Origin of the sequence: Achromobacter sp., from assembly GCF_050285585.1 — a bacterium.
In the GTDB taxonomy this organism is placed as follows: domain Bacteria; phylum Pseudomonadota; class Gammaproteobacteria; order Burkholderiales; family Burkholderiaceae_B; genus Achromobacter.
In genome coordinates this window covers 1-110,169 of the sequence record NZ_JBLZXF010000015.1, presented here as the reverse complement: position 1 = coordinate 110,169, position 110,169 = coordinate 1, and the positions used below count along the sequence as shown (strand labels likewise).

The 110,169-nt window shown below is 67.5% G+C and carries 89 protein-coding genes; 40 read left to right on the top strand and 49 right to left on the bottom strand.

Annotation, left to right across the window (positions count from 1 at the left end; translation table 11 throughout):
• The first annotated feature begins 281 nt into the window (after positions 1–281).
• Positions 282–878: a hypothetical protein gene (locus ACN6PJ_RS19680; protein ID WP_427997521.1), complete on the top strand. Its 597-nt coding sequence runs from the start codon at positions 282–284 to the stop codon at positions 876–878.
• Between the two features lie 13 nt (positions 879–891).
• Here ACN6PJ_RS19680 and ACN6PJ_RS19675 read toward each other — a convergent pair whose 3' ends face one another.
• From ACN6PJ_RS19675 to ACN6PJ_RS19640, 8 genes are all read right to left on the bottom strand, one after another.
• The gene (locus tag ACN6PJ_RS19675; RefSeq protein WP_427997520.1) at positions 892–3,111 is read right to left on the bottom strand and encodes a TonB-dependent receptor; all 2,220 of its coding nucleotides are present in this window, start codon (positions 3,109–3,111) and stop codon (positions 892–894) included.
• Positions 3,112–3,276: 165 nt separating this feature from the next.
• The gene (locus tag ACN6PJ_RS19670; protein WP_427997519.1) at positions 3,277–4,791 is read right to left on the bottom strand and encodes a M81 family metallopeptidase; all 1,515 of its coding nucleotides are present in this window, start codon (positions 4,789–4,791) and stop codon (positions 3,277–3,279) included.
• The gene (locus ACN6PJ_RS19665) at positions 4,788–6,071 is read right to left on the bottom strand and encodes a Zn-dependent hydrolase (protein WP_427997518.1); all 1,284 of its coding nucleotides are present in this window, start codon (positions 6,069–6,071) and stop codon (positions 4,788–4,790) included. The genes ACN6PJ_RS19670 and ACN6PJ_RS19665 overlap by 4 nt, the downstream gene beginning before the upstream one ends.
• A 17-nt stretch (positions 6,072–6,088) precedes the next feature.
• Positions 6,089–6,787: an ABC transporter ATP-binding protein gene (locus ACN6PJ_RS19660; protein ID WP_427997517.1), complete on the bottom strand. Its 699-nt coding sequence runs from the start codon at positions 6,785–6,787 to the stop codon at positions 6,089–6,091.
• Positions 6,784–7,563 (bottom strand): ABC transporter ATP-binding protein, encoded by a 780-nt coding sequence (locus ACN6PJ_RS19655; protein WP_427997516.1) that lies wholly within the window; start codon positions 7,561–7,563, stop codon positions 6,784–6,786. The genes ACN6PJ_RS19660 and ACN6PJ_RS19655 overlap by 4 nt, the downstream gene beginning before the upstream one ends.
• On the bottom strand, positions 7,560–8,549 hold the full coding sequence (locus ACN6PJ_RS19650; protein WP_427997515.1) for a branched-chain amino acid ABC transporter permease: 990 nt from the start codon (positions 8,547–8,549) through the stop codon (positions 7,560–7,562). Before ACN6PJ_RS19650 ends, ACN6PJ_RS19655 begins: the two co-directional genes overlap by 4 nt.
• The gene (locus tag ACN6PJ_RS19645; protein WP_427997514.1) at positions 8,549–9,406 is read right to left on the bottom strand and encodes a branched-chain amino acid ABC transporter permease; all 858 of its coding nucleotides are present in this window, start codon (positions 9,404–9,406) and stop codon (positions 8,549–8,551) included. Before ACN6PJ_RS19645 ends, ACN6PJ_RS19650 begins: the two co-directional genes overlap by 1 nt.
• Positions 9,407–9,497: 91 nt before the next feature.
• Entirely contained in the window at positions 9,498–10,697 is a 1,200-nt protein-coding gene (locus ACN6PJ_RS19640; protein WP_427997513.1) for an ABC transporter substrate-binding protein, read from the bottom strand.
• A 318-nt stretch (positions 10,698–11,015) separates the two neighbouring features.
• Between ACN6PJ_RS19640 and ACN6PJ_RS19635 the strand changes: the two genes are divergently transcribed.
• Positions 11,016–11,852 (top strand): FadR/GntR family transcriptional regulator, encoded by an 837-nt coding sequence (locus ACN6PJ_RS19635; RefSeq protein ID WP_427997512.1) that lies wholly within the window; start codon positions 11,016–11,018, stop codon positions 11,850–11,852.
• Between the two features lie 46 nt (positions 11,853–11,898).
• Here ACN6PJ_RS19635 and ACN6PJ_RS19630 read toward each other — a convergent pair whose 3' ends face one another.
• Genes ACN6PJ_RS19630 through ACN6PJ_RS19620 form a run of 3 tightly spaced genes read right to left on the bottom strand, consistent with a single transcriptional unit; the run spans position 11,899 to position 15,319 of the window.
• Positions 11,899–12,885, bottom strand: coding sequence for a Bug family tripartite tricarboxylate transporter substrate binding protein (locus ACN6PJ_RS19630; protein WP_427997511.1), 987 nt, complete (start codon positions 12,883–12,885; stop codon positions 11,899–11,901).
• Positions 12,886–12,932: 47 nt separating this feature from the next.
• Positions 12,933–14,435 carry an AMP-binding protein gene (locus tag ACN6PJ_RS19625; protein WP_427997510.1) on the bottom strand — a complete coding sequence of 501 codons (1,503 nt, stop codon included), beginning with the start codon at positions 14,433–14,435 and terminating at the stop codon, positions 12,933–12,935.
• Positions 14,432–15,319, bottom strand: a complete 888-nt coding sequence (locus tag ACN6PJ_RS19620) for an SDR family oxidoreductase (RefSeq protein WP_427997523.1) — start codon at positions 15,317–15,319, stop codon at positions 14,432–14,434. Before ACN6PJ_RS19620 ends, ACN6PJ_RS19625 begins: the two co-directional genes overlap by 4 nt.
• Positions 15,320–15,467: 148 nt before the next feature.
• Here ACN6PJ_RS19620 and ACN6PJ_RS19615 point away from each other — a divergent pair, with 148 nt between their 5' ends.
• Together ACN6PJ_RS19615 and acnA are read left to right on the top strand one after the other, a co-directional pair.
• Complete coding sequence (locus ACN6PJ_RS19615; RefSeq protein WP_427997509.1) at positions 15,468–16,397, top strand: LysR family transcriptional regulator; 930 nt, start codon at positions 15,468–15,470, stop codon at positions 16,395–16,397.
• Between the two features lie 345 nt (positions 16,398–16,742).
• Entirely contained in the window at positions 16,743–19,448 is a 2,706-nt protein-coding gene (gene acnA / locus ACN6PJ_RS19610; protein ID WP_427997508.1) for an aconitate hydratase AcnA, read from the top strand.
• A 122-nt stretch (positions 19,449–19,570) separates the two neighbouring features.
• On the opposite strand, the gene ACN6PJ_RS19605 is transcribed toward acnA, so the two are convergent.
• Entirely contained in the window at positions 19,571–20,347 is a 777-nt protein-coding gene (locus ACN6PJ_RS19605) for a DODA-type extradiol aromatic ring-opening family dioxygenase (RefSeq protein WP_427997507.1), read from the bottom strand.
• A gap of 207 nt (positions 20,348–20,554) precedes the next feature.
• Between ACN6PJ_RS19605 and ACN6PJ_RS19600 the strand changes: the two genes are divergently transcribed.
• From ACN6PJ_RS19600 to efp, 3 genes are all read left to right on the top strand, one after another.
• Entirely contained in the window at positions 20,555–21,757 is a 1,203-nt protein-coding gene (locus ACN6PJ_RS19600) for a DUF2863 family protein (RefSeq protein WP_427997506.1), read from the top strand.
• A gap of 6 nt (positions 21,758–21,763) precedes the next feature.
• Positions 21,764–22,876: an elongation factor P maturation arginine rhamnosyltransferase EarP gene (earP, locus tag ACN6PJ_RS19595; RefSeq protein ID WP_427997505.1), complete on the top strand. Its 1,113-nt coding sequence runs from the start codon at positions 21,764–21,766 to the stop codon at positions 22,874–22,876.
• 157 nt (positions 22,877–23,033) lie between these two features.
• Positions 23,034–23,594, top strand: coding sequence for an elongation factor P (efp, locus tag ACN6PJ_RS19590; RefSeq protein ID WP_427997504.1), 561 nt, complete (start codon positions 23,034–23,036; stop codon positions 23,592–23,594).
• 166 nt (positions 23,595–23,760) lie between these two features.
• Here efp and ACN6PJ_RS19585 read toward each other — a convergent pair whose 3' ends face one another.
• The 17 genes from ACN6PJ_RS19585 to ACN6PJ_RS19505 form a co-directional block, all read right to left on the bottom strand.
• On the bottom strand, positions 23,761–24,219 hold the full coding sequence (locus tag ACN6PJ_RS19585) for a DUF1178 family protein (protein ID WP_427997503.1): 459 nt from the start codon (positions 24,217–24,219) through the stop codon (positions 23,761–23,763).
• Positions 24,220–24,365: 146 nt separating this feature from the next.
• Positions 24,366–25,076 (bottom strand): DUF2968 domain-containing protein, encoded by a 711-nt coding sequence (locus ACN6PJ_RS19580; protein WP_427997502.1) that lies wholly within the window; start codon positions 25,074–25,076, stop codon positions 24,366–24,368.
• Between the two features lie 117 nt (positions 25,077–25,193).
• On the bottom strand, positions 25,194–26,582 hold the full coding sequence (locus ACN6PJ_RS19575; RefSeq protein ID WP_427997501.1) for a sigma 54-interacting transcriptional regulator: 1,389 nt from the start codon (positions 26,580–26,582) through the stop codon (positions 25,194–25,196).
• A 49-nt stretch (positions 26,583–26,631) separates the two neighbouring features.
• Positions 26,632–28,746, bottom strand: coding sequence for a TadG family pilus assembly protein (locus tag ACN6PJ_RS19570; protein WP_427997500.1), 2,115 nt, complete (start codon positions 28,744–28,746; stop codon positions 26,632–26,634).
• Between the two features lie 27 nt (positions 28,747–28,773).
• Positions 28,774–29,205, bottom strand: coding sequence for a DUF3613 domain-containing protein (locus tag ACN6PJ_RS19565; RefSeq protein ID WP_427997499.1), 432 nt, complete (start codon positions 29,203–29,205; stop codon positions 28,774–28,776).
• Between the two features lie 22 nt (positions 29,206–29,227).
• Positions 29,228–30,088: a hypothetical protein gene (locus tag ACN6PJ_RS19560; RefSeq protein ID WP_427997498.1), complete on the bottom strand. Its 861-nt coding sequence runs from the start codon at positions 30,086–30,088 to the stop codon at positions 29,228–29,230.
• Between the two features lie 11 nt (positions 30,089–30,099).
• Positions 30,100–31,101: a type II secretion system F family protein gene (locus ACN6PJ_RS19555; protein WP_427997497.1), complete on the bottom strand. Its 1,002-nt coding sequence runs from the start codon at positions 31,099–31,101 to the stop codon at positions 30,100–30,102.
• A gap of 10 nt (positions 31,102–31,111) precedes the next feature.
• Positions 31,112–32,038 (bottom strand): type II secretion system F family protein, encoded by a 927-nt coding sequence (locus ACN6PJ_RS19550; RefSeq protein ID WP_427997496.1) that lies wholly within the window; start codon positions 32,036–32,038, stop codon positions 31,112–31,114.
• Entirely contained in the window at positions 32,038–33,396 is a 1,359-nt protein-coding gene (locus tag ACN6PJ_RS19545; RefSeq protein ID WP_427997495.1) for a CpaF family protein, read from the bottom strand. The genes ACN6PJ_RS19550 and ACN6PJ_RS19545 overlap by 1 nt, the downstream gene beginning before the upstream one ends.
• A 33-nt stretch (positions 33,397–33,429) precedes the next feature.
• A complete protein-coding gene (locus ACN6PJ_RS19540; RefSeq protein ID WP_427997494.1) occupies positions 33,430–34,773 on the bottom strand; it encodes a pilus assembly protein CpaE in 1,344 nt (447 codons plus the stop codon).
• Positions 34,770–36,137 carry a type II and III secretion system protein family protein gene (locus ACN6PJ_RS19535; protein ID WP_427997522.1) on the bottom strand — a complete coding sequence of 456 codons (1,368 nt, stop codon included), beginning with the start codon at positions 36,135–36,137 and terminating at the stop codon, positions 34,770–34,772. Before ACN6PJ_RS19535 ends, ACN6PJ_RS19540 begins: the two co-directional genes overlap by 4 nt.
• A gap of 67 nt (positions 36,138–36,204) precedes the next feature.
• Positions 36,205–37,167, bottom strand: coding sequence for a Flp pilus assembly protein CpaB (cpaB, locus tag ACN6PJ_RS19530; protein WP_427997493.1), 963 nt, complete (start codon positions 37,165–37,167; stop codon positions 36,205–36,207).
• Positions 37,164–37,655 (bottom strand): TadE/TadG family type IV pilus assembly protein, encoded by a 492-nt coding sequence (locus ACN6PJ_RS19525; protein WP_427997492.1) that lies wholly within the window; start codon positions 37,653–37,655, stop codon positions 37,164–37,166. The genes cpaB and ACN6PJ_RS19525 overlap by 4 nt, the downstream gene beginning before the upstream one ends.
• A gap of 1 nt (position 37,656) precedes the next feature.
• Positions 37,657–38,094, bottom strand: a complete 438-nt coding sequence (locus tag ACN6PJ_RS19520) for a pilus assembly protein (RefSeq protein ID WP_427997491.1) — start codon at positions 38,092–38,094, stop codon at positions 37,657–37,659.
• Positions 38,064–38,567 (bottom strand): prepilin peptidase, encoded by a 504-nt coding sequence (locus ACN6PJ_RS19515; protein WP_427997490.1) that lies wholly within the window; start codon positions 38,565–38,567, stop codon positions 38,064–38,066. Before ACN6PJ_RS19515 ends, ACN6PJ_RS19520 begins: the two co-directional genes overlap by 31 nt.
• Positions 38,568–38,748: 181 nt before the next feature.
• Positions 38,749–38,931 carry a Flp family type IVb pilin gene (locus tag ACN6PJ_RS19510; protein ID WP_427997489.1) on the bottom strand — a complete coding sequence of 61 codons (183 nt, stop codon included), beginning with the start codon at positions 38,929–38,931 and terminating at the stop codon, positions 38,749–38,751.
• 119 nt (positions 38,932–39,050) lie between these two features.
• On the bottom strand, positions 39,051–39,878 hold the full coding sequence (locus tag ACN6PJ_RS19505) for an MHYT domain-containing protein (protein ID WP_427997488.1): 828 nt from the start codon (positions 39,876–39,878) through the stop codon (positions 39,051–39,053).
• 495 nt (positions 39,879–40,373) lie between these two features.
• On the opposite strand from ACN6PJ_RS19505, the gene ACN6PJ_RS19500 reads away from it, so the two are divergent.
• From ACN6PJ_RS19500 to ACN6PJ_RS19490, 3 genes are all read left to right on the top strand, one after another.
• A complete protein-coding gene (locus ACN6PJ_RS19500) occupies positions 40,374–42,083 on the top strand; it encodes a ShlB/FhaC/HecB family hemolysin secretion/activation protein (protein ID WP_427997487.1) in 1,710 nt (569 codons plus the stop codon).
• A 314-nt stretch (positions 42,084–42,397) separates the two neighbouring features.
• Positions 42,398–44,089: a collagen-like triple helix repeat-containing protein gene (locus ACN6PJ_RS19495; protein ID WP_427997486.1), complete on the top strand. Its 1,692-nt coding sequence runs from the start codon at positions 42,398–42,400 to the stop codon at positions 44,087–44,089.
• A 28-nt stretch (positions 44,090–44,117) separates the two neighbouring features.
• Positions 44,118–44,663: a MarR family winged helix-turn-helix transcriptional regulator gene (locus ACN6PJ_RS19490; protein WP_427997485.1), complete on the top strand. Its 546-nt coding sequence runs from the start codon at positions 44,118–44,120 to the stop codon at positions 44,661–44,663.
• Positions 44,664–44,677: 14 nt separating this feature from the next.
• Here the strand turns inward: ACN6PJ_RS19490 and ACN6PJ_RS19485 are convergent, their stop codons facing one another.
• The 7 genes from ACN6PJ_RS19485 to ACN6PJ_RS19455 all read right to left on the bottom strand — a co-directional run bounded on the left by ACN6PJ_RS19485 (position 44,678) and on the right by ACN6PJ_RS19455 (position 55,379).
• The gene (locus ACN6PJ_RS19485) at positions 44,678–46,378 is read right to left on the bottom strand and encodes an ABC transporter ATP-binding protein (protein WP_427997484.1); all 1,701 of its coding nucleotides are present in this window, start codon (positions 46,376–46,378) and stop codon (positions 44,678–44,680) included.
• Positions 46,375–47,877, bottom strand: a complete 1,503-nt coding sequence (locus ACN6PJ_RS19480; RefSeq protein ID WP_427997483.1) for an ABC transporter permease — start codon at positions 47,875–47,877, stop codon at positions 46,375–46,377. Before ACN6PJ_RS19480 ends, ACN6PJ_RS19485 begins: the two co-directional genes overlap by 4 nt.
• 5 nt (positions 47,878–47,882) lie before the next feature.
• Positions 47,883–48,860 (bottom strand): ABC transporter permease, encoded by a 978-nt coding sequence (locus ACN6PJ_RS19475; RefSeq protein WP_427997482.1) that lies wholly within the window; start codon positions 48,858–48,860, stop codon positions 47,883–47,885.
• A complete protein-coding gene (locus ACN6PJ_RS19470) occupies positions 48,857–51,094 on the bottom strand; it encodes an ABC transporter substrate-binding protein (RefSeq protein ID WP_427997481.1) in 2,238 nt (745 codons plus the stop codon). Before ACN6PJ_RS19470 ends, ACN6PJ_RS19475 begins: the two co-directional genes overlap by 4 nt.
• A gap of 88 nt (positions 51,095–51,182) precedes the next feature.
• Positions 51,183–51,851, bottom strand: coding sequence for a thermonuclease family protein (locus ACN6PJ_RS19465; RefSeq protein WP_427997480.1), 669 nt, complete (start codon positions 51,849–51,851; stop codon positions 51,183–51,185).
• A gap of 349 nt (positions 51,852–52,200) precedes the next feature.
• Positions 52,201–53,205 carry a magnesium and cobalt transport protein CorA gene (locus tag ACN6PJ_RS19460; protein ID WP_427997479.1) on the bottom strand — a complete coding sequence of 335 codons (1,005 nt, stop codon included), beginning with the start codon at positions 53,203–53,205 and terminating at the stop codon, positions 52,201–52,203.
• 65 nt (positions 53,206–53,270) lie between these two features.
• On the bottom strand, positions 53,271–55,379 hold the full coding sequence (locus tag ACN6PJ_RS19455; protein ID WP_427997478.1) for an ATP-dependent helicase: 2,109 nt from the start codon (positions 55,377–55,379) through the stop codon (positions 53,271–53,273).
• Positions 55,380–55,529: 150 nt separating this feature from the next.
• Between ACN6PJ_RS19455 and ACN6PJ_RS19450 the strand changes: the two genes are divergently transcribed.
• Positions 55,530–56,426: a DUF72 domain-containing protein gene (locus ACN6PJ_RS19450; protein WP_427997477.1), complete on the top strand. Its 897-nt coding sequence runs from the start codon at positions 55,530–55,532 to the stop codon at positions 56,424–56,426.
• Here ACN6PJ_RS19450 and ACN6PJ_RS19445 read toward each other — a convergent pair.
• Positions 56,412–57,929 carry a PLP-dependent aminotransferase family protein gene (locus ACN6PJ_RS19445; RefSeq protein ID WP_427997476.1) on the bottom strand — a complete coding sequence of 506 codons (1,518 nt, stop codon included), beginning with the start codon at positions 57,927–57,929 and terminating at the stop codon, positions 56,412–56,414. The genes ACN6PJ_RS19450 and ACN6PJ_RS19445 overlap by 15 nt on opposite strands.
• 174 nt (positions 57,930–58,103) lie before the next feature.
• Between ACN6PJ_RS19445 and ACN6PJ_RS19440 the strand changes: the two genes are divergently transcribed.
• From ACN6PJ_RS19440 to ACN6PJ_RS19430, 3 genes are all read left to right on the top strand, one after another.
• A complete protein-coding gene (locus tag ACN6PJ_RS19440) occupies positions 58,104–59,369 on the top strand; it encodes a 4-aminobutyrate--2-oxoglutarate transaminase (protein WP_427997475.1) in 1,266 nt (421 codons plus the stop codon).
• Positions 59,370–59,511: 142 nt separating this feature from the next.
• The gene (locus ACN6PJ_RS19435) at positions 59,512–60,981 is read left to right on the top strand and encodes an NAD-dependent succinate-semialdehyde dehydrogenase (RefSeq protein ID WP_427997474.1); all 1,470 of its coding nucleotides are present in this window, start codon (positions 59,512–59,514) and stop codon (positions 60,979–60,981) included.
• Positions 60,982–61,117: 136 nt separating this feature from the next.
• Positions 61,118–61,972 carry an inositol monophosphatase family protein gene (locus ACN6PJ_RS19430; RefSeq protein WP_427997473.1) on the top strand — a complete coding sequence of 285 codons (855 nt, stop codon included), beginning with the start codon at positions 61,118–61,120 and terminating at the stop codon, positions 61,970–61,972.
• A 161-nt stretch (positions 61,973–62,133) separates the two neighbouring features.
• Here the strand turns inward: ACN6PJ_RS19430 and ACN6PJ_RS19425 are convergent, their stop codons facing one another.
• The 7 genes from ACN6PJ_RS19425 to ACN6PJ_RS19395 all read right to left on the bottom strand — a co-directional run bounded on the left by ACN6PJ_RS19425 (position 62,134) and on the right by ACN6PJ_RS19395 (position 71,773).
• The gene (locus tag ACN6PJ_RS19425) at positions 62,134–62,952 is read right to left on the bottom strand and encodes an NAD-dependent protein deacetylase (protein ID WP_427997472.1); all 819 of its coding nucleotides are present in this window, start codon (positions 62,950–62,952) and stop codon (positions 62,134–62,136) included.
• A 59-nt stretch (positions 62,953–63,011) separates the two neighbouring features.
• Positions 63,012–63,959 carry a serine O-acetyltransferase EpsC gene (epsC, locus tag ACN6PJ_RS19420; protein ID WP_043547415.1) on the bottom strand — a complete coding sequence of 316 codons (948 nt, stop codon included), beginning with the start codon at positions 63,957–63,959 and terminating at the stop codon, positions 63,012–63,014.
• Positions 63,960–64,143: 184 nt separating this feature from the next.
• A complete protein-coding gene (gene galE, locus ACN6PJ_RS19415) occupies positions 64,144–65,196 on the bottom strand; it encodes a UDP-glucose 4-epimerase GalE (RefSeq protein WP_427997471.1) in 1,053 nt (350 codons plus the stop codon).
• An 11-nt stretch (positions 65,197–65,207) separates the two neighbouring features.
• Entirely contained in the window at positions 65,208–66,875 is a 1,668-nt protein-coding gene (pgi, locus tag ACN6PJ_RS19410; protein WP_427997470.1) for a glucose-6-phosphate isomerase, read from the bottom strand.
• A 13-nt stretch (positions 66,876–66,888) separates the two neighbouring features.
• Positions 66,889–68,292, bottom strand: coding sequence for a phosphomannomutase/phosphoglucomutase (locus ACN6PJ_RS19405; RefSeq protein ID WP_427997469.1), 1,404 nt, complete (start codon positions 68,290–68,292; stop codon positions 66,889–66,891).
• 21 nt (positions 68,293–68,313) lie between these two features.
• Positions 68,314–70,575 carry a GNVR domain-containing protein gene (locus tag ACN6PJ_RS19400; protein WP_427997468.1) on the bottom strand — a complete coding sequence of 754 codons (2,262 nt, stop codon included), beginning with the start codon at positions 70,573–70,575 and terminating at the stop codon, positions 68,314–68,316.
• A gap of 61 nt (positions 70,576–70,636) precedes the next feature.
• Complete coding sequence (locus ACN6PJ_RS19395) at positions 70,637–71,773, bottom strand: polysaccharide biosynthesis/export family protein (protein ID WP_427997467.1); 1,137 nt, start codon at positions 71,771–71,773, stop codon at positions 70,637–70,639.
• A gap of 249 nt (positions 71,774–72,022) precedes the next feature.
• Between ACN6PJ_RS19395 and ACN6PJ_RS19390 the strand changes: the two genes are divergently transcribed.
• Genes ACN6PJ_RS19390 through ACN6PJ_RS19330 form a run of 13 tightly spaced genes read left to right on the top strand, consistent with a single transcriptional unit; the run spans position 72,023 to position 85,312 of the window.
• Positions 72,023–73,432, top strand: coding sequence for an undecaprenyl-phosphate glucose phosphotransferase (locus ACN6PJ_RS19390; RefSeq protein ID WP_427997466.1), 1,410 nt, complete (start codon positions 72,023–72,025; stop codon positions 73,430–73,432).
• Complete coding sequence (locus ACN6PJ_RS19385; protein WP_427997465.1) at positions 73,422–73,934, top strand: GDP-mannose mannosyl hydrolase; 513 nt, start codon at positions 73,422–73,424, stop codon at positions 73,932–73,934. Before ACN6PJ_RS19390 ends, ACN6PJ_RS19385 begins: the two co-directional genes overlap by 11 nt.
• A 5-nt stretch (positions 73,935–73,939) precedes the next feature.
• Entirely contained in the window at positions 73,940–75,370 is a 1,431-nt protein-coding gene (locus ACN6PJ_RS19380) for a mannose-1-phosphate guanylyltransferase/mannose-6-phosphate isomerase (RefSeq protein WP_427997464.1), read from the top strand.
• Positions 75,357–75,818, top strand: coding sequence for a VanZ family protein (locus ACN6PJ_RS19375; RefSeq protein WP_427997463.1), 462 nt, complete (start codon positions 75,357–75,359; stop codon positions 75,816–75,818). The genes ACN6PJ_RS19380 and ACN6PJ_RS19375 overlap by 14 nt, the downstream gene beginning before the upstream one ends.
• A gap of 10 nt (positions 75,819–75,828) precedes the next feature.
• Positions 75,829–76,938, top strand: a complete 1,110-nt coding sequence (gmd, locus tag ACN6PJ_RS19370; RefSeq protein WP_427997462.1) for a GDP-mannose 4,6-dehydratase — start codon at positions 75,829–75,831, stop codon at positions 76,936–76,938.
• 6 nt (positions 76,939–76,944) lie between these two features.
• Entirely contained in the window at positions 76,945–77,898 is a 954-nt protein-coding gene (locus ACN6PJ_RS19365) for a GDP-L-fucose synthase family protein (protein ID WP_427997461.1), read from the top strand.
• 24 nt (positions 77,899–77,922) lie between these two features.
• Positions 77,923–79,239 (top strand): lipopolysaccharide biosynthesis protein, encoded by a 1,317-nt coding sequence (locus ACN6PJ_RS19360; protein WP_427997460.1) that lies wholly within the window; start codon positions 77,923–77,925, stop codon positions 79,237–79,239.
• Positions 79,240–79,267: 28 nt separating this feature from the next.
• The gene (locus ACN6PJ_RS19355) at positions 79,268–80,170 is read left to right on the top strand and encodes a glycosyltransferase family 2 protein (protein ID WP_427997459.1); all 903 of its coding nucleotides are present in this window, start codon (positions 79,268–79,270) and stop codon (positions 80,168–80,170) included.
• A 27-nt stretch (positions 80,171–80,197) separates the two neighbouring features.
• Positions 80,198–81,490 (top strand): O-antigen ligase family protein, encoded by a 1,293-nt coding sequence (locus tag ACN6PJ_RS19350; RefSeq protein ID WP_427997458.1) that lies wholly within the window; start codon positions 80,198–80,200, stop codon positions 81,488–81,490.
• On the top strand, positions 81,483–82,613 hold the full coding sequence (locus ACN6PJ_RS19345; protein ID WP_427997457.1) for a glycosyltransferase: 1,131 nt from the start codon (positions 81,483–81,485) through the stop codon (positions 82,611–82,613). The genes ACN6PJ_RS19350 and ACN6PJ_RS19345 overlap by 8 nt, the downstream gene beginning before the upstream one ends.
• A gap of 13 nt (positions 82,614–82,626) precedes the next feature.
• Positions 82,627–83,514: a glycosyltransferase family 2 protein gene (locus ACN6PJ_RS19340; RefSeq protein ID WP_427997456.1), complete on the top strand. Its 888-nt coding sequence runs from the start codon at positions 82,627–82,629 to the stop codon at positions 83,512–83,514.
• Positions 83,511–84,071, top strand: coding sequence for a putative colanic acid biosynthesis acetyltransferase (locus tag ACN6PJ_RS19335; protein ID WP_427997455.1), 561 nt, complete (start codon positions 83,511–83,513; stop codon positions 84,069–84,071). The genes ACN6PJ_RS19340 and ACN6PJ_RS19335 overlap by 4 nt, the downstream gene beginning before the upstream one ends.
• Positions 84,068–85,312, top strand: coding sequence for a glycosyltransferase WbuB (locus ACN6PJ_RS19330; protein WP_427997454.1), 1,245 nt, complete (start codon positions 84,068–84,070; stop codon positions 85,310–85,312). Before ACN6PJ_RS19335 ends, ACN6PJ_RS19330 begins: the two co-directional genes overlap by 4 nt.
• 17 nt (positions 85,313–85,329) lie before the next feature.
• Here the strand turns inward: ACN6PJ_RS19330 and ACN6PJ_RS19325 are convergent, their stop codons facing one another.
• From ACN6PJ_RS19325 to ACN6PJ_RS19315, 3 genes are all read right to left on the bottom strand, one after another.
• Positions 85,330–85,992 carry a DNA-binding response regulator gene (locus ACN6PJ_RS19325; protein WP_427997453.1) on the bottom strand — a complete coding sequence of 221 codons (663 nt, stop codon included), beginning with the start codon at positions 85,990–85,992 and terminating at the stop codon, positions 85,330–85,332.
• A gap of 357 nt (positions 85,993–86,349) precedes the next feature.
• Entirely contained in the window at positions 86,350–87,099 is a 750-nt protein-coding gene (locus tag ACN6PJ_RS19320) for a response regulator transcription factor (RefSeq protein WP_427997452.1), read from the bottom strand.
• Positions 87,100–87,664: 565 nt separating this feature from the next.
• Positions 87,665–89,269: a glucosamine inositolphosphorylceramide transferase family protein gene (locus ACN6PJ_RS19315; protein ID WP_427997451.1), complete on the bottom strand. Its 1,605-nt coding sequence runs from the start codon at positions 89,267–89,269 to the stop codon at positions 87,665–87,667.
• A 386-nt stretch (positions 89,270–89,655) separates the two neighbouring features.
• Between ACN6PJ_RS19315 and ACN6PJ_RS19310 the strand changes: the two genes are divergently transcribed.
• The 10 genes from ACN6PJ_RS19310 (at position 89,656) to ACN6PJ_RS19265 (ending at position 103,940) form a co-directional block, all read left to right on the top strand.
• Positions 89,656–90,327 (top strand): TetR/AcrR family transcriptional regulator, encoded by a 672-nt coding sequence (locus ACN6PJ_RS19310; protein WP_427997450.1) that lies wholly within the window; start codon positions 89,656–89,658, stop codon positions 90,325–90,327.
• A gap of 28 nt (positions 90,328–90,355) precedes the next feature.
• Positions 90,356–92,704, top strand: a complete 2,349-nt coding sequence (locus ACN6PJ_RS19305) for an acyl-CoA dehydrogenase (RefSeq protein ID WP_427997449.1) — start codon at positions 90,356–90,358, stop codon at positions 92,702–92,704.
• A gap of 12 nt (positions 92,705–92,716) precedes the next feature.
• A complete protein-coding gene (locus tag ACN6PJ_RS19300; RefSeq protein WP_427997448.1) occupies positions 92,717–94,012 on the top strand; it encodes an acetyl-CoA C-acetyltransferase in 1,296 nt (431 codons plus the stop codon).
• A complete protein-coding gene (locus tag ACN6PJ_RS19295; protein WP_427997447.1) occupies positions 94,009–95,976 on the top strand; it encodes a 3-hydroxyacyl-CoA dehydrogenase NAD-binding domain-containing protein in 1,968 nt (655 codons plus the stop codon). Before ACN6PJ_RS19300 ends, ACN6PJ_RS19295 begins: the two co-directional genes overlap by 4 nt.
• 31 nt (positions 95,977–96,007) lie before the next feature.
• Positions 96,008–97,330 (top strand): OmpP1/FadL family transporter, encoded by a 1,323-nt coding sequence (locus tag ACN6PJ_RS19290; protein ID WP_427997446.1) that lies wholly within the window; start codon positions 96,008–96,010, stop codon positions 97,328–97,330.
• A 47-nt stretch (positions 97,331–97,377) separates the two neighbouring features.
• On the top strand, positions 97,378–99,768 hold the full coding sequence (locus tag ACN6PJ_RS19285) for a 3-hydroxyacyl-CoA dehydrogenase/enoyl-CoA hydratase family protein (RefSeq protein WP_427997445.1): 2,391 nt from the start codon (positions 97,378–97,380) through the stop codon (positions 99,766–99,768).
• A 152-nt stretch (positions 99,769–99,920) separates the two neighbouring features.
• Positions 99,921–101,117, top strand: coding sequence for an acetyl-CoA C-acyltransferase (locus ACN6PJ_RS19280; RefSeq protein ID WP_427997444.1), 1,197 nt, complete (start codon positions 99,921–99,923; stop codon positions 101,115–101,117).
• A 17-nt stretch (positions 101,118–101,134) separates the two neighbouring features.
• A complete protein-coding gene (locus tag ACN6PJ_RS19275) occupies positions 101,135–101,680 on the top strand; it encodes a DUF4442 domain-containing protein (protein ID WP_427997443.1) in 546 nt (181 codons plus the stop codon).
• On the top strand, positions 101,644–102,234 hold the full coding sequence (locus ACN6PJ_RS19270) for a chalcone isomerase family protein (protein WP_427997442.1): 591 nt from the start codon (positions 101,644–101,646) through the stop codon (positions 102,232–102,234). The genes ACN6PJ_RS19275 and ACN6PJ_RS19270 overlap by 37 nt, the downstream gene beginning before the upstream one ends.
• A gap of 14 nt (positions 102,235–102,248) precedes the next feature.
• Positions 102,249–103,940: an AMP-binding protein gene (locus tag ACN6PJ_RS19265; RefSeq protein WP_427997441.1), complete on the top strand. Its 1,692-nt coding sequence runs from the start codon at positions 102,249–102,251 to the stop codon at positions 103,938–103,940.
• Positions 103,941–103,955: 15 nt separating this feature from the next.
• Here the strand turns inward: ACN6PJ_RS19265 and ACN6PJ_RS19260 are convergent, their stop codons facing one another.
• Positions 103,956–105,521 (bottom strand): sulfatase-like hydrolase/transferase, encoded by a 1,566-nt coding sequence (locus ACN6PJ_RS19260; protein ID WP_427997440.1) that lies wholly within the window; start codon positions 105,519–105,521, stop codon positions 103,956–103,958.
• A gap of 8 nt (positions 105,522–105,529) precedes the next feature.
• Positions 105,530–106,504 (bottom strand): Bug family tripartite tricarboxylate transporter substrate binding protein, encoded by a 975-nt coding sequence (locus tag ACN6PJ_RS19255; protein WP_427997439.1) that lies wholly within the window; start codon positions 106,502–106,504, stop codon positions 105,530–105,532.
• Positions 106,505–106,658: 154 nt separating this feature from the next.
• Between ACN6PJ_RS19255 and ACN6PJ_RS19250 the strand changes: the two genes are divergently transcribed.
• The 3 genes from ACN6PJ_RS19250 to ACN6PJ_RS19240 all read left to right on the top strand — a co-directional run.
• The gene (locus tag ACN6PJ_RS19250; protein ID WP_427997438.1) at positions 106,659–107,183 is read left to right on the top strand and encodes a MarR family winged helix-turn-helix transcriptional regulator; all 525 of its coding nucleotides are present in this window, start codon (positions 106,659–106,661) and stop codon (positions 107,181–107,183) included.
• A gap of 247 nt (positions 107,184–107,430) precedes the next feature.
• Positions 107,431–109,548, top strand: a complete 2,118-nt coding sequence (locus ACN6PJ_RS19245) for a TonB-dependent siderophore receptor (RefSeq protein ID WP_427997437.1) — start codon at positions 107,431–107,433, stop codon at positions 109,546–109,548.
• Positions 109,549–109,693: 145 nt separating this feature from the next.
• A partial coding sequence (locus ACN6PJ_RS19240; protein WP_427997436.1) for a 2-keto-3-deoxygluconate permease occupies positions 109,694–110,169 on the top strand: 476 nt, incomplete at its 3' end.

Below are 110,169 nucleotides of genomic sequence, written 5' to 3'. Positions count from 1 at the left end.
AGAGCGGCGACCAGATCTACCAGTACCTGAACTTCGACAAGATCGCCGACTACAAGGACGTGGCCGACGTCATCGAACTCTAAGCGGCTAGCGGGCCACGCCCGCGCCCGCCAGGCCCAGGCCTGCAGAACGGCCCCGGAGCGATCCGGGGCCTTTTTTTTTTCGGCGCGCGCCCGCCGCGCTGCGGCCGGCGATACGTTTCAATACAATCGCGGTAACCATTGACACACATCCGCCCAAGCCGGGCAGCCCGGCGGCGCGACCAGGAGGAAGACCCGCCAATGACCCGGCTTTTGCTGCCCCCGCTGCTGCTGGCGCTCGCCGGCTGCGCCACCGCGCCGCCGTCCAATCCCGAGAACATTTGCGCCATCTTCCGCGAGAAGCCGGACTGGCACGACGCCGCGCTGAAGGTGCAGAAGAAATGGGGCGCGCCGGTGCCCGTGCCGATGGCCATGATGTACCAGGAATCCTCGTTCAAGCAGGACGCGGTGCCGCCCCGCTACTACTTCCTGGGCATCATCCCCTGGGGCCGGGTGAGCTCGGCCTACGGCTATGCGCAGGCCAAGGACGAAACCTGGGCCGACTACAAAAACGAAGCCGGCGGCTGGGGAGCCAGCCGCGACGACTTCGCCGACGCGCTGGATTTCATGGGCTGGTACATGAACAAATCCCAGCGCCTGAACGGCATCTCGAAATGGGACGCCTACGGCCAGTACCTGAACTACCACGAGGGCTGGACGGGCTACCGCAACCGCAGCTACGACCGCAAGGCCTGGCTCAAGACCGTATCGCGGAAGGTGCAGGCGCGCGCCGAGAAGTTCAGCGCGCAATACAAGAGCTGCGAGGCCAGCCTGACGCGGGGCGGCTGGTTCTGGTGACGGCCGCGACGGCTTAGAAGTCCATGCTCGCGCTCAGCGAGAACGTGCGCGGGCCGCCCAGCACCAGGTAGCCGTTACCGGGATACCCACCCACCGAGGACCAGTAGTTGCGGTTGGCGATGTTGTCCACGCGCGCCCGCAGGGTCAGGACATGGCCGTCCACGTCCATCATGTAGCGCAGGCCGGCGTCGAAGCGGGTCCAGCCGGGCACCTTGAGCGTGTTGGCGTCGTCCGCGTAGGAAGAACCGGTGTAGACCACGCGGCCGTCCACGGCCAGGCCGGGAACGCCGGGGATATCCCATTCCACGCCGAGGTTGGCCTGGAAACGCGGCACGCCGATCACGCGGTTGCCGTTGATGGCGGGGTCGCCGGTGGAGCGCTGCTCGGCGTCCAGCCAGGTGAGCCCGCCCAGCAGCCGCACGTGCTTCACGGGCTCGCCGTACAGCGTGAACTCGGCGCCCTGGTGGCGGTCCTTGCCGGAGGTGGTCAGCTCATTGCTGGCGTTGTACATGGCGCGCGGCTTGTCCGTGGAGAACAGCGCCAGGCCGGCGCCCAGGCCGTCGGACTCGTACTTGACGCCGACTTCCTTCTGCTTGGAGACAAAAGGCGGCAGGCTCTCGCCGACGTTGGGCACCGGCTTGCCGCCGGCCACCGCGGGCGCGGTGGGCCCCGCGACCAGCGCCTCGATGTAGTTCGCGTACAGCGAAACGCTGGGCGCCACCTTGACGACGATGCCGGCCGCGGGCGAATTGTGGCTGGCGTCGTAGGCGCCGTTTTCCTTGCCGGTGTTGTACGCGTAGTCCCGCTGCGACAGGCGCTGGTGGCGGATGCCCGCCGTCAGCAGCACCTTGTCATCCAGGAAGGACAGCGTGTCGCCGATGGCATAGCTGCTCAGGCGCGTGCGGCCCTGCAGCGCTGGGTTGTCCAGATCGTTGCCGCGCAGCGCGCTCGCGCTGAAGGCCGGCTTGTCGTAGGAAACCGGGTCGTAGATGTTGGTGGCGTACGTGTTCTTCCAGTCCATCACGTAGGCGTTCTTCTTCTTCAGGTCGAAGAACGACGCCGATACGACGAATTCGTGGCCCACCGGGCCGGTGCGCGCCTTGCCGCGCAGGCCCAGCTCGCCCGTGTTCACGCTGTCCTCGCGCGTATTGTCGAAACGATAGAAGGTGCCGTCGCCCGTGCTGCCATTGGTCAGCGTGACGTTGCCCAGCGAGTTGGCCTCGTCGCTGCGGCGCATGCCGAAGGCGGCATAGGCCGTCAGCTTGTCGTTGAAATCATGCTCGGCGCGCACGGTGCCGAACAGGTCGCGCTCGTTGGAGTAGGACCAGGGCTGCGCGTAGTTGGAACTGGCGTCCGGCGCGTCGGGAACGGTGGTCACGCCGGGGCCCAGCGTAACGTTGGGACGCGCGCGCTTGAGCTTGTTTTCCTGCCAGCCGATGTCGGCGGACAGCCGCGTGTCCGCCGAGCGCCAGTCCAGGCCCAGGGACACCAGGCTGGTGCGGGAGTGCTCGTCGTCGATGCCGGTGTCGCCGCTGCGCTGCGCCGCGTTGAAGCGGATGCCCGTGCTGCCGTCCGGGCCGAAGCGGCGGGCGATGTCGGTGGACAGCTGGAATTGGCCGCCGCTGGACACGCCGGTCGTGACACGGGTCAGCGGATCGTTCGGCGCGCGCTTGGGCACCAGGTTGATCACGCCGCCGATGCCGCCGCCGCCGGGCGCCGCGCCCGTCAGGAAGGTCGAGGCGCCGCGCAGCACTTCCACGCGCTCGAACAGCTCGGTAGCGATGTACTGGCGCGGCAGCAGGCTGTACAGGCCGTTGTAGGCCACGTCGTCCGATCCCAGGATGAAGCCGCGGATGAAATACGATTCCTGGAAATTGCCGAAGCCGCGCGCCACGCGCACGCCGGCGTCGTTCTGCAGCACGTCGCCCACGCTGCGCGCCTGGCGGTCCTGGATCAGCTCGTTGGTATAGCTGGTGATGCTGAACGGCGTATCCATGATGTCCTGCGTGCCCAGCAGCCCCACGCGGCCGCCGCGCGCGACCTGCCCGCCCGCAAAGGGTTGGGCCAGCCCGCCGGCGGACGCGTCCGCGCTGGCTTCGACGGTGATGGCGTCCATCGACACGACCGGCCCCTGGCCCGACGAGCCGGAGGCCGGCGGCGCGGAGGTCTGGGCGTGGACGGGAAGGCACCACGGGAGCGCGGCCACCATGCAGGCTAGGGTCTTGATTTTCATGTCGGGAGAATGAGAGCTTCAATAACTTCCGGTGCATGATACAAATAAACGCAATCATTCTCATTATTTGTTTTAGTTGCTAAACATGTGAATGTTGCCCTGCGGCAACGGCCCTAAAAAAACGCCCCCACCGGGGGCGTCTTCGTCTCGCGGGCTTCCTCGCCCCTAGTCCGCCAGCGGCGCGCGGCGGGCATCGTAGTCGCCTGGCGCCAGCGGTTCCAGCGGAAAATGCGGGCCGGCGCGCTTGCGGAAATCGAAGAGCGACCAGTCGGAACTGGTGACGCCGGGGCTGTCGCACTCCACCAGCGCCGAGGCAATCGGCACGAATACGGGCCGGCAGTACATGCGCGACTTGACCAGGATATAGCGGGCCCGCGCGGGCTCTACCCCCAGGCTGCGGAATACGCCCAGGTCCCAGGGCTCGTGGGTGCGCTCGGTGATGACCAGGCGCGCCGCGCCGATATCGAGCACGGCGCTGCGGCCCATGCAGGCCAGTTGGCCGGTATAGGTGGGCCCCGTGATGACGTATTCGCCATTGGAGAGCGCGCTTACGGTGCCGCGCAGCGTGACCGGCCGGGCAGGCCGGCCGATGCTGTCGATGGGCATCTTGTTGCCCACCGGCAGCTCCACTTCCGCGCCCACGCCGGCGCGCGTGAGCGCATCGACGGCCTCGGGATCGCAGTACAGCCCCGCCACGATACCGTCCAGCCCCGCGTCCACGGCGGCCATCAGCACGTCCATCGTGTCGCAGGTGCCGCCGCTCATGCAATTGTCGCCGTGATCCAGCAGCAGCACGGGCTTGTCGGCGCCCTCCGCCAATTGGCGCGCCCGCGCCAGGGACTGCGCCAGCGGTTCGCTCTCATACAGAAAGCCTTCGCGGCGCGCCCAGATGGCCTTGGCCATCTCGCTCGCGACCCGCTCGGCCGCTTCCTGGCTGCCGTCGGCCACCACGACCACGCTCAGGCAGGGATGGGGAATGTCGGCCAGCCCGAAGCCCGCCAGCACGGACACGCCCAACGCGCCGCCAGCCTCGGCCCGCCTAGCGGCCTCCACGGCTTCGCGCATCGCGCCTTCGCCCGTATTGCTGCGCAGCGTATGCGACACCAGCGGCAACCGGCGCCAGGCGATGAAAGGCGCGACCCGCCCGTCGATGCTATCGAAGAGCAGCCGGCCAGCATGTTCGCCGGTCTCGTACATATCGATGTGCGGGTAGGTCTTGAAACTGATGATGACGTCGGCATTGGCGATCATCTTGGGCGTGACGTTGCCGTGCAGATCCAGCGCCACCCCGATGGGAACGCCCGGCGCCGCGCGGCGGACCCGCTCCAGCAGGTCGCCCTCCCCATCGTCCGTGCTCTCCACCGCCATCGCGCCATGCAGGTCGAGCAGGATGGCGCCGCAGCCCGGCGCGGCCGCGACGATGCGTTCGCAGATGGCTTCGTAGGCGTCGGCGGCCACGCGGCCGCTGGGATAGGCGGTGGCCGACACGGGAGTGAGCAGTTCCGCGCCGCGCGCCTCGGCCAGGTCGATGAACGCCGACATCGCCGTGCGCTTGCCGTGGTTCTCGGCATAGGCGTCGGCATCGTAGGTGGGACCGTCCAGCCCGAACGAGGACAGCGGCGTGGGCACGGGCGAGAACGTGTTGGTCTCGTGGTTCATGCGGGCGATGAGCACTTTCATGCCGGGTCTCCTTCCGGGAACTGGATCCGGCCGCAGCAGCGCAGCATGGCGTGCAGCAGCACGTTGCAGCCGGCCTCCAGGTGCTCGGGCCGCGCGTCCTCGATCTCGTTATGGCTGATGCCGTCCTTGCACGGCACGAAGATCATGGCGGTGGGCGCCACCCGGGCCATATAGACCGCGTCGTGGCCCGCGCCGCTGATCACGTCCAGCGAGTCCAGCCCCAGCATGCGGGCGCCGTCGCGCACCGCCTGCACCAGCCGGGGCTCGAAAGGCTGCGGGGGGAAGTACACGACTTCCTTGCGCTCGATGTCGAAGCGGCCGGACTCGGCGAGCTCGCCGCACACCTTCTCCAGGGCGGCCGACATGCTGTCCAGCGTGGCGTCGTCGGCCGCGCGCAGGTCCACGGTCAGCGCCACCCGCCCCGGAATCACGTTGCGCGAATTCGGGAAGCCGTCGATGCAGCCCACCGTGGCGCGCCCGTGCGGCGCATGGTCCAGCGCGATGCGATTGACTTCCAGCACCAGCCGGGAGGCCGTCACCAGCGCGTCGCGGCGCAGCGCCATCGGGGTGGGTCCGGCATGCGCCTCCTGCCCGGTGACGGCGACGTCGTACCAGCGCTGGCCCAGCGCGCCCTGGACCGCGCCGATGGTGATGCCCCGGGCCTCCAGGATGGGCCCCTGCTCGATGTGCGCTTCGAAGTAGGCGGCGGCCGCGCGCGGCTTTACCGGCTCGGGGCCGGCATAGCCGATGGAGCGCAGCGCATCGTCCACGCTGACGCCGTCACGGTCCGTCGCGGCCAGGGCGTGCGCTAGCGTAAAGGCGCCCGCATATACCCCCGACCCCATCATCACCGGAACGAAGCGCGATCCTTCCTCGTTGGTCCACACCACCACCTCCAGCGGCGCCTCGGTGACGATGCCCCGCTGCGCCAGGGTGCGCAGGACCTCGATGCCCGCCAGCACGCCGTAGTTGCCGTCGAACTTGCCGCCGGTGGGCTGGGTGTCGATATGGCTGCCCGTCATGACGGCGGGCAGATCGTCCCGCAGGCCAGGCCTGCGCATGAAGATATTGCCGATGGCGTCCACGCGCACGCTGCAGCCCAGCTCCCGGGCCCAGGCGCAGACCAGATCGCGCCCCTGGCGGTCCAGGTCGGTCAGCGCCAGGCGGCACACGCCGCCCTTGTCGGTCCCGCCGATGCGGGCCAGTTCCATCAGCGACTCCCAGAGACGGTTTCCGTCGATACGGATGCCGCCGACGGCCTCCAATGCATTCATTTCCATGGTTTCCTTCCTTGGTCTCAGACGCCCACGCCCAGGTAGCGGTCCTTCACGTCCTCGTCCGCCATGAAGGCGGCGTTGCTTCCTTCGTAGACGATGGCGCCCTGCTCGATGATGAAGTGATGATCGGCCAGCTGGGTGCAGACCTCGAGGTTCTGCTCCACCAGCAGGATGGTGACGCCGGCGCGCTTGATGGACTGGATCTGCGCCACGATCTCCTCGACGATCACGGGCGCCAGCCCTTCCACCGGTTCGTCCAGCATCAGCACGCGCGGATGATTCATTAGCGCCCGGCCGATGGCCAGCATCTGCTGCTCGCCGCCCGAGAGCTGGCCGCCGCCGTTGCGGCGCCTCTCTTTCAGCCGGGGAAAAATGCGGTAGATGTCTTCCAGTTGCCACGGCGAATCGCGGCGCATGCCCAGCTTCAGGTTTTCCTCGACCGTCAGCAGCTTGAAGATGCCGCGGTGCTCCGGCACCAGGCATACGCCCATGGCGGCGATCTTGTGGGCCGGCAGGCCGGCGATATCACGGTCGCCGAAGCGCACCGCGCCGGCCTTGGGCGCGATCACGCCGGCGATGGTCTTGAGCGTGGTCGACTTGCCCGCGCCGTTGCGGCCGAGCAGCGTGACCACCGTGCCCTGCTGCAGCGTCAGCGACACGCCCTGCAGGATATGGCTCTTGCCGTAATAGCTGTGTACGGCGTCGACGTGCAGGATCATGCGCGGCCTCCGGTGATCATGTTGCCCAGGTACGCGGCGCGCACCCGTTCGTCGCTGCGGATCGCGTCCGGCGGTCCCTCGACCAGCACCTTGCCCTGCTGCATCACCGTGATGGTGTCGGAGATGTCCATGACGATATTCATGTTGTGCTCGATGAGCACCACGGTGTGGTCTTCGCGCAGGCTGCGTATCAGGCCCTTCATTTCGTCCAGGTCGTCCACCCCCATGCCGGAGGTGGGTTCGTCCAGGAAGATCGCGCGAGGCCGGGCGGCCAGCGCCATGCCGACCTCCAGGCGCCGCTGCTGGCCATGCGATAGCGCGCCCGCGGCGACATGGGCCAGCCGCGGCAGGCCCAGGCGCTCCAGCGCCGCGTCGACGACCTCGCGCTGCGCCCGGGCGCCCGTCGGCGGATGCCAGCAATCGAAGGCGCCGGCGCGGTGCGCGCCCTGGGCCGCCAGCCGCAGGTTCTCGCGCACCGACAGGTTGGCGAACAGGCTGGTCACCTGGAACGAGCGGGCGATGCCGCGCTGCACGCGCTGGTAGTCGGCCTCCTGCGTGACGTCCTGGCCGTCGAACGTGATGCTGCCTTCGCTGGCGCGCAGCGTGCCCGTGAGGATATGGAACAGCGTGGTCTTGCCCGCGCCATTGGGGCCGATCACCGAATGCACGGTGCGTGGCCGCACCTGCAGGTCGACCCCGTGCAGGGCCACGAATTTGCCGAAGCGCTTGACGATGCCGCGCGCCTGCAGGAGCGGCGTGGACGTGGCCTGATTCATGCGCTCTTCTCCTTGGCCGCGGATTCCGCGTTGCCCGGCCGGCGCCTCGCCGCCAGCCAGATGCGTTCGCCCAGGCCCCACAGCCCCTTCTGCATGAACAGGCTGACGGCGATCAGCAGGAAGCCCAGCAGCATCAGCCAGCGCGGCCAGAGCGTGGAAAGCCAATCGGCGAACAACACATAGAACGCGGCGCCCAGCACCGAGGCGAACAGATTGCCCGTGCCGCCGATGACCGTCATCACCAGGATCATCTCGCTGCTGTGGTATTCGATGCTGGACAGCGGCGCGATGCCGGTCATCATGGCCAGGAAGGCTCCCGCCAGCGCCGTGACGGCCCCGGAAAGGGCGAACGCCGCCAGCTTGAACAGCCGCACGTTGTACCCCACCGCCGTGGCGCGCGCCTCGTTGTCGCGGATCGCGAGCAGCGTGCGGCCGAAGACGGAATTGGTCACCCGCAGCAGCAGCCAGAACACGCCGAGGAAGCAGGCGGCCACGAAGGCGTAGAACCGCCACGGAGAGTCCAGCGCCAGGAACTCGACCCCCGCCACCGAGAGCGGCGGCCGCGGCACGTCCAGCAGGCCGTTGTCGCCCCCGGTCAGGTCCGGCAGGCTGTAGGCCAGGAAGTAGAACATCTGCGCGAAGGCCAGCGTCAGCATCACGAAATAAGTGCCGCGCTGGCGGATCGCGAACCAGCCGACCAGCGTGGCCGCGAGCGCCCCGACCGCCATCGCGGCCAGCAGCGCCAGCGGCATCGGCAAGCCGGTGCGCGTCAGCAGGAGGCCGACGGCGTAGCTGCCCAGCCCGAAGAAGATGCCCTGGCCGAACGACAACAGACCGGTAAAACCCAGCAGCAGGTTGCAGCCCGCCACCGCCAGCGCGTAGATCAAGACTTCCGAGGCCAGCGATCCCGACTGCATGCACAGCGGCAGCAGCAGCACCACGGCCAGCGCCAGCAGCAATTGCGCGTGCGATTTCAAGCGCGTCATCATCCTCTCCCCATCAGGCCGTGGGGACGCAGCAGCAGCACCGCGGCCATCGCCACATAGATCATCAGCCGCGCGCCTTCCGGCCACAGCGTGCTCATCACGCTCTGCACCACGCCGATCAGCAGGCCGCCGACCAACGCGCCGAAGAAGCTGCCCATGCCGCCCACCACCACGATGACGAACGCAATCCCCAGCGCCTCGACGCCCATGAAGGGTTCCACGCCGCGGATCGGCGCGGCCAGGACGCCGGCCAGCGCCGCGGTGGCCGCCCCCAGCGCGAACACCAGGCTGAACATGCGGAACACGTTGATGCCCAGCATGGACACCATCTCGGTGGACTCGCTGCCGGCGCGCACGGCGCTGCCCAGCCGCGTGCCTTCGAGCACGTACCAGAGCAGCAGCGAGAACACGGCGGTGAATGCGATCACGAAGAGCCGGTACTTGGGATAGATGAAACTGCCCCACATGACCACGCCCTGCAGCGAGGCGGGCGCGGCCACGTTGTCTCCGATAGGCCCCCACACCACAATGACCAGTTCCTGCAGCACCAGGGCCAGGCCCACGGTGATCAGGATGTGGAACTCATGCGCCTGCGCATAGACGTGGCGCAGCACGACCTTCTCGACCGCCCAGGCGCAGGCGCCCACCAGCAGCGGCACGACGGCCAGCGCCAGCCAGAAGTCCATGCCCCATTGAATGGCCTGGAAGCAGAAGTAGGCTCCCAGCAGATAGAACGCCCCATGGGCGAAGTTCACGAAACGCAACAGACCGAAGACGATGGACAGGCCGACTGCCAGCAGGAAGTACAGCATGCCTACCCCGATCCCATTGATGACCTGGAGCAGATAGACGTTCATGGGGATGCCCGGTGGAGGAAACGAAAGGCCGCGGGATGCGCGGCCCGCGCGGACGGCAGGCGCGTCCGCGCAGGCCGGCCTCGGGGGCTCGCTAGAGCTTGCAGCCGGTTTCCGCGGGCGGCAGGAAGGAGCGGCCGCTATGCACGATCTCGGCATAGTCGTCCTTGTCCTTCATGTCTTTCTTGGCCCGCCCCTTTAGCAGGTAGTAGTTCTTCAGGACCTGGTGGTCTTCCTTGCGGATTTCCTCCGGACCGGTGAGGCCCTGGTACGCCATGCCCTCCATCGCGGCCACCACCTTGGCGGGGTCGGCGCTGCCGGCCTTGACGATCGCGTCCAGCATGATGCGGGTGCAGATATAGGATCCCGCCAGGCTGTAGTTCGGATTGGCGCGGGTTTTCTCCATGGACAGCTTCACCAGCTCCTTGTTGAGCGGGGAGTCGATGCCGTGCCAGTACTGCGCGCCGAAATACACGCCCTCGCACAGGTCCGCGCCCAGGCTTTCGAACTGCTCCAGGCCGGACGCCCAGGCCACCAGGATGGTGCAGTTCTGCTTCATGCCGAAGCTGACGGCCTGGCGCAGCGTATCGGACGACTGCGAACCGAAGTTCAGGATCAGCAACACGTCGGGCTTGGCGGCCATCGCATTGGTGAGGTAGCCGCTGAATTCCTTTTCGGTCAGCGAGTGGTAGCTGTTGCCGACGTGCTCGATGCCCTTTTCCTTGAAGATCGCCTTGGCCGCATTGAGCAGGCCGTCGCCGAACACGTATTGCGGCGTGATGGTGTACCAGCGCTTGGCGTTGGGCAGTTTTTCGAGCAAGGGGCGCACCGTCTGCTCGATGGCGCCGAAGGTGGGCACCGACCAGCGGAACGTGGCCTTGTTGCAGTCCTTGCCGGTGATTTCATCGGCGCCCGCGGTGGTGATGAATACGCCGCCCGCGCGTTCGACTTCCTTGCCCATGGCCAGCGCTTCCGACGACAGAATGCCGCCGGCGAAGAACTTGACGCCCTTCTGCTGCGAGACTTCCTGCACCTTGCGCACGGCCGTGGCGGGCTTGCCCTCGGTGTCCAGCACGGTATAGGCCAGCGGACGGTCCAGCGCGCGGCCATATTGCTCGAGCGCCAGTTTCATGCCCAGGTCGGCGAATTTGCCGTTGGCGGCAAAGGCGCCCGACATGGGCACCGGACACCCGAACTGGATGGCGTCTGCCTGGGCCAGCGCGGACCGGACGGCCCACAGGGATCCGGGTACCGCGCTCAGCGCGGCGAGTTTCAGCAGGTTGCGGCGATTCAAGATGGTTCTCCCTGGCTGCCGCTGGCGGCGCCGCGGCATATTGACGATGTCGAGCGCGCACCATGCGCGTCCCCATTCCGACTCTGTCTGCTCCAAGCTCCCGTGCCAGGCCTGCCGCCCGTGGGCGCGCTTGCAAGTCCTGGCGCTTCATGCCTATACCGTGACGACCATCCTATTTATCATGATAAATAGGATTATTATCATGATCAGTTTGGCGAGCCGGCTCTGTCAATAGCGGGCGCATCAGGTATAACCCGGGGTCCGCGGAGAACGGCCCGGGCATGTTCCGCGCACACCACGCAGCAACGGAGGAACGCAATGGCGTTCAACAGTCAGGACCTACAAGCCGCGGGCGCATCGAGTCCGCCCAAGCGCAGCGATCTGGTCGCCGAGGAGATCAAGCGGCTGATCACGGCCAAGAACCTGCTGCCCGGCGACAAGCTGCCGCGCGAAAGCGAACTGCAAAGCATGTTTTCGGTCAGCAAGAGCACCATGCGCGAAGCGCTCAAGTCGCTGGAGGTGCAGGGGCTGGTGAAGGTCAGCACCGGCCCGGGCGGCGGCGGCACGGTGGTCGAGGTGCCCCTGGACCGCACCTTCCAGCTGATGCAGAACTACCTCTTCTTCAAGGAAGTCCGGATCGAGGACATCTACCAGGTCCGCAAGCTCCTGGAACCCGAACTCGCCGCCAGCGCCGTGCCGTTCCTGACGGAAGCGCATTTCGCCGCGCTGGAGCAGAACATCGCCTGCTGCGATCCCTCTGCCGAACATGTCGAGGATCCCCTGGCCCAGCGCCAGGAAGAGATGAACTTCCACGACATTTTCGCGGCGGCCTGCCCCAACCCGTTCCTGCGGTTCAGCTGCGAGATGACCAACGAAATGATCCGGCAGCTGACCGTCTTCGACAACGAGATGCCGCTGGCCGAACAGCAGCGCTTCGGCAGCGCGAACACCGGCTTCCACCGCCAGATCCTGGCCGCGGCGCGGGAGCGCGACGTCGAAAAGGTGCGCGCGCTGATGAGCGAGCATATGCAGGACGCGATGCGCTCGGTAAAGCGCATGCACGGCAAGCTCGAAGGCAGGCTGATCCTGGATTCCGAGATCTCGCGGCGCAACGTCACGCGCAAGGCGCGCCGCGGCGGCGCCAGGAAGGCCTGACCGCGCGGGCCTCGGGGCGGCGCGCAGCGCCCCTGCCGCCCGCGCCTCAGTCCAGCTTGATGTGATTGGCCCCGATCACCGCGCCCCAGCGCTGGCGGTCGTCCTGCACATAGGCATCGATTTCCTCCTGGCTGCGCGGCGCCTGGATCACCAGGCCCAGGGGTTCGAAGCGACCGCGGAACGCCGGGTCCTTCAGCACCTTGTCCAGCGCCGCCTGCAAGCGTTGCGCCTCGACCTGCGGCACGGCGCACGGCGCGGCCAGCCCGAACCAGGTGGCGGCGCGGAATCCCGGAAAGCCGCTTTCCGCCACGGTCGGCACGTCCGGCAGCACCGCCAGCCGCTCCCCGGTCGTGACGGCCAGCGCCTTGATCTTGCGTTCCCTCACCAGCGGCAGCGACGTGCTGACCACGTCCACCATGAGCTGCGTGTCGTTGCTCATCAGCGAGGTGAGCGCCGGCGCGCTGCCATTGTATGGAATATGCGCCACGTCCATGCCCGTGCGCGATTTCAGCAGTTCGGTGGCCAGCTGCAGCGGATTGCCGATGCCCACGGAGGCGTAGTTCAGCTTGCCGGGGCGCGCCTTGGCATAGGCAACGAACTCGGCCAGCGTGCCCGCCGGCACCTCGTTGTTCGCCACCACCACCAGCGGCAGCTCGGCGGCGATGCCGAGCACGCGGAAGTCGCGCGCGGCGTCATAGGCGATACGCTGATAAAGCATGGGATTGAGCACCATGCTGGCGTTGCTGGCGAGGAAAACCGTGTACCCGTCCGGCGCCGACCTGGCCACCTGGGTCGCCGCGACCATGGTGTTGGCGCCGGGCTTGTTTTCCACCACCACGGGCTGCCCCAGGTCGCGCGACATGCCTTCGGCCAGCACGCGCGACAACTGGTCCGCGGAACCGCCCGGCGTGTAGGGCACCACCAATTTGACCGGCCTGTCCGGAAAGGCCGCCAGCGCGGCGGACGGAGCCGCGAGCGCGACGATCGCTGCGGTCGCGATGCGACGCAGCCTGAAGTCCAGCCTGATTGCCATGTCTGTCTCCCTTGTGGGTGTCGTTATGGCGGCGATGCGCCGCCCTGCTATACCTGGCGCTGCCTGCCCGCCCAGAATTCGGCGCGCAGCCTGCGCTTGGCGATCTTGCCGTTGTCGTCGCGCGGCAGGTCGGCGCGCAATTGCAGTTCGCGCGGCACCTTGTAGCGCGCGATCCGTTGCGCCAGCCATTGCGTCATCGCCTCGGGCTCGGGCAAGGCGCCCGCCGCGGGCTGCACCAGCGCCATCAGCCGCTCGCCGTATTCGTCGTCGGGCACGCCGAACACCGCGCAATCCGCCACGCCCGGATACTGCATCAGCTGATGCTCGACCTCGGCGGGATAGATGTTCACGCCGCCCGAGATCACCAGGTCCGATTCGCGGTCGCACACGTACAGATAGCCGTCCGCGTCCAGATAGCCCAGATCGCCCAGGCCGATGAGCCCGTCCTTCTCCACGTCGGCGCGGGCCTGCGGGTTGTTGCGATAGGTGAAGTCCGCGTAGGCCGGCTGGCGCACGTGGATCCGCCCCACCTCGCCCGCCGCGCACGGAGACCCGTCTTCGGCATAGATCCTGACCTGCGCGTCGCCGATGGGCCGGCCGGCGCTGCCGGGCCGGGCGAGCGCCTCGTGCGAATCGATGACCGTGACCATCCCCGCCTCGCTCGAGGCATAGGTTTCATGGATCACGGGGCCCAGCCATTCGATCATGGCGCGCTTGATCTCCGGCGCGCAGGGCGCGCCGGTCGACGCCACGAAGCGCAGCGACGACAGGTCGTGCGCGGCGCGCGTGGCGGCGTCCAGCTTCAGCAGGCGCACGTACATGATAGGCACCAGGTACACCGTATCGATCCGATGCGCCTCGATCAGGCGCAGGACCTCCACGGGGTCGAACCTGTCGGTCAGCACAAAGGTCTCGCAGACCCGCAGGGCTACCTGCGCGAATACGCTGGGCGCGCTGTGGTAGATCGGCGCGGGCAGCAAGGCGCGCGATCCCGGCCGCAGGCCGTAGGCCGCCTCGACCACCGCATCGACCTGTTCCAGATGGCGCGCCAGATGCGCCAGCGGAAACGGCGCGCGCACCACTCCCTTGGGCCGGCCTGTGGTGCCGGAGGTATAGGCCATGTGGCCGCGCGGCGCCACGCGGGGGCCGTCGTAGGGCCGCTGGCGGTCGCGCCAGGCGTCGTAGTCCGCATGCCCGGCGCGCTCTGCGCCGGCGCCGGCCAGCAGCACCGGCAGGCTCGCGGGCAGCGCATCGCGCAACGGCAGCCACAGGTCGGCGTGGGCGATCAGCAGCCGGGCGCCGCTGTCTTCGATGAGGAACGCCACTTCGGCGCCGGTGAAATGCCAGTTGATCGGGCAGTAATAACAGCCCAGCCGCTTGCAGGCCTGGATGATCTCCAGATAAGGCAGGCCGTTGCGCAGCAGCACGGCGATCACGTCGCCCTCCCGCACGCCCATCGCCGCCAGGCCGGCAGCGACCTGCTCGCCGCGCGCGGTCAGCGCCGCGCCCGACAAGCGCTCGCCGCCCGCGTGGATCGTGCTGCCCGTCATGCCGCCCCCGTGCTGCGCTGCGCCTTGTCCTGCGCGGTGCGCGCTTCGATGGCCTGGCGCGCGGCGGCCCAGTCCTCGTCGCTCCATTCGGCGTACTGCTTGAAGTAGGCGCCGTTGGCCAGATAGTCGCCGCCGTCCAGCGCGATCGTCTGGCCATTGATCCAGTCGTAGCCCGGACTCAGCAGGAAGGCCGCCAGCTCGCCGATATCGTGCCCGGTGCCCAGCCGCCGCATCGGATTCTGCAGCGTCTGGGCGTCGGCGCCCGTGTCCTTCGGCCGCAGCCGCGCGCTGGCTCCTTCGGTCGGGATCACGCCCGGCGCGATGGCATTCAGGCGGATGCCGTGGCGGCCCCATTCGATGGCCAGCGACTTGGTCATGGCGTCTATGCCGGCCTTGGACATGGCCGAGGGCACCACGAAGGGCGAACCGGTCCACACCCAGGTCACCACGATGGACAGTATCGCCCCGCCCGTGCGCTGCGCGATCCAGCGCTTGCCCACGGCCTGGGTCGTGTAGAAGGTGCCGCGGAACACCGTGTCGGCGATGGCGTTGAAGCCGCGCGGCGAAAGCTTCTCGGTGGGGCTGATGAAATTCCCCGCGGCGTTGTTGATCAGGCCGGTCAGCGGGCCATGCCCGGTCCAGATGGCGTCGATGGCGGCGTCCACGGCCTGGGCATCGCGGATATCCACCGCCTGGACGTGGACCTCCGCGCCGTAGCGCTCGCGCAGCCTGGCGGCGGCCTCCTCCAGCACGGCGACGCGGCGTCCCCACAGGTGCAGCGAGGCGCCCAGCGCGGCCAGCCGTTCGGCCATCGCGTAGCCCAGCCCGGTGCCCCCGCCCGTGACGAGGATGCGCTGGCCAAGGAACAGATCGGCTCGGAACATGGTGTGCGGGGCGGTCCCGCCTGATTGGTTTTGGGGCATGGCGTGGTCTCCTGTTTGATGGAGGCCAGAATATCAACCAGCGCATTGCCGCGACAATCCCGCAGTTTGCGTAAACTATGTTTCCTCACAGTCAACAATAGGACCGCGCATGCCCGCCCTGCCCGCGCTGGACCTCAACCTGATACAGCTGTTCGTCACCATCGTCGACGCAGGCACCTTAAGCGAAGCGGCGGTGCGCCACGGCGTGACCCGTTCGCACGTGAGCCGCAACCTGCAAAAGCTGGAACGCGCCTTCGGCGCCCAGCTCATCCGCCGCAGCACCCGGCGGCTGGAGCTGACGCAGCAAGGCTCGGTGCTGTACGAACACGGCGCGCGCATGGCGCGCGAGGTCGAATCCGCCCGCCACGCGCTGCAGAAACTCGGCTCCGAGCCCGCCGGCCATGTCCGGCTGAGCATTCCCACCGGGCTGGGGGAACTGGACCAATTGCGCCCGCTGCTGGTGAGCTTCGCCCTGCGCCATCCCGCGCTGACGCTGCGCGTGCTGTTCTCGAACCGGGTGAGCGATCTGATTTCGTCGGAAATAGACGTGGCGCTGCGGGTGATGACGACGCCGCCGCAGGATTACGTGGCGCGCGCGCTTGGCGAGGTCAGGTGGGTGCTGTGCGCGGCGCCCTCCTACCTGCAGCAGTTTGGCCCGCCCGCCCATCCGCGCGACCTCGGCCGCCTGCACTTCCTGGGCCCGCCCGATCCCAGGCCCCAGGTCACGCTGCGCCTGCGCCGCAAGGATCAGCTGCACGAGGCCAAGCTCGCCCCCCGCCTGCAGTCCGAATACTTCCCGTTCCTGGCCCAGGCGGCCCGCGCCGGCGCGGGCGTGGCGCTGCTGCCGGCCTACGTGGTGCATGAAGACCTTGCGGCCGGACGGCTGACGCCGGTCCTGCCGGCCTACCAGGCCATGGGCCCGGGCGACAAGCTGTTCATCCTGACCACGCCCAACCCCTACCCCTCGACCGCGCAACGCGCGGTGGTCGATTTCCTGCGCACCGAGCTGACCGTGCTGCTGCGGAATTTTCTTGCGTAGGACGGTGAAGCGCGAAAGCGCCGGGACGACAATCCCGCTGGCAAGCGGACGTCGTCCTTCAATGGCGCCACGATGCCGGGCCAGCCGCAACATCCGCGTAGGACTTTCTTGATAAAAGAGGCTTGCGACGCGCGCACGCCTCGGCCAGAGTATCGGTTCGGGCCGTTGGCCCGGGCCGACGGCCGCCCGCCCCCTGATTGCTGCAGGGAACTTTGACGGCCCGCTCAAGTCTTATATAAGATATAAGACATACGGCCGCGCAGGCGCCAGTCTCACATAGAATGACAAATGCGCAAAAACGCCAGAAAATGCCGGCTTCAACCGGGCAAAACCACGGAGTCCATCATGCCGCACAACACCCTAGACACCCTCAAGAATTTCAAGATCGGCAATAAGTCCTGTCAGTACTATTCGCTGCCGGCGCTGGGCAAGTCGCTTGGCATCGATGTGCAACGGCTCCCGGTTTCGATCCGCATCGTCCTGGAATCCGTGCTGCGCAACTGCGACGGCAAGAAGGTCACCGAAGAACACGTCAAGCAGTTGGCCAACTGGCAGGCGAACGCCCGCCGCGAAGACGAGATCCCCTTCGTGGTGGCCCGCGTGGTGCTGCAGGACTTCACCGGCGTGCCGCTCCTGGCCGACATCGCCGCCATGCGCTCCGTGGCCGACAAGATGGGCAAGAGCCCCAAGAGCATCGAACCGCTGGTGCCGGTGGACCTGGTGGTGGACCACTCGGTCATGATCGACTACTTCGGCACGAAGAACGCGCTGGACCTGAACATGAAGCTGGAGTTCAAGCGCAACCAGGAGCGCTACCAGTTCATGAAATGGGGCATGCAGGCGTTCGACACCTTCGGCGTGGTGCCCCCGGGCTTCGGCATCGTTCACCAGGTGAACCTGGAGTACCTGGCGCGCGGCGTGCACCATGACAAGAAGAACAACGTCTACTACCCCGACTCGCTGGTGGGCACCGACAGCCACACCACCATGATCAACGGCATCGGCGTGGTGGGCTGGGGCGTGGGCGGCATCGAGGCGGAGGCCGGCATGCTGGGCCAGCCCGTCTATTTCCTCACGCCCGACGTGGTCGGCGTGGAGTTGAAGGGCAAGCTGCGCGGCGGCGTCACGGCCACCGACCTGGTCCTGACCATCACCGAAATGCTGCGCCGTGAAAAAGTGGTCGGCAAGTTCGTCGAATTCTGCGGCGAAGGCACCGCCAGCCTGTCCGTGGCCGAACGCGCCACCATCGGCAACATGGCGCCGGAATACGGCGCCACCATGGGCTTCTTCCCGGTCGACGAGCGCACCATCGACTACTTCCGCGGCACGGGCCGCACCGAAGAGGAAATCGCCGCCTTCGAGGCCTACTTCAAGGCCCAGAAGATGTTCGGCGTGCCCAAGGCCCGCGACATCAACTTCACCAAGCTGCTGACGCTGGACCTGTCCACCGTCGCCCCGTCGCTGGCGGGCCCGAAGCGTCCCCAGGACCGCATCGAAATCGGCAACGTGAAGAACACCTTCATCGACCTGTACTCCAAGCCGATCGCCGAGAACGGCTTCAATCAGCCGGCCGACAAGCTGGAGCAGACCTTCACCACCAGCGCGGGCACCAAGGTCAAGAACGGCGACATCCTGATCGCCGCCATCACGTCCTGCACCAACACGTCCAACCCCAGCGTGCTGCTGGCGGCCGGCCTGCTGGCCAAGAAGGCCGTGGAAGCGGGCCTGACCGTGCCCAAGCACATCAAGACCTCGCTGGCGCCCGGATCCCGGGTGGTCACCGAATACCTGACCAAGACGGGCCTCCTGCCCTATCTGGAAAAGCTCGGCTTCGACGTCGCCGCCTACGGCTGCACGACCTGCATCGGCAACGCCGGCGACCTGACCCCGGACCTGAATGAAGCCATCATCGGCAATGACCTGATCTGCTCGGCCGTGCTCTCGGGCAACCGCAACTTCGAGGCCCGCATCCACCCGAACATCAAGGCCAACTTCCTGGCCTCGCCCCCGCTGGTCGTGGCCTACGCCCTGGCCGGCACGGTCACGCGCGACCTGATGACCGAGCCCGTGGGCCGCGGCAAGAACGGCGACGTGTGGCTGGGCGACATCTGGCCGACCACCGAGGAAATCGACTCGCTGCTGAAGTACGCCCTGGATCCCAAGGCGTTCGAGGCGAACTACGGCCAGGTCAAGAGCAACCCGGGCAAGCTCTGGGAGAACATCAAGGGCGTCAAGGGCGACACCTACAATTGGCCGGACTCCACCTACATCGCCGAGCCGCCCTTCTTCGAGGGCTTCGGCATGACGCCGGGCGCGATCCCGACCGTCAAGGGCGCCCGCGCGCTGGGCGTGTTCGGCGATTCCGTGACCACCGACCACATCTCGCCGGCCGGCTCCATCAAGGAAACCTCGCCCGCGGGCAAGTGGCTGAAGGAAAACGGCGTCATGAAGGCCGACTTCAACAGCTACGGCTCTCGCCGCGGCAACCACGAGATCATGATGCGCGGCACCTTCGCCAACGTGCGCATCAAGAACCTCATGATCCCGCCGCTGCCCGACGGCAGCCGCTTCGAAGGCGGCGACACGCTGTTCCAGCCCACCGGCGAACAGATGTCCATCTATGACGCGGCCATGAAGTACGTGTCGGCCGGCACGCCCACCGTGGTGTTCGGCGGCGAAGAGTACGGCACCGGCTCGTCGCGCGACTGGGCGGCCAAGGGCACCCAGCTGCTGGGCGTGAAGGCCGTGATCACCCGCAGCTTCGAGCGCATCCACCGCAGCAACCTGGTGGGCATGGGCGTGCTGCCCCTGCAGTTCAAGGGCTCGGACAGCGTGCAGTCGCTGGGTATCACCGGCGAGGAAACGTACGACATCTCGGGCCTGGAAAACGGCATCAAGCCGATGCAGGACGTCACGCTGACGATCACCCGCAAGGATGGTTCCAAGCAGGACGTCACGGTGCTGCTGCGCATCGACACCCCGATCGAGGTCGACTACTACCAGCACGGCGGCATCCTGCCGTTCGTGCTGCGGCAGCTGCTGGCCGCCTGATCTCCAGGCCGGCAAAAAGCCCCGGAACCGCTAGGTTCCGGGGCTTTTTCATGCCTGGATCGCGCACATGTCCGGCCCCGGCTCGCGCCAGCGTCCGACACCAGGCTCAGCTCCCGGCCACGTTATTCGCCAAACACGTACGCATCCATCGCCAGCGCTCCGTACGAAACCTCGTCCGTCAGCCGGGTGGCCGCCGGCCCGCCGGCCCCCAGGGCGACGTACAGCGGCATCAGGTGGTCGTCATGCGGGTGCGCCTGCGCCGCGCCCGGCGCCTGGGCCTGCCAGTCCAGCAGGGCGGGCAGGTCGCGCGCCGCCAGCTTGTCCGCATACCACTCCTGGAAGGCTGGCACGTATGGCAGCGCAGGCGCATTCTGGGGCATGCGGACGTGGCGCAGGTTGTGGGTCAGCGAGCCCGATCCGATGACCAGGATGTCCTCGTCGCGCAGCGGCGCGAGCGCGCGGCCCAGCGCCAGCTGCCCGGCGGCGTCGCGCCCCATGTCCAGCGACAACTGCACCACCGGCACGTCCGCCTCGGGGTAGAGGTAGCGCAGCGGCACCCAGGCGCCATGGTCCAACGGGCGGCGGGGATCCTGCTCGGCGGCGATGCCCGAGCCGGCAAGCAGCGCCTGCGCGCGCGAGGCCAGCGCGGGCGAGCCGGGCGCCCCGTACTGCAAGGCATAGAGTTCCTGGGGAAAGCCGCCGAAATCATGCCAGGCCACCTGGCGGTCCCGGGTGGACAGCGCCAGGCCCTCGCCCATCCAGTGCGGCGAAACCACCAGCACGCCCTTGGGCTTGCGGCCCTGCGCGGCGCTCCACCCCGCCAGGGCGGGGCCGGTCAGGCCGGGCTCGACGGCCAGCATGGGGGATCCGTGGGATACGAAAAGCGTGGGCCAGCGCATGGCGGGGCCTCCTGTATAAGTCGATGGAATCATTCTCCGCCGTTTCTCTTCAGCAATAAACCCCATGAAAGGGGATGATATGTTGCTGATTTGGCATCAACCTGACCTCGTGACGGGCTGGCGGACCGGCCGGCGGGCCGCCGCTACGGCCTGCCCGGCGGGCGTTAAACTATCGCGTTGCACACTTTCTGGACGTTCTCCGAAGTTATGGCCCGATCCCGCAGCCAATCCGCTCCCCGCATGACCCGTGACGCCTCCCGGCTGGTCGCGCTTGCCCAGGCGCTCAACCGCTCGGGCAGCCGCCTGGAAGACGTGTTCTGGGAGACCCAGCTTGGCGAAGCGATCCCCAAGCTGCTCAAGGCGGGGCAGGACGCGCCCCTCGAGGCGGCCCTGGACCATCTTGCGCAAAGCGACGTGGGCGCTTATGAAGTCTTGATCGAACAGGCGGAAACCCTGTCCGAATCGATGAAGATCGAAAAGAACGGCGTCCGCCACGACGTTCTGCTGATCGTGGCGCCCATCGTCGCCTGGACGCGCTACGCCATCCCCACCGGCCCGATCTCCGCCAGCGCGCAGCAGGCGCTGCTCGCGCAGCTGCATGGGCACGTGCTGTCCAGCAAGGCCCGCAGCGCGCTGATGCCCGTTCTGGTCAGCGTGGACCAGATGCCCCGCACCTTCTCCGAAACCTGGCAATGGCTGCAGCGCCTGGGCACGCAGGCGCTGGGCGCCGAAACCACCAAGCCCGCGCTGAATACCGAGGTCGAGACGGCCAACATGCTGGCCGACACCCGCTACATCGTGGCGGCCGTGGCGGTGCCGGAAAGCGAGCCCATCTTCCGCTGGCAGGAACAGCTGGGCGAAGCCGAGGCCAGCCGCGACGCCAGCCTGGAACAATGGGCGGCCCAGGCCCAGCCCACGCTGGCCACCCTGCTGCCCGGCTGCGGCTTCGAAGCCCTGCTGCCGGACGCCTATTACGTCAGCAACCGCGAGGCGGACCGCCGCGTGCGCCCGCTGTCGCTGCGCGCGGCGGTCAGCTGGCTGGAAGGGGCCGTCAACCTCGAGGCCTCGCAGCTGCGCGCCGTGGTGGCCGGCTGCGGCGAAAACCGGGTCGACGAATACCGCGTCGGCTTCACGGCGCGCAACAGCAACGACGTCTATTACGGCTGCGTGTGGCCGCTGTACGGCCGCGAGGAAGACCTGCCCGCCGACGAAGGCCAGCCCGACGTCATCGACGAAATCGCGGCCCTGCTGAAGGAATACGGCGTCACCGATGTGCGCCGCATCCCGGGCGTGCTGCCGCCCGAGTACTGCGAGGACTGCGGCGCGCCCTACTTCCCGAACCCGCTGGGCGAACTGGTGCACGCCGAACTGCCCGAGGACGCAGAAGCCTCTCCGGCCAAGTTCCACTAGGCGGCCATGCAAGCGGACATCTTCTGCCGCGTCGTCGACAACTACGGCGACATAGGTGTCTGCTGGCGCCTCGCCCGCCGCCTGGCGCACGGCCGCGGCTGGGAGGTGCGCCTGTGGGTCGACGACCTGGCCAGCTTCGCCCGCATCCAGCCGGGCGTCGTTCCCGGCATGGCCAGCCAGCGGCTGGCCGATATTGACATCGTGCGCTGGACCGCCTCGCCGGATCCCGGCCTGGCGGCCCGCGACGTGGTGATCGAGGCCTTCGCCTGCGACCCTCCCGACACCTTCCTGGACAGCATGCGCCGCGGACACCCGGCGTGGATCAATCTGGAATACCTGAGCGCCGAGCCCTGGGTGGAAAGCTGCCACGGCCTGCCGTCGCAGCGGCCGGACGGGCTGGTCAAGCATTTCTTCTTTCCCGGCTTCACCCCCGCCACGGGCGGCCTGCTGCGCGAACCCGGACTGTCTGCCGAACGGGACGCCTTGCAGGCGTCGGAGGATGCCCAGGCCGCCTTCCTGCGCTCGCTGGGCGTCGGGCGGGAGTTGCTCCAGCGCCGCCACGACGGCGCCCGCACGGTGTCCCTTTTTTGCTACCCCTCCGCCCCCGTGACGGATCTGGTGTCCGCCCTGTCGGCCGATCCGCGCCCGAGCGTGCTGTTGGCGCCCGAAGGCGTCGCGCCGGGGCTGGAGGCCGCCTGCTCCGCGCCCGGCGCGCCGCGGTTGGCGCGCCTGCCCTTCGTGGCGCAGCCCGATTTCGACCGGCTGCTCTGGTGTTGCGACCTGAATTTCGTGCGGGGCGAGGACTCGTTCGTCCGCGCCGCCTGGGCCACGCGCCCGCTGGTCTGGCAGATCTATCCGCAGGACGAAAACGTCCACTTGGAAAAACTGGAGGCCTGGCTGGCCCGCTATCCGGCCCCGGAATCCGCCCAAACCCTCATCCGCGCATGGAACCAGCCGGAAACCGGCCTGACGGCCGGCGCGATGGCCGCCGCCCTGGCGCCCGGCGCCTGGGATGCCTGGACGGCCGCCGCCCGGGAATGGGACGCCAGCCAGGCGGCCAGACCCGATCTCGCCGAAAATCTGGCCGATTTCTGCGCAGAGTTGGCCAAGAAACGTTAGAATAGAGAGTTTTCCGAGCGCCCTGTATTCTGTCGGGCCTCAAACCATGACGCCTCCCGGGGTGTGCACTAAGCCGAAAACACTGGCCATTTCCGGCCAATGCGTCGCGGCTTTCTGCTAGCACGGCGAGTGCACCTATCACCCCGGAGTTTTATCGATGAAAACCGCTCAGGAATTGCGAGTCGGCAACGTGGCCATGGTCGGCAAGGATCCCCTCGTGGTCCAGAAGGCCGAATACAACAAGTCCGGCCGCAACGCCGCCGTCGTCAAGCTGAAGTTCAAGAACCTCTTGACCGCCTCGGCCAGCGAATCGGTCTACAAGGCCGACGAAAAGTTCGAAGTCGTCCAACTGGATCGCAAGGAGTGCACCTACTCCTACTTCGGCGACCCGATGTACGTCTTCATGGACGAAGAGTACAACCAGTACGAAATCGAAGCCGAAAGCATGGGCGACGCCCTGAACTACCTGGAAGAAGCGATGCCCGTGGAAGTGGTCTTCTACGACGGCCGCGCCATCTCGGTGGAACTGCCCACGACCATCGTCCGCGAAATCACCTACACCGAACCCGCCGTGCGTGGCGATACCTCGGGCAAGGTGACGAAGCCGGCCAAGATCAACACCGGCTACGAACTGAACGTGCCGCTGTTCTGCGCCATCGGCGACAAGATCGAAATCGACACCCGCACGAACGAATACCGCAGCCGCGTCAACAACTGATCGGCAGCGGGCAAGAAAAAGCCAGACCTCGGTCTGGCTTTTTTTCGCCCTGCAGAAACAATGATCTTTGCAAACACGGCGGCCCGCCGCCGGGCCGCCGCAAGGCGGGTCGGCCCCCTCGGGGGGCAGCAAGCGAGCCAAGCGAGCGCGGCGTGGGGGGGCCCCTCTACTGCAGGCGTTCGTCGTCCAGGAAATCCGGCACCGCCATGACCTCGATGCCATCCTCGGCCAGCGAGGCGCGTTCCTCGGGGGTGGCGGTGCCGCGAATCGGGCGATCGTCGGCGTCGCCCTCGTGGATGCGGCGCGCCTCTTCGGCGAAGCGCGGCCCCACGTTTTCGGTGTTGCGCAGCAGGGCGCGAACCTGGCGCATGACGACCGCCTGCACCGCTGCCATCTTTTCCGCCTCGGAGGCATGGGCGGGCACCGCGGGCTGGGCCGCCGGCGCGTGCAGGTGGGCGACGTTCAGGCGCGGCGCCGACAGGCGCTTGGTGATGGTGGCCGAGCCGCAGACGGGGCACGTGACGAGGCCACGCGCCTGCTGCGCGTCGTAATCTTCGTGCGAACCGAACCAGCCCTCGAAAATGTGGCTGTGTTCGCACTGGAGGTCGAAAACTTTCAGTGCCATGGCATTTATATGGGGTGCAACAGCCAGAATACAAGAAAGCGCCCCAGGCCGGCGGCCTTGCCCTTCCGGCGGGACGCTTTTCCGGCCCGCAAGACAAGGCAAGGCGGGCCCGAGGGCCCGCCTTGCCGGCGCCGCCGCCGCGGCGCTTACTTTGCGCGCTTCTGGACGGGCGTGTGCGCCACCTGCGCCTGCTGAGCCTGCAAGGCGTCGATCTGGCGCTGCATATCACGCAGTTGCTGGCGCACGTCCTTTCCCTGGTCGGCCAGCGCGGTGGCCTCCTGGCGCGACTGTTCCTGGCGCGCCGCCACCTGTTCTTCCTGCTGCAGGCGCAAGGCGCGATCCGCCTGCAGGGCGCTCAATTCGGCGCTGCGGCTGGCCAGCAGCTTTTCGGCGTGCGCATATTCCGCCTGCAGCTTGATCCGCTTGATGTCCACTTCGGCCAGCTCGGCCGACTGGCTGGTAAAAGCGCGGTAGGTCGCCTCGGCCTGCTTTTCCGACTTCGTCTTCAGCACGCGCCAGAAATCCTTCTGCTGGAACAAGGCAACGTAGTACGTCAGGTCGTCGGGCTTGAACAGCAGGCTGGCGCCATAGGTGCCGTTGTAGGCCGTGCGCAGTTCCGAGACCTGCCGGTTCTGGATCAGGCCCTGCAGCTCGGAGGCGGTGGAGGACGGCCGCGCGGCAGGCGCCGGCGCCGCCACGGGCGGCGTCACGGGCGTGGATGCCGCCTGCTTGTCTTCCACCTGCTGGACGGTGGGCCGCGGCGCCTCGGACTGCGCGACCGCGCAAGCGGCAAGGCCGGACAGGGCGGTGCCCAACAGCGCCATGCGTGCGGCGCCACGGATAATGTGGACGTTCATGCCTACCCCAAAAAAAATGTTGCGAAACTATAGCAATTTATTTCGCCCGGGGAGGATGCGCGTGCCTCCACCGCGAGCCTGATTGTCGCCCCCCGCGGGGCATTCCCTATTGCGCGTTCACGATGCCTCCACGATGCCTTCGGCGGTTTCGCCTTGCGCCGCTCCGAGATTCAGCTTGCGCATCTTTTCCCACAGCACCTTGCGGCTGATCCCCAGCGTATTGGCGGTGTCCTGCCGCCGCCACCCGTTGACGTCCAGCGCGGCCAGGATGCGGGCGCGCTCGGCGCGCTCCGCATCGGTGAACGCGGGCGACGCGCATGGCGAGCCGGCGGCGCCCGCGGCAATCGGCGCGGCAAGCTGGTCGAATATCCGCTCGATGCGCGGCGGGTCCCAGGATTTCATTTGCCGCCTCATGATCGCCACACGCTCCGCCACATTGGAGAGCTCGCGGACGTTGCCGGCGAAGCGCGTGCGCGACACCCGCTCCAGCAGCCATGCCGGCGGCTCGCCCTCGCCGCCCAGCCGCTCCAGCAAGGCCCGGAAAATCGCGGCCTTCTCGGCGCCGCCGCGCTCCTCCAGGTTGGGAATGCGCAACTCGATGACCGCCAGCCGGTAGTACAGGTCGGCCCGGAATTCCTCCTGGCCCACCAGCGCGCGCAGATCCTTGTTGGTGGCGGCGACCAGGCGGAAGTCCACCGGCACCTCCGCCGTCGAGCCCAGCCGCGTCACCGCGCTCTGCTCGAGAACCCGCAGCAGTTTCACCTGCTGATAGAGCGGCAGGTCGCCGATCTCGTCCAGGAACAGCGTGCCGCCATTGGCCTGCTCGAAATAGCCCTTGTGCGCGCCGACGGCGCCGGTGAACGCGCCCTTGGCGTGGCCGAAGAAATGCGCCTCGAACAGGCCTTCCGGTATGGCGCCGCAGTTGACCGCCACGAACGGCCCGTCCGACCATGCCGCGCGCTCGTGCAGCAGACGCGCGACGCGCTCCTTGCCCACGCCGGTTTCGCCATGGATCAGCACGTTGCTGCGGCAATCTGCGAATAGCTCCGCCTCCGCCAGCAGGTTGCGCATCGGTTCCGACACGGCGATGAGCGGCTGCTCGCGCCTGGGCGCGGAGCGCTTGAGCTGATCCAGCGTGCCCAGCAGTTCGAACAGCAGCTTGCGCAGGTCCGCGGCCGTGAACGAGGGAGGCAGGGTGTAGGAATACTCGGGCGGGTAGTAGCGCGGATCGCGCCCGCGGGCTTCGGAAGCCACCCAGATGATGGGCAGGCCCTGCGCCGCGAGCCAGTCGTAGCCGCTGAAGCGCGTGTCGCCCATCACCGAAACGGACACCAGCGCCACGGCCGGCCGCCCCGGATCGCGGGGCGGCGGAAATGCCGTGCCGGCGTCCGCCCGCAACAGCGAGACGTCCATGCCCGCCAGGCAGCGCTCCGCCCGGCTGGCGATGTCGGAGGTGCCTTCCCAGACGTACAGGTCGAATTCGTCGCGCGTGAATTTCTGGCTCATGGCATGGACCATGCGGGCAAGGAAGTGGCGAGGATCTTGGCATTCATCATCAGTACACCAGGCGGGGCCGGCCGCAATCCACGGAGATCAGGGAAACGTCGGTCTGGCCCAGGCTCAGGCCCAACAGGTCGAGCAATTGCTGCAGCATGCCGGACAGCATGTCCAGCAAGGGCGACAGCAGCGAAATGACAATCGAAAGAACGCCTCCCAGCTGCCCGCCGTCGTTCAGCGCCAACGCGGCCACGGAGTCGATGCGGCACTGCCGGGTCGCGCCGGGGCCGAATATCCCGCCCACGCCGCAAAGCAGATCGTTGACCGGCGCGACGAGCAAGGTCGTCAGCGCATTGCCCACCACTTCCAGGGTCCCGCCCAGCACGCCCGTCAGCCCGCCGGTCGCCATGCGCTGCCCCAGCTGATCCATCGCGGTCTTGGACCACTTCAGGTTCTGGAACACTTCCGACACGGATTTGCCTGGATCCGAGCCGCCGCCGCCCACCAGGTCCTTGGCGAGCGCCTTGCGCTGTTCGTCGGTCAGCGGCGTGCCGCTGCTCGCCAGGTCCCCCAGGATCCCGGCGACCAGCGCGTCCGACAGGTTGGACGCCAGGCCGGCCAGATCGACCGACGAGGCATTCACCGTGGCGAAGGCCTGCGGAGACGGCGGCTCCGTCAGGGTGACCGGCACCGGCGCCGGCGACTCGAAGGCCGCGAACGTGGCCCTGGAGTTCAGCGGCAGGATGCCCAGCACATTCAGCACCTGGTAGGGCTGGACGGTGTCGAACGCCCCGGGTTCGCAGCGGTTGGTCAGCGAAAGGAAATGTGCCGGCGCCTTGTCCGTGGCGGACTCCATGCCCGGGAACCGGCCCAGGCACACGCTCGCCACGGAGGAAGTCACGTCGATGGTGGCTTGCTCCTGCGTCAGGGGCGCCGCGCAGAGCTTGGTCAGGGTGCCCGTGGACTGCCCCACGTCGATGATGATGGGCAGGTCCACCACCGTGTTCAGCGTGCTCGCCAACAAAGGCCCCACCAGCGGGATGTTCGCGGTGGTGACGCGCAGGTACACGCGGATGCCGGCGCTGGCGGCCTGCGTGCCCACGCCGCCGATGGCCACCGTGGGCGGCTCGACGACGCGCACCTGCGCATCGATGCCCAGGAGCGGCACGTTCAGTCCCAGGTCGATCAGGTTTTCGCCATTGGCCACCACCAGCGCGGTCTCCAGGACGTTGCGGGCATTGACGGTGGCCTGCAGGGCGGAATGGGCGCCCGCGCCCTCCACCGACAGGTCGAGCACGCCCCCATCGCCGAACAGCTTGACGGGCAGGTCCAGCGGCATGACCTCCAGCGCGGTGTGGATGGCGTTCGTCAGCAACCCCAGGTCCGCGCTGGCGGTGCCCATGTCGTCCAGGACGCTCAGCGTGGCGTTGAGCAACTGGCCCAGGGTCAGGTTCTCGATGGCCGCCAGTTGTTCGGGCGTTCCCAGGCCGGAAGCGACCGACAGCGGCAGGCCCAGGGCCCGCAGCAGCCCCGCCGGCGTGATGTCGACGCGGGCCAGTCCGGCCGCGTCCAGCACGTCCAGCTGCGCCGGCGAAGCGCCCACGGTGGCCAGCAGGCGCGACAGCAGCCCGCCGCGCTCCAGGCGCAACAGCCGGCTTCCCACCGAGAAGGCCGCAACGGGCTTCGTATTGGCGGCCACGGCGGTGGTGGAGACCATGGCGCTCCCGCTCTCGCCGCTGCCGAACCGCGGAATGATGCTGCTCAATTGCTTGCGCACCGTCACGCGCACGGCGTTGAACGCCTCGCCGGCGCCCGCATCGAACACGTGCATGCCCGATGCATCGGTCCGTCCGGAATCCCAGACCTTGCACTCGACGGCGATGTCGGCGTCCTCGAAGGTATCGACGAGATCCGGAATATTGCGCAGCGCCGACACGCGGCCCGCGGTAACGGCCCGCGCGCAATCGGCGGCGCTCCCCATGCCCAGCACCTGGACCGCCGACAGCGCGGCGAGGTCCGCGCCTTTCTGCATTTCGCGCTTCATGTAGAAGCTGTACGCCAGTTGCGCCGCGCCGAGCAGCACCAGCCCCACCAGGACCGCGAACACGACGGCCACGGTAACGCTGCCGCGCTGGCGCGGCAACGGAACGGGAGGCGGGAACGAGGCGGGCATGCTGGCGGCTTGAGTCCGGACCCGGCTTCAACGGGTGTTCTTGGTTTCGACGCGCTTTTGCATCCACTCCGGAATGGGATGCTTGAAGCTGTCCAGGTAGCGGTTCCAGGCGGCGGTGGACACCGGGCCCAGGATGGGCAGCGCGCCGCCGGCCCGGCGGCCGTCGGCCTGCGCGGCCAGCAAGCCGCGAGTCACGTCGCCGAAACCCTCCGGCGCCGCGGCACGGGCCGCCTGCGCAGCGGCCGGCGCCTCCGCGGGCATCGGCGTGGACACCTGCTGCACCACGGGCCGTTCCGGCAACGCGGCCGGCTCAGGCGCGGCGGGGCCGCCGGATGCGGGGCCCGCGCCCGACATGCCGCCGGTCAACGGCGCGTTGGATTGGGCGTGGCCGACGGGCGCCGCCAGCGCGGCGAATGCCGTGGCCAGGGAGAACGAAGCGAAGAAGCGCGCGAGAGACATGGCAAATTTCCTGAACACGAGGTCAGCGTACGATGGGCCCGTTGGCCAGGCCCTCCATCAAGGGGCTCATCATCGGCCTGACGGAGCCGGCGCCGTCCGATACCCGGGTGGCGGGCAGCGTGCCGACAGGCAGCGGCGCGGGCGCGATCTGGCCGCGGATTTCGGAAGCCAGCCGCAGCACCTGCGCGCGCGCCTCCTCCCCCAACTGCGCCTGATCCATGAGGCGCTGCGCCTTGGCCGGATCGCCTTCGACCAGCAACAGCACCGCAACGTTGGCGAGGACCCTGCCGTTCTCGGGCGCCAGCTCCGCGGCCTGTCCCAGCGGCACGCGCGCGCCGTTCAGGTCGCCGGCCCGCAGCCTCGCGTAGCCGAGGTCGCCCAGGATCCGCGCGTTCATCGGCGCCAGCCTCGCCGCTTTCGCGAAATCGTCGGCCGCCTGGTCGAACTGGCCTCGGCCTCCCGCTATCAGGCCCAGGCCGTGCCATCCTTCCGCCGCCTGGTCCCCGTGGGTGAGCGCGCGGTAGGCCTGCTCGCTCAACGCCGTCTGCCCGGTCTGGCGCAAGGCGTCCGCGCGCATGACGGCAACGCGGCTATCGCTGCCGAACTTCTGCTGGTAGGCGTCGATATAGGCCAGCGAAGCGAAATAGCGCTCCTGCCGCTGCGCCTCGGCGATCATCGACAGCATCATGTCCGGTTCGCGGTCGCGGTTGCGGCCCTGGGCCTCGTCCTCTTTCTGCCGCGCCAGCGCCTGTTCCTGCTGCTGTTGCTGGATCAGCTGCCACGCGGATTCCGCGCCGTTCGTCTTGCATCCGGCCAGGCCCGCGAGCGCGGCCGCCGAAACCGCCGCGAGGATCCAGCGCATCGCGCCCTGCCGCTTAACCATAGCGCCCGCCATCATGTTCCCCCCATGCGCGACAACGCGCGTATCACCGCGATGAAACCCGCCCCGCCCGTGATGATCAGCAGCGCGGGCAACAAGGTCACGATCATGACCCCCGTCATCTTGACCGTGGTCTTGCCCACCTTCTCTTTCAGCTCCAGCCGCCGCGATTCGCGCAGGCGCTCGCCAAAGCGGTTCAGCGGTTCCTGCACCGCGCCTCCGTGCTGGTCCACCTGCGCGATCAGGCGGCAAATCGCGGAAAGATCATCGTTGTCGAAGCCCGTGGCGAGCCGGGCCAGCGATTGTTCGCGCGTCCGGCCGCGCACGTAGAGCTCTGAGGCCAGGCGCAATTCCTGGGACAGCACCGGCAGGACCTGTCCGAACTCCGTCACCAGCACCTGCATGCTCTGGTCGATGGAAAGTCCCACGCCCTGCAGCAGGCGCAGCAGGTCGATCAGCAATGGCAGTTCGTCGGCCGCCATGCGGCGGCGGCGCGCCACACGGCGGCGCACGAGCCACTTCGGCAGCAGGTAGCCGATGGCGAACCCGAAAAAGACCGCGACCAGCATGCCCGTCCAGGAGTCGATGTAGCGGTAGCGCAGGCCGGCCCCGACGGCGGCGACGGGCAGCAAAAGGGCCAGGCCGAATCGGATGGCGGCAAAGCGGGACCTTGCGACGCCGGCATCGGCGTAGCCCGCCATGTCCACCAGCTTGCGGTCTTCGGCGGCCAGCAAGGTGTCGGCCAGCCGGCCCTCGCTCAGCCGCTTGCCGAAGGAGTCGGCCGCGCGCGCGGCGGCCGCGAGCCTGCCCTGCCCGTCGTCGGCCCGCGGCGGCGCCTCGGCTGCGCCCGCCATCTGGCGCGCAGCCAGGGCCTGGTCCACGATCCGGAGGCTTCTGCTCTGCCCGCGCAGGCGCCGCAGGATGCCGATGCCCAGCACCAGCATCCCCGCGGCGATCAGCATCAGCGCCGTCGCCAGCACGGTGGATACGCTCCAGGATCGCAGGATTTCCATCATGCTCTGCCCTTCAAATGGACTTGGCCATGCGGTACAGCCAATAGCTGCCGCCGATCTGCAAGGCCACGGCCGTCGCCAGCATCTTGAAGCCCGCGGGGTCGTGCCACAGGCCCATGAACAGATCATTGTTCGCGACGATGATGAAGCCTCCGATCCCCACCGGCAACAACGCGAGGATCCATGCCGACAGGCGGACCTCGGCGGAGCTTGCCGACAGCTCGTTGCGCGCCTGGGCCACGTCGCGCATGAAGGCGGCCATCCGCTCCAGCACCTGATCGCTGCGCCCGCCAAAGCGCATCGCCAGCGACACGACGGCGGAAATCATGTACAGCTCCTTCAGTCCGTACAGGCGCGACACGTGCGCGAGCGCGGCGTCCAGCTCCTTGGCCGAACGGCTCAGGCTGGCGGCCGTTTCCATCACCTCGCGCAAAGGCTCGTCGGTATTGGCCGCGGCCGTCTGGAAGGCCGAGCCCATGCTGTTGCCAATGGTGACGAGGCGAACGATGTTGTCCAGGAAGGCGGGCAATTGCGCGATCATCCGGCGCCGGCGCTTGTCGGCCCGCAGCCACAGCAGGAAGTACTCCAGCACGGCCATCAGCACGAAGGTCGCCGCGCCGGACATGCTTCCCAACAGCAGCCAAGCCAAAGCCGCGCCCCCCAGGAGCGGCACCGCGAGGCGCGCGTAAAGCCCCGCGCTCTGGCGCACGCCAGCCACCAGCAACAGGCGGTCCCATCCCAGAAAGCCGCTGCGCATCGCCCGCGCTCCGGCGGAAAACGGCTCGCTTCCGGCGCGCGCTTCGCGCCCCCGGTTGAGCTGGTGCTCCAGGAAGGCCGAGCTCGCGGCGCGGCGCGCACCCTTGCTGGCGTGCCGCCAAAGCAGAACGGCTCCGATGGCCAGCACCGCCGCCAGACCCGCGAGCGCCAGGGCTTGGCTCATCAGCGCCTCCGGCTCCAGAATCCGCCTCCGCCGCCGTCCGCGTCGCCCGGCGTAGCGTCGGCCGCTCGCGTCTCGCTGCGCATCCTGGCCAGCTTGGGCGTGTGGGGATGGATGCCCAACCACTTCCAATGGTCCTTTTCCTCTCCTTCTGGCATCATGAACGTTTCGTGGCGATAGAGTTCCTGCGTGGAAATCACGTTGTCGCCCATGCCCGTTACCTCGGTCACGGACAGCACGCGGCGCTTGCCGTTGGAGAGCCGGCCGATCTGCACGATGAAATCGAGGGCGCTGGCGATCTGCCTGCGCAGGCTGTCCTCGCTGCCCTGGAAACCGGCGAAGCCCGCCAGCATCTCGATCCGGTACAGGCATTCGCGCGGGGAGTTCGCATGGATGGTGGCCATCGACCCTTCATGGCCGGTGTTCATCGCCTGCAGCATGTCCATGACCTCCGCTCCGCGCACCTCCCCGACCACGACCCGGTCCGGCCGCATCCGCAGGCTGTTGCGGATCAGTTCCCGTATCGTGACCGCGCCGCTGCCGTCGAAGCCGCCCTGGCGGGATTCCAGCCGCACCACGTGCGGGTGGTTGAGCGAGAGCTCCGCGGTGTCTTCTACCGTGACCACGCGCTCCGTTTCGGGAATGAAAAAGGCCAGCGCGTTCAGCAGCGAGGTCTTGCCGGAGCTCGTGCCGCCGGACACCAGGATGTTGCAACGGTTCTTCACCGCCTCGTGCAGCAGACGGTAGATTTCCTCGTCGAAGGTCCCTAGGGTCAGCAGGTCGGCCGGCTTGAGCGGATCCTGGCGGAACTTGCGGATCGAGACCATGGGGCCGTCGACGGCCAGCGGCTCGATCACGACGTTCAGGCGGCCGCCGTCGGGCAGGCGCGCGTCCACCATGGGGCTGGATTCGTCCAGGCGCCGGCCGATGGGAGCCAGGATGCGGCGCACGATGCGCAGCACGTGCTGGTTGTCCGTGAACCTGAGGGTTTCGCGGGCCAGCACGCCCCGGCGCGACACGAACACGTTGTCGTAGCCGTTGATGAGGATATCCTCCACGGCCGGATCCGCCAGCAGGTCCTCCAGGGGCCCCAGGCCGGCCAGCTCCTTGGTCAGGGCCTCGGCGATCTGCCGCATTTCCCCTTCGTTGATCGGCACCCTGCGCAACCGCACGAAGCTCGCGACCTCGATGTCCACGAACTCCTGGATCGCCGAACGGGCCCAGCGGCCGAACTCGGCGCCCAGCTCTTCGATCCGGGAAAGCAGGTGCTCGTACGCCGCCGTCTTCACTTCCTGGAAACGGTCCGACGCCGAAAAGCCCTTGTCGCCGTCGCCGAACGCTACCGTCGTTGTCATGATCATGTCGGATTCCGCCGCTGTCCGCCTGTCTTTCCGTTAACCGACCACCATGCGGCGGTGCACGCCAGGCAGCCAGGTGGCCAGCCAGCCTGCCCGCCCGCCGGGCGTGTTCTCTTCCGCGCAGAGCTTTTCAGCGAGCCCCTGCACCGCCCGCACATAGATGTCGCGCTCCGCCTCCTCGTGCAGGAGATGGCCCTGATTCGTGCACACCATCAGCGCCAGCGTGCGATCCGGCAGCGTGCCCACCAGCTCCAGCTGGAAACGCTCGGCGATCTGCTGAGCGGTCATGCCGTAGCGTTCGTCGTAACGGTTCACGATCAGGCCCAGGCTGCGGCGCTCGACGTGCTGCTCGTCCAGCTCCTGCAGCAGGCCCGCCAGGGACACCAGCGCGCCGACGCTCTGGTCGGTCACGATCCAGTTCTGCTGCGACGCGCGCGCCAGGCCGGCCACGAACTCCGGATTGGTGAAGCCGCCGGAATCGGCGACCACCACGCCGAAATGCTGGCGCATGCGCTCGAACACCAGCAACGAGTCGGATTGGGAAACGTCGCGCATCTGGCCGAGGTCGCGAGGCAGGGACAGGACGCTCAGGCCGTTGGCCGTGTGCGGCATGGCGGACCCCAACAGCGTGGAGTCCAGGCGGCGCAGATTGCGCGCCGCCTCGGCGAAGTCGAAATCGCCGCCGATGTTCAGGTAGAGCTGGCAATCGCCGACGGGCCAGCCCAGGTCCATCAGCGCCACCCGGCTGGACAAGGGCAGCAAGGCACCCGCTTCGGCCGCGGCGGCCTTCCCCGCCTTGCCTGCGGCGGCCCCGGCGCGCGCGGCATGCGCATGCTTCAGGCGGTCCTGCACGATGTCTGCCAGATGCACGGCCAGGGTGCTGGTGCCCACGCCCGGACGCGCGCCCAGCAGGAGGACGCTGCGCCGCGAGCCGCCGCCGCGCATGTCGTCCTGCTGCGCATCCAGCAGCCTCATCACGATTTCCTTGATTTCCTGCGGAGCCACCGTGGGATCCACGAAATCGCTGACGCCCGCGCGCAAGGCCGCGATCGCCCCTTCCGGCTGGCTCAGCAGCCCGACCGCCACGCGCGGCAGGCTCGGCGCAATCCGCGCCAGCAGGCGCGCCAGTTCGGCGGATCTGAACAGTTTTCCAGGTTCGTCCGCGCTCAGGGTGAAATCGAGGAACACCATCTGAGGCGCGATGTCCGCAAGGCGCCGCGCCAATTCTTCCACGGCGGGCGACTCCTGGGTAAGCATTCCCATGTCGCCCAGCGCCTGCCCCAGCTGGGCGGCGATATCCGCGCCACGGGAGCAAAACAGGAACCGCCTGCTGTTCTGCAGGCCCACCCACTCGCTTGCATGTGTCTTCATGTTATTCACCGCGAAAAACCCGGCATCTGCTGGCCGCCCACCGGGCCGGTCAGGTAATAGCCCCAGGCGTTGAAGCCGTTGTCCGTGCGCTCTTGTCTTTCTCCCGGCAGCGGCAGCGTCACGCCGCGGGCGATGGGACGCACCAGGCGCGGCGTGACCACGATGACCAGTTCGGTGTCCTCCTGCTTGTAATCGAGGCTGCGGAAGAACGAACCGATGATCGGCAGATCGCCCAGCAGGGGCACCTTGCTCACCATCGCCTTGGTCTGGCGCGAGACCAGGCCGCTGATCACGAAGCTTTCGCCGTCGCCCAGCTCGACCGTCGTGTCGGCGCGGCGCGTGCGCAGGGCCGGAATGATCGAAGCGGAGTCCGGGCCGTTGCTGATCGCGATGCCGTTGCTGTAGTCCAGCTCGCTGGCCTCGGGAGCCACTTTCAATGAAATGCGATCGCGCGACAGCACGGTCGGCGTAACGGTCAGCCCGATGCCGAAAGGTTTGAAGGTGACCGATACCGTGCCCAGCCCTCCGGATTCGGGAATCGGCAGCTCGCCGCCCGCCAGGAAGCTGGCGCTCTGCCCCGTAAGCGCCACCAGCGTGGGCTCGGCAAGCACCCTGGCCATGCCGTTGGTCTGCAGCAGGCGCAGGTTGGCGGAAAAATTGTTGGTGTCGTAGAACAGGGAAAATCCGGAGGCCGCGGCGCTCAGATTGGCCGGGATCATGCTGTTGGCCGCGCTCCACGGCCCGCTGCCGCCCGCTGTCCAGCTGATGCCTGCCTCCTTCATCACCGAGCGCGACACCTCGACGACCTTGACCTCGACCTGCACGACGCCGCTCGCGCCCGCGGAGGACACGTCCACCACGTTTTTCTCGCCGCCCACGGCGGAGGCCGCCATGGCGACCGAGGCCACGTGGCCCATCGGCGTCTCGGCATGGCCGGAGACCACCGCGCGGTCGCCGGCGATATCGATGTTGGCGCCGCCGGTGATGTTCCGCGTTGCCAGCGCGCCCTGGACGCCGCCGCCCACGCGCAGGTTCCAGATTTGAGGCGACGGGCCTGTTCCGCTCCAGATCTGCAACTGCGTGGTGCCGGGCTTCTTGCCATAGATCAGCAGCGACCCCGCGCGCTTGCCGGCGGGCGGCAGGACCTTCACGTCGGCCACATCGGGATCGCCGATGGCGATGCGCGAGGGCGCGCCGCCATCGAGCAGCAGCGTCTGCTGGCCTTTTACGGCCAGGACGAGATCGCGGACCGGCGCCGGCGCCTTGGCCGCGGCCGCCGGCGTGGCGGGTTGCGCCGCGGCGATGCCGCCGCAGCCGGCCGCCGCGGCCGCCGACAGAAGACTGATGAGGGTGTTGCGCTGGAGTTTCTTCATATGGCTGGATCGGGTCATGGGCGAGAGTCCAGCCGCGAGAGGCCGCCGGAGCCTCTCGCGGCTGCGTTCAATAGCGCACGCGTTCGGATTTGTCCCCGCGCAGGATTTCAACCGTTCTTCCGCCCGCCGGTCTGGCGCCCCGCGCGGATGCCGCGGGAGCCGGCGCGATGGCCGTCGTTCCGTCGAGCTGGACCAGGCTTTCGCCGGCAAACGCGCGGTTGGACGCCAGCGTCAGCGCCTCCCGCTGCGCCGGCGTCAAATCGGCGCGGACGGGCAATACCGTGCCCCGCCGGGCGAACAGCCCCGGGTCGGGCACGTCGTCGTCATCCAGGGGCCGCAACGCCAGCTGCAAACGGCCCGCGCGGCCGGCCAGCATCAGTTCGTTGACCTGCTCGACCGGCACGGCAAGCACGGCGGTCCGGGCGGGCGGGTTCGGCACGCCCGGCTGGCCCGCGGCCTTTTCCTCCGGCCCGTCCACCGAGGCCCTGCCATATGCCAGCACACGCACCTGGGCCTGCAGCAGGCGCGCCTGGGCCCCCGGCACTTCCTGCCCCTTCTCGATCATGAAAAACACGTCCACCCAATCGCCCGGGGCGATGCGGTGGCCGCCGCCCACGACCTCGTCCACGGCGATTGCGACGGCGCGCTCGCCCGGCTTGAGCTGGCGGGCCAGCCCCTGCGCCAGCAGGCCGGGCAGGAGAGGGTCGCCCGCGGCGATGTCGACCTTGGTCACGGCGCCTTCGAGCGGGGCCACGTCCTGGTAGCCTCCCGACAAGGGCGCCTGCCACTGGACCACCGCGAGCATCTTGGCGGTATCGATGCGCGTGCCGGCGGGCATCGGCGCTTTGGCCACCACGACGGGATAGCGCGTGACCGGCGCCGGAACGGGCGCAACGGGCGCGGGGGCAGGCGCGGACGCCACGCTGGCGGGCGGACGGGCGGGCGCCGACGCCAGCCGCCACGCGACAAAGGCCAGCGCCAGCCCCGCCACCAACAACACACCCGCGACGATCTTGCTCAAGCTGCTCATGGCGTTCCCTGCGATATCTGAACGATGGCCTGCGAACGCAGGCGGGAGGGGATCCAGTTCGTTCCCATGCCCGGCACCGAGGTGATCAGGCCTTGCAGGGTGGCCAGCAAAGGCCACGACTGCGTGTCGTAGGTCATGGCCACCGTGGCGCAATCGGCCTGACTGCCTTCGGCGCCCGCCCACCCGCACGGCGCGCTGGAGACCTCGCACCCGACGGCGGAACCGGAAGAAAAGGCGCTCATGGCCGCGGCGCAGGCCGCAGACGGCACATCGGCCTGGCCATTGAAGCGGGCGAAGACGGCGGCGCGCGCGCCGTCGGTCGCGGCCGAGGCCAATTGCTGCTGCATCCAGAACAGCGCGCCGAAACCGAGCACGCCGCAGATGAACATCAGCAGCATGACGAGCGTCAGGGAGAATTCCAGCGCCGCGATGCCGCGCTGGGATCCGCGCCCGGCACGGGGCACGCGGAGCGTGGGAAGCGGATGCATCTCAAACCCCCTCGTCCAGGGAGTCGCCCAGGTGCACCATGGCGCGCGCGCTCAGCACGCTGGAAGCCGGCATCAGCATGGTCCGCAGCAAGGGCACCGAGGGAATCAGCGGATGGGCGCCATAGGCGTAGGACACCGTCACTTCGATCTGCCCGGCCGCCAGCGGCAACCCGCTGCAGGTTCCGCCCGCCGAACTGCTGAGCGCGCCCGAGCTCCCGCAGACCGCCACCGCCACCGGCGATGCCGAAACCGCGCTGATCCATTCGGCCCGGCGCAGGGCGGTGTCGCGGCCCGCGCTGGCCCGGGCCGCCAACGACGAGGAGCCGGCCTGCCATTGCAGGATCTTGCGCGCGCCATCCTGGGCGGCAAGCGCGACCGAGTTCTGCGCGGCTGCCACCAGGGAATAGGTCAGGATGCCGTAGAACACCAGGAAGAACACCACGAATACCAGGCCGAATTCAAGGGCATAGACGCCACGCTGAGCGCCGAGGCGCCCAGGTATGCGGCGTATGGAATTTGCCGGAGCCGGGCGCTCAGCGCCAGGAAGCGCGATGCCGACAGGTACAGCAAGGCATGCAGGCCCGCCAGCAGGCTGGCCATCAGAAGCGTCATCAGCAGCGGCGCCCAGCCCATCAGCAGGCCTAGCGCGGCGATCGCCTTGACGTCGCCCGCGCCCATCAGGCGCCGGGTCCAGAGGGGCAGGAATGGCACCGCGCTCAGGAATCCCAGCAGCGTCATGAGCCCGCCCGTCCAGCGCGGCGGATAGCCCCAGCCGGGCGCCAGCAAGGCGGCCGCCAGCCACAGCAACTGCGCGACGCATCCCGAGACGATCAAGGCATTCGGGACGCGGCGATAACGCAGATCGCCGTAGATCAACGCCAGATTCCAGCTTGCGAACAACAACCACCACAATGCTTCCCCTGGGTACAAGGCAGAACCTTCAGAAATCGGATTCAACAGCGGACGCATCCATCGGGGTGGACGGCGCCCTCTTCAAGCCGCGGCTATGAATGAATGAGTGGGTGGGTGGGCGCCGCGATGAGGGGATCGCCCCGGCATCGCGGCATGGACTTGTTTCGGCCCGGACCGCCGATCAGGAGGCGGGCTTGTTGTCGTCGAGCGCGCTTCCCAGCCCCGTGAACAGGCCATCGAGCGCTGTGGTGAAGGTTTTCACGGCCGCAAGCAGGGCCACCGCGATCATGCCGGCGATCAGCCCGTACTCCAGGGCCGTAATGCCGTCTTCGTCATTCCAGAACTGCGCAAGTTTTGCTTTCATGTCGAGCTCCATCGGTCTCGATTCATCACCAGGCCGCCCGCCCCTGGCGGATTCAGCCCCCCTACCCCGGAACCGCCCCGCGCCGGCGAATTTGCTGGCCGGCGCGCACCCGGAACCTTCTAACCCGGCCCCGGGGCGGATCCGGGAAGCCTTCCCGGACGCGCCATAGGCGCCGATTCAATGATCGAGTCGATGCGCTGCGCCGTGCGCGCGCGAAACCGCCGAGATGCCCGCTGCAAATGCCATCGCATGAGCAAGGTCGTGGCCACGGACAGCCCGAATGCGATGTAGGGCAACATCACCCCGCCGATCTGCAAACTGGAATATTCAACGGCGGCCGAGCAGACCACGGTTCCCGCGGCCGCGCCGGTGTAATGCATGCCGCAGATCGCCAGCGCCATCAAAACGGCGGCCCCGAGACGCTGGCGCTCATTCTGCGTATTGAATGCAAGCCACAATGCCGCGGAAGCCGCAACGACCGCGATGAACACCGACAGAACCACCATCGGCAGGTTCCAGGCCAGTACCGCGGGCATGCGCATTGCGCTCATGCCCACATAATGCATGGCGACCACTCCGATCCCCGCCGCCGTGCCGCCGGCCAGGCAACGGAAGAAAGTGAACCGCTCGCGTCCGATAAACCAGAAAGCCCAGCCGGAGAATCCCGCGGCCACCAGGAAACTGAGCGCGGTCAGGCCCAGTTGATAACCGACTTCAAATGGCAGGTTCTGGGCCTGCATGCCGATGAAATGCATGCTCCAGATACCGACGCCGCCCATCGCGATCGCGCCGATGAGGATATAGCCGATGCGGATTTCGCCGTCCCGGGTTTCGGCCCGGATGCCCGCCGCCAGCATGGCCACATAAGAACCGAGCACGGCGACCAGGAACGACAGCGCGACAAGCCCTCCGTGAAACGAAAGGGGAACGATTTCGCCTGGCCTCATGGGCGGCCCCTGCCAAACTGGCCGCCCGGGCGGCGCGCTGCCGGCGCGCACTTGCGATTGTTTCTGCGGTCATCCGCGAGCATCTTGGGGACTCCCGATAGCCTGAACGTTTCAGCGCTATGTGCAAATACGTTTTTTATAGTCTTATCTATTACGATTTAATACACATCAGGGTTTTCACCGATATTCGTAATAATGCTGGAATCAATATGTAACCAACATTCGAATATTTTTGAATAATCCATTAAAAACATGGATTTAGCCATATTCTGTGCTTATTCATATAGTGTCACGCTCGCAACATTGTTGGTATTGCGCCGTTTCGCTTTGACTGGACTGAAATAAATTGTCATTTTGACGAGGGACTGGCACCATATTCCGACGAACGCAGCAAGTTTTGTTTACCGGCGATATTCGCGTCTCATTTTCAATACCGAATATGCCGAATATCCCTACGGTTGAAACGCGCTGCGGAATAGAGAGACATAAAAAGGCATGAGACGTACGCTTCCAGCAGGTCAGCTTTCCCTCGCACTGGTGTGCGCCCTCGCAGTCGGCGCCAATGCCCGGGCAGATGGCCCGCTACGGGGCAATCCGGTGGACGCCATGCCGAAACTGGAGCGGCCGCCCTCCGCCACCCAGCCTCCTCCCGTCGTCCAGACGGCGACGCCCGAGCAGCTGGCCTTGCAGGCCCGGCTGGCGCAGCGCATCGTGCCGCGCCATTTCGACGTAAGCGGCGTGCGCGCCATTCCGTTCGAGGAAGTCTCCGCGTTGCTGACGCCGCTGGCCGGCAAGGAAATCAGCCTGGGAGAACTGGTGCAGCAGGTCGACAAGATCACCCTGCTCTACCGCGAAAAGGGATATCCGTTGTCTTTCGCGCTGGTGCAGAACCAGACCTTCGCCAATGGGCTGGTCGTGGTCACCGTGGTGGAGGGATTCATCGGCTCGGTTCGGATCGAAGGCGATATCGGCAATGCGCAGGACCGGCTTGACGCCCTGGCGGGCCCATTGAAAGAGGAAAGGCCGCTCAAACAGGCCACGCTGGAACGCCAGCTGAACCTGATGCGCACGGTGCCGGGCGTCAAATTCACGCCCAGCCTGGATCTGCCGCGGCGCGCCGACGGCGCCACCGAACTGGTGCTGGCCGCGAGCCGGCAACCCGTCAGCCTGAGCGGCGGCATCGCCGACCTCGGCACCGGCATGCAGCCGCTGGTGAACATGGCGGCCAACAGCCTGACCCCGCTGGGCGAGCAGGTGAAGCTGACCGCTTCGGTCCCGTTCAATACCGATGACGTGAAGTACGTATCCGGCGAAATCCGCGTGCCGATAGGCGCCGATGGGCTGGCGGTCAAGGTCGACGGCTATCACTACGACGCCAGGCCCAAGGACGACACCATCGAATACCTGGGCTTCGAGCGGCGCGTGAAAAACGACCGCATCGGCATCGGCGTGAGCTATCCGTTCCTGCTGAACAACACCCGCTCCCTCACCGGCACCCTCGGCGTCTATGCCGCCAACTCCAAAGACCGCTACGACGCCCGCAATTCCGACCGCTGGCTGCAACAGGATGCCCGCGTGCGCGCGGCCAACGCGGAACTGCGCTATATCCAGGTATCCGAAAGCAGGACCACCGACGTCACGCTGAGCGTGGCCAAGGGCTTCAACACAGCCGGCGCCAAAAAGGACATATCCACCAACTACGGATATTCCGCCACGCCCATCCTGGACCTGGACTTCACGCGCTACAACCTGAACGCCCAGCAGACCTTCGCGCTGCCGGCCCAGTTCGGCCTGACTTTTTCCGGCGCGGGACAGTACTCCAGCAATATCCTGCCCTCATCGGAACAGGTCTCGTATGGAAGCTGGCGCTACGCCATGGGCTACCCCCAGGGCGAGCAAAGCGGAGACAAAGGCGTGGGCGTGTCCGCGGAAATCAACCGGCGTTTCGGCATAGGCTGGGAATACCTGTCCAGCGTGCAACCCTATGCCTTGGTCGACTATGCCCGCACCTGGTACAACAACAAGAGCCTGCAGGCGCTGAACCAGCGGCACCTGTCTTCGGTGGCGCTGGGCATCCGGTTCACGGACGACAAATACTATCTATTCGATTTCAACGTCGCCAAGCCGGTGGGGTCCGCCACGGTCGACAATGACCGCGACCTGCGTTTCAACGCCAATTACTCCCTGTATTACGACGCGTTCTGAAGCGGCTTCGCCAGGGCGGCGGCGTGGGCTGCGGCCGCTCCGGCGTTACGTAACGTCACCCGTAACGTAACGGCGAATAACCGGCCATTCGTAACATTCGCAGTCTCTGCGTGATCGCAAATCTGCATATTTTTCGACCTAGGGAAAACCCTTTAATTATTTCACAAGCCATTGAAATAAAAGCGTTTAAATTCCCAAAAACACGAATTCCGCATCATCGGCAAGGCTGTTTAAAAAAAGTTGGCACGCTTTGTGCATGGGTAGATGTATCGGGCCGTTTCTCCGCCTGACTCTTCCAACACAAGGAGTTCGCCATGCACACCCCTATCGACGCTCGCCGCATCTCGCGCATCCTGACTTCCACCGCCCTGGCCGCGGCCCTGATGAGCGCCCTGGCCGCATGCGGCGGCGGCGGTGGCGGCAGCAAGTCCGCGAGCCTGCCGGGCACGGTCATCCCGACGAACCCCGGCGGCGGTGGCGGCGGCCTCAATCCGGATGGCGGCGGAACCAATCCGGGCGGCACCAATCCGGGCGGCACCGACCCGACCGATCCGACGACCCCGACCAATCCCGTCACGACCGGCCTGCTCGAAACGACCCTGGGCAACACGGGCGGCGCCGTGGACAACACGCTGCCGCTGAACCTGGACTCGACGCTGGGCGGCGTGGGCAAGGCGCTGGACCCGACGGTCAAGCCCGTGGCGGACACGGTGGTGGGCCTGACGCAGGAGATTGGAGCCACGACGGGCCTGGGCCAGCCGGTGGACGGGGCCGTCAAGCAGGTGGGCGGCCTGGTCAGCGATCTGGGTTCCACGGTCGAGGGCGCCGGCCTGCCGGGCGGACTGAGCGCCGGCGTCGGCGGCCTGGTGGACGGCCTGGGCAAGACGGTGGCCAGCACCGGCGGCCTGCTCCATGCGGACGCCGACAACCCCAATCCCCTGACGACGGTGCTGGGCAACGCGACCGGCGCCGTGGGCGCATTGACCTCGGGGCTGTCCGGCCAGGGAGGCCTGCTGAATCCCCTGACACAGACGGTGGCGGGCGTCACCGGCGGCGTGCTGGGCGGCCCTTCCACCCCGCTGCTGGAACCGGCGCTGGGCAGTACCGGCAAGGCCGTGGACAACGTGCTGCCGCTGGGCCTGCAACCCACGCTGGCCGGGCTGGGCGCCGCGCTCGATCCCAACGTCAGCCCGCTCGCCGGCACCGTGACCGGCTTGACGCAGCAGGTGGGCGACACGACCCGGCTGGGCGCGCCGGTCGCGGGCCTGCTGACCAGCCTGGGCGGCACGGTCACCAATCTGGGCGGGTCGCTGCCGGGAGACACCGCGGGGCTCAATGGCGTGCTGCAAGGCCTGGGCGGCGCGGTGGCCAGCGCCGGCGGGCTGCTCCATGCCACGCCGGGCAACGCCAATCCGCTGGGCTCGACGCTCGCGAATGCCACCGGCGCGGTCGCCTCGCTGACCGGAGGCCTGGGCGGCGCGACCGGCGGCTCCGGCGGGCTGCTCAGCCCCATTACCGGCATTCTTGGCGGGGTGGGCGGCGTGGGCGGCACGCCGGCGGGCGGCGCGGGCGGCCTGCTGGCGCCGGTGACCGGCCTCGTGGCCGGCGTCACGGGCAGCCTGGGCGGCGCTGCGGGCGGCGCGGCCGGAGGCGCCGCGGGCGGCGGCTTGCTGGGCGGACTGCTGGGCGGAGCCGCCGGAGGAACCGCCGGCGGTTCGGCGGGCGGCGCGGCAAATGGCGGGCTGCTGGGCGGCCTCGTGGGCGGCCTGGCGGGTGGCGTGTCGGTCAACGCAAGCGCTGGCGCCGCAGGCGCCGGCGCGGGAGCCGGCGCCAGTGCCGGCGCCAGCGCCGGAGGCGGATCGACGGCCGGCGCGAGCAACGGCGGACTGCTGGGCGGATTGCTGGGCGGCGTCACTGGCAGCCTGACCGGCGGCACGACCACGGGCGGCACCGCCAACGGCGGCCTCCTGGGCGGCCTGCTGGGCGGCCTGTCGGCCAAGAAGTGACCCCCAACGTCCGCCAGGGAGCGACACCATGCTGCAACAAGAGACCTTTCTTCACCACGAGCATGCGACCGTGATGCCTGACACGCGCGAAAGCGACGTGCGTCCGGGGATACTGGAGGACATCGCCTTGATGCTGGGCAGGCAGTTCGCCGTCTACAACTCGGCCTGCCAGTCCGCCCTCGCCGAAAAACTGGGCATCCCCCTGGCGGATCTGAAGGCGCTGGAACTGGTCATGGAGTTCGACGCCCTGCCGACGGGGCAGCTCGCCCAGTTGATGGGCATCAGCTCCGGCGGCGCAACGGCCTTGATCAACCGGCTGGAGGCGGCTGGATACGTGCAGCGCGGCCGCCACCCGCTGGACCGCAGGATGATCGTCATCAGGCCCGTGGAGGAACAATGCCAGCAGTTGTCGCAGGAACGGCAATGGATCTCCGAGGCCGTCATGATGACGGCGCGGCGCTATGACCCCTCGGAACTGGTGTCGATGCATGCTTATCTGGCGCAGTGCGTGCGCGCCCTACGGCACGACACCCTCGTGTGGCTGGAGACGCGCAGCGCCCACCACGTCGTCTGAGGGCGCCGCGCGGGTCAGGCAGGGCCTGGCGGCCCGAACTGCAGACGCGGGACGGCCGCCAGCAGCCTGCGGGTCATGTCCTGGCGCGGCGCATGCAGCACCGCGTCGGCCTGCCCCAGCTCGATGATGCGCCCGCCTTCCATGACGGCGATGCGGTCCGCCAGGTATTCGACCACGCCGAAGTTGTGAGTGATGAACAGATAGGCGATGCCCAGCTCGTCTTGCAGTTCGCGCAGCAGGTCCAGGATCTGCGCCTGCACCGATACGTCCAGCGCGGACGTGGGCTCGTCGCAAATCAGCACTTTCGGTTCGACGGCCAGCGCCCTGGCGATGGCGATGCGCTGGCGCTGGCCGCCCGAGAACTCATGCGGATACCGGGCGAGGGTATTGGCCGGCAGGCCGACCCGTTCGACTAGGTGCGCCGCGCGCTCGGCGCGCGCTTCCTTGCCCATGCCGCGCCGCAGGGACGCGAGGCCTTCGTCCAGGATGTCTCCCACCCGCATGCGCGGATCGAGCGAGGCGTAGGGATCCTGGAAGACGATCTGGATGTCCTGCCTCAGGCGCTGCAGCTTGCGGCGATCGGCCGAAAGCACGTCCTGCCCGAGCAGCATGGCGCGCCCGGACACATGCGCGCCGTCGATCAGCCGCAGCAGCGCCTTGCCCGTGGTGGTCTTGCCGCAGCCGGACTCCCCCAGCAGGGCCAGGGTCTCGCCCGCCTTCAAAGTGAACGTCACCCCGTCGGCAGCCTTGACCCAGGACACGATGCGCCGCAGCGGCCCCTTGCGCACGGGGTAATGCACCTTCAGGTCCTGCACATCGAGCACCACGCCCCCATCGCGCCCCGCCCTGGCCGCGGCGCGGCGCCCGGCCGCGCGGGCCTGGGCCTCTCGGCCCGGCTCCGTCAGGGGAATGCCGCGCTTTTCGAACGTGGGAATGGCTTCGAACAGCTGCCGGGCGTAGGGATGCCTGGGCGCGCGGAAAAACGTTTCGGCGTCCGCGCTCTCCACGATCTCCCCGCCGCGCATCAGGGCCACGTGATGAGCGACGTTCTTCACCACCGCCAGATCATGCGTGATCAGCAGCACGGCCATGCCCATTTCCCGCTGGATGTCCGCCAGCAGGTCCAGCACCTGCGCCTGCACGGTGACGTCCAGCGCCGTGGTCGGCTCGTCGGCGATCAGCAGCAGCGGTTCGGCCGCGAGCGCGATGGCGATCATGACGCGCTGCTTCTGGCCGCCCGAGAATTGGAAGGGATAGTCGTCGACGCGCCGCTCGGGTTCGGGAATACCTACCCGGCGCAGCCAGTCGATGGCGCGCTCGCGCGCCGCCGCGCCGCGCAGCGGCGTATGCGCGACCAGCGTTTCGATGATCTGGTCGCCCACCCGCATCACCGGATTCAGGCTGGTGGACGGCTCCTGGAAGATGATGCCGATGCGGCCGCCTCGCACGCCGCGCATCGCGCTTTCCGGCAGGCGGTTCAGATCCTCTCCGTCCAGGTCGATCTGCCCTCCCACGATGCTGCCCGCATCCGGCAGCAAACGCAGCAGCGCCAGCGCCGTCATGCTCTTGCCGCAGCCGGACTCCCCGACCAGGGCGAACGTCTGCCGCCGCGCGATGGCCAGCTGCAGGCGCTTGACGGCATGCGTCATGCCGCTTTCGCCAGCGATGTCCACGTCCAGGCCGCGCACTTCCAGCAAAGGTGTGGTCTGGCTCATGGCGCGTCTCCCGGCCGGGACTGGCGGCCGTCCGCGGCCAGGGCGGGCCTGGCGCCGCGGCCGAAGAGCCCGAGGCGGGCGATGCGGCCGGGCTTGTAGCGGCGCGTGCGCGGATCGAACGCATCGCGCACGGCATCCGCGAACAGGTTGGCCGCCAGCACCAGCGCCAGCATGAAGAGGAAAGCTGTCATCAGGTTCCACCAGATCATGGGATCGCGGGACATTTCAAGCCGGGCGCCATCGATCATGGAGCCGAAGGAATTCATGCTCGGATCCACGCCGATGCCCAGGTAAGACAGCACGGCCTCGTACAGGACGAGCCCGGAGAATTCCAGCACCATGGTGATCAGGACGAGGTGCGCCACGTTCGGCAGCAGGTGCCGGGTCATGATGCGCCAGTGCGATACGCCGAACGCCCGCGCCGCCTGCACGTACTCCAGTTCGCGCAGCTTCAGCGTTTCGGCGCGCAGCAGGCGGCACAGTCCCGCCCACCCCGTGAAGCCCAGGATCATGCAGAGCAGGAACAGGCGCAGGTCCGCGCGCGCGGCGGAGGTGTCGAACAGGTCCGCGTGGTTGTCGATGTAGACCTGCATCATCAGCGCGCAGGCGGCCACCAGCAACACGCCGGGGATCGAGGTGATGGTGGTGTAGAGGTATTGGATGGCGTCGTCGACCTTGCCCTTGAAGTAGCCGGCGGCGATGCCGAAGATGATGGCGGGAGGCAGCATGGCAATCGTGGTGAGGCTGCCGATGACGAGCGCCGTGCGGATGCTCTTGAGCGCCTGCCACAGCACGTCGTTGCCGATGCGGTCGGTGCCCAGCGCATGGTAGCCGCTGGACATGCCCGCCAGGGCGCCGGCGGTCAGGCAAAGCAGGGTGAAGGTAAGCGCCATGGCCGTCCATGGCACGCCGGACGGGCCGGCGGCCCCGCCCTCCCCGGCCCGCCGGCCGCGCCGCGAGAGGCAGGCGAACAGGATCCCGACCACCGCCAGCGCCACGGCCAGGCCGCCCGCCAGGCCCAGCGCGATCCGCGTGAGCGTGTCTGCCCAGCGGTCCTTGTCGGGGTCTTCCAGGTGGACGCCCGCGCCGCGCAGGCGGGGGAAGTCGCGCACCGGCTTGCCGTCGACAAGCATGGTTTCCTTGGTGAACTGGCGCACGGCCAGGGGCTCGGAATAGGTTTTCTCGGGGCGGGTCAGCACGGTGCCGGCAAGCAGGCCGTCCAGCGCCGATTGCACCGCGGGCGCATAGACCGGGCCGGAGTCCGCGGCGGCGCCCGGCGCCGGCGGCAGCAAGGGCCGGTAGTGCACGGAGTCGAGCAGGCCGACGGCGACGAAGGCCGAAAGAATCACGGCCGAGCACATGGCGGGCGTATCGCGGGCGACGCGCGCCCAGGTCGCGCGCAGATTGGGGCTGCGTCGCACGCGCCAGGCGTACGCGACGGCGCCCAGGGCCATGAGCCACAGCGCGATATCGGTCCAGAGGAAGACGAACTTGGGCATGTCGGCTACTCGAATCTGACGCGGGGATCGGCCAGCGTGTAGGAAATGTCGGCCAGGATCAGCCCGACGATATAAAGGGCGGAACCGAGGAACACCATGGCGCGCACGATCGAAAAGTCCTGCGCGTTGATGGCGTCGATGGTGTAGCTGCCCAGGCCGGGTATGCCGAAGAAGGATTCCGCGATCAGGCTGCCCATGAACAGCAGCGGCAACGCGGCCACCGTGCTGGTCAGGATGGGCAGCATGGCGTTGCGCAGCACGTGCCGGAACAGCACCACGCGCTCGGCCAGGCCCTTGGCGCGGGCGGTGCGCACGTAGTCCTTGCCGATCTCTTCCAGGAACAGGGTGCGGTAGAAGCGCGCTTCCGGCCCCAGCCGCGACACGATGGCCACCAGCACCGGCAGCGCCAGGAATTTGACCGCGTCCAGCCCTCCGGAGAATCCGGAGAACGGCACCAGGCGCAGCAGCTTGGCGAAGACCCATTGCCCCGCGATGATGTAGAACAGGCTGGAGATCGACAGCAGCAGCACGCAGAGCACGACGCCCCAGAAGTCCAGCCTCGTGGCCCGGAAATACACCAGCGTCAGGGAGAAAACGATGCTGACGAACAGCCCCAGGATGAAGGTGGGAACCGCCAGCGCCAGGCTGGGCCCCATGCGCGTCTGGATCTCGCGGCCGATATCGCGCCCGCCGTCGGAGGCGCCGAAATCCATGGCCAGCAGCGGCACCGAGCGCTGATAGAACACCGTGTCGGTGAGCCGCGCGGCGCCCTCGGCCCGGTCGTTGAAGAACAGCGGCTTGTCATAGCCGCGCTCGGCCTTCCATTTTTCCACGGCGTCCTGGCTGACGCGTTGCCCGCCGATCGCCAGCCGCGCCATGTCGTCGGGCGTGTTCACCGCGAAGAACAGGACGAAGGTGAAAAGGTTCACGCCGATCAGGATCAGCACGCCATACAGCAACCGGCGGATCACGTAGCCGATCATGATTGTTGCTCCTTGCCGACGCGCGGCGCAAATGCCGTCTGGCGCTCGCGGCGCTTCAGCGCGACCCAGGATGGCCAGACCGCCAGCGCCAGCAGCAATATGAAGACGCCGATGGGCCACCATCTCGGGTAGTTCCATTCGTCGATTTTCCGCTGCCGCAGCACCGGGTCGATCTTCATGTACTGGAGCGTGTTGCGGACCATCTGGGTCGGCTTGGCGTTGCCCACCCATTGCTGGTAGGCGCCTCCCGACATCGGGAAATAGCCGAACATCCAGGGCGCGTCGCGCTGCACGATGGCCACCATTCGGGCGATGAGCTGCTCTTTCTCGGGGCCGTCGTCCAGGAACTTCAACTGCTCGAAGAGGCGGTCGTATTCGGGACTTGCGTAGTTGGCGGCGTTTTCGCCGCCGCCCTTGGCCTTGGCGTTCGGGCCGTACAGCAGGAAAAGGAAATTCTCGGCGTCGGGGTAGTCGGCGTTCCAGCCCCACAGGAAGATCTGGGCGGAACCCCGCATCATCTTGTCCTGGAAGCGGTTGTAGTCCGTGGCGCGCACGTCCAGCTGGACGCCGATCTTGGCAAGCTGGCGCCGCATCCAGTCGAATTGCGGATTGGAGCCGCCGCCGGACATGGAGTCGTAGTACAGCACCAGCGGCGCGCCCGTGCTGGCGTTGCGGCCGTCGGGGTAGCCGGCCTCGGCCAGCAGGCGCTTGGCCACGTCCACGGACTTGCGCACGGGCTTGCCGTCCACCAGGTCGTAGACCACCGGATTCACGCCCTCCGGCGGATCGCGGTAGCCGAGCACGCCCGGCGGCACCGGCCCGTAGGCCACCGAAGCCTGGCTGTTCTCGAATACCGCGACGTATTCCTCCCAGTCGAACGCGATGCTGATGGCCTGGCGCAGCTTGCGGTTCTTTTCCGCCTGTTCGGGCGTGTCGCCCTTGCCCACGACGGGATCCAGCCAGTTGAAGCCCATGTACCAGTTCGCGGTCTCGACCGTGGTAGGCAGCTTGATACCGTGCTCGCGGTACTGGCGCGCCTTGTCCTGGCTGTCGCCCGCCGCGACCAGCATGGCGACGCCGTACTCGCCGCGCTCGATTTGCGGCATGTCGTAGTAGCCCTGCATGAACTTGCCGGTCAGGGGAATGGCTTCCTTTTCGACGCTGAATTCCGCGCGGTCGATGAAGGGGGTGGGCTTGCCGCAATCCGCCAGCAGGCCGGCGGCCTTGTCGCCGGGCTCTCCTTCGCAGGGATAGGGTTCGCCGTGGTAGTTGGGGTTGCGGCCCAGCACGTGGCGGCGGTTCTGCAGGGACTCCACCAACATGTAGGGGCCCGTGCCCACGGGCCAGGTGTTGAACGACAGATCGTGCGCCGCCATGCCGGGCTGGCTGTAGAAGCGGTCGGCCTCCCAGGGAATGGGCGCCGTGAAGGTCATGGCCAGCCAGTACTTGAATTGCGGATACTTGCCGTTGACGCGGATGCGCAGCGTGTGGGGGTCGAGCGCCTGCACGCCGGAGAAGCCGTCGGGCTCGCGCAAGTCCAGCCAGGGCGGCGCGCCCGCGCCGCCCGGCACGTCGCGGCGCAGCGCCTGGTCGCGCTGGCGCAGGCGCTCGCCATACTCCTTCAGGCCCACGATGTGCTCGGCCATCAGGGAGGAGATCGGCGACACCACCCGCGGGCTGGCCAGCCGCTTGATGGCGTAGACGTAATCGTCCGCCGTCAGTTCGCGCGTGCCGGTGCGCGGGAAATCGGGAATGTAGTACTTGCCGTCGAGTTCGCCCGGCGCCAGCGGGTAGTAGTCGTAGCCGCCGTCGGCCTTGCGGGCGAAAGCCGGATGGGGGGCAAACCGCGAACCGGGCCTGAGCTTGATGTCGTAGACGCTCTGCGCGATCTGCTCGCCCGGCGTGTCCGCCGGCAGCGTGTTGCCCTGGGCATCGAGGTAGACCGGCGGATCGATCGACGCCGCGGCGCGCGGCACCAGCTCGTAGGGCCGCTTCAGATAGTGGTAGCCGTAGAGCGTTTCGTAGATGTTGTACGTATAGGGGGTTTCATCGCCGGAATAGGAGCTGGCCGGATCCAGGTACTTCGGGGAACGCTTGACGAACGCGGAATACAGCGTGTTCTGGCTCTCCGCGCCGGACGGATAGGGGCTGTTGATCGGGCTTTCCCGGGAGCAGCCCGTCAACGCCAGCGACAGCAGCATGGCCGTCGCCCAGAGCCGCTTCAATGCACGCATGAAAACCTTCCCTTCGAATCGTTGCGACAGAGGATAGCAAACACGGGCCGGGGCCAGTACCCTGGCATCCCCTACGCCCGGAGGAGGATCAGCCGCACTGGCGCTGCCGCCAGCAGTCGTAGCGCCACTTCCAGGGTTGCATGGCGCCTTGCTGCGCCCACAGGCCGCGGCCGGCCGACCTGGCCTGGCGCTGCAGGTCCGGCATGGCCTTGTCGCGCAGGTAGTCGCCCTGCCGCGCCGTATAGGCCCAGGCGTAGCCTGCCTCGACCTGCGCGCGGTTGGCGGAGCGGCCGTCTTCCAGGATCAGCGCGCACACGTCGCGGCCGTACTGGTCCTTTTCATAGCATTGGGCGGTAAGCGTCTTGCCCGCGACCAGGCCCGCCAGGTGCTTGCGCGAGGCTTCGGCATAGGGCTGCCCCGGCTGCTCGGCGCCATGGCCCTCTTCCGGCGCGTCGATGCTGTCCATGCGGATCTTGCGCTGGCCGTCCGGCGCGCGCAGGGTCACCGTGTCGCCATCGGCGACATTGACGATGGCGCCCGTCAGCGTATAGCTGCCCGGGGGAATGCCGCCGGCCAGGACCGCGCCCGGGCGGTTCTGGGCGGAGGGGGCCGGCCGGGTCTGGCCGGAGGGGGACGGCCGCCGCCCTTCCGGCTCCGAGGGCTGCAGCCAATTGACGATGGCGCCCGCGGCCGCAAGAATCACGGCCACGGCCAGGGCGGTCAGCTTGCTGCCGCCAAAGGGAGATTTGCCACGCACCGCCGGCTCCAGGTAGGAAAACGCTGGGAGTTTGCCATAGATGGTCGGCCCCCGCGCCGCCGCGGGGCGGCCCGAAGGCGGGGCGGCTATTCTTGCCGGGAACCGAAAGACAGGGAGGTAGGGGCGTAGGATGGGTGGAGCGCGAGAGCCCTTAGGCAAGAACGACAGCGCTGAACGCGCGCAACCCATGCGGCCGTGGGAAACCGGCTCCCGCATCGGCCGACAACAGCCAATTGCGACCGCATGGGTTGCTTCCGAGCGGTGCCGGGCACTGTTTGCTCATGGCCGCATGGGTTGCGCGCGTTGGATGTTGGGGTTCTTGCCTATAGGCTCTCGCGCTACACCCATCCTACAGCCAACCGGACTTCCGGAACCGCCAGTACAGCACCGAACACGCCGTGGCGATCACGCCCAGGGTGACCGGATAGCCCCAGGGCGATTTCAGTTCGGGCATGAATTCGAAGTTCATGCCGTAGATGCCGGCGATGGCGGTGGGCACCGCCAGGATGGCGGCCCAGGACGCCAGCTTGCGGGTGGTGTCGTTTTGCGCCGCCTGGCCGATCATCAGGCTGGCTTCAAACGCGAACGCCAGGGATTCGCGCAGGGAATTGAACAGCTCGTCCACGCGCAGCACCCGGTCGGCCACCTCGCCGAAGTACGGCCGGGCATGCTCGTCCACGGCCGACATTTCCACGCGCGCCAGGCGGCGGCAGATCTCGGCCAGCGGCGACACCACCGTGTGGATGCGCAGCAGGTCACGCCGCTGCCGGTACAGCCTGCGGATGTCGGAATCCTTGGCGCCCCGGATCAGCAGCTTCTGTTCGGCGCCCTCCACCACCGTTTCGATCTTGCCGGCCGCCGCGACGTAGCGGTCGACCAGCCAGTCCAGCAGTTCGGACGCCACGTAGTCGCTGCCGCGCTTGAGCAGATCGGGCGAGGCCTCCAGCCGTTCGCGCAAGGGGCTGTGGCCCGCGGTGGCGCCACGGCGCACCGTGACCAGGAAGCCGTCGCCGATGAGGAACTGGGTTTCGCCGAAGATGGGCCGCTCGGCCTCGACCTCCACCGTGATGGCCACGATGAGAATCATGTTCCCGTAGTCGATGATCTTCGGCCGCCGGTGGGCCTCCAGCATTTCTTCCTGGTTCTTGTCGCAGGCGCCGAGTTCGCTCGCTACCTTGGCCAGCAGCTCCGGCCCGGGGTTGCGCAGGCCGATCCAGAGCATGCCGTGGCCCTGGCCGACGTACTGCCCGACCTCCTCGATCGGAACCTCGCGCTCCCGCCGTCCGTTGAGGTAGGCGATCGACGCGATGACCTCGCCCTTCGGCGCGCCGGCGGCGTGTTCTTCAGTGGACATAAACACCCTCAGACAATGCGATCCCTGCAGGACAGCTTATGCGTATCGGGCGATGATAGCCCGTTCTACGAGAACAGATTGCGCACCCGGCGCGCCACGTCGACGCTGGGCGCCTGAGGCTCCTTCGCGGCGCCTCGCCCGGCGGGCAGGTCCGGCGGCTTGGGCAGGTGATCGAAGAGCGGCAGCATCGCATTCGAGATATAGCGGGTGCGCGACCCATAGACATGGCGGTCGCCCATGCCGGTCTGCTGATGCACGTAGAAGCGCTGCGGCACGATGAGCTGCAGGCGTTCCTTGGCGCGCGTCATCGCCACATACAGCAGGCGGCGCTCTTCCTCGATCTCTTCCGCCGTGCCGGTACTCATGTCGGACGGGATGCAGCCGTCGACGACGTTCAGGACGTAGACCGCCTTCCATTCCTGCCCCTTGGCGGAATGGATGGTCGACAGGATCATGTAGTCCTCGTCGCGCAGCGGCACGCCCGATTCGTCGCTGGTGGCGTCCGGCGGATCCAGCGTCAGCTCGGTCAGGAAGCGTTCGCGCGATGGGTAGCCCGACGCGATGCGCAGCAGTTGGTCGAGGTCCGCCCGGCGCACGCGCGCGTCGTCGTAGAGGCGCTCCAGCTGCCCCGCGTACCAACGCAGGGCCAGGTCCGCGTCGGCCGGCCATTTCAGCCCCGGGTCGCACAGCGCCGCATAGGTATCGGCGAACCCGCGCCACTCCTCCTGCGCCGCCGCGCCGGGCTTGAACTCGCGCAGCGCGCGCAGGGGCTCCGCCGACGCGGCCATGGCGTCCATCAGCTTGCCCGCGGTGGCCGGGCCGATGCCGGGCAGCAATTGCGCCACGCGGAAACCGGCCATGCGGCCCCTGGGATTCTCGGCCCAGCGCAACAGCGACAGCAGGTCCTTCACGTGGGCGGCCTCGAGGAAGCGCAGGCCGCCGAATTTCACGAAGGGGATGTTGCGGCGGGTCAGTTCCAGTTCCAGCGCGGCGCTGTGGCTGGAGGTGCGAAACAGCGCGGCCTGCGATTTGAGCGTGGCCCCGCCCTCGCGTTGCGCCAGCACCTGGTCGGCCACCCAGCGCGCCTGTCCGGCCTCGTCGCTGACCGTGACCAGCTCGGGCAGCTGGGACGACTGGCGGTCGGTCCAGAGGTCCTTGGCGTAGCGCTCGGTCGCCTGGCCGATGACGGCGTTGGAGGCGTTCAGGATGGGCTGGGTGGAGCGGTAGTTGCGATCCAGCGTGATCACGCGCGCCGGCTTGGGGAACTGGGAAGGGAAATCCAGGATGTTGCGCACGGTGGCCGCGCGGAACGAATAGATGGACTGGGCATCGTCGCCCACCACCGTCAGGCCGCGCCCGTCGGGCTTCATCGCCAGCAGGATGGCTGCCTGCAGGCGGTTGGTGTCCTGGTATTCGTCCACGAGCACGTGGTCGAAGCGCGCGCCCACGTCCGCGGCTATGCCCGGCTCCGACATCATCTCGGCCCAGTAGAGCAGCAGGTCGTCGTAGTCCAGGACCTGCTGGTCCTGCTTGGCGGCCACGTAGGCCCGGAACAGGTTCTTCAGCTCGTCCTCCCACTGGGCGCACCATGGAAAGGACGTTTTCAGCACGTCGGCCACGGGCGCCTGGCTGTTGACCACGCGCGAATAGATGGCCAGGCACGTGCCCTTGAGCGGAAATCGGGATTTCGTGGAGGACAGCCCCAGTTCGTGGCGGACCATGCCCATCAGGTCCTCGGCGTCGCCGCGGTCATGGATGGTGAAGGCTTCCGACAGCCCGATCCGCTGCGCGCAATCGCGCAGCAGCCGCGCGCCGATCGCATGGAAGGTGCCCGCCCAGGGCAGCGACGGCGGCTGCTGCGTGGCGCGCAGGTTCATCACCCGCTGCAGCACCGAGCCCACGCGCCGCTCCATTTCCAGCGCCGCGCGGCGGGAGAACGTCAGGAGCAGCATGCGCTGCGGATCCGCGCCGTTGAGGATCAGGTGCGCGACCCGGTGCGCCAGGGTGTTGGTCTTGCCCGAGCCGGCGCCCGCGATCACCAGCAGCGGGCCGTCGTCCCCGGACGCGCCCCCCACGCCGAATTCGGCCGCTTCGCGCTGGGCGGGGTTGAGATCGGCCAGGGGATCGGGACGGCCGGAGGCGGGCTGGGACGGCAGGCGGGTCGGGTCGGACATGGAACAGGGCCGCGGACGGCGGCCTCGGTAAAGAAAGAGCCGGGACATTGCCCCGCATCGGATTGGCACTGTATATTTATACAGAATTTTTTGATTTCCGTCCGTTCCCCTGGGCGCCGGCGTCTCGCCCCGCCCCCACGCGTCCGCCCCATGCGCCTCCTGACCGGCACCGCCTCCTGGACCGACCCCACGCTGCTCGCCTGCGGCCGCTTCTACCCCCCCGAGGCCGGCAGCGCCAAGGCCCGGCTGCGCTTCTACGCGTCGCGCTTTTCCATGGCCGAAGTGGACTCCAGCTACTACGCCCTGCCCACGGCGGAAAACGCCTATCTCTGGGATCAGCGCACGCCGGACGGATTCGTCTTCAACATCAAGGCCTTCCGGCTGTTCACCGGGCACCAGACCCCGCTTTCCGCGCTGCCGGCCGACATCCGCCGCGAGCTTTCCGACTGGCCTGAGCCCGTCATCTACCACGACAGCATGCCGCCGGACCTGCGCGACGAACTCTGGCGCCGCTTCCAGCTCGCGCTGGAACCGCTGCGGCTGCCCGGCAAGCTGGGCGCGGTGCATTTCCAGTTCCCGCCCTGGGTCCGGCGCGACGCGCGCGGCATGGCGCGGGTGGCCGACTGCGCGCGGCGCATGGAAGAGCACCTGGTGTCGGTGGAGTTCCGGCACGGCAGCTGGTTCGGCTCGCCCGCGGCCACCGCCGGCACGCTGGCGTTCGAGCGCGAACTCGGCGTCGCGCATACCGTGGTGGACGCCCCCCAGGGGTTCTCCAACACCGTGCCGGCCGTCTGGGAATGCACCCATCCGGACCTGGCCCTGCTGCGCCTGCACGGACGCAACGCGGCCGCCTGGAACGTTTCGGGAACGGCGTCGTCGGGCCGGTTCCAATACGAATACACGCAACAGGAACTGGCCGAACTGGCCGAACGCTTCTCGCGGCTGGCGGCGCAGAGCGCCCAGGCGCACGCGGTGTTCAACACCAATTTCGAAGACCAGGGCATGCGCAACGCCGCGGCCTTCGCGGCGGCGCTAGCGCCGGCCTGACTGCGCCACGACCAGGCTCGCGGGAGCGCGCGCCACTTCCGCCAGGCTTTCCAGCAGCACCTCGAACTTGCGCGCGATCTCGTTCTCGGGAACGCAGGCATAGCCCAGAAGCAGGCCGGGGCGGCGCCCCTCGTCGTTGACGTAGTAGCGCGACAGCGCGCGGGTCAGCACGCCCTTGCCGCGCGCCACCTCCACCACGCGCAGATCGTCCATGTCCCTGGGCAAGGTCAGCACCAGGTGCAGGCCCGCCATGCTGGCGTCGCGATGCAGCCAGTCGGGGCCCAGCCGCCTTTCGATCAGATTGACGAGCATGGCGCGGCGGCGGCCGTACAACATGCGCATGCGGCGGATGTGGGCGGCGTAATGGCCTTCGGAAATGAAGGTGGCCAGCGCGGCGTGCGTCATGAGGTGGCCTTCGCGGTAAAGCTCGGCATGCGCCGCCTGGAAGGCGGCCGTCAGGGCCTTGGGCAGCACCAGGTAGCCGACGCGCAGGCCCGGATACAGGGTCTTGCTGAAGGTGCCCATATAGATGACGGGCGCGTCGGGCTCCAGCCCCAGCAGCGAGGCGATGGGCCGGCCGGAGAAGCGGAACTCGCTGTCGTAGTCGTCCTCGATGATCCAGCTGCCGCTCTGGCGCGCCACCGCCAGCAGCTGCCGGCGGCGCGCCAGCGACATGACCGGCCCAAGCGGATACTGGTGCGAGGGGGTAACGAAGATGAAGCGCGGCGGCGTGGCGACGGTGTCGGGCAGCCGCATGCCTTCTTCGTCCACCGGCAGGTGCACCGTGTTCAGCCCGTTGGCCTGCAGGATGCTGCGGGCGCCCCAGTAGCCCGGGTCCTCGATCCAGGCCGTCTCGCCCGCCTCGCCCAGGATGCGCGTGGTCAGGTCGATCGCCTGGTGCGACCCTTCGGTGATGATGATCTGTTCGGGATCGCAATCGATGGAGCGGGTCAGCGCCAGATGCTGCGCCAGCGCTTCGCGCAGCGCCGGCAGGCCGCCGCCGTAGGCGTAGCTCAGCAGGTCGGGCGAGGGATTGCGCCACAGGGCGCTGAAGATCCGCCCGAACTTCTTGTGCGGGAACTCGGTCAGGTCGGGCACGCCGGGCATGAAGGCGCCCCATTGGTAGGGCGACGCCGACACCCCGTCGACGATGGCCGCGCCGCGCGGGGACAGCGCCGGGCGCGGCTGCGGCGGCGGCGGCTGGCGCCGGCGCCGGCCGCTGGCCAGATAGGAATCCGGAACGGAAGCATTGACGAAGGTGCCGTTGCCCTGGCGGCTGCGGGTATAGCCCTCGGCCAGGAGCTGGCTGTAGACATGCACCACGGTATTCCTGGCGATGCCGAGCTCGGCCGCCAGGTCGCGCGTGGCGGGCAATCTGGAGTCCGCGGCGATGGCCCCGTCCAGGATGGCTTCCCGGATGCCCTGGTACAAGCGCTTGTTCATGGGCTCGCTGGAGCCGTCGGCCAGGCGCAGCAGCAGCAAGTCACCGACAATGGAACGCAATTGGTTCTACCTGATTTATCAAAGTGGTTCCCACAAATGGAGCCATCGTAGCATTAAATAAGAGCGTATTGCCGCCGGGCCGCCCCGAGGTAAAAAGCGCCCCGTCAGGGTCCCGCGAACCGAAGGCGCGGCGCGGGATTTTATTTACCGCCCATCATGCTCTGCGAGGCTGAGATGAAGAATCAGGACCTGAATACCCGCCGTTCCCTGGCCACGCCCCGTGGCGTCGGCGTCATGTGCGATTTCTATGCGGTGCGCGCCGAAAACGCCACGCTGTGGGACGCCAACGGTAAGGAATACATCGATTTCGCGGGCGGCATCGCCGTCCTGAACACCGGCCACCTGCACCCGAAGGTCAAGGCCGCGGTTTCCGCGCAACTGGACAACTTCACGCACACGGCCTATCAGATCGTGCCGTACGAGGGCTACGTCTCGCTGGCCGAGCGCATCAACCGCCTGGCCCCCATCGACGGCCTGAAGAAGAGCGCCTTCTTCACCACCGGCGTGGAAGCCGTCGAGAACGCGATCAAGATCGCGCGTTCGGCCACCGGCCGCTCGGGCGTGATCGCCTTCTCGGGCTCGTTCCACGGCCGCACCATGCTGGGCATGGCGCTGACCGGCAAGGTCGCCCCCTACAAGCTGTCGTTCGGCCCGATGCCGGGCGACATCTACCACGTGCCGTTCCCCAACGGCACGCAGTCCATCACCGTGGCGGATTCGCTCAAGGCGCTGGACCTGCTGTTCAAGTGCGACATCGATCCCAAGCGCGTCGCGGCCATCATCATCGAGCCCGTGCAGGGCGAAGGCGGCTTCAACATCACCCCGCCCGAACTGATGGTCGCGCTGCGCAAAGTCTGCGACGAGCACGGCATCCTGCTGATCGCAGACGAAGTGCAGACCGGATTCGGCCGCACCGGCAAGCTGTACGCCATGGAGCACCACTCGGTCCAGGCCGACCTGATCACGATGGCCAAGAGCCTGGGCGGCGGCTTCCCGATCTCGGGCGTCGTCGGCCGCGCCGACGTGATGGACGCCCCGGCCGCGGGCGGCCTGGGCGGCACCTATGCCGGCAACCCGCTGGCCGTCGCCGCCGCGCATGCCGTGCTGGACGTGATCGCCGAGGAAAAACTGTGCGAACGCGCCACCCAGCTGGGCGACAAGCTGCGCGCCCACCTGGAAGGCCTGCGCGCCAAGGTTCCCGGCATCGCGGACGTGCGCGGCCTGGGTTCCATGGTCGCCCTGGAGCTGAACGATCCCGCCACCGGCAAGCCCGACGCGGAAGCGGTCAAGCGCGTGCAAGCGCGCGCCATCGAAAAGGGCCTGATTTTGCTAAGCTGCGGTGTATACGGCAACGTCCTGCGGTTCCTGTACCCCTTGACCATTCCCGACGCCCAGTTCGATCGCGCTCTGGCCATCCTGTCCGAGGCGCTGGGCGCCTGATCCCGGGGGCCTGAACACCCGATTTTCTGGCGGACAGGCACAATCATTGCGGGCGTAGCGGTTTCCGGCCACCGAGCCGGAAATCCGCGGCGCCCGCAAGCGTTTCCTGGCCGCCCGCCTTCCATTCAAGGAGACTCCAACAATGACAGCACTGACCCAGCCCCTCGCGCGTCCCGACCTGCTGCGCGACGCCTGCTACATCGACGGCAAGTGGGTGGGCGCCGGCGACGGCCCCGCCATCCCCGTGAGCAATCCCTCCACCGGCAAGACCATCGTCTCGGTGCCCAAGCTGGGCCGCAAGGAAACCGAACAGGCCATCGCCAGCGCCGAGGCCGCGCTGCCCGCCTGGAGCGCCAAGACCGGCAAGGAACGCGCCGCCATCCTGCTGAAGTGGGCGCAGCTCATGATGCAGCACCAGGGCGACCTGGCCGCCATCATGACGTCCGAACAGGGCAAGCCCGTGACCGAGGCCGCCGGTGAAATCGCCTACGCCGCCTCGTTCCTGGAATGGTTCGCCGAAGAAGCCAAGCGCATCGACGGCGACATCCTGCAAAGCCCGAAGGCCGGCCAGCGCCTGATGGCGCTCAAGCAGCCCATCGGCGTCACCGCCGCCATCACGCCGTGGAACTTCCCCGCCGCGATGATCACGCGCAAGGTCGGCCCCGCGCTGGCCGCCGGCTGCACCATGGTGGTCAAGCCCGCCCAGCAGACGCCGCTGACCGCGCTGGCGCTGGCCGTGCTGGCCGAGGAAGCCGGCGTGCCCGCTGGCGTGTTCCACGTCGTCACCGGCAGTTCGCGTGAAATCGGCGCCGCGCTGTGCGAAAGCGACGTCGTGCGCAAGCTGAGCTTCACGGGCTCCACCGAAGTCGGCCGCACGCTGATGGAGCAATGCGCGCCCACCATCAAGAAGCTGTCCCTGGAACTGGGCGGCAACGCGCCCTTCATCGTGTTCGACGACGCCGACCTGGATCGCGCCGTGGACGGCATCCTGGCCTCGAAGTACCGCAACGCGGGCCAGACCTGCGTGTGCGCCAACCGCATCTACGTGCAGGCCGGCGTCTATGAAGAGATCGCCAAGCGCCTCGTGGCCAAGGTCGAGGCCATGAAGGTGGGCGACGGCTTCGCCGACGGCGTCACGCAAGGCCCGCTGATCGACAGCAGCGCCGTGGAAAAGGTGCAGGAACACATCGCCGATGCCACCGCGCACGGCGCGAAGGTCATCGCCGGCGGCAAGCCGCATGCGCTGGGCGGCACGTTCTTCGAACCGACCGTGGTCCGCGACGTGACCCAGTCGATGCGCTTCGCGACCGAGGAAACCTTCGGCCCGGTGGCCCCGCTGTTCCGCTTCGAAACGGAAGAGGAAGTCATCGGCATGGCCAACGACACCATCTTCGGCCTGGCCGCCTACTTCTTCACCCGCGATTACGCCCGCATCTGGCGCGTGTCCGAAGCGCTGGAGTACGGCATCGTCGGCATCAACACCGGCATCATCTCCAACGAAGTCGGCCCGTTCGGCGGCGTCAAGCAATCCGGCCTGGGCCGCGAAGGCTCGAAGTACGGCATCGAAGAGTACCTGGAAATCAAGTACCTCTGCGTCGACCTGGGCGCCTGAGTCCTCCGGGAACGTCTGACACCCGGGCGGACCGTCGCTGGTCCGCCCGGGTGTTTCGCATGGACGCCGACACCGGACATTCCACCCAGGCATGGTAGATTTGCGCGTTCCCCTGGATGAACAGGCCCCAGCCCGTATGAGCAGAACCTTTACCCGAGAGGACACCCGCCGGCTTGCGGCCATTCTGGCCGAAGCCGCCCAGGCGGAAGTCATGCCGCGCTTTCGCAACCTGCCCGAGGGCGCGGTGCGCGGCAAGACGTCTGCGCGCGACCTCGTGACCGACGCGGACGAGGCCGCCGAGCGCCTCATCGCGGCGCGCCTGTCCAAGCTGCATCCGGGCGCCGTGCTGATCGGCGAGGAGGCCTCGGCCCGCAATCCCGCGCTGCTGAACATGCTGGTCGACGCCGACCTTGCCTTCCTGATCGATCCCATCGACGGCACCCGCAACTACGTGGCCGGCCTGCCGCTTTTCGGCATGATGATCGCCGCCTGCCATCGCGGCGACGTGATCGCCGGCGCGATCTACGATCCCCTCAATCGCGACAGCGCGCTGGCCGTGCGCGGCGAAGGCGCCTGGATGGAATTCGAAAACGGCCGCCAGGTCCCGCTCGCGGTCGCCAGCCCCGCCCCGCCCGAGGACATGGACGGCTTCATCGCCACGGGCGCGCTGCCCGAACCGCTGCGCTCGACGGTCAACGGCAATCTCTCGCGCCTGGCCAGCACGGCGTCGCTGCGCTGCGCCGCGCACGAATACCGCGCGCTGGCCGCCGGCCACTGCCACATCGCGTTCTACAACCAGCTGACCGCCTGGGACCATGCGGCGGGCTGGCTGCTGCACCGGGAAGCCGGCGGCTACTCGGCGCATTTCGACGGGTCGCCCTACAAGCCCACCCATCGCACCGGCGGACTGCTGTATGCGCCGGACGCCGGCAGCTGGCACGCGGCGCGCAAAGCGCTAATGGGGGACGCGGCGGAGGCCGCCGAGACTTGACAGACCGGCCCTGCTCCAGGTCGAAAAATCGGGGTTATCCCTAGGAGTTATCCCCAGTTCCTGTGGACAACCCTTTGGAAAGGTCTGTAACCGCGTAAAAAAAACCTTGCGCGGCAAGTACTTGCTTAAACCGGTCAAAAACCGGCCGGCCGGGAACCCTGTTACAACGCCTCCAGCGCGACGGCGGACGGAAGCTCCACTTTCAGCGTCAGGATGTTGTCGGCCCGCGTGCGGCCCAGGTTGACCGCGGCGATGGGCATGCCGTTGCGCGCGGCGGCGGTCACGAAACGGTAGCCGGAATACACCATCAAGGACGAGCCCACCACCAGCACCGCGTCGGCGCCCATGAGGCCGACGTTGGCGCGGTCCACGCGTTCGCGCGGGACCGTTTCGCCGAAGAACACCACGTCCGGCTTCACGACGCCGCCGCAGCGCGGACAGGGCGGCACGCGGAACTGCGAGAAATCCTCGCCGTCCAGGTCGGCGTCGCCGTCCGGCGCATCGGCGGCGTCCAGCAGCGTCCAGCCGGGATTGCCCGCCAGCAGGGCCTCCTGCCAGGCGTGGCGGCCGCCGCGCCAATCGCAGGCCATGCAGCGCACCTGGTCCAGCCTGCCGTGCAGGTCGACGACCTCGCGGCTGCCGGCGGCCTCGTGCAGGCCATCTACATTCTGCGTCACCAGGAGCGACACATGGCCGCGGGATTCGAGCCGGGCCAGCGCGCGGTGCGAGGCGTTGGGCTGCACCTGGCCGAAACGCCGCCAGCCCACCATGCTGCGCGCCCAATAGCGCGCGCGGGCGAGCTCGCCGCCCATGAAGGTCTGCAATGTCATGGGCGGCGAGCGCTTCCATTCGCCTTCGGTGTCGCGGTAGTCGGGAATGCCGGAATCGGTGCTGACGCCCGCTCCCGTCAGCACGAACAGCCGCGGGTGGCGGTCGACGAAGCCGCGCAACGCGGCCAGATCCGAGACTCGTGTGTCCATCCTGGCTCCAATATGCCGCGGCCCCGCCAAGGGGGCCGCGCCGGCGGATACGGCGGCCCTCAGCCGCCCAGGCCGCAGTCGGGCATATCGCTGACCAGGCTGGCCTGGGTGACGTTGCTGCCCGGCGGCACGCTGCGCGTGAGCCAGACGTTGCCGCCGATGGTCGAGCCCTTGCCGATCGTAACGCGGCCGAGAATCGTGGCGCCAGCGTAGATCACCACATCGTCTTCGATCAAGGGGTGGCGCGCCAGGCCTTTTTTCAGCTCGCCGTTCTCGCCCGGCGGGAAGCGCTTCGCGCCCAGGGTCACCATCTGGTAGAGGCGCACGCGGTCGCCGATGATGGCGGTTTCGCCGATCACCACGCCCGTGCCGTGGTCGATGAAGAAGCTGCTGCCGATGGTGGCGCCGGGATGGATGTCGATGCCCGTGTCGGCGTGGGCGATTTCCGCCACCATGCGCGCCAGCATCGGCACGCCCAGGCGATACAGGACGTTGGCCAGGCGGTGGTGGATCATCGCCGAGACGCCCGGGTAGCACAGCAGGACTTCGTCGACGCTGTGCGCGGCCGGATCGCCCTGGTAGGCGGCGGTCACGTCCAGGTCCAGCGCGGCCCGCACGCGCGGCAGTTCGGCACCGAACTGCCGCACGATCTCGATCGCACGCTCGCGCGTGCCGGGGGTTGCGGCCTGCTCGGGCCGGCCCACGTACTGGAGTTCCAGGCAGACCTGGTGCAGCAGCGCGTCGAGCGCCGCGCCGATGGTGTGGCCGACGTAGAAATCCTCGACCTCCTCGCGCAGGTCGATCGGGCCCAGGCGCATCGGGAACAGGGCGCCACAGAGGTCCTTGATGATCTGCCGCAGGCTTTCCTGGGAGGGGAATTCGCGCAGGCCGGCGTCTTCGCGCAGGCGCCCGCGCGGGCCGCGCCAGGCGACGCGCGCCGCGTGCAGGCCGGACACGATGCTGTCCAGGTTCCAGTGGGCCGGCGGAATGTGGGTCGGCCCGCTCATCGCCGGATCTCCGGTCGGGAGCCGGCCGCGCCGGCATGCGGATTGAAATCGAACATGGGAGGTGCCTCGCTGACGGTATAGCGTCCGGCGGGCATGCCGCCGGACAATGCTGCTTCGCAATATTCCCGTCAACTGTAACCGCTCGCACCCGTTTCGCCGAGCCCATCCGACACGGCGTAGGGGTTTATTCCCCGGGGTCCGGCCCGTAGCCCTGCGGGTTCCCCTGCTGCCAGCGCCAGCCGTCCGCGCACATGGCGTCCACGCCGTGCGTGCTGCGCCACCCCAGCAGGGAGGCGGCCAGCGCCGGGTCGGCCCACATCCGTTCGATGTCGCCGGGGCGCCGCGGCTGCGCCTGCAGCGGGATCCGGCAGCCATTGACGCGTTCGAAGGCGCGCACCAGTTCCAGCACGCTGGTGCCCTGCCCGGTCCCCAGGTTGACCGCCACGAAACCGGGATGCCCGGCCGAATACGCCAGCGCCTGCACATGGCCCTGCGCCAGGTCCATGACGTGCAGGTAGTCGCGCACGCCGGTGCCGTCGGCCGTGTCGTAATCGTCGCCGAAGACTCGCAGAAAAGGCTGGCGGCCCACCGCCACCTGCGTGATGTAGGGGAAAAGGTTGTTCGGGATATCGCGCGGGCTTTCGCCGATCTGCCCGCTCTGGTGCGCCCCGATGGGATTGAAATAGCGCAGCGTGACCGCGCTGAAGCCGGGGTCGGCCGCGCACACGTCGCGCAGCATCTCCTCGATCATCAGCTTGCTGCGGCCGTAGGGATTGGTCGGCGCCAGCGGATGCGCCTCGGTGAAGGGCAGGTAGCGCGGCTCGCCGTAGACGGTGGCGGACGAGCTGAACACCAGCCGGGCCACGCCCGCCTCGCGCATCGCGCGCAGCAGGGCCATCGAGCCTCCGACATTGTTGTCGTAGTACTTGAGCGGGTCCGCGACCGATTCTCCCACCGCCTTGCTGCCCGCCAGATGCAGGACGGCCCCCACCGGCGCGCCCCGCGCCGCCGAGGCCGCCAGCACCGACTCGACCATGCCCGGGCTGCGGATGTCGCCTTCGACCAGCGGGATCTCCGCGCCGCACAGCCGCTCCACCCGCCGCACGGCCTCGCGGCTGCCGTTGCTGAAATCATCCAGCACCAGCGGCCGCTGGCCCGCGGCCAGCATCGCCACCAGCGTATGCGTGCCGATGTAGCCGGCGCCGCCCGTCACCAACACATGCAGAGCTTCCTGCATGGACCGCCCCTTCACAGATGCGCCGCCACGCCGGGCACCCAGGCGTGGCGCGGACGCGGCGCCTGCGCGTGGCTGCGGTAGCGGTCGATCCAGTACGAGGTGGACGCATCGTGCCCCCAGTCCACCAGGCCCGCCGATACCGGCACCGCGAGCTCGCGCTCGATGCCCGTGGCCAGGCGCTTGCCCAGCTCCACGCCCCACTGGTCGAAGGGATTGATGCCCCACACCACGCTCTGCACGAACACCTTGTGCTCGTACAGCGCAAGCAGCGCGCCCAGGCCGCGCGGATCCAGCTGGCGCAGCACGATGAGGGTGGACGGCCGTCCGCCCGGATGCACCATGTGCTGCGCGAGGCTCAGGGCGCGCTCCTGGTCGTCGATGTGCGCCACGTCCAGCAGCGCCTGCTCCAGGCATTTGCCGCGCAGCAGGGCCTGGCGCTGCGCCAGGCAGTTGGCCAGCAGCATGCGGTGCGCGTCGGGACTGTCCGCGTGGCCCTGGAGGCTGGCGATGAAGTCCACCGGCGCGCCGTCCTCGCTCTGGTGCAGCCACTGGAAGAAGGTGTGCTGGCCGTCGGTGCCCGGCATGCCCCAGATGATGGGCGCGGTCGGCACGCCGACCGCCGCGCCGTCGCCCGCGACCCGCTTGCCCAGCGACTCCATCTCCAGCTGCTGCAGGTAGGTGACGAGATGCAGCAGGCGCGCGCTGTAGGCGGCGATGTTCAGGGAGTTGTGCCCCAGCACGCTGCAATTCACCAACCCCGACAGCGCCAACTGCACCGGCGCGTTGGAAGCGAACGGCGCCTGCTGGAAATGCTGGTCCATGGCCTCGGCGCCGGCACGCATGCCGATCAGCACGTCGGCGCCCACCGTCAGCGCGATGGACAGGCCGGCCACCGACCAGACGGAATAGCGCCCGCCCACCCAATCGCACATTTTGAAGACCTGGCTGGACGGCACGCCCAGCGCGCGCGCCGCCGACACGTTGGCGGTGACCGCGGCCAGGTGTTCCGACACGTCGGCCACGCCGCCCTGCTTGAGCCAGGCGATGGCGGCGCGCGCATTGTGCAGCGTCTCCGCGGTGGTGAAGGATTTGGAAGACACCACCACCAGGCAGCGTCGCGGGTCCAGCCCGGCCACGGCGTCGTGGAACGCATGCCCGTCTATGTTGGAGACGAAGCGGATCTGCCGGCGCTGGGCCGGGCCGCCGAACGCCTGGACCGCCAGGCGCGGCCCCCAATCGCTGCCGCCGATGCCGATATGCAGCACCGTCGCGAAATCCGCGGTCTGATCCAGCCTGCGGACGAAGTCCGTCATGCGCGAATACTCGCACACGGAATCCGCGTCCTGTCCGTCCGGCTGCTCGCGCGTGCGCCCCGCGCGCAGCGCCGTGTGCCAGGCCGGCTTGCCTTCGGTCCAGTTGACGGGCTCGCCCGCGAACAGCGCGCGGCGCGCCTCCGCCAGGCCCCGCGCCTGCAGCAGCGACAGCGCCGCCGCGTCCAGCGCCGGGGATTGCCGCTGCATGGTCAGGTCCACGCACAAGCCCGCCGCCTCGATGACCTTCAGCGCGCCGGCCTCCAGTTCGGCGGCTTGCGCGGCCTGCGCAAACGCCTGCCATTCCGGGCTGTCCGCCAGGCCGGAATTCGCCCTCAATGCCTCAATCGCATGTTTGGCCTTTCCCATCGCGTGATGCTCCTTAAAACGGTAAACGAACATGAGGGGCAATGCGTCGGAACGCGTTGCGGAAGTCCTCCTCGATACGGGCCAGTGCGGCCACGGTGTCCCCTTCGAAACGCAATACCACCGTCGGCGTCGTGTTGGACGGGCGCGCGAGGCCGAAGCCATCGGCATAGTCCACGCGCACGCCGTCCAGGTTGCTGATGGAGACCGCGCCGGGAAACTCTCCCTGCGCGCGCAAAGCCTCCACCAGGTCGAACTGCTCGCCTTCGGCGGTTCCCAGCTTGATTTCGGGCGTGGCGCAGGATTGCGGAAGATTCTCCAGCAGCGCGGACGGGTCCGGCGCCGCCGACAGGATCTCCAGCAGCCGCGCGGCGGCATAGATGCCGTCGTCGAAGCCATACCAGCGCTCTTTGAAGAAAATATGGCCGCTCATCTCGCCCGCCAGCAGCGCGCCGGTCTCGCGCATCCTGGCCTTGATCAGGGAATGGCCGGTCCTGCACATCGTGGGCTTGCCGCCGGCCTCGGTGACCGCGCGCGCCACATGGCGGCTGCACTTGACGTCGTACAGGATCTCGCCGCCCGGATTGCGCGACAGCACGTCGCGCGCAAAGAGGATCAGCTGGCGATCGGGCCAGATGATCTGGCCCGACTTGGTCACTACGCCCAGCCGGTCGCCGTCGCCATCGAACGCCAGGCCGACCTCGCAGTCGGAATAGCGCAGGCAATAGATCAGGTCCTGCAGGTTCTGCGGATCGGCGGGATCGGGGTGGTGGCTGGGAAACGTGCCGTCGACCTCGCAGAACAGCTCGGTCACTTCGCAGCCCAGCGCGCGAAACAGCGATGGCGCCACCGCGCCCGCCACGCCGTTGCCGCAGTCGATCGCGATCTTCATCGGCCGCGCCATGCGGATATCGCCCATCAGCCGGGCCGCGTAGCACGGCTGGATCTGCATCTGCGTGCGGCCGCCCGCCACGCTGGCCGACTCGATCGGCTGGCGCATCGCGTCGCGCAGCGCGGTGATGCCGTCGCCGTATAGCGATGCGCCGTCCAGCACGATCTTGAAGCCGTTGTGCGTGGGCGGGTTATGGCTGCCCGTGACCGCTATCCCCGAGCCCGTGTCCATCAGACGGGTCGCGAAGTACACCATGGGGGTGGTCGCCATCCCGATATCGATGACGTGCATGCCCGCCGAGCGCAGCCCCGCCTGCAGCGCGGCCGCCAGCTCCACGCTGCTCAGCCGGCCGTCGCGCCCCACCACCATCGACCGCGCCCCGAGTTCGCGCGCCCGGGTCCCCGTCGCCATGCCCAGGCTGTGCGCGAAACGCGCGTCGATCTCGTCCGGCACCGTGCCGCGTATGTCATAAGCCTTGAAAACCGCATCCAGAATTTGCGGGGTGTCCCAGCCAAATGTTCCGTGCATGCCATTTTCTCCGGGTGGCGTTCACTTAGGGCCGTTCTGTTTGAAATCGCCGTAGTACGCCGCGCGGGAGTAGCGGTAACTGCCGTACTTGGACCGGAAGCCGAAGCGTTCCGGAAGAAGCTTGAGGCCGTTGAAGAGCACGCCGTCCACCGGCGCGCCGGCCTGGATCAGGCGCTTGGCCGTCTCGCGGATCTCGCCCACCGTGTTCATTCCGGAACGCACCACCACCATGACGGCCGCGGCGTGCGTGCCGACCACGGCGGCGTCCGGCGACGACAGCACGGGCGCCGTATCCAGGATCACCATGTCGTACTGGGACGCCAGTTCGCGCAGGGTCTCGCCGAACACGGGCGAGGCCAGCAGTTCGGAAGGATCGAAGGTGACCGCGCCGGTGGCGATGAAGTCCACGCCCTCGGACACGCTGTGCTTTCTTACCCGGCTGAGCGGGATCGTGCCCGAGAGCACTTCGAACAGGCCGTCTTCCTTGGGCACGCCGAAGTAGCGGTTCAGCTGCCCCTTGCGGAAGTCCGCGTCGATCAGCAGCACGCGCTTGCCCACGCCCCCCTGGATGAAGGCGAAGTTGGCCGACAGGAATGACTTGCCCACTCCCGCCACCGGCCCCGTGAACATGACCATGTTGTTGGCCGACTGGCGCAGCGATGCCTGCAGCACGTTGCGGAAGGAACGCAGGCTTTCGATGGGCGGCGCATTGCCCTGGCTTTGCGCGAGCAGCGCCGGCACGCTCGCGTTCTTGCGGCGGCTCCTGCGCCACAGCTTGTCCTGCATGTCGCTGTAGGGAATCGCGGCCAGCACGGGCAGGCCGGTATGGCGCTCGACGTCGTCGGGCTCGGACAGGCCGCCGAACAGCGCGTTGCGCACGAAGGCGCACAGCATGCCGAAGATCAGGCCGAACGCCGTCGCCACGCCGATGATGATGGCGGCCTTGGGGCGCACGGGCTTGTCGGGCTGCACGGCGGCGTCCAGGATGCGCACGTTGCCCACCTTGCCCGCCCGGATCAGGCGCAGCTGCTGGGCGTTGTTGAGCAGCGCCGTGTAGAGCTCGGTGTTGACGCGCACGTCGCGCACCAGGCGCACGACATCCTGCTCCAGGTCCGGCAGTTGGCGGATGTTGTTGCCGATGCGGTTCACGTCGCCCGTCAACGCGGAGATCTGCCGGTCGATGGCCACGATGCTCGGATGGGTCGGCGCGAAGCGCGTAATCATCTCCTGCCGCTTGGCGCGCAATTCCATCACCTTGGTCTGCGCGTCCACCGACTGCGCGAGGATCAGCTTGGCCTCTTCGCTCAGGTCGATGGTGCCGCGCTTGTTGCGCAGAGAGTTGTACTTGGTCTCGGCCGCGTCCAGCTCGCCCTTGAGGATCGGCAGCTGCTGCTCGAGGAAGACCAGCGACTTCTCCGCCTGCGCCGACTTGCGGTTGACGTTCTGCTGCACGTACTCCTGGCCGATCTGGTTCAGCACCGCGGTGGTCAGCGCGGGATCGTTGCCTTCCAGCGTCACGCCGATCACGCCCGAGGTGCGGCCGCGCTCGAAGATGCCCAGGCGCGACTGCACGTCCTCGATGGCGGCCAGGCGCGAACTGCGCGACACCGTGAATTCCGTGCCCGGACGCCCCGTCAGCGCATCGATGTGCACGTCCATGGCGCCGCCGCCCGGCAGCAGGAAGTGTTCCGGCTTGCCGACCGTGCCGTTGAAGGTCGCGCCGGTGAGCTTGTCGCTCAGCGTATAGCGGCCCTCTCCCAGCGTGGTCACGCGGAAGGGCTTGCCCAGCCATTCGTTGGGCACGTCCAGCTGCGAGATCGCGATGGCTTCGCCGCCCCATGCATAGCCGCCGCGCGGCAGGCTGGTGGGATAGGGCAGGCTTTCGTAGCGTTGCGCGAGCCACTCGCCCACCACCGGGAAGTAGCGCGGCTTGGCATGGATGTACAGGAGGAACTTGTCGACGGCCGGGCCCACGACCATGCGCGAGCGCAGCACCTCCATTTCGCCGGATGTCTCGGCCTTGGTGTCGAACATGGTGGAGACGTCGCCCAGCAGGCTGCGGCTCTGGCCCTGCGGCATTTCCTCCTCCACCTGGACGATGATGTCGGCGGAAAACACCTTCGGGGTGACCATCACGTAGGCAAGCGCTCCCACGAAGGCGAGCAGCGTGATCGCGATGATCATCCACCGGTTGGAGAAGATGGCGTCCACGTGCGACGTCAGTGGGGTTTCCTGCTGGCGAGCCGGCACGGACGGCTCAAACGATTCGATAGGCAACGACATGCAGCTCTCCAAGAGAAGACGCCGCTACGGTCGCGGCGTCCCCAAAGGCGTGGGTTAAGAACTAGTCAATGGCTTTCACGGTCTGTACCGTCTGCGCGCTCGGGAACAGGTTGCTGATGAAGCGGTTCCACCGCACCAGGCCGGCCGAATCCACGAACACAACGTCTTTGGGTTGCAACTCAAACTTCTCCGCCACCGCGAGGGCCTGCGGCGAACCGGCGTTCAGGTGGAACACCAGCGGCGTCGCCTGCTCTGTGCTGCGAACGACAAAGATCTGCGACGGGTTGGAGGTGAGCTGGTTCGGTCCTCCAGCCAAGCCCAGCGCCTCCGTCAACGACATGCGCCCGTCACGCATCACTGCCGCGGTGGGCAAGGTGACCTCGCCCATCACGAATACCTTGCTGTCGTCGCGCGGCGTCACTCTCACGATGTCGCCCGACCTCAGCAGTACCTGATTCAGGTCCTGCCCGCGCTCGATCAGCGCCGGCAAGTTCACGCGAGTACGGCGCCCGTCCCGGATCACGTACACTGCGCTGCGGTCTCCGGTCGGCAGAATTCCGCCGGCCCTGTTGATCGCTTCCATCAACGTCATCGGGATGTCGTTGATCGCAACCGTGCCCGGCGTCGTCACTTCGCCATCGACGTAGACACGCTTGCTGCGATATCCCAGAACGCGTACCGTGATTTGCGGATCCTGGATGTACTTGCTGGACCTGCTCACTATGAGATTGCGCGCCTGGAGTTCCGTCAACCCCGCCACTTTCAGCAGTCCGGCATAGGGAAATTGGATATATCCAGTGGATGAGACCGTATAGCCCGGAATGCCGGATGCGGTATCCCCGATGGCTAGTTCGGTTACCCCAGAACCAATGGCGTAGGTTTGCGTCGGAAGGACGAGCTCGGGGTGGTCCCACACCACGACCGACAGGATGTCTCCCGGTCCGATGAGGTATGGCCCCGATTTTCCGTAGAGGCGGTCGACGCCTTCGTTGTCGAGCAGCGCCTCGCGGGCGCGTTGGTCATCGAGAACGAGGCTGGGCGTGATTTCCTTGATCACTGCCTTCGAATTGGGATCCAGCGGGTCTGCGAGCTGATTGGCGTCAAAGGTCATACCGGGAGACAGGGCGCAAGCGCCCAGCGAGGACACGAGCGCGATAGCGGCTATGGCTCGGCTCAACGTTCCGAAAAAAGTAGTCATGGCAAATCCACTTGTGAATGACTTCGTTGCTTGGAAAGGAGCCCGATGCGTAACGGGTTGCGACATTCCACTCCCTTTTCCAGGCCCCGCACATTCGACGGATGCCCTAAGCCTTCTCCTACATCGTTTGGAGGTTTCGGGTGAGCTTGGCACTCAATAAGATTTTGTCGGTAGCCACACTCGTTGCGGCAGCGCACGGCTTTTGTTCCCGCGCGCCGCAAGGTGACTCCCCACGAACAGGAGTGCGCGATGGAACCGTCCCAAACGGACACGTCGGCAAGATTCAGCGGGGCAAGCTATCTCTATCGCTTGCTCGACGCCGCGATCGTCATAACCTGCGGCCTGACTGCCACCGGCTTGAAATTCTCGGACGATGCTCTGGCGGATCCTCCGCAGATTCATCTGTTCCTCGTTTATCTGTGCGGCCTCGGCGTCATCGCCATCTTCCCCGCCTTCCGTCTGTATGTATCCTGGCGCGGGCGGCGGCTGGCCGATCTCGTCGGACGCAGCCTGGCGGCCTGGGCCCTGGTTTTCGCGCTGGGCATCTGCATCAGTTTTCTCATGCACCAGACCGCCGCGATATCCCGCATATGGGCGGCGACCTGGTTCGTCATGGCGGCGCTTACGCTGGCCGGCGTACGCATCGCGGTCTACGCGGCCCTGGGCGCCGCGCGCGACCGCGGCCTGGACCGCAAGCGCGTGCTGCTGGTCGGCTTCGGCGCGCTGGGACACGACCTGTGGCGCAGGGTCGAACGCTATCGCGGCACCGGCTACGAAGTGGCGGGCATCTATGCGGAACCCCACGAGAACCTGCCTCCGCAGGTGCGCCGGCTTCACGACCTGGATGGCCTGCACGCCTTCGTGAACGAGAACAACGTGCGGGAGATCTGGATCGTGCTTCCGATGGAAGCGGGCCAGGAACTGCGCGAGGTCTTGCATCACCTGCGCAATGACCTGGTGGACATCCGCTGGATACCCGACGTCATGTCCATCCAGCTGCTGGGGCACCAGATCGGGGAATTCCTGGGCCTGCCCGCGATCCAGCTGAACAGCCTGCCCGCCGCCGGCGTGCGCGGCCTGGCCAAGGAAGTCTTCGACCGCAGCTTCGCCTTCTGCGCGCTGATCGGCCTGTCTCCCGTGATGCTGACCGTGGCCCTGCTGGTGAAAGCCACCTCGCGCGGTCCCGTCTTCTTCACCCAGCCCCGGCTGGGCGTGGACGGCAAGGTATTCCACGTCTACAAGTTCCGCACCATGACCGTGCACCAGGAACAGGGAGTGGTGACCCAGGCCACACGCAACGACTCCCGCGTCACGCGCATCGGCGGCTTCCTGCGCCGCACCAGCCTGGACGAGCTGCCTCAGTTCCTGAATGTGCTGATGGGAGACATGTCCGTGGTGGGCCCCAGGCCGCACGCGCTCGAACACAACGAGCTGTACAAGGACCTGGTGCAGCGCTACATGATGCGCCACCGCGTCAAGCCGGGCATTACCGGATGGGCCCAGGTCAATGGCCTGCGCGGCCAGACGGACACGCTGCGCAAGATGAGCGACCGGGTCGAGCACGACATCTACTACATCCAGAACTGGACGTTCCGGATGGACCTGCTGATCATCGCCCGGACGGCGATATCCGGATGGACGGGCCGCAATGTCTACTGAACCGTTGGGATGGCCCGAGCGCCGCGAGGCGGCCCCGCGCGGCGACGGCATGCTGGCCGGCTCCGATTTCAGGCGGGCGGTGGAAATGCTGCCCCTGGTATCCATCGACCTGCTGCTGCGCGACGCCTTTGGCCGCTATCTGACCGGACTGCGCGCCAATCCGCCCGCCCAGGGCGCCTGGTTCGTGCCGGGCGGACGCATCCGCAAGAACGAAAAGCTGCGCGACGCGCTGCGCCGCATCGCCAGCGACGAGCTCGGCCTGCCCATCCCGGAACAGGCGTGGACGCCTCGGGGCGTCTACGAGCATTTCTATGGCACCAATTTCGCGGGTGAAGCCGGACGCTCCACCCATTACGTCGTCCTCGCCTATGAGGCGGAAGTTTCGTTGGACCTATCCAGCCTGCCCCAGGCCCAGCATCGCAGCTACCGCTGGCAGCCCGCGGAGGCGATCGCCGCCGATCCCGGCGTGCACCCGTACACCCAGGCCTACTTCAAGGAGTGAGCGCCATGACCAATCCCCCTCCCCCGTACCGGGCCGTCATCCTTTGCGGCGGTTCCGGCTCGCGCCTGTGGCCGCTGTCGCGGGAGTTGCTGCCGAAGCAGTTCATCCGTTTGACCGATGACCGCAGCCTGCTGCAGAACACGCTGCTGCGCCTGGGATCCGCGGGCGCCGAGGCCAGGCCCACGCTGGTGTGTAACGATGCCCACCGCTACATCGCGGCGGAACAGGCGCTTGAACTGGGCATCAAGGACGCGGAGGTGATCCTCGAACCGTTCGCGCGCAACACGGCGCCGGCGATTGCCGCCGCCACCCTGCGCGCCATGCGGGACGGAGAGGATCCCGTCATGCTCATCATGCCTTCGGACCATGTCCTGGAGGACGGCGAAGTCCTGCGAGCGGCCTTCGCCGAGGCCTACCAGGCCGCGCTGCAAGGCGCCCTGGTGACCTTCGGCATCACGCCGACCGCCCCACTCAGCGGCTACGGCTACATCCAGGCCGACGAGCCCGGCGCCATGGGGCCCGCCCGCCGCGTGCGCCGCTTCGTCGAAAAGCCGTCGCCGGAGGTCGCCCAGCGGTTCATCGACGACGGCGGCTACTACTGGAACAGCGGCATGTTCGCCTTCCAGGCCTCGGTATTCCTGTCGGAAATGGCCAGGCTGGCCCCCAGGATCCTGGAACAGGTGCAGGCGGCCGTGGCCATCGGGCATGGCGAGAATGCGCTGTTCCACCTGGACGGCCCCTCTTTCGAGGCCTGCCCCAGCGATTCGATGGACTACGCAATCATGGAACGCACCGACAGCGCCGTGGTCATCCCGCTGGCGGCCTCCTGGAGCGACGTCGGCGCCTGGGACGCGGTCTGGGGCATCGCCCAGAAGACGGTGGAGGGCAACTCCACCACGGGCGACGTCATGGTGGAGGATTCGCGCAACTGCCTCATCCATTCGACCAGCAGGCTGGTCGCCTCGGTCGGGCTGGACGACATCGTCGTGATCGAAACGGCGGACGCCGTGCTGGTGGCCCACAAGTCGCGCTCGCAGGACGTCAAGCGCCTGGTCGAGATCTTCAAGACCCAGCACCGCTCCGAGCTCAACCACCATCGCGAGGTCCAGCGGCCCTGGGGGTCGTACGACTCCGTCGGCCAGGGCCCGCGCTATCAGGTCAAGCGCATCACGGTGAAACCCGGCGCGCGCCTGTCCTCGCAGATGCACCACCACCGTGCGGAGCACTGGATCGTGGTGTCGGGAACGGCGCGCATCTACAACGGCGACAAACAGTACCTCCTGACCGAGAACCAGTCGACCTACATCCCCCTGGGCGAGATCCACAGCCTGGAGAACCCCGGGAAGATCCCGCTGGAGATCATCGAGGTGCAATCGGGCGCGTACCTCGGCGAGGACGACATCGTTCGATTCCAGGACATGTATGGAAGGGTATGAGGAGGATTCCCCCCCACGCCGCGAGCGCTTTGCGCGCTTGCTGCCCCCAGCCGACGTGGACAAGGAGCCATTCTGGCGTCCGGGCATGGCGCGGATATGCCTGCCGGTGGCCGGGCTGTTCTTTCTGGTTCTCGTGACGGTGGGCAATCTTCCGGGCCTGGCGGCGGACATGTCGGACGCATTCGGGGACAAGCGCCTGCATCTTGCCGCCTACGCCTTCCTGAGCGGGCTCATCTATGCCTCGGTCAACCGGCGTCCGGTGCTGGTGTCCTTGCTGGTCATCGCGGCGCTGGGCGCGCTGGACGAATCAATCCAATCCCTTTTTCCCTATCGACAGGCTGAACTCTTAGACCTTTTGGCCGATATCTCCGCGGCGGGTGCAACAGTAATCTCATTGCACATTGGTTCCGCAGCCTTCGGCTCCTTTCGTGCAGTTACTAAGTCTTAAGGATACAACCATGCCAAAACGGGCACTGATTACCGGCGTAACCGGCCAAGACGGGTCCTACCTGGCGGAGTTCCTGCTTGCCAAGGGCTATGAAGTCCACGGCATCAAGCGGCGCGCTTCGCTGTTCAACACGGCCCGCATCGACCACCTGTACCAGGATCCCCACGATCAGCCCCGCAATTTCGTGCTGCACCACGGCGACATGACCGATTCCTGCAGCCTGATCCGGATCGTCCAGTCGGTGCAACCGGACGAGATCTACAACCTGGCCGCCCAGAGCCACGTCGGGGTCTCGTTCGAGGAGCCGGAGTACACGGCCAACGCCGACGGCCTGGGCACGCTGCGCCTGCTGGAAGCCATCCGCATCCTGAAGCTGGAGAACAAGACCCGCTTCTACCAGGCTTCCACCTCCGAGCTCTACGGCCTGGTGCAGGAAATCCCGCAGAAGGAAACCACGCCCTTCTATCCGCGCAGCCCCTACGCGGCGGCCAAGCTGTACGCCTACTGGATCAGCGTGAACTACCGCGAAGCCTATGGCATGTATGCCTGCAACGGCATCCTGTTCAACCACGAATCGCCCAAGCGCGGCGAAACCTTCGTGACCCGCAAGATCACCCGCGGGCTGGCGCGCATCGTGCTGGGCCTGCAGGAATGCCTGTACCTGGGCAACCTGTCCGCGCTGCGCGACTGGGGCCACGCCCGCGACTACGTCGAGATGCAGTGGCTGATGCTGCAGCAGGACACGCCGGAGGACTACGTCATCGCGACCGGCATGCAGTACAGCGTGCGCGAATTCATCAATACCGCCGCGCGCGAGCTGGGCATCCTGCTGGCCTGGGAAGGGGAAGGCCTGGACGAGACGGCGACCGTGCTGTTCTCGCCGGTGCACGACGTCAAGCCCGGCCAGGTCATCGTGCGCGTCGACCCGCGCTACTTCCGGCCCACGGAAGTGGAAACCCTGCTGGGCGACCCGACCAAGGCGCGCGAAAAGCTCGGCTGGTCGCCGCGCACCTCGTTCGCGGAGCTGGTGAAGGAAATGATCGAAAGCGATCTGCGGGACGCCCGGCGCGATGCGCTGGTCGAGCAGAACGGCTACGAAATCTACGCGTACAAGGAGTAGTCGGACATGACGAACCTGGAGCAACGCGTCTTCGTCGCGGGCCATCGCGGCATGGTGGGCGCCGCGATCACCCGCGAACTGCATCGCCGCGGCTACGGCAACGTGGTGACCCGCAGCCGCGAGGAGCTGGACCTGGAAAACCAGAACCAGGTGCACCGCTTCTTCTCGACCACGCCGGTCGACGTGGTGTACCTGGCGGCGGCCAAGGTGGGCGGCATCCTGGCCAACCAGACGCATCCGGTGGAGTTCCTCTACAAGAACCTCATGATCCAGTGCAACGTCATCCGCGCCGCCTACGCGGCGGGGGTGCGCAAGCTGCTGTTCCTGGGTTCGTCATGCATCTACCCGCGGGAGGCCCCCCAGCCCATCCACGAAGACGCCCTGCTCACGGGCCCACTGGAATCCACCAACGAACCCTACGCCATCGCGAAGATCGCGGGCCTGAAGCTTTGCGAGGCGTACCAGCGCGAATACGGCGCGCGCTTCATCTGCGCCATGCCGACCAATCTCTATGGCCCGCGCGACAACTACGACCTGCACAGCAGCCACGTGCTGCCCGCGCTCATCCGCAAGTTCCATGAGGGACGCGAATCGGGCCAGGAGAGCGTGACCATCTGGGGAACAGGCGCGCCGCTGCGCGAGTTCCTGTACGTGGACGACCTGGCCCAGGCCTGCGTCATGCTGATGGAGCATCCGGAGGCCGAGGGCATCTACAACATCGGCGCCGGCCAGGACATCTCGATCGCCGAGCTGGCCAAGCTCGTCGCGCGCGTGGTCGGCTACACCGGCAACATCGTCTACGACACCGGCAAGCCCGACGGCACGCCGCGCAAACTGATGGACTCGGGCCGCGTGCGGGCCCTGGGCTGGAAACCGGAGATTTCGCTGACGCACGGCATCACGCTGGCCTACGGCCACTTCCTGCGCGAACGCACCCAACAGGCGTTGCCCGTGGCCTGATGGCCGCGCCCACAGGCTCTAGCCATGCTCGGTTTTCTCAGGAAACACATCGCCGGCAACGCCTCCTTCTGGGGGCTCGTGGAATACGGCATCGGCCCCGTCGCCGCGCTGGTGGCGCTGCCCATCCTCTTCCGGCAACTCGGGACGGTGGGCTTCGGCCAATACTCCATGATCATCGCCCTGGCCGGCTTCGGCAACGCCGCCAACCTCGGCGCGGCCGTGACCGCGACGAAGCTGGTGTCCGAACGCCTGCACGAACCCGGCGGCGCCTACCGCGCGGCGGGCGTGAGCATGTCGCTCATCGGCTGCGCGCTGGGCGTGGTGACGCTGGCCGCCCTGATGCTCTGGGGCGCCGTGGGCCTGGGATGGCCCGGCGCAACCTTCGGCGGCGTAGCGGTGACGATGCTGGCGCTGCCCGCGCTGGCCATCTATCTGACGCAGCAGTACGACCAGCTTTTCTCGGGCTGCCTGAAGGGACGCGAGGATTTCCGCGCCACCGCGCTGTGCGAAGTCTTCAGCCGCAGCGGCACGATGGCGCTGGCCTGCGCCACCGCCTGGCTCACCGCCTCGCCCACCTGGACCGGCCTGGCCCAGGCGCTCGGATTGCTCCTCGCCGGCTCCGTGAAGATGGTCGTGTTCTCGCGCCGCTACGGCCGCCTGCTCGTGCGCCCCGTGCGCGACCGCGGCGCCATGATGGACGCCTTCCGGTTCTCCCGCTGGTCGTGGCTGAACAGCCTCAGCGCCCTGGCTTTCGGATCGGTGGATCGCGTGCTGGTGGGCAGCCTGATGGGTCCGGCGGCGCTGGCGATATATACCGTGGGCGTACAGGTCGGCCAGATCATCCATACCGCTTCGGTCGCGATCTTCCAGAAGGCCATGCCGCGCGTCAGCCGCCTGTCGGCCGCGCCTCCCTACCCCGGCGCCGCCGAGCGCGAGATCCGGCGCATGATGCTGTGGAACCTGGCCCTGTCGGCCGGCGCGACGCTCGCGGTGCTGGCGGTGAGCCATCCGCTCCTGAACGTGCTGCTGAGCGCGAGCGTGGCCCAGGATCATCTCGGGACCTTCCAATTGCTCATCGTGGCATCGGGGTTGCTCTCCCTGAACGCCGCGGCCCATTTCTCCCTGCTGGGACTCGGAAATTCCCGCGCGGTCGCCATCCTGAACGGCTTGGGCGGATTGGCGATGCTGTGCGTCATGGCGGGACTGGTACACGTCGCGGGCGAACACGCCGCGGCATGGGGCCGCATGGCCTACGCGGCGATCACGCTGGCCGGCGTGGCCTTCGCCATCCGTCAATCCCGCCCCGATTTCCCGGGCGCCTTGCCTGCGGCCACCCGCTAGGGCCTGCCCACATTAAAAGGAGCCTTGCATGAGCAAGCGTCATAACGAGTATTCACGTCAGCTCATCGACTTCGTCCGCGAGCTTCGTCCGCCCGCCCCGATCGCGGGCGGCCTGATGCCGAAGGTAACGATCGTGACCCCCTCGTTCAACCAGGCCCGCTTCCTGGAGCGCACCATCCTGTCGGTGCTGAACCAGGGCTATCCGCGGCTGGAATACATCATCATCGATGGCGGCTCCACCGACGGCAGCGTGGACATCATCCGCAAGTACGAGCGCTACCTGACGTACTGGGAAAGCACCCCCGACCGCGGCCAGTCCCACGCCATCAACAAGGGCTTCGAGCGCGCTACCGGCGACTACGTGGGCTGGCAGAACTCGGACGACCTGTATTTTCCGGGCGCGCTGCGCAAACTGGGCGCCGCCGCCTCCAAGGGGCGGGCGCCCATCGTCAGCGGCAACCTGTTCGTGGCGGACGCGAACAACCGCATCTTCCGCAAGATCCATTACACCCCGGTCAACCGGGGCACGCTGACGGTCGTCAAGGCATCGATTCCCAACCAGTCCGCGATCTTCCGCCGCGACCTGCTGCGCAAGTACGGGCTGCTGCAGGAAAGCATGCGCTACTGCATGGACCTGGAGCTGTGGAGCCGCCTGCTGCGCGAAGGCAAGAACCTGATCGTGCCGGACGCCATGGGCGTCTACACGGCCCATGACGAAACCAAGACCGCGCTGATGCAGGACGTGCTGCTGGAAGAGCGCGAGCAGATCGTCACCCGCATCCGGCGCACCGAGCCGGGCCTGGGACGGCTGTTCGAACTTTCCTGCCGCGCCTCCAAGGTGGCCGCGCATGCGCGGCAGGGAGACCTGTCGTACCTGTTCGAAAAGCTGACCACCAAGATATTCGGCCGCGACGACTGGGCTGCGCACTAGGACCCGCACACGAGGAGCTGAGCCGCAATGACGCCGCACCGCCGCCTTTCCACCCTGCACCTGCTGGGTCTGTTCGCCTTCACGGCGCTTGCCCTGAACGACGACCACTTCGTCCTGGGCGTGGGCAGCTTCAAGCTGTCTCCCTTCGACCTGCTGTTCGTCGCCATGCTGGCGGTCAAGGCGCTGCGCCTCGCGGATCCCGGCGCCTACGCCCTGCCCCGCGGCGTGCTGGGCCTGCTGCTGGGGCTCCAGTGCCTGTCGGTGATCTACCTGCTGCTGGTATCGCTGCACCACCCAGGCATCGAAACGGGCGACGTGGCGCGGGACCTGCGCATCGTGTTCTATTTCCTGTGCACGCCTTTTCTTTGCTACAAGGACATCGACAGTCCGGCCGCCTATGCGGTGCTGCAGAAGTACATCGTGGCGGCCTGCCTGGCCGTGGCCACGCTGATGCTGGCGGAACAGCTGCAGGGTTTCAGCGTATCCAATCCGCTGCGCAACGTGCGCCTCGGCGTCTGGGCCATCCCGTTCGGCGTCGTGTCGCTGCTGTACTTCCGCCGCACCCTTAACGTATCCGGGCCCAAGGCCTACGCGCTCACGGTCTACATGCTGCTGGCGCTGGTCTTTTCCCTGAACCGCAGCCAGTACCTGCAGCTGGCGGCCTCGGTACTGATCGCCGTGCTGCTGGGCGCCGGCCCCGAGATCCGGCGTCGCGCCGTGCTGGTCTTCGCGCCCGCCGCCGTTGCCGGCGTGCTGGTCTTCGCCAGCATCGGCTACCTGGACGTGCTGACCAACCGTATCTTCAGCGTCGAACGCCTGGACGAGGATTCAAGCTACGGCGCGCGCATCCAGGAGATGCAGGGGCAGATGGATTCCTTCGCCGAAAGCCCCATTTTCGGCAAGGGCGCAGGCTTTCGCAGCTGGGTCATGGGCGAAAACGGATTCGAACTCAGCACCTTCGCCCACAATTCCTGGGCGTTCTACCTGATGAAGTTCGGGATCGTGGGCACGACGATGATCATGCTCCCTCCGCTGCTCATCCTGCTGCTGACCCTGCTCCGACGATACGCGCATCCGGGCCTGGAACTGCACCGGCGCTACCTGCTGGCCACCGCGCCCATCTATATCTTCATCGACTCGCTGTCGGGGGGACTGGCCTACGCGCCCAAGACCGCGTTCACCGGCTTCCTGCTGTGCTATTGCCTGTCGTTGATGCGCAATGCCCAGGTCATGCCTGTTCCCTCCAGTACGCCGCCCGTCCCCAGCCCCCGCCCGGACGCCGCGCGCCGGGCGCCACCGCGAGTGATCCCTCATGCCTGATGTCTTGTTTGTCGCGCCGGACCTGCACGGCGGCGTTGGAAGATGCGTCGCCTTCATCGTGGATGCGTTGCCGGAGCAGGGAGTGGATTCCGCCCTGTTCCTGCTGCGTTCGCGCAATCGGGAATATCCCATTTCCAACCCCAAGGTGACCCGCGCGCTGCCCGTCATCGAGTCTCCCACCAAGCTGCGCATGATGCTGCCCTTGGCCTTCATCCGGCTGCTGCGCCAGATCCGGCGCGACAAGCCGGCCATCGTCTGCTCGCACGGCCTGCTGTGCAACATGCTGGTCGTGCTGGCCAGGAAATTGCTGGGCGGAGGGTTCAAGACGGTGGCCTTCGAGCACAGCAGCCCTGCGATCCACTACGGGGCGTCCCGCATGCGGCGTCTCAAATGCTGGCTGGTCAGCCAGACCTACCGGCGGCATGACGCCGTGGTCGGCGTGTCGCGGGGCGTGAAGGAAGACCTGGTCAGCATGTTCCCGCCGCTGCGCGGCAAGGTGCACACCATCTACAACGGCGTCCCGCTGGACAATGTCCGGCGGCAAGGCGCGCGTCGCGCGCAGGAGTCGTCGGGGCAGGTTCCCTACCAGGTGGTGGCCGTCGGCCGGCTCGAGGCGGTGAAGGACTACGCCACGCTGATCGACGCGGCCGCGCTGCTGGACGACCCCGGCATCTCCTTCACCATCCTGGGAGAAGGATCCGAGCACGACGCCCTGCAAAAGCGGATCGACGACCATGGGTCGCGCACGCCGGTCACGCTGGCCGGCCACATCGACAACCCATTTCCGGTGATCGCGGGCGCCGGCGCATTCGCGCTGACCTCCGTGCGCGAGAGCTTCGGCAACGTGCTGGTGGAAGCGTTGTGCCTGGGCGTGCCGGTGATCTCCACCGACTGTCCTCACGGTCCCGCCGAAATCCTGGACGCCGGCCGCTATGGCCTGCTCGTGCCGGTGGGCGACGCCGCGGCGCTGGCCGAGGCGGTGCGCCGCCTGGCCTACGACGGCGAAATGCGGCAGCGACTGGCGGCCCAGGGCCCCGAACGCGCCGACGCCTTTTCGCTTGAGCGGCATTGCCGCAACGTCATCGCGCTATTCCAGCCGCTCATGCAGCGCGGCACGCCCTGAACAGGACAGCATCATGCAGAAGATACCGGTTTCGGTCGTCGTCATGACCAAGAACGAGGAACGCAATATCGCCAAGTGCCTGAAGGCGCTGGTCGAGTTCGACGAGGTTTTCGTCGTGGATTCCAACAGCACGGACGCCACCTGCCAGATCGCGACGGCAATGGGCGCGAAGATTTCAAACTTCCAGTGGGACGGCAAGTATCCGAAGAAAAAGCAGTGGTGCCTGGAACAGCTGCCTTTCTCGCATCCCGTCGTGCTGTACGTCGACGCCGACGAGGAAATGACGCCCGGACTCGCCGCCGAAATACGCGATGCGCTGCCGCGCTTCGCCGCCGGCGCGGGCGGCGCCTTCGTGCCGTTCGACTATGTGTTCTGCGGCAGGAAGCTGGAACACGGACATCGCGTCTACAAGCTGGCGCTGCTGGCGCGCGACCGCTCGCGCTTCCTGGACTACGACGACCTGGACGTGGCCCACATGTGGGAAGTGGAAGGACACTACCAGCCGCAGGTCGAGGGCGAAACGTTCGCCCTGCGCCAACGCATGGTGCACAACGACCATGACTCGCTGTTCCACTATTTCGACAAGCACAACCGCTATTCCGACTGGGAGGCCAACCTCCGCATCAAAGGCCTGATGAACGATCCGCGCGAAGCCAACGTCGGCGCCCGCGCGCTGCTCAAGCGCATCTTCCAGGCCATGCCGTTCAAGGCGCCGATCGCCTTCCTGCATTCCTATCTGTTCCGGCTCGGCTTCCTGGATGGCAAGGCCGGCTATGACTATGCCGTGGCGCGCGCCATGTACTACTGGCAGATCCGGATCAAGACCGAGGAGATCCAGAAAGCCCGGCTGGCCGACGCCGCCGCGGCGCGCGACGACGCCGTGGCGGGGGCCGCGAAATGAGCGCGCTCCAGCGTCTCGACCGCTTTGCGCTGGCGCCCGGCCAGCGCGGCCGCTCCGCGCTGACGGTCCAGCTGTGGTGGATGGTGCAGGGAACGCTGTTCCGCTGGTCGCCGCAAGTCGCGTACGGATTCCGCCGGTGGCTGCTGCGCTGTTTCGGGGCCCGCATCGGACGCAAGGTGCTGATCCGGCCCACCGCCACGGTGACCTACCCCTGGAAGGTCGAGATCGGCGACTACGCCTGGATCGGCGACGACGCCGTCATCTACAGCCTGGGGCCCATTTACGTCGGCGCCCATGCGGTCGTCTCGCAGCGCAGCTATCTTTGCGCCGCCGATCACGATGCCGGCCAGCCGGAGTTTCCCCTGCGCGAACGCGCCGTCCGCGTCGAGGAAGGCGCATGGGTCGCCACGGACGTGTTCGTCGGCCCCGGCGTGACCATCGGGCGGGAGGCGGTGATCGGCGCCCGCAGCTCGGTGTTCCGCAACATGCCGCCCGCCATGGTGTGCCACGGCAATCCTTGCCGTCCTGTCCGGCCCCGCAAGGCGGACCCGGCATGAAAATCCTCATCTACGGCATCAACTACGCGCCCGAGCTCACCGGCATCGGCAAGTACAGCGCCGAGATGGCCGAATGGCTGGCCGCGCGCGGCCACGAAGTCGGCGTCGTGACCGCCCCGCCCTACTACCCCCAGTGGGAGGTGCACGCGGGCTACCGGGCGGGCCGCTATCGCAAGGAGACCCGGCGCGGCGTCACCGTGCGCCGGGCGCCGCTCTGGGTGCCCGGGAAACCAGGCGGGCTCAAGCGGCTGATCCACCTGGCGAGCTTCGCCCTGTCCAGCCTGCCCTCGCTGCTGCGCGCCGCCGCAGGGCGGCCCGACGTCATCCTCGTGGTCGAGCCCGCGCTCTTCTGCGCGCCCGCCGCCTGGCTGGCGGCGCGGCTTTGCGGCGCCCGCGCATGGCTGCATATCCAGGACTACGAAGTCGATGCCGCCTTCGAGCTCGGGCTGCTCAAGGGGGCCGGCCTGCGCGCCGCCGTGCGCCGGGCCGAACGTTGGCTGATGCGCCGCTTCGACCGCGTCTCCACGATTTCGAACCGCATGCTCGACCTGGCCGTGGCCAAGGGCGTGGAGCCGGGCCGCGTGGTACTGCTGCCCAACTGGATCGACGTGGAAGCGATCGCGCCGCGCGGCGGCGATTACCGCGCCGAACTGGGCATACCGGAAAACGCCGTGGTTGCGCTGTATTCGGGAAACATGGGCGGCAAGCAGGGCCTGCAGACGCTCGCGGACGTGGCGCGGCGGCTCAGCCGCGAGCATCGCCTGTGGTTCGTGTTCTGCGGCCAGGGCCCGGAACGCGCGCCGCTCGAGGCCCAATGCCAGGGCCTGCCCCGCGTCCGCTTTCTCGATCTGCAGCCGGCCGAGCGGCTGGGCGAACTGCTCAACACCGCCGACATCCACCTGCTGCCGCAGCGCGCCGGCGCCGCCGACCTGGTGATGCCTTCCAAGCTGACCGGGATGCTGGCCAGCGGCCGGCCCGTGGTGTGCGGCGCTGCGCCTGGCACCGAACTGGCCTGCGTGGTGGAAAACTGCGGGCTCGTGACGCCGCCCGAGGATGGCGCGGCCATGGCCGACGCGGTGCGCAAGCTCGGCGACAACGCGCGCATGCGCGAAACGCTGGGCGCCGCCGCGCGCCAATACGCGCTGGCCCACCTGCACGTGGACACGGTGCTGGCCGCCGCCGAACGCGAATTCGAGGCAGTCTCGGCCTCCAAGGGCAAACCCGACGCCCGGGAAGCGTAGGCGGGCCTTCGCCCTTCCTACGAGTTCGAATCATGCTTGGCGGGCGGCTGGGCGCCGCTTCTCACCAATCCCATCTGCACGGCGATGTAGGCCGCTTCGGCCTGATTGCGGGCATTGAGTTTCCAGTACAGGGTACGCGCGTGGCTTTTTACGGTCGCCACCGAAATGCCGACCTGTTCGCCTATCTCCCTCATGGTCTTGCCCTGCACGAGAAGCTGCAGGATCTCTTCCTGCCTTTGGGTCAATTCGCGCAGTTCCTGCGTCGGCGCATGGGCGGCGCCCTGCGGCCGGGCAATGGGCTGCGGATAGCATTCTCCGCCCGCAAGCACCAGGCTCACCGCGGCGGCCAGCGCGTCCGGATTGGACGCCTTCGGCAGGTAGCCCGCCACGCCGGCGCGCGCGCATGCAGCCATGACGCCCTGGTCCAGCACTGAATACAGCACCAGGACCAACCGCGGCATGAAAAATGCCATCGACTGCGACAGCAGCCCCACGTCCTGTTCCGCCAGGCCGCTGCAACCCACGACCAGCAATTCCACTGGGCGGTTGATCGAGCTGGACATATTGAGCAGATGCGCTGGCGAGATGGCCAGGATGTCGTCGGCGTTGCGCACACGCTCCAGCACATGCTGGATCGCGACACGAAGCAGAGCGTAGTCTTCGATCAGTACGGTTGTCATCCCGGAGGGAACCTTGTGACACGTGGCCCATACACGGTTCCCATGACGCTGGCGCATCATCGCTGCAATGACAGGCTGCTTGCGCCACCGGCCTCACGGGAAGCTCGTCCACCGCATCGGATCGAATTGGCGAGGCGGTGGTGGATCGCCCTGTCAATCCATGCTAGCGGACACAACCCATGCTATCAGCGGCTACGTTCGCTGAATCTCGTTCAGGTGGATGAATGGTGGAGGAATGCGGTTGCACTGCAACCGCCGCACTGCTATGTAAGTCGTAGCCATGATGGCTATGCGCGGCCCCGGCAGCAATGGAACTGGCGTTCCAGGCTGCCGGGCAGGCAGCGCGCCCTGCAACCGTCATCCAACCTTGCGCCCATAGATCTGCCCGGCGTCCACATCCCTGCCATTCGGTTCATGCCATTCCAGGGTCGCTCCGCGCTGCAGCGCCGCGTACACGGCTTCGCCCTTGTTCTTGACATGCAACCTTTGGTACAGCGTGCAAGCGTGCGTCTTTGCCGTGGCGACCGAAATATTGAGCATCCTGCTGACCGTCTTGATCGGATATCCACGGGCCAGGAGCACCAGCACTTCATATTGGCGCGGCGTGATCTGCAACAGCTGCGCGCCCGCGCTGACCGGCATGGCGCCCTTGGCCGCGGTATCGTCGGCATCCCGGGCCGGCAATGCGCAGACCGCTTGGGCGGGCGCCTGCAAGGCCTGCTCGCTGGGGAAGCACTGCCCGCCGGCCATGACCAGGCGGATGGCCGCCTCCAGGATTTCGACCGAAGCCGTTTTCATCAGGCAACCGTAGACGCTTGCGCCGGGCAGCCCCTGTACCGGCATGGGCAACGGCATGACGTCCGTCAGAAGCAGGATCCGCTTGGGCGTCAGGACGCGCTGGATCTCATGCAACGCGCTCCACGCCTCGTCGGTGTCCACCGGCAACCCGTAGATGAGGAGATCGGCACCCGCATGCACGCCATCGGCCTTGGATACATCCGCCAGGCCCATCCCCTCGATTTCCCACACATCATCCAACTTGCTAAGAATCTGCCACAACCCCAACCGCAGGAGCGGATGGGCTTCAATCAGGACCATCTTGGCCATGGTGTCCTCCCGGTTTTTCGACGGGCCTAGAAGGGATCTTCGCTGTGCTGAAGACTATTTTTATCCAGCCCCTGCGGGGGTGGTCCGCAATATCCCGGAATATCTAATGAAGCCGCACCGGGGCGTTTGGGCTGGGAGACTTTGGTAGCCAACATAACGGATGGCATGGACCCATCTTATGGTTCGAAATTGGCAAAATCAAGACGTTTCGGGGCGATATAATCCGACAAAAACAGAAATCATTCGTTAGCCTTAATCACTATCGTAAATCCGGATGAGATGTTCCTTTCGTCCATTCAGGCGCTAGGGTTTCCACCAGCATTTCCCCCGGCGCAAACACCGTTTTCCCTATGGAGCGAGGGCCCGGACAGCAGCGCATTCCGGCGATGGCGCGGCTGTTACGGCCAAGAAAAGGCCGCGCCCGGGCATCCGCCGGACGCGGCCATGAATCGCCGATAACGAGTCCGATAGCTGTCTATATGTTTCCACGGACACATCATGCCCGTGCGCGCGTTCCGTATTCGAAATATGGGTAACATTTTAATTTGTGCGCCGCCGGCATGATTTACTCCATATAGGCGAAATCAAATACCGTATGCCCCCCCTGGTGGTGCCAATGGTGCATTGAAGCATGGCGCTTCCTCAGGAAACTGGCGTAGTGGATTTCGCCGTCCGTTTCCACGTACGTGGAGGGTGACAGCGCTTCGATCCGGTTCAGGGAGACGCCCTTGCCGTAGTGGCAGAAGCCCTGGTACTGGGCGCAGCGCATGACTTCCCCGCCAGGCGAGACCACGATCCCCGCGTTACGGGCCCGCATCGGGTTGCGGACGATGGGATTGCAGGCATGCGGCGTCCATTCCGTGGAGCGCGGCGAGTCGGCGAAAAACGCAAATAATTCGTCGCAGTGGCTCTGGCCGTCGGTGCGATCGATATTTGTTAATAACCACCAGTATTCCCCGTGCTTGAAAATAATCGTGTCCACCGCCGATATATTGGTCATCAGATTAACATCCAACTCCCACTTGAGCGGAAAATCCGTGCATTTCCATAACTCGATACTGCGGTTTCCGCACGTTTCCGGAACCATGTAGGTAATACCCTCATGCTCGAATATATATGGAAACGACAGGTGGTACGGCAGGTTCAAGGCGGTCCCGAGCAGGCGGAAAGCCCCGTCGGAGTATGTCGCGACCGAAATCGTCCCTTTGCGGGAATTAAAATCGTAGTCCTCGAAGAAAATATATGGCTTCTTGTCCTGGGTATATACGAACGGATCCGCGAAGAATCTGCCCTTGGGAGGCTGCAGCACCATGGCCTCGGATACCACGGCTTGTTGCCTGGCCGACGGAAACATACCAATCCGCCAGCGTATATTGCGTTTCATGACGCGCCGCACAATCAAATCCGACATTAACCAGGCCTGGCGCGCGATGTAGGCAGCGCTATTCCACTCCACCGGATCCTCCCGGCGCTGGCCGCTCATGATCTGCATACCGGGCGGCGCCGCGCCTTGCCTGGCGCGGGCCAGCGCCTGGAGCGCGTCGAAGGCCATGAGATTTCCCAGGCTGAATGCGCGAGCCTGGTTCTTCAGCCAGAACACTTCGGTATTGAAACTGCGCTGGTCCAGCAATTCATCCTCTTCCAGCCGGGCGCCGACGCGCCAGAGCTTTACCGTGGTGTGGTCCTCGCGCTGATAGACCTCCCAGAAACCGGCATACCGGCTGGTCGCCACCGCAATGTCCGAATAACTCAACTGCCATACGCCCAGCCGCGCCCACCCCACCAGTTGTTCGCGCGTGGCCGGCGAAGCGCCCAGCGTGATCACCAGATCCAGCCCCATCGCCGCGACCTCGTCGCGCGCATCCGCCGCGTCGGCATCCGGATCCAGGGGAACGACGGCGGCCGTGTCCGGCGGCACGCTGTCGCGCAGGTCGTGGCATGCCAGCATTTCGCGCTGTTTCGCGGGCAGCAGCCGGGCCTCCAGGCGAGACAGGGTGCCGAACAGGGCTTTCACGCCCAAACGGGGCGACCTGTCGCTGGACGATCCACTCATCACCAGCAAAGCGGCAACATCGAAATCCTGGCTGTGCCGAAGCCACTCGACCATCTCATGCATCCAGCCGGGCTGCTCATACCCATCAACCAGCAGTCCCACTCTGTAGGTCTTCATTTCTCCTGCTCCTGTGTCGGGGCGAGTTCGCATCCGCTGCCCTTACGGCGAACGGGCTAGCCATGCATGCGGGTCTTTGTCCGTGCCGCGCATTCGAGTCCTCGCGCTGATACTGCGGTGTTTTTGGCTTGTCTTCCAGACCACATTTATCCTAGAGCGCCAGTCCGAGGACAAAAGGCTCAGGTTCGCGCGGACGGGGGAGGCGCCGGCTCGCCCGCTTGCATGGAGGCACTCATCCGCTTGGGGGAGAACGCCGCCGCCGCGGACGGCCCTCTGCGGCTGGCGCGTGGATGCTAGTGGTAAACCCTATTGGGGATAGCCGAGGCTCGCTTCTCCGCCATCCCTAACGCATAATGGTTTTTAAACGAACGTTTGAATTCAACCTTATGCAAGAAATCAGATCCCCCAGCACCCGTGAAGTGATCCTCGATACGGCGGAGGCCCTGTTCGCGCAACAGGGACACGACGCGACGTCGATGCGGCAGATCACGGGCGCCGCCGGCGTGAACCTTGCGTCGGTGAACTATCACTTCGGCTCCAAGGAGTCACTCGTGCAAGCGGTGCTCAAACGCCGCCTGGCGGTGCTGAACCGCGAGCGCCTGCGCCTTTTGGACGAACTGGAGGCGCAAGCCCAGGGCAAGCCGCTGAAGCCGTCGCAGATCGTGGACGCCTTCTTCGGCACGCTGCTGCGCCTGGCGGCCGACCCCGCACAGGCCGGCAGCACCTTCCTGCCGCTGCTGGAGCGCACCATGACCGACCCCTCGGACTTCATCCGCGGCCTGTTCGCCGAGGAATACGCGGACGTGCTCGAGCGCTACCGCAACGCGCTGTTCGCGGCGCTGCCCGACGTGCCGAGGGCGGAAATCATGTGGCGCTTTCAGTTCATGCTGGGCGCCACGTCGTACGCCATCATCGGCACCGACCTGCTGCGCTCCGTCACGGGCTGGACCATCGACGAAGCCGAGCAGCCCAACAACCCGGATCTGCTGCTGCCCCGCCTCATGAGCTTTCTGCTCGGGGGCCTGCGCTCGCCCCTGCCGCAAGTGCCTTCGGCCTAGGGCGTCCAATTTCCACGGAGGCAAGAACATGAACGCTGTCATCGTCGCCCTCGCCATCATCGTGCTGCTCGCGGCCGTCGTGGTGGGCGTGCGCCCCATCCGCAGGGCGTTGCTGTCGGCCCCTATCTTCAACCTGTACCGCAAGGTGCTGCCGCAGATGTCGGACACCGAACGCGACGCGCTGGAGGCCGGCACGGTGTGGTGGGAAGGCGAACTGTTCCGCGGCCGGCCCGACTGGAGCCGCCTGCTCGCCTATCCGCGTCCGCGGCTGACCGAGGAGGAACAGCGCTTCCTGGACAACCAGGCCGAAGCGGCCTGCCGCATGGTCGACGACTGGAACGTCACGCAAGAAAGCTACGACCTGCCCGCGGACGTCTGGGACTACCTCAAGGCCCAGGGCTTCCTCGGCATGATCATTCCCAAGGAATACGGCGGCCTGGCGTTCTCGGCCTATGCGCATTCCGAGATCGTGACCAAGCTGTCCACGCGCTCGTCCGCGCTGGCGGTGTCCGTCATGGTGCCGAATTCCCTCGGCCCCGCCGAACTGCTCCTGCACTACGGCACCGACGAACAGAAAAACCATTACCTGCCCCGCCTCGCCCGCGGCGAGGAAGTGCCCGCCTTCGCGCTGACCAGTCCCTGGGCCGGCTCCGACGCCGCCGCCATCCCGGACAGCGGTATCGTCTGCAAGGGCGAATGGCAAGGGCGCGAAGTGATCGGCATGAAGGTCACCTGGGACAAGCGCTACATCACGCTGGCGCCGGTATGCACCCTGCTGGGCCTGGCCTTCCGCCTGTACGATCCGGACGGCCTGCTGGGCGGCAGGAAAGACCTGGGCATCACCTGCGCGCTCGTGCCGCACGACCACCCCGGCGTGGACACCGGCCGGCGTCATTTCCCGCTGAACGCGATGTTCATGAACGGCCCCACGCGCGGCACCGACGTCTTCATGCCGCTGGACTTCATCATCGGCGGCCCCGCCATGGCGGGACAGGGCTGGCGCATGCTGATGGAGTGCCTCGCGGCGGGACGCTCGATTTCGCTGCCTTCTTCCAACACCGGCATGTCCAAGCTGACGGCGCGCGCCGTGGGCGGTTACGCGCGCGTGCGCAGCCAGTTCCGCATGCCCGTGGGCAGGTTCGAGGGCGTCGAAGAGGCGCTGGCGCGCATCGGCGGCCACACCTACATGATGGACGCCGCCCGCAGCATGACCGCCGGCGCGGTGGATCTCGGCGAAAAGCCCTCGGTCGTTTCCGCCATCGTCAAATACCATGTGACCGAACGCGCCCGCCAGGTCGTCAACGACGGCATGGACGTCATCGGCGGCAAGGGCATCTGCCTGGGCCCGTCCAATTTCCTGGGCCGCGCCTACCAGCAGATCCCCATCGGCATCACCGTGGAAGGCGCCAACATCCTCACGCGCAGCCTGATCATCTTCGGCCAGGGCGCGATTCGCTGCCATCCCTATGTGCTGGCCGAGATGCAGGCCGCGCAATCGCCCGACCGGCGGCAGGGGCTGACCGACTTCGACCGGGCCTTCTGGGGCCACGCGGCCTTCGTCGCCAGGAATGCGCTGCGCGCCGCCGGCACGGCTCTCACGGGCGCGCGCCACGTGGCCGTGAACGCCGATGTCGCGCCGGACATGAAACGCTATTACCAGCTGCTCAGCCGCTACAGCGCGGCCTTCGCGCTGCTCGCCGACACGTCCATGCTGGTGCTGGGCGGCAGCCTGAAGCGCCGCGAACGCCTCTCCGCCCGGCTGGGCGACATCCTGTCGCAGATGTACCTGGCCAGCGCCGCGCTCAAGCGCTTCGAAGACGAAGGCCGCCAGGCCTCCGATGCGCCCCTGGCGCACTGGTCCGTCCAGGATGCGCTGTTCAAGCTGCAGCAAGCCTTCGACGGCGTGCTGGAGAACCTGCCCAACCGCGCGGTGGCCTGGATCCTCGCCCGCCTGATCTTTCCGTGGGGCCGCCCCCAGGCTCTGCCGTCGGACCAGCTGGGCCAGGACGTGGCGCGCCTGCTGATCCAGCCGGGCGCCGCGCGCGACCGCCTGACCGCGGGCTGCCACCTGCCCGCCACCGACCGCGAGCCCGTGGGCGCCATCGAACAGGCGCTGGCCGCCACGATCGAGGCCGAACCCATCGAAGCCAGGATCCGCGAGCTGGAGAAACGCGGCGCGCTGCAAGACAATCCGCAAGCCAACGTGCGCGACATCGCCGATGCCGCTTTCGCGATCGGCGGGATCACCGCGGAGGAATACGCGGTCGTGAAGCGCCGCAACCGCTTGCGCGATACCGTCGTGAAAGTGGATGATTTCGCCTTTGATTTCGGCGCCGAGGACCGCATCGAGCCCACGGCCGAACGCAAGGTCGCCTGACGGAGGAATCGGATGGCATTCAAACCGGTTTACGTGGTCGATGGCCTGCGCACTCCCTTCCTGAAGGCACGCACGGGCCCGGGTCCCTTCTCCGCCGGAGACCTCGCCGTGCAGGCCGGCCGCGCCCTGCTGCTGCGCCAGCCCTACGCGCCGTCGGATCTCGATGAAGTCATCGTGGGTTGCGCCGCCCCCTCCCCCGATGAAGTGAACATCGGCCGCGTGATCGCGCTGCGGCTCGGCTGCGGCAACAAGGTGCCGGGCTGGACCGTGATGCGCAACTGCGCATCGGGAATGCAGGCCCTGGATTCGGCCATCGCCAATATCCAGTCGGGCCGCTCGCAATTGGTGCTGGCCGGCGGCACGGACGCGCTGTCGCGCGCGCCGGTGTTGTTCTCGGACGACATGGTGCGCTGGCTGGCGGGATGGTACGCGGCCCGCGGCATGGGCGCCAAACTGGCGGCATTGCGCCGCTTCCGCCTGCGCAGCCTGGCCCCGGTGATCGGCCTGCTCAAGGGGCTCACCGACCCGGTGGTGGGGCTCTCCATGGGGCAGACCGCCGAGAACCTCGCCACCCGCTTCGGCATCGACCGCGCCGCGATGGACGCCTACTCGGCGCAGAGCCACCGCCGCGCGCTGGCGGCCCGCGCCGCGGGCGCCATGGGCGAGATCGCGCCCTTGATCGACACGCAAGGCAGGCTGTACCCTGAAGACGATGGCGTGCGCGCGGACTCCACGCCCGAAAAGCTGGCCAAGCTCAAACCCGTCTTCGACAAGCCCTGGGGCAACATCACGGCAGGCAACAGTTCGCAAGTGACCGACGGCGCCGCCCTGCTGGCGCTGGCGTCGGAAGAAGCCGTCCGCAAATGGGACCTGCGGCCGCTGGGCCGCATCGTGGACAGCCAGTGGGCCGGCCTGGACCCGGCGCAGATGGGCCTGGGCCCGGTGCATGCCGCCACGCCCATCCTGCAACGCCACGGCCTGGGCCTCAATGACCTGGACTTGTGGGAAATCAACGAAGCCTTCGCCGCGCAGGTGCTAGGCTGCCTCGCCGCCTGGCGCGACGAGGCTTATTGCCGGGAACACCTCGGCACGGCGGCCTGGGGCGATCTCGATCCCGGCCGGCTCAATGTCGACGGAGGCGCGATCGCCATCGGGCATCCGGTGGGCGCTTCCGGCGCCCGCATCGTGCTGCACCTGCTCGACGCCCTGAAGCGCCGCGGCGCCCGGCGCGGCATGGCGGCCATCTGCATCGGCGGCGGTCAAGGCGGCGCGATGCTGGTCGAAACCCTGGACGAGGACCGCCCATGACCACGATGGATACGCTCTCCCACTGGCGCCTGGACCGCGATCCCGACGGCCTGGCCTGGCTGACGTTCGACCGCGCCGGCAGCGCCGTCAATGCCTTGTCGGCCGACACCCTGGCGGAGTTCGCCGTCGTGCTGGATGCGCTGGACAAGGCGCCGCCCAAAGGCCTGGTCATCCGCTCCGGCAAGGCCACGGGTTTCATCGTGGGCGCCGACGTCAATGAATTTGCAGGCCTGGACACGCCCGAACAGGCGCGCGCGCTGGTGGCGCGCGGCTGGAACCTGTTCAACCGCGTGGCCGCCCTGGCCTACCCCACGCTCGCCCTGATCGAAGGTCATTGCCTGGGCGGCGGCCTGGAACTTGCGCTTGCGTGCCGCTACCGTCTGGTGGCGGACCAGCCCGGCGCCTCGCTCGCGCTGCCCGAAGTCATGCTCGGCATCTTTCCGGGATGGGGCGGCATGCTGCGCCTGCCGCGCCTGATCGGCGCGCCCGCGGCGCTCGACATGATGCTGACCGGCCGCGGCGCCGACGCGCGCCGCGCAGCGGCGCTGGGGCTGGCGGACGCCCGCGTTCCGCCGCGCCTGCTGCTGGCGGCCGCCCGCCAGACCGTGCTGTCCGGCAAGACCCCGCGGCGCGCGCGCGGCCTTGCCGGCTGGACCAATCGCTGGCCGCTGAAAGCCATCGTGGCCCAACGCGCCCGCAGGCAGATCGCCGCCAAGGATCCACAGGGACACTACCCCGCAGCGCCCGCGATCGTGGATCTATGGGAAAAGCACGGCGGCAACGCGCTGCAGGCGCCCGAACTGATCGACCGCATCCTTTCGTCCGGCACCGCCCGCAATCTGCTGCGCGTGTTCCGCCTGCAGGAGCGTCTGAAGGCCAACGGCAAGCAGGCCGGCATCGTCCCCGCCCGCCGCGTGCACGTGGTGGGCGCCGGCGTGATGGGCGGCGACATCGCGGCCTGGTGCGCGCTCAAGGGCATGACCGTCACCTTGCAGGACCAGGACATGGCCCGCATCGCGCCCGCCCTGAAGCGCGCCGGCGAATTGTTCTCGCGCCGCCTGAAAGATCCGCGCCAGGCCCGGGCGGCGTTCGACCGCCTGATCCCCGATCCGTCGGCCGCCGGCGTGCCGCTGGCCGACGTGGTCATCGAAGCGATCAGCGAACAGCCCGACGCCAAGCGCGCGCTGTATCGGTCGCTCGAGCCGCGCATGAAACCGGAGGCCCTGCTCGCCACCAACACGTCCAGCCTGTCGCTGGAGACCCTGCGCGCCGGCCTCGCCCGTCCCGGGCGCCTGATCGGCATCCACTTCTTCAATCCGGTGGCCAAGATGCCCTTGGTGGAAGTGGTGCACGCGGCAGGCGACGCGGGCGACGCGCAAGCCCGCGCCTGCGCCTTCGTGGGCCAGATCGACAAACTGGCGCTGCCGGTCAGGAGCGCGCCCGGCTTTTTGGTCAACGCCGTGCTGGCGCCCTACATGCTGGAAGCCATGCGCAGCGTGGACGAAGGCGTGGCGCCGCAGGCCGTGGACGCGGCCATGGTCGCCTTCGGCATGCCGATGGGCCCGCTGGAACTGGCCGACACCGTGGGCCTGGACATCGCGCGCGCCGCGGGCGAAGCGCTGGCGGACGGCGCCGCGCCGCCCCGCTGCCTGGCCGACCGGCTGGCGCGCGGAGAACTGGGCCGGAAAAGCGGCCAGGGCTTCTACGCCTGGCGCGACGGCAAGGCGGTAAAGCATGCAGGGGCGCAGGCCGGCGCGCCTGCGGGGCTGGCGCGGCGCCTGATCCAGCCTTTGATCGACGCCACTCGCCAGCGGGTGGATGCCGGCATCGTCGCCGACGCCGACCTGGCCGACGCGGGCGTGATTTTCGGCACGGGGTTCGCGCCCTTCACGGGCGGCCCCCTGCATTACCAAGGCAGTGAGGGACCGGCCCCGGCCGGGATGGCAGGATCCGCAGTGCAATAGCGGCATATATCCAACACGAGGAGGCAGTACCATGAGCAGACGTTCATTGTCCCTGAGCACCTTGTCGGCCTTCGTGGTCGGCATGGGCGCGGCTACGGCGGCCCACTCGGCCGGCTTTCAGCTCCTGGAGCAGAACGCCAGCGGCCTGGGCAACGCATACGCGGGCTCGGCGGCAAATCCCGAAAACGCCAGCATCATCTACTACAATCCGGCCGGCATGACCTATCTGCCCGGCTTCAACGTGTCGGGCGGCGTCAATCTGATCAAGCCGTCCTTCAAGTTCAAGGACAACGGCGACAGCCGCAATCCCAGCATCCCCGGCCTGCCGGGGGCCGGCCTGGGCGGCTCGGCCCCCACGGGCGGCAACGGCGGCAACGCGGGCAACCTGGGCGTGGTGCCCAACCTCTACGCTTCCTGGCAGCTGAACGAGCAGTGGTACCTGGGCCTGGGCATCGGCGCGCCGTTCGGCCTCATGACCGATTACGACGACGACTGGGTCGGGCAGTACCACTCGAACAAGTTCGACATCAAGACGATCAACATCAACCCCTCGATCGCGTACAAGGTCAACGAAAAATTCTCGATGGGCTTCGGCCTGAACTGGCAGCACATCGACGCCAACTACAAGAAGAAAACCGTGGTTCCCGTGCCCGGCATGCCGCTGGGCACGACCGGCGACGCCGACCTGAACCTCAAGGGCGACGCCTGGGGCTGGAACGTGGGCTTCATGCTGCAGCCCACCGAGGACACCCGCATCGGCCTGTCCTACCGTTCCAAGATCAAGCACACGGCCAAGGGCGACACCGACATCGACAACATCTACCCGCGCGGCAACTCGGTGTCGTTCGACTCCAAGGCCACGGTGTCCCTGCCCGACACCCTGATCCTGAGCGCGGCGCACCAGTTGAACGAACGCTGGGAGCTGCTGGGCGACGTCTCGTGGACCGGCTGGAGCAGCATTCCCAGCCTGAAGATCCGCAACTCGGGCACCGGCGCGCGCGATGACGAACTGCCCTTGAACTTCCGCGACACCTGGCGCATCGCGCTGGGCGCCAACTACAAATTCGCGCCGGACTGGAAATGGAAGTTCGGCGTGGCGTACGACCAGTCGCCCGTCTACAAGGAATCCGACCGCCCGACGTCGCTGCCCGACAATGACCGCTACTGGTTCTCCACCGGCGTGCAATGGCAGGCCACCAAGAACACGACGCTGGACGTGGGTTATACCTATCTGTACCTGCGCAAGACGGACATCGACACCACGTCCGGCAACCAATTGACCAAGGGCCGCGTCGCGGGCACCTACGACAGCAGCGGCCACATCCTGGGCGTGCAGCTGTCGGCCCGCTTCTAGCCCCGGACGGCGGGTCCGCCCGCCCTCCGCCCTTTCAGGAGAATCCCTTGAGCAAGTTCGTCGTCAAACACGTCGCCGTGCTGGGTGCCGGCGTCATGGGCGCGCAGATCGCCGCCCACCTGGCCAATGCGGGCGTGCCCGTCACGCTGTTCGACCTGGCCGCGCCGGAGGGCGACCGCAACGGCACCGTCAAGAAGGCGCTGGCCGGCCTGCGGAAGCTGGAGCCCGCCCCGCTGGCGGGCGCCGCGCGCCTGGCGATGATCACGCCCGCGAACTACGACGACCACCTGGACCGGCTGCGCGGCTGCGACCTGGTCATCGAGGCCATCGCGGAACGCATGGACTGGAAGACCGCGCTGTACGAACGCATCGCGCCGCACGTCGCGCCCGGCGCCATCGTCGCGTCCAATACCTCCGGCCTGTCCATCGACGCCCTGGCCGGCGCGCTGCCCGAAAGCCTGCGCGACCGCTTTTGCGGCATCCACTTCTTCAACCCGCCGCGCTACATGCGGCTGGTGGAGATCATCGCCACCTCGCACACGCAGGCCTGCGTGCTGGATCAGCTGGAAACCTGGCTTACCTCCAAGCTGGGCAAAGGCGTGATCCGCGCGCTCGACACGCCCAACTTCGTGGCCAACCGCATCGGCGTGTTCTCGATCCTGGCCGCCATGCACCACACGGCCCGCCTCGGGCTGGGCTTCGACGAAGTGGACGCCCTGACCGGCCCGAAGATCGGCCGTCCCAAGAGCGCCACCTACCGCACCGCCGACGTGGTCGGCCTGGACACGCTCGCCCACGTCGTGGGCACCATGGAAAAGAACCTGCCCGACGATCCGTGGCACCGCTATTTCGCCCTGCCCGGCTGGCTGTCCGCCCTGATCGGCAAGGGCGCCCTGGGCCAGAAGAGCGGCGCGGGCGTCTACCGCAAGCAGGGCAAGGAAATCCAGGTGCTGGACCTGAAGGCGCAGGACTACGTGCCCAGCGCGGGCAAGCTGGCCGACGAAGTCGCCGCCCTGCTCAAGGAGCGCGATCCCGCCCGCCGCTTCGCCGCGCTGCGCGCGAGCAACCATCCGCAGGCGCAATTCCTGTGGAGCCTGTTCCGCGACATCTTCCACTACAGCGCGGTACAGCTCGAACACGTGGCCGACAACGCCCGCGACCTGGACCTGGCCATGCGTTGGGGCTTCGGCTGGTCGCAAGGGCCGTTCGAAACCTGGCAGGCCGCGGGCTGGCAAAGCATCGCGGCGGCCGTGGCCGAGGACATCGCGGCCGGCAAGAGCATGAGCGATGCGCCGCTGCCTGCGTGGGCGCTGGAACCCGGCCGCCAGGGCGTGCACGCGCCCGAAGGCTCCTATTCCGCGCGCTCGGGCCAGCTGCGCCCCCGCTCGACGCTTCCCGTGTACCGGCGCCAGCTGTTCCCCGAACGCGTCTTCGGCGAAGGTCCGGACGACCGCGGCGTCACGGTCTGGGAGAACGAAGGCGTGCGCCTGTGGAACCTGCCCGAGGTGGACGCGGGCATCGCCATTCTCTCCGTCACCTCGAAGAACCACACGCTGGGCGCGGAGGTGCTGGAGGGCATTCTGCAGGCGGTGGCGAAGGCCGAGCGCGACTTCGACGGGCTGGTGATCTGGCATGACGCGCCCTTTGCGGTCGGCGCCAATCTGCAGCAGGTTTCCGAAGCCTGCGCGGCCGGCCAATGGGAAATGCTGGAGGCCACCGTCGAGAAATTCCAGCGCACCTCGCAATCGTTCAAGTATGCGCAGATCCCCACCGTCGCCGCCGTGCAGGGCATGGCGCTGGGCGGGGGCTGCGAATTCCTGATGCATGCCTCGCACCGGGTGCTGGCGCTGGAGAGCTATATCGGCCTGGTCGAGGCCGGCGTAGGGCTGATCCCCGCTGGCGGCGGCAGCAAGGAATTCGCCGGCCGCGCCGCCGCGCTGGCCGCCCGCACGGCCACGCCGGGCGAAGTCTTCCCGTACCTGCAGCCGGTGTTCCAGAACATCGCCATGGCGCAAGTGGCCAAGAGCGCGCTCGAAGCCATCGCGGCAGGCTTCGCCCGCGACCACGACGTGGTCGTGTTCCACCCCGGCGAACTGCTGTTCGTGGCCATCGGCCAGGCGCGCGCCGCGGCCGATGCCGGGCACACGCCGCCTGCGCGCCTGCGCGACATACCCGTGGCGGGCCGCAACGGGATCGCCAACTTCGAAATGGTGCTGGTCAACATGCGCGAGGGCGGCATGATCAGCGCCCATGACTACCGCGTGGCGCGCAGCGCGGCCGTGGCCCTGTGCGGCGGCGAGGTCGACACCGGCACCAAGGTGGACGAGGAATGGCTGCTGGCGGTGGAACGCAAGGAGTTCGTGGCGTTGCTGCGCACGCCTGAAACCCAGGCGCGCATCCGCCATACGCTGGACACCGGGAAGCCTTTGCGGAATTAGGGGAGCTCCCCCGCAGCGCCTGCGGCGCTTCCCCCCGGGGGGCGCCGGGGGGGCCTGACGGAGCCGGATCCGCGCGGCCCGGCTCAGGGAGGCCGGTGTGCGCGGGGGAATGGAGTTGATATGTCTCGCTGTGGATATATGAGGAAAGGAATATGAGCACGCAGATTCAAGATGCCTACATCGTTGCTGCCACGCGTCTGCCGGTGGGCAAGCGCAACGGCGCCTATGCCGCCACCCGCCCCGACGACATGCTGGCAGCGGCGCTGAATGGGGCGCTGGCGCAGGTGCCGGGGCTGGACCGCGCCCGCATCGAAGACGTCATCGCAGGCTGCGCCATGCCCGAGGCCGAGCAAGGAATGAACGTAGCCCGCATCGGCCTGCTGCTTGCCGGCCTGCCGCAAAGCGTGGCCGGCGTCACCGTGAACCGCTTCTGCGCGTCGGGGCTGCAAGCCGTCGCCGACGCGGCCGCGCGCATCCGCATGGGCGAGGCCGACATCATGATCGGCGCGGGCACCGAATCCATGAGCGCCATGCCACAGATCATGGGCAACAAAGTATCGATGAACCCGGCCATCTTCGCGCACGACGAGAACATCGGCATGGCGTTCGGCATGGGCTTGACGGGGGAAAAGGTCGCCGAACGCTGGAAGGTTTCGCGCGAAGACCAGGACGCCTTCGCCCTGGCATCGCACCAGAAGGCCTGCGCGGCCATCGCCGCCGGACACTTCCGGGCCGAAACCACGCCCTACGAAGTGGTGTCGCACCTGCCCGGCGCCGGCGGCGCGGTGCGCGTCGCGCGCCGGCTGATCGAGGTGGACGAAGGCCCGCGTCCGGACAGCAGCGCCGAGGCGCTGGCGCGCCTGAAACCCGTGTTCGCCGCGCGCGGCAGCGTGACGGCCGGCAACAGCTCGCAGATGTCGGACGGCGCCGCCGCCGTGGTGCTGGTATCGGACCGCATTCTGCGCGAATTCAACCTGAGCCCGCTGGCTCGCTTCGCCGGCTTCGCCGTGGCGGGCGTGCCGCCCGAAGTCATGGGCATCGGCCCGGTCGCGGCGATCCCCAAGGTGCTGGCGCGCTCCGGCATCTCGCAGGACGATCTGGACTGGATCGAGCTGAACGAGGCCTTCGCCGCCCAGTCCCTGGCCGTCATCCGCGAACTGAAGCTGGACCCGTCCAAGGTGAATCCGCTGGGCGGCGCCATCGCGCTCGGCCATCCCCTGGGCGCGACCGGCGCGATCCGCACGGCCACGATCACCCATGGCCTGCGCCGCACCGGCGGAAAGTACGGCCTGGTGACCATGTGCATCGGCACGGGCATGGGCGCCGCCGGCCTGTTCGAGGCCATGTAGGCACCGCGGCCGGCAGCATGAAGCCCTATTGGTTCAAGAGCCTGTCGCCGCAGTGGCGCGCGCGCCTGATGCGGGTGGGATTCAATCTGCATCCGGCGTTTCGCGCGACCGGCGGGCGCGTGGTGCTCGTGTCGCCGGATTTCCAGCACATACGCATCAAGCTGCCGCTGCTGCGCCGCACCCGCAATATCGTCGGATCCATGTACGGCGGCTCGCTGTTCGCGGTCACGGACGGCGCCCACCCCACGATGCTGATGTCCGCGCTGGGCGCGGATCACGTAGTCTGGGACAAGGCGGCCTCCATCCGGTACCGCAAGCCCGCCTATGCCACCCTGTACGCCGACTTCCGCCTGCCGCCGGGCGAAATCGCGGAAATCCGCCGGATCCTGGCCCGGGACCACGAAACCACCCGCAACTACACGGTGGAACTCAAGGACAAGGAAGGCGTCGTCTACGCCGTCGTCGAACGCACGATCTACATCGCCGACAAGACGTTCTACAAACAGAAGAACCCAGGAGGAGACAGATGCCCACCATCCCCGGAGCAAGATCCGCCGCCTTGAGCCTTGTGCTGGCGGCCTGCCTGGCCGGCGGCCACGCGCAAGCCGCCGACCTGGAGATAGCCGGCGTGCGCGTGCCGGCCACGCAGTCGTCGGGTGGCCGGGAGCTCGTGCTCAATGGCGCCGGCGTGCGCACCAAGATCATCGTCAAGGTCTATGTGGCCGCGCTGTACGCCACCGAAAAGCGCGGCGATGCGGCCGCGCTCATCGACAGCGACAAGCCGCGCCGCGTCCGCCTGACGCTGCTGCGCGACGTGGACAGCAAAAGCCTGGACGGCGCGCTGCAGGAGGGATTGCGCGACAATACGGCCCCACGGGAGCTGGCCGCGCTGAAAGCGCCGGCGGACCGCCTCTCCGCCCTGATGGCGGAAATCGGGACCGCCCGCGAAGGCGACGTGATCGACCTGGACTTCGACGCCCAGGGCGTCTCGATCGCCCACAATGGCGCGCCGCGAGGCCGCATCGACAGCCCCGGCTTCGCCCGCGCCCTGCTGCGCGTCTGGCTGGGCGACAAGCCCGCGCAGGCCTCCCTGAAGAACGCCCTGTTGGGCAACTGAGCCACATAGCGACGATGGAACGAATCTGGCAGAAAAGCTACCCTCCGGGCGTGCCCGCGGAGATCGAGATGGATGGCGCGACCACGCTGGTCTCTGTCGTGCGCGACAGCTGCCGGCGCTACGCGGACAAGACCGCCTACCTCAGCATGGGCCGGTCCATGCGCTATGCGGAGCTCGACCGGCTGACCCGCGACTTCGCGGCGTGGCTGCATGCCAACGGCCTGGGCCGCGGCGACCGCGTCGCCCTCATGATGCCCAACCTGCTGCAATACCCGGTGTGCCTGTTCGGCGCCCTGCGGGCGGGCTGCGTGGTCGTGAACTGCAACCCGCTCTATACCGCGCACGAACTCCAGCACCAGCTGGCCGATTCGGGCGCGCGCGCCATCGTGGTCGCCGACAACTTCGCCGCCACCCTGCAAAAGGCCCTGCCCGGCACCGCGGTGGAGCGCGTGCTGGTGACGTCCATCGGGGAATTGCTGGGACCGCTCAAGGGCAGGCTGGTGGACTTCGTGGTCCGCCGCGTCAAGCGCATGGTGCCCGCGTGGTCCCTGCCCGGCGCCACGGCACTGGGCGATGCGCTGCGCGCCGGGCGCCGCGCGCCCTTTTCCGAGGTGGAACTGGAACAGCGCGACCTGGCCTGCCTGCAGTACACGGGCGGCACCACCGGCGTGGCCAAGGCGGCCATGCTGACCCACGGCAACCTGGTGGCCAATCTCAGCCAGGCCTATGCCTGGGTCAGGCCGCTGGTGACGGAAGGCGAGGAGTGCATCGTCACGGCGCTGCCGCTCTATCACATCTTCGCGCTCACGGCGAACTGCCTGACCTTCATGAAGATGGGCGCGAGCAATCTGCTCATCATCAATCCCCGCGACATTTCCGGGCTGGTCAAGGAAATGCGCAAGGTGCCGTTCTCCGCCTTTACGGGCGTCAATACCCTGTTCAACGCCCTGCTCAACGATCCGGATTTCGCGCGCCTGGATTTTTCGCGGCTGCGCCTCACGATGGGCGGCGGCATGGCGGTGCAGCGCTCGGTGGCCGATCGCTGGCAGGCCTTGACCGGCCGGTCGCTGGCGCAGGCCTATGGGCTGACCGAGACCTCGCCCGCGGTCACGATCAATCCGCTGGACGTGAAGGTCTTCACCGGATCGATCGGCCTGCCCGTGCCGTCCACCGACATATCCATCCGTGACGACGAAGGCCGGGAACTGGGCTTGGGGGAAAGCGGCGAGATCTGCGTGCGCGGCCCGCAGGTCACCCAGGGCTACTGGAACCGCCCCGACGAAACCGCGCTGGTCCTGTACCCGGACGGTTTCCTGCGCACGGGCGACATCGGCTACGTGGACGAGAACGGCTACCTGTTCCTGGTCGACCGCAAGAAAGACATGATCCTGGTCTCCGGTTTCAATGTCTATCCCAACGAGGTCGAGGACGCGGCCGCCCTGCATCCCGGCGTCAAGGAAGTGGCTGCGGTGGGCGTGCCGGACGAACGCTCGGGCGAGGCCGTCAAGCTGTACGTGATCCGCAAGGACCCGGCCCTGGACGCCGAGACCCTGATCGCGCATTGCCGCCAGCAGCTCACCGGCTACAAGGTGCCGCGCTACGTGGAGTTCCGCGAAGACCTGCCCCGCACCAACGTCGGCAAGATCCTGCGCCGCGAGCTCAAGCCCGCCGCGCCGTCCCGGACGGGCTCCCCGGCCAAGGCCTGAGCGCGCCCGGCGCGCTCACCATTGGCCGAAGAAGACGCCGGCCCGCTTGTGGGCGTTCGTCGCTTTTTCCACGGCCTCGTCGCTGATCGTCGTGCGGCGCTTGCCGCGCAGCATCCAGTCCAGCAGGCGCTGGCGCAGCTCCTGCCGGATGCCCGCATGCGCGCTGCTGCGGCCGAGGTCCTGGTACTCGCCGGGATCGGCATGCAGGTCGTAGAGCTGCTCGGGCTCGTCCAGCCAGTATACGTAGCGCCACCGGTCCGTCCGCACCGACCAGGCGCGCGCGTTCTGCGGCGTCTTGCCGCGCAGGACGCGCGCCTGGCGGAAGCTGTAATCGAGCTCCGAGAATACGCAATCGCGCCACGGCGCGCCGCCCCGGCCGTGCAGCAGCGCCTGCAGCTCCCGGCCTTCCAGCAGGTGGCCGGGCCCGGGCGTTCCCAGGGCGCGCAGCACCGTGGGAACGAGGTCCACGCTTTCGACCATGTCGGCCAACGCCTTGCCGCGCGTGGCATCGGCCTGCGCCGAGGGATCCATCACGATGAACGGCACGCGCTGCACGGTGTCGTAGAACAGCTCCTTTTCCCCCAGCCAGTGGTCGCCCAGGAAGTCGCCATGATCCGCGGTGAACACGACGAGCGTGTTCTTCATGAGGCCCGCGCCTTCCATATAGTCGAACAAGCGGCCCAGGTGATCGTCCAATTGCCGGATCAGGCCCTGATAGGCGGGCCGCACCACGCGCACGCATTCGTCCGAGGAAAAGCTGACGCTCTCTTCCTGCTGCCGGTAGGCGGCCACGACCGGATGCGCATCCGCCAGTTCCTCGCGGTTGCGCCTCACCGGCAGGCACTGGTCCGCCGTGTAGCGCTGGTGGTATGGGGCGGGCGCCATGTACGGCCAATGCGGTTTCACGTAGCTCAGGTGCAGCACCCAGGGCTGGCCGCCGCGCCGCTTCATGAAGTCCAGCGCCTGGTCCGTCATGTAGGCGGTCTCGGAATGCGCTTCGGCCACGCGCGAGGGCAGGTGCACGTTGCGCATGTTCCAGCCGCTGACGACGCGGCCGTCCGCGTCCACGCCCGCGATGACATAGTCGGTCCAGGGATCGGCGCTGTCGTAGCCATGGCGGCGCAGGAAGGCGGGATAGCCGCTTTCCGCCCCGGGGGTATGGTGGCCGTCGTAGCGGTCCAGCTCGGTGAAGCCGCCGCGGGCGAGCAGCACGCCCAGTTCGGAGGCGCCGTCGATGGCCAGCCGCTCCATGCCGGCCCTGTCCGGGATGATGTGCGTCTTGCCGGCCAGCGCAAGTTCGCGCCCCTGCCCCGCCAGATACTCGCCCAGCGTGATTTCGTTCACCGACAGGGGCACGCGGTTCCAGGTCGCGCCGTGGCGGGACGGATACCGTCCGGTGTAGTAGCTCATGCGCGAGGGGCCGCAGACGCCCGAGTTCACGAAGGCGCGCTCGAAGCGCGCCCCGCGCGCCGCCAGCGCATCCAGGCTGGGGGTCTGCAGATAGGGATGGCCATAGCAGCTCAGGTGATCGGCGCGCAGCTGATCCGCCATGATGAACAACACATTCTGTACCGCGCTCATCGCCGCTCCTACTGTTCCGCCTTGAAGCCGGAGGCGCGCACCACCGGCTCCCATTGCCTGCGGTAGGCGGCCAGCGCATCGGCGGTGCCGCCCGCGTCCAGGGCCACCGGCTCCAGATAGGCGGCGCGCACGGCTTCCTGCATGGCGGGCTCGCGCAGGATGGCCGCGATGTCCGCGCCCAGGCGCCCGATCTTGGCCTGGGGCATCGCCGCGGGCGCGAAGAATGCATTCCAGCCGTCGGCCGCCAGGTTCACGCCCTCTTCGCGGAACGTGGGCACGTCCTTGAGCTCCGCGTCGCGGGCGTCGCCCGAAACGGCCAGGATGCGGATCTTGCCGGCGCGGTGCTGCGGCAGCAGGGTATCCAGCGTGTCGATGCCTTGCGGAAGAATGCCGCCGATCAGTTCGGAGATCAGCGGCGACGAGCCGCGGTAGCCGACCACTTCCGGCTCCTGGCCGATTTCTCGGCCCAGCATCAGCGCGAAAAAGTGAGGCAGGCTGCCCGTGGCGGGCACGCCCACCGTGAACTGCCCCGGATGCCCCCGCAGCCACTGACGCAGGCCGCGCAGGTCCTGGATCGGCGAGCCGGCGGACACGGCCAGCGCGAATTTGTAGCGGCTGACCAGCGACACGGGCTTGAAGTCGCGCTGGGCGTCGTAGCCCGGCTGGGCATAGACCAGCGGCGCCACCACCATGACGGCGGGATTCGCCAGCATCAGCACGTTCTGGCTGGCTGGAGCCGCATGCAGCCCCTGGGCCGCGATGCGGCCGCCCGCCCCCGTCTTGTTCTCGACCACCACGGGCACGCCGACCCGCTCCTTCAGCCGGTCGGCGACCAGCCGCGCGATGCGGTCGGAACTGCCCCCCGGGGGATACCCCACCACGATCGTCAGCGCCCCGTCCAGCGGCGCCTGCTGCGCACAGGCCAGCGAGGCCGCCCCCGCCAGCGTCGCCGCGACCGCGGCCCCTGCCATCCACTTACGCATTGCCTTCTCCTGGAGACAGCGGCCGGCTGTCGATTATGGTTGTCACTGTCTGGCCGATTCCCAAATAGGAAAATTGAATTTAGCAACGTGGCCATTTGTTGATCTAATCCAGGACTTCCAATAACGATATGCGGCGAGTCAAGGAGGAGCAGCCATGCCGACCATCTCCCCGCCCGGCCAACGCCATCTTGCGGACATGCTGATGTACCGGCTCTACCAGGCCTGGTCGCAATCCAATCCCGTATTCCTGCGCTTGTGCGAAGGGCGATTCGGCATCACGCGCCGCGAGTGGCGCATCCTGGCGTGCGCCGTCGAAGGCGGCATCATGAGCTCGGCCGAACTGGCCGCCGCCGCCAAGCTGGACCTGCCCCGCACGTCCCGCACCCTGGGCGCGCTCTGCGAAAAAGGCTGGCTGCGCCGCCTGCAGGACAGCGCCGACCGCCGCGTGGTGCTCGTGGAAGCGACCGACGAGGGCGTGGCCCGCTACCAGGGTCTGCTGCCCGAGGTGTCGCGGCTGAACGATCTGCTCGTGCAGGACCTTAGCGAAGACGAGGTCGCCCTGCTGCGCGACTTCCTCGGGCGCATCGAACAGCGCGGGCGGCGCATGGCCGAGGACAATATCGTCGCGGACAAAGCCAGCCGCCGCGAAGGCGGCACGCGCCGCGCGCGCTACGCCTGAGGCCGGGCTGTCGCGCCGGTCCAACAAACGGCGGCCCGCAACGCTGCGATGTGAACGATCTGCAAATCGCTGATAGCACGGCTTTTTTCCGGCATTCCCCTGCCGGGGGCCCGACGCCGCAGGGCTTTTTTACATATGGGATGGCCTCTTTTCCTGACAGTGCCCTCTCAATTAATTAATAATAATTATCGTTGCCATTCGTATATTCAATCGGCTGTGGATCATCCGCGGCCGCTGGGGAGAACTCTTGAAACGCCATACTCAACCGGTCGCGCGGCGCGCGCGGCCCCAGGGACTATTGCCCATCGCCGCCGCGCTGGCCGCCTGCATCGGCGGCTGGGCGCAAGCGCAGCCCTCCGAGCCCGCCACGATCCTGCCCGCCGTGCAGGTCATGGGCGTGGGCGAAACCGCCACCGGCCCCGTCGAAGGGTATGTCGCCACGCGCAGCGCCGCGGGCACCAAGACCGACACCCCGTTGTCGGAAACGCCCCAGGCCATCACCGTGATCCCGCGCGACCAGATCGTGGACCAGGGCGCGCAGAATATCCAGGACACCATGAATTACGCGGCCGGGGTGCGCCCGAACGCGTATGGCGTGGACAACCGCGCGGACTATGTGCGCGTCCGGGGCGTCGAGCCGGTCCAGTACCTGGACGGGCTGCGTCAGTACTTCAGCTACAACAACCCGCGCACCGAGGTCTATGCGATGGAACGCGTCGAAGTGCTGCGCGGCCCCTCGTCCATGCTGTACGGACAGGGCAGCACCGGCGGTATCGTCAACCTGGTCAGCAAGCGCCCGCTGGAGGAGCGGCAAGGCGAGATCGGCGTGGTGCTGGGCAACCACAACCGGCGCGAAATCCAGGCCGACCTGACCGGGCCGGCAAGCGAGGACGGCCAGTGGCTGTACCGCGTCGTCGCCGTGGGCCGCGACAGCGACACCCAGGTGCAGTACGCGCCGGATGACCGCCTGATGCTGGCGCCCTCGCTGACCTGGCGCCCCAGCGCCGCCACCTCTCTGACCTTCCAGGCCACGTGGCAGAAGGACCGCGCGGGCACCACGCAATCGTTCCTGCCCTGGAGCGGTTCGGTGCAGGAGAACCCCAACGGCCGCATCCCAACCCGGCGCTTCGCCAGCGAACCGGGCTTCGACGCGTACGACACCGAGCAATTCAGCGTGGGCTGGCTGTTCGAGCACCAGTTCAACGACAAGTGGAAGGTCCGTCAGAACTTCCGCAATACGGTCAGCAGCGTGGACTACAAGACGCTCTATCCCAACGTGTATGGCGCGCGCCGCGGCGATTCCTACATCGATCCGGAGCAGCAGACCGTCGACCGCATCTTCTACGTCAACAAGCCGCGCATGCGCACCTTGCTGGCCGACCAGAACCTGGAAGGCAAGCTGAACTGGGGCCGCGCCGAACACACGGTGATCTTCGGCATGGATTACTCGCGCTACCGCGAAACCAGCCAGACGGCGGGCGGCGCCGGTTCGCCGCTGAACCTGTTCCATCCGGAATACGGCAACGTGCCCGAGTACGAGCTGTCGGACAATCCCAAGATCAACCAGCAGCAGATCGGCTTCTACGCGCAGGACCAGATCAAGTTCGACAGGAACTGGATCTTCCTGGCCGGCATCCGCCGCGACCGCGCGGACAGCACCACCGAAGGCCAGGACCGGGAAACGGACCAGGCCACCACCAAGCGCTTCGGCCTGATGTACGCCGCGGACAACGGCTGGTCGCCCTATCTCAGCTACAGCGAATCGTTCACCCCGATCGCGGGCGCCGACTTCTACAACCAGCGCTGGAAGCCGATGCGCGGCAAGCAGGTCGAGGCCGGCATCAAGTACATGCCGAAGGACGCCGACATCGAATTCACCGCGGCCGCCTATGACTTGCGGGAAAAGAACCGCCAGACCAACGATCCCGACAACCCCAACAACCAGCTGCAGGCCGGCAAGACGCGCACGCGCGGCGTGGAACTGGAGTTGCGCGGCCGCGTCACCAAAGAACTCGACGTGATCGCCAACTACATTTACACCGACCTGGATCCGCAGCTGGAGGCCCAGCCCAAGCACATGGCGTCCGTGTGGGGCAAGTACCGTTTCGCGCTGGCTGGCCAGCCCGGCTTCGCGGTAGGGGCCGGCGTGCGCTATCTGTCGGCCTTCCGCGACGGCGGCGCCCCCGAAACGCCCGCCGTCACGCTGTTCGACGCCATGCTCAGCTACGACAACGGTCCATGGCGTTATGCCCTCAACGTGAACAACATCGCGGACCGCACCTATGAGGTGGTCTGCCTGGACCGCGGCGACTGCTTCTACGGGGCCCGCCGCACCGTCATGCTGAGCGGCGCGTACCGCTTCTAGCATCACGTCTTCCCGGGCGGGAAAACCTGTACGTACATGCTGTACGTACAGGTGTACACTACGGTTTTTCCTCATCTTTTCAACCGCCTGACAGACGCGCACACGAACGTCTGCAACCAGAAAGACCGTCCTGGAGACTCCTACAGTGTCGACCGAAACCTCCCGCTCGCCCTTTTTTGGCACGATGCAGAAAATCCCCGGTGGATTGATGCTGGTGCCGCTGATCCTGGGTTCCCTGATCGGCACCTTCGCCCCCGACGCCCTGGCGATCGGCGGCTTCACCACCGCCCTGTTCAAGAACAGCGCCCTGCCCCTGATCGCGCTGCTGATCTTCGCCACCGGCACCCAGGTCAATGCGCGCACCGGCGGCCCGATCCTGGCCACCGCGGGCACCATCCTGCTGATGAAGACCCTGGTGCCCGCCACCCTCATCATCATCCTGGGCAGCTACGTCGGCCTGGACGGCGTGATGGGCGTGTCCATCCTGGCGCTGCTGGCCGCCTTCGACAACAGCAACGGCGGCCTGTGGCTGGCCTACACCGGCCAATACGGCGATGCCCGCGACCGCGGCGCCTACGTGGCCAGCGCGGTCAACGACGGCCCCTTCTTCAGCCTGCTGTT

Excerpts from the sequence above, each read along its gene's own strand:
- ACN6PJ_RS19580 (WP_427997502.1), bottom strand. The coding sequence starts at position 25,076 with ATGAACGTCCACATTATCCGTGGCGCCGCACGCATGGCGCTGTTGGGC.
- ACN6PJ_RS19645 (WP_427997514.1), bottom strand. The coding sequence starts at position 9,406 with ATGAACGTCTATCTGCTCCAGGTCATCAATGGGATCGGGGTAGGCATG.
- ACN6PJ_RS19350 (WP_427997458.1), top strand. The coding sequence starts at position 80,198 with ATGACGCCGCACCGCCGCCTTTCCACCCTGCACCTGCTGGGTCTGTTC.
- ACN6PJ_RS19250 (WP_427997438.1), top strand. The coding sequence starts at position 106,659 with ATGCCGACCATCTCCCCGCCCGGCCAACGCCATCTTGCGGACATGCTG.
- ACN6PJ_RS19470 (WP_427997481.1), bottom strand. The coding sequence starts at position 51,094 with ATGCGTGCATTGAAGCGGCTCTGGGCGACGGCCATGCTGCTGTCGCTG.
- ACN6PJ_RS19315 (WP_427997451.1), bottom strand. The coding sequence starts at position 89,269 with ATGAAGACCTACAGAGTGGGACTGCTGGTTGATGGGTATGAGCAGCCC.
- ACN6PJ_RS19360 (WP_427997460.1), top strand. The coding sequence starts at position 77,923 with ATGCTCGGTTTTCTCAGGAAACACATCGCCGGCAACGCCTCCTTCTGG.
- ACN6PJ_RS19495 (WP_427997486.1), top strand. The coding sequence starts at position 42,398 with ATGCACACCCCTATCGACGCTCGCCGCATCTCGCGCATCCTGACTTCC.
- ACN6PJ_RS19565 (WP_427997499.1), bottom strand. The coding sequence starts at position 29,205 with ATGTCTCTCGCGCGCTTCTTCGCTTCGTTCTCCCTGGCCACGGCATTC.
- ACN6PJ_RS19430 (WP_427997473.1), top strand. The coding sequence starts at position 61,118 with ATGAGCAGAACCTTTACCCGAGAGGACACCCGCCGGCTTGCGGCCATT.
- cpaB (WP_427997493.1), bottom strand. The coding sequence starts at position 37,167 with ATGAGCAGCTTGAGCAAGATCGTCGCGGGTGTGTTGTTGGTGGCGGGG.
- ACN6PJ_RS19500 (WP_427997487.1), top strand. The coding sequence starts at position 40,374 with ATGAGACGTACGCTTCCAGCAGGTCAGCTTTCCCTCGCACTGGTGTGC.
- ACN6PJ_RS19320 (WP_427997452.1), bottom strand. The coding sequence starts at position 87,099 with ATGGCCAAGATGGTCCTGATTGAAGCCCATCCGCTCCTGCGGTTGGGG.
- ACN6PJ_RS19260 (WP_427997440.1), bottom strand. The coding sequence starts at position 105,521 with ATGAGCGCGGTACAGAATGTGTTGTTCATCATGGCGGATCAGCTGCGC.
- ACN6PJ_RS19275 (WP_427997443.1), top strand. The coding sequence starts at position 101,135 with ATGAAGCCCTATTGGTTCAAGAGCCTGTCGCCGCAGTGGCGCGCGCGC.
- ACN6PJ_RS19305 (WP_427997449.1), top strand. The coding sequence starts at position 90,356 with ATGAACGCTGTCATCGTCGCCCTCGCCATCATCGTGCTGCTCGCGGCC.
- ACN6PJ_RS19630 (WP_427997511.1), bottom strand. The coding sequence starts at position 12,885 with ATGGCAATCAGGCTGGACTTCAGGCTGCGTCGCATCGCGACCGCAGCG.
- ACN6PJ_RS19675 (WP_427997520.1), bottom strand. The coding sequence starts at position 3,111 with ATGAAAATCAAGACCCTAGCCTGCATGGTGGCCGCGCTCCCGTGGTGC.
- efp (WP_427997504.1), top strand. The coding sequence starts at position 23,034 with ATGAAAACCGCTCAGGAATTGCGAGTCGGCAACGTGGCCATGGTCGGC.
- ACN6PJ_RS19600 (WP_427997506.1), top strand. The coding sequence starts at position 20,555 with ATGGCCCGATCCCGCAGCCAATCCGCTCCCCGCATGACCCGTGACGCC.
- ACN6PJ_RS19405 (WP_427997469.1), bottom strand. The coding sequence starts at position 68,292 with ATGCACGGAACATTTGGCTGGGACACCCCGCAAATTCTGGATGCGGTT.
- ACN6PJ_RS19455 (WP_427997478.1), bottom strand. The coding sequence starts at position 55,379 with ATGTCCGACCCGACCCGCCTGCCGTCCCAGCCCGCCTCCGGCCGTCCC.
- ACN6PJ_RS19525 (WP_427997492.1), bottom strand. The coding sequence starts at position 37,655 with ATGCATCCGCTTCCCACGCTCCGCGTGCCCCGTGCCGGGCGCGGATCC.
- ACN6PJ_RS19300 (WP_427997448.1), top strand. The coding sequence starts at position 92,717 with ATGGCATTCAAACCGGTTTACGTGGTCGATGGCCTGCGCACTCCCTTC.
- gmd (WP_427997462.1), top strand. The coding sequence starts at position 75,829 with ATGCCAAAACGGGCACTGATTACCGGCGTAACCGGCCAAGACGGGTCC.
- ACN6PJ_RS19485 (WP_427997484.1), bottom strand. The coding sequence starts at position 46,378 with ATGAGCCAGACCACACCTTTGCTGGAAGTGCGCGGCCTGGACGTGGAC.
- ACN6PJ_RS19605 (WP_427997507.1), bottom strand. The coding sequence starts at position 20,347 with ATGCGCTGGCCCACGCTTTTCGTATCCCACGGATCCCCCATGCTGGCC.
- ACN6PJ_RS19330 (WP_427997454.1), top strand. The coding sequence starts at position 84,068 with ATGAAAATCCTCATCTACGGCATCAACTACGCGCCCGAGCTCACCGGC.
- ACN6PJ_RS19385 (WP_427997465.1), top strand. The coding sequence starts at position 73,422 with ATGTCTACTGAACCGTTGGGATGGCCCGAGCGCCGCGAGGCGGCCCCG.
- ACN6PJ_RS19475 (WP_427997482.1), bottom strand. The coding sequence starts at position 48,860 with ATGATCGGCTACGTGATCCGCCGGTTGCTGTATGGCGTGCTGATCCTG.
- ACN6PJ_RS19395 (WP_427997467.1), bottom strand. The coding sequence starts at position 71,773 with ATGACTACTTTTTTCGGAACGTTGAGCCGAGCCATAGCCGCTATCGCG.
- ACN6PJ_RS19680 (WP_427997521.1), top strand. The coding sequence starts at position 282 with ATGACCCGGCTTTTGCTGCCCCCGCTGCTGCTGGCGCTCGCCGGCTGC.
- ACN6PJ_RS19535 (WP_427997522.1), bottom strand. The coding sequence starts at position 36,137 with ATGAAGAAACTCCAGCGCAACACCCTCATCAGTCTTCTGTCGGCGGCC.
- ACN6PJ_RS19265 (WP_427997441.1), top strand. The coding sequence starts at position 102,249 with ATGGAACGAATCTGGCAGAAAAGCTACCCTCCGGGCGTGCCCGCGGAG.
- ACN6PJ_RS19480 (WP_427997483.1), bottom strand. The coding sequence starts at position 47,877 with ATGCCCAAGTTCGTCTTCCTCTGGACCGATATCGCGCTGTGGCTCATG.
- ACN6PJ_RS19270 (WP_427997442.1), top strand. The coding sequence starts at position 101,644 with ATGCCCACCATCCCCGGAGCAAGATCCGCCGCCTTGAGCCTTGTGCTG.
- ACN6PJ_RS19255 (WP_427997439.1), bottom strand. The coding sequence starts at position 106,504 with ATGCGTAAGTGGATGGCAGGGGCCGCGGTCGCGGCGACGCTGGCGGGG.
- ACN6PJ_RS19435 (WP_427997474.1), top strand. The coding sequence starts at position 59,512 with ATGACAGCACTGACCCAGCCCCTCGCGCGTCCCGACCTGCTGCGCGAC.
- ACN6PJ_RS19625 (WP_427997510.1), bottom strand. The coding sequence starts at position 14,435 with ATGACGGGCAGCACGATCCACGCGGGCGGCGAGCGCTTGTCGGGCGCG.
- ACN6PJ_RS19460 (WP_427997479.1), bottom strand. The coding sequence starts at position 53,205 with ATGTCCACTGAAGAACACGCCGCCGGCGCGCCGAAGGGCGAGGTCATC.
- earP (WP_427997505.1), top strand. The coding sequence starts at position 21,764 with ATGCAAGCGGACATCTTCTGCCGCGTCGTCGACAACTACGGCGACATA.
- ACN6PJ_RS19490 (WP_427997485.1), top strand. The coding sequence starts at position 44,118 with ATGCTGCAACAAGAGACCTTTCTTCACCACGAGCATGCGACCGTGATG.
- ACN6PJ_RS19335 (WP_427997455.1), top strand. The coding sequence starts at position 83,511 with ATGAGCGCGCTCCAGCGTCTCGACCGCTTTGCGCTGGCGCCCGGCCAG.
- ACN6PJ_RS19550 (WP_427997496.1), bottom strand. The coding sequence starts at position 32,038 with ATGAGCCAAGCCCTGGCGCTCGCGGGTCTGGCGGCGGTGCTGGCCATC.
- ACN6PJ_RS19510 (WP_427997489.1), bottom strand. The coding sequence starts at position 38,931 with ATGAAAGCAAAACTTGCGCAGTTCTGGAATGACGAAGACGGCATTACG.
- ACN6PJ_RS19650 (WP_427997515.1), bottom strand. The coding sequence starts at position 8,549 with ATGACGCGCTTGAAATCGCACGCGCAATTGCTGCTGGCGCTGGCCGTG.
- ACN6PJ_RS19295 (WP_427997447.1), top strand. The coding sequence starts at position 94,009 with ATGACCACGATGGATACGCTCTCCCACTGGCGCCTGGACCGCGATCCC.
- ACN6PJ_RS19345 (WP_427997457.1), top strand. The coding sequence starts at position 81,483 with ATGCCTGATGTCTTGTTTGTCGCGCCGGACCTGCACGGCGGCGTTGGA.
- ACN6PJ_RS19355 (WP_427997459.1), top strand. The coding sequence starts at position 79,268 with ATGAGCAAGCGTCATAACGAGTATTCACGTCAGCTCATCGACTTCGTC.
- ACN6PJ_RS19505 (WP_427997488.1), bottom strand. The coding sequence starts at position 39,878 with ATGAGGCCAGGCGAAATCGTTCCCCTTTCGTTTCACGGAGGGCTTGTC.
- acnA (WP_427997508.1), top strand. The coding sequence starts at position 16,743 with ATGCCGCACAACACCCTAGACACCCTCAAGAATTTCAAGATCGGCAAT.
- ACN6PJ_RS19615 (WP_427997509.1), top strand. The coding sequence starts at position 15,468 with ATGCCCGCCCTGCCCGCGCTGGACCTCAACCTGATACAGCTGTTCGTC.
- ACN6PJ_RS19545 (WP_427997495.1), bottom strand. The coding sequence starts at position 33,396 with ATGATCATGACAACGACGGTAGCGTTCGGCGACGGCGACAAGGGCTTT.
- ACN6PJ_RS19655 (WP_427997516.1), bottom strand. The coding sequence starts at position 7,563 with ATGAATCAGGCCACGTCCACGCCGCTCCTGCAGGCGCGCGGCATCGTC.
- ACN6PJ_RS19555 (WP_427997497.1), bottom strand. The coding sequence starts at position 31,101 with ATGATGGAAATCCTGCGATCCTGGAGCGTATCCACCGTGCTGGCGACG.
- ACN6PJ_RS19310 (WP_427997450.1), top strand. The coding sequence starts at position 89,656 with ATGCAAGAAATCAGATCCCCCAGCACCCGTGAAGTGATCCTCGATACG.
- ACN6PJ_RS19340 (WP_427997456.1), top strand. The coding sequence starts at position 82,627 with ATGCAGAAGATACCGGTTTCGGTCGTCGTCATGACCAAGAACGAGGAA.
- ACN6PJ_RS19620 (WP_427997523.1), bottom strand. The coding sequence starts at position 15,319 with ATGTTCCGAGCCGATCTGTTCCTTGGCCAGCGCATCCTCGTCACGGGC.
- epsC (WP_043547415.1), bottom strand. The coding sequence starts at position 63,959 with ATGAGCGGGCCGACCCACATTCCGCCGGCCCACTGGAACCTGGACAGC.
- pgi (WP_427997470.1), bottom strand. The coding sequence starts at position 66,875 with ATGGGAAAGGCCAAACATGCGATTGAGGCATTGAGGGCGAATTCCGGC.
- ACN6PJ_RS19325 (WP_427997453.1), bottom strand. The coding sequence starts at position 85,992 with ATGACAACCGTACTGATCGAAGACTACGCTCTGCTTCGTGTCGCGATC.
- ACN6PJ_RS19425 (WP_427997472.1), bottom strand. The coding sequence starts at position 62,952 with ATGGACACACGAGTCTCGGATCTGGCCGCGTTGCGCGGCTTCGTCGAC.
- ACN6PJ_RS19390 (WP_427997466.1), top strand. The coding sequence starts at position 72,023 with ATGGAACCGTCCCAAACGGACACGTCGGCAAGATTCAGCGGGGCAAGC.
- ACN6PJ_RS19665 (WP_427997518.1), bottom strand. The coding sequence starts at position 6,071 with ATGGAAATGAATGCATTGGAGGCCGTCGGCGGCATCCGTATCGACGGA.
- ACN6PJ_RS19440 (WP_427997475.1), top strand. The coding sequence starts at position 58,104 with ATGAAGAATCAGGACCTGAATACCCGCCGTTCCCTGGCCACGCCCCGT.
- ACN6PJ_RS19400 (WP_427997468.1), bottom strand. The coding sequence starts at position 70,575 with ATGTCGTTGCCTATCGAATCGTTTGAGCCGTCCGTGCCGGCTCGCCAG.
- ACN6PJ_RS19450 (WP_427997477.1), top strand. The coding sequence starts at position 55,530 with ATGCGCCTCCTGACCGGCACCGCCTCCTGGACCGACCCCACGCTGCTC.
- galE (WP_427997471.1), bottom strand. The coding sequence starts at position 65,196 with ATGCAGGAAGCTCTGCATGTGTTGGTGACGGGCGGCGCCGGCTACATC.
- ACN6PJ_RS19375 (WP_427997463.1), top strand. The coding sequence starts at position 75,357 with ATGGAAGGGTATGAGGAGGATTCCCCCCCACGCCGCGAGCGCTTTGCG.
- ACN6PJ_RS19670 (WP_427997519.1), bottom strand. The coding sequence starts at position 4,791 with ATGAAAGTGCTCATCGCCCGCATGAACCACGAGACCAACACGTTCTCG.
- ACN6PJ_RS19635 (WP_427997512.1), top strand. The coding sequence starts at position 11,016 with ATGGCGTTCAACAGTCAGGACCTACAAGCCGCGGGCGCATCGAGTCCG.
- ACN6PJ_RS19380 (WP_427997464.1), top strand. The coding sequence starts at position 73,940 with ATGACCAATCCCCCTCCCCCGTACCGGGCCGTCATCCTTTGCGGCGGT.
- ACN6PJ_RS19575 (WP_427997501.1), bottom strand. The coding sequence starts at position 26,582 with ATGAGCCAGAAATTCACGCGCGACGAATTCGACCTGTACGTCTGGGAA.
- ACN6PJ_RS19290 (WP_427997446.1), top strand. The coding sequence starts at position 96,008 with ATGAGCAGACGTTCATTGTCCCTGAGCACCTTGTCGGCCTTCGTGGTC.
- ACN6PJ_RS19585 (WP_427997503.1), bottom strand. The coding sequence starts at position 24,219 with ATGGCACTGAAAGTTTTCGACCTCCAGTGCGAACACAGCCACATTTTC.
- ACN6PJ_RS19365 (WP_427997461.1), top strand. The coding sequence starts at position 76,945 with ATGACGAACCTGGAGCAACGCGTCTTCGTCGCGGGCCATCGCGGCATG.
- ACN6PJ_RS19660 (WP_427997517.1), bottom strand. The coding sequence starts at position 6,787 with ATGATCCTGCACGTCGACGCCGTACACAGCTATTACGGCAAGAGCCAT.
- ACN6PJ_RS19280 (WP_427997444.1), top strand. The coding sequence starts at position 99,921 with ATGAGCACGCAGATTCAAGATGCCTACATCGTTGCTGCCACGCGTCTG.
- ACN6PJ_RS19560 (WP_427997498.1), bottom strand. The coding sequence starts at position 30,088 with ATGGTTAAGCGGCAGGGCGCGATGCGCTGGATCCTCGCGGCGGTTTCG.
- ACN6PJ_RS19570 (WP_427997500.1), bottom strand. The coding sequence starts at position 28,746 with ATGCCCGCCTCGTTCCCGCCTCCCGTTCCGTTGCCGCGCCAGCGCGGC.